110 protein-coding genes and 1 riboswitch (2 of these 111 only partly in view) are annotated in these 112822 nt (G+C 68.5%); of the genes, 51 read left to right on the top strand and 59 right to left on the bottom strand.

Annotated features, from left to right (window positions below; all coding sequences use genetic code 11):
* A protein-coding gene (locus DMB37_RS26465) for a TetR/AcrR family transcriptional regulator (RefSeq protein WP_135234976.1) crosses the window boundary here: on the top strand, positions 1-205 show its 3' portion. 422 nt of this gene lie to the left of the window's left edge; only the last 205 of its 627 coding nucleotides appear in the window; the start codon falls outside the window, past its left edge; its stop codon occupies positions 203-205.
* Here the strand turns inward: DMB37_RS26465 and DMB37_RS26460 are convergent.
* On the bottom strand, positions 195-740 hold the full coding sequence (locus DMB37_RS26460; protein ID WP_135234975.1) for a histidine phosphatase family protein: 546 nt from the start codon (positions 738-740) through the stop codon (positions 195-197). The genes DMB37_RS26465 and DMB37_RS26460 overlap by 11 nt on opposite strands.
* Before the next feature lie 50 nt (positions 741-790).
* Entirely contained in the window at positions 791-952 is a 162-nt protein-coding gene (locus tag DMB37_RS40680) for a hypothetical protein (protein WP_167768940.1), read from the bottom strand.
* A gap of 77 nt (positions 953-1029) precedes the next feature.
* Here DMB37_RS40680 and DMB37_RS26455 point away from each other — a divergent pair, with 77 nt between their 5' ends.
* The 8 genes from DMB37_RS26455 (at position 1030) to DMB37_RS26420 (ending at position 11279) form a co-directional block, all read left to right on the top strand.
* Positions 1030-5664 carry an ATP-dependent helicase gene (locus tag DMB37_RS26455; RefSeq protein ID WP_135234974.1) on the top strand — a complete coding sequence of 1545 codons (4635 nt, stop codon included), beginning with the start codon at positions 1030-1032 and terminating at the stop codon, positions 5662-5664.
* A gap of 18 nt (positions 5665-5682) precedes the next feature.
* Positions 5683-6465 carry a DNA-formamidopyrimidine glycosylase family protein gene (locus tag DMB37_RS26450; RefSeq protein WP_135234973.1) on the top strand — a complete coding sequence of 261 codons (783 nt, stop codon included), beginning with the start codon at positions 5683-5685 and terminating at the stop codon, positions 6463-6465.
* Positions 6466-6664: 199 nt separating this feature from the next.
* Positions 6665-6847 (top strand): hypothetical protein, encoded by a 183-nt coding sequence (locus tag DMB37_RS26445; protein ID WP_107654341.1) that lies wholly within the window; start codon positions 6665-6667, stop codon positions 6845-6847.
* A gap of 54 nt (positions 6848-6901) precedes the next feature.
* Complete coding sequence (hpnE, locus tag DMB37_RS26440; protein ID WP_135234972.1) at positions 6902-8263, top strand: hydroxysqualene dehydroxylase HpnE; 1362 nt, start codon at positions 6902-6904, stop codon at positions 8261-8263.
* 98 nt (positions 8264-8361) lie between these two features.
* Complete coding sequence (locus DMB37_RS26435) at positions 8362-8931, top strand: TetR/AcrR family transcriptional regulator (protein ID WP_135237836.1); 570 nt, start codon at positions 8362-8364, stop codon at positions 8929-8931.
* A gap of 92 nt (positions 8932-9023) precedes the next feature.
* On the top strand, positions 9024-9245 hold the full coding sequence (locus DMB37_RS26430; RefSeq protein WP_135234971.1) for a hypothetical protein: 222 nt from the start codon (positions 9024-9026) through the stop codon (positions 9243-9245).
* Positions 9246-9309: 64 nt separating this feature from the next.
* Entirely contained in the window at positions 9310-9984 is a 675-nt protein-coding gene (locus tag DMB37_RS26425) for a response regulator transcription factor (protein ID WP_135234970.1), read from the top strand.
* Positions 9981-11279: a sensor histidine kinase KdpD gene (locus DMB37_RS26420; RefSeq protein ID WP_135234969.1), complete on the top strand. Its 1299-nt coding sequence runs from the start codon at positions 9981-9983 to the stop codon at positions 11277-11279. Before DMB37_RS26425 ends, DMB37_RS26420 begins: the two co-directional genes overlap by 4 nt.
* 7 nt (positions 11280-11286) lie before the next feature.
* Here DMB37_RS26420 and glpD read toward each other — a convergent pair whose 3' ends face one another.
* A complete protein-coding gene (gene glpD, locus DMB37_RS26415) occupies positions 11287-13050 on the bottom strand; it encodes a glycerol-3-phosphate dehydrogenase (protein ID WP_135234968.1) in 1764 nt (587 codons plus the stop codon).
* A 335-nt stretch (positions 13051-13385) separates the two neighbouring features.
* Here glpD and glpK point away from each other — a divergent pair, with 335 nt between their 5' ends.
* Entirely contained in the window at positions 13386-14885 is a 1500-nt protein-coding gene (gene glpK, locus DMB37_RS26410) for a glycerol kinase GlpK (RefSeq protein ID WP_135234967.1), read from the top strand.
* 112 nt (positions 14886-14997) lie between these two features.
* Positions 14998-15243, top strand: coding sequence for a hypothetical protein (locus DMB37_RS26405; RefSeq protein WP_135234966.1), 246 nt, complete (start codon positions 14998-15000; stop codon positions 15241-15243).
* A 133-nt stretch (positions 15244-15376) separates the two neighbouring features.
* Here DMB37_RS26405 and DMB37_RS26400 read toward each other — a convergent pair whose 3' ends face one another.
* The 4 genes from DMB37_RS26400 to DMB37_RS26385 form a co-directional block, all read right to left on the bottom strand.
* Positions 15377-16552 (bottom strand): PLP-dependent aminotransferase family protein, encoded by a 1176-nt coding sequence (locus tag DMB37_RS26400; RefSeq protein ID WP_135234965.1) that lies wholly within the window; start codon positions 16550-16552, stop codon positions 15377-15379.
* A gap of 117 nt (positions 16553-16669) precedes the next feature.
* Positions 16670-17698, bottom strand: a complete 1029-nt coding sequence (locus DMB37_RS26395; protein ID WP_135234964.1) for a hypothetical protein — start codon at positions 17696-17698, stop codon at positions 16670-16672.
* Positions 17699-17776: 78 nt separating this feature from the next.
* Positions 17777-18817, bottom strand: a complete 1041-nt coding sequence (locus DMB37_RS26390; protein ID WP_240771661.1) for a hypothetical protein — start codon at positions 18815-18817, stop codon at positions 17777-17779.
* A 286-nt stretch (positions 18818-19103) separates the two neighbouring features.
* Entirely contained in the window at positions 19104-20507 is a 1404-nt protein-coding gene (locus tag DMB37_RS26385) for an NAD(P)H-quinone dehydrogenase (RefSeq protein WP_107654333.1), read from the bottom strand.
* A gap of 265 nt (positions 20508-20772) precedes the next feature.
* On the opposite strand from DMB37_RS26385, the gene DMB37_RS26380 reads away from it, so the two are divergent.
* The gene (locus DMB37_RS26380) at positions 20773-21246 is read left to right on the top strand and encodes a gamma-glutamylcyclotransferase (protein ID WP_014981915.1); all 474 of its coding nucleotides are present in this window, start codon (positions 20773-20775) and stop codon (positions 21244-21246) included.
* A gap of 55 nt (positions 21247-21301) precedes the next feature.
* On the opposite strand, the gene DMB37_RS26375 is transcribed toward DMB37_RS26380, so the two are convergent.
* The 3 genes from DMB37_RS26375 to DMB37_RS26365 all read right to left on the bottom strand — a co-directional run bounded on the left by DMB37_RS26375 (position 21302) and on the right by DMB37_RS26365 (position 24651).
* Entirely contained in the window at positions 21302-22453 is a 1152-nt protein-coding gene (locus DMB37_RS26375) for a M20 family metallopeptidase (protein ID WP_135237834.1), read from the bottom strand.
* Between the two features lie 107 nt (positions 22454-22560).
* Positions 22561-23733 (bottom strand): M20 family metallopeptidase, encoded by a 1173-nt coding sequence (locus DMB37_RS26370; protein ID WP_135234963.1) that lies wholly within the window; start codon positions 23731-23733, stop codon positions 22561-22563.
* Positions 23734-23946: 213 nt separating this feature from the next.
* Positions 23947-24651 (bottom strand): enoyl-CoA hydratase-related protein, encoded by a 705-nt coding sequence (locus DMB37_RS26365; protein ID WP_135234962.1) that lies wholly within the window; start codon positions 24649-24651, stop codon positions 23947-23949.
* Between the two features lie 130 nt (positions 24652-24781).
* Between DMB37_RS26365 and DMB37_RS26360 the strand changes: the two genes are divergently transcribed.
* From DMB37_RS26360 to DMB37_RS26350, 3 genes are read left to right on the top strand one after another with little or no spacing between them, the layout of a single operon-like run.
* Positions 24782-25561, top strand: a complete 780-nt coding sequence (locus DMB37_RS26360) for a purine-nucleoside phosphorylase (protein ID WP_135234961.1) — start codon at positions 24782-24784, stop codon at positions 25559-25561.
* Positions 25562-27058, top strand: coding sequence for a phospho-sugar mutase (locus DMB37_RS26355; protein ID WP_135234960.1), 1497 nt, complete (start codon positions 25562-25564; stop codon positions 27056-27058).
* A 30-nt stretch (positions 27059-27088) separates the two neighbouring features.
* Complete coding sequence (locus tag DMB37_RS26350; protein ID WP_240771660.1) at positions 27089-27304, top strand: hypothetical protein; 216 nt, start codon at positions 27089-27091, stop codon at positions 27302-27304.
* 63 nt (positions 27305-27367) lie between these two features.
* Here DMB37_RS26350 and upp read toward each other — a convergent pair whose 3' ends face one another.
* Entirely contained in the window at positions 27368-27991 is a 624-nt protein-coding gene (gene upp / locus DMB37_RS26345; RefSeq protein WP_135234958.1) for a uracil phosphoribosyltransferase, read from the bottom strand.
* A 147-nt stretch (positions 27992-28138) separates the two neighbouring features.
* On the opposite strand from upp, the gene DMB37_RS26340 reads away from it, so the two are divergent.
* The 5 genes from DMB37_RS26340 (at position 28139) to DMB37_RS26320 (ending at position 31624) form a co-directional block, all read left to right on the top strand.
* Entirely contained in the window at positions 28139-28462 is a 324-nt protein-coding gene (locus tag DMB37_RS26340) for a DUF2563 family protein (RefSeq protein ID WP_135234957.1), read from the top strand.
* 4 nt (positions 28463-28466) lie between these two features.
* Positions 28467-29588, top strand: a complete 1122-nt coding sequence (locus DMB37_RS26335) for an NlpC/P60 family protein (RefSeq protein WP_135234956.1) — start codon at positions 28467-28469, stop codon at positions 29586-29588.
* The gene (locus tag DMB37_RS26330; protein ID WP_135234955.1) at positions 29585-29926 is read left to right on the top strand and encodes a hypothetical protein; all 342 of its coding nucleotides are present in this window, start codon (positions 29585-29587) and stop codon (positions 29924-29926) included. The genes DMB37_RS26335 and DMB37_RS26330 overlap by 4 nt, the downstream gene beginning before the upstream one ends.
* Positions 29927-30002: 76 nt before the next feature.
* Positions 30003-30350 (top strand): YbaB/EbfC family nucleoid-associated protein, encoded by a 348-nt coding sequence (locus tag DMB37_RS26325; protein WP_135234954.1) that lies wholly within the window; start codon positions 30003-30005, stop codon positions 30348-30350.
* 26 nt (positions 30351-30376) lie between these two features.
* Entirely contained in the window at positions 30377-31624 is a 1248-nt protein-coding gene (locus tag DMB37_RS26320) for a primosomal protein (protein ID WP_135234953.1), read from the top strand.
* A 61-nt stretch (positions 31625-31685) separates the two neighbouring features.
* Here the strand turns inward: DMB37_RS26320 and DMB37_RS26315 are convergent, their stop codons facing one another.
* The 3 genes from DMB37_RS26315 to DMB37_RS26305 all read right to left on the bottom strand — a co-directional run bounded on the left by DMB37_RS26315 (position 31686) and on the right by DMB37_RS26305 (position 35371).
* Positions 31686-32342: a hypothetical protein gene (locus DMB37_RS26315; RefSeq protein ID WP_135234952.1), complete on the bottom strand. Its 657-nt coding sequence runs from the start codon at positions 32340-32342 to the stop codon at positions 31686-31688.
* A 166-nt stretch (positions 32343-32508) separates the two neighbouring features.
* Complete coding sequence (locus DMB37_RS26310; RefSeq protein WP_107654323.1) at positions 32509-33606, bottom strand: adenosine deaminase; 1098 nt, start codon at positions 33604-33606, stop codon at positions 32509-32511.
* A gap of 475 nt (positions 33607-34081) precedes the next feature.
* Positions 34082-35371 (bottom strand): thymidine phosphorylase, encoded by a 1290-nt coding sequence (locus tag DMB37_RS26305; protein ID WP_135234951.1) that lies wholly within the window; start codon positions 35369-35371, stop codon positions 34082-34084.
* Positions 35372-35470: 99 nt separating this feature from the next.
* Between DMB37_RS26305 and DMB37_RS26300 the strand changes: the two genes are divergently transcribed.
* Together DMB37_RS26300 and DMB37_RS26295 are read left to right on the top strand one after the other, a co-directional pair.
* Positions 35471-35698, top strand: coding sequence for a hypothetical protein (locus DMB37_RS26300; protein ID WP_135234950.1), 228 nt, complete (start codon positions 35471-35473; stop codon positions 35696-35698).
* A gap of 41 nt (positions 35699-35739) precedes the next feature.
* Positions 35740-35976: a hypothetical protein gene (locus tag DMB37_RS26295; RefSeq protein ID WP_135234949.1), complete on the top strand. Its 237-nt coding sequence runs from the start codon at positions 35740-35742 to the stop codon at positions 35974-35976.
* Between the two features lie 12 nt (positions 35977-35988).
* Here the strand turns inward: DMB37_RS26295 and DMB37_RS26290 are convergent, their stop codons facing one another.
* A complete protein-coding gene (locus DMB37_RS26290; RefSeq protein ID WP_135234948.1) occupies positions 35989-36390 on the bottom strand; it encodes a cytidine deaminase in 402 nt (133 codons plus the stop codon).
* A gap of 277 nt (positions 36391-36667) precedes the next feature.
* Between DMB37_RS26290 and sdhC the strand changes: the two genes are divergently transcribed.
* From sdhC to DMB37_RS26270, 4 genes are read left to right on the top strand one after another with little or no spacing between them, the layout of a single operon-like run.
* On the top strand, positions 36668-37066 hold the full coding sequence (gene sdhC, locus DMB37_RS26285) for a succinate dehydrogenase, cytochrome b556 subunit (protein ID WP_107654319.1): 399 nt from the start codon (positions 36668-36670) through the stop codon (positions 37064-37066).
* A 1-nt stretch (position 37067) separates the two neighbouring features.
* Positions 37068-37499, top strand: coding sequence for a succinate dehydrogenase hydrophobic membrane anchor subunit (locus tag DMB37_RS26280; RefSeq protein ID WP_107654318.1), 432 nt, complete (start codon positions 37068-37070; stop codon positions 37497-37499).
* 30 nt (positions 37500-37529) lie between these two features.
* The gene (gene sdhA, locus DMB37_RS26275) at positions 37530-39281 is read left to right on the top strand and encodes a succinate dehydrogenase flavoprotein subunit (RefSeq protein WP_167769167.1); all 1752 of its coding nucleotides are present in this window, start codon (positions 37530-37532) and stop codon (positions 39279-39281) included.
* Positions 39281-40054 (top strand): succinate dehydrogenase iron-sulfur subunit, encoded by a 774-nt coding sequence (locus DMB37_RS26270; RefSeq protein WP_135234946.1) that lies wholly within the window; start codon positions 39281-39283, stop codon positions 40052-40054. Before sdhA ends, DMB37_RS26270 begins: the two co-directional genes overlap by 1 nt.
* A gap of 88 nt (positions 40055-40142) precedes the next feature.
* On the opposite strand, the gene DMB37_RS26265 is transcribed toward DMB37_RS26270, so the two are convergent.
* The 3 genes from DMB37_RS26265 to DMB37_RS26255 all read right to left on the bottom strand — a co-directional run bounded on the left by DMB37_RS26265 (position 40143) and on the right by DMB37_RS26255 (position 43434).
* Positions 40143-41054, bottom strand: coding sequence for a hypothetical protein (locus DMB37_RS26265; protein WP_135234945.1), 912 nt, complete (start codon positions 41052-41054; stop codon positions 40143-40145).
* Positions 41055-41111: 57 nt separating this feature from the next.
* Complete coding sequence (locus DMB37_RS26260) at positions 41112-42938, bottom strand: hypothetical protein (protein ID WP_135234944.1); 1827 nt, start codon at positions 42936-42938, stop codon at positions 41112-41114.
* Between the two features lie 100 nt (positions 42939-43038).
* The gene (locus DMB37_RS26255; RefSeq protein ID WP_135234943.1) at positions 43039-43434 is read right to left on the bottom strand and encodes a PPOX class F420-dependent oxidoreductase; all 396 of its coding nucleotides are present in this window, start codon (positions 43432-43434) and stop codon (positions 43039-43041) included.
* A 174-nt stretch (positions 43435-43608) separates the two neighbouring features.
* Between DMB37_RS26255 and DMB37_RS26250 the strand changes: the two genes are divergently transcribed.
* Positions 43609-44613 carry a hypothetical protein gene (locus DMB37_RS26250; protein WP_135234942.1) on the top strand — a complete coding sequence of 335 codons (1005 nt, stop codon included), beginning with the start codon at positions 43609-43611 and terminating at the stop codon, positions 44611-44613.
* Positions 44614-44754: 141 nt separating this feature from the next.
* Here the strand turns inward: DMB37_RS26250 and DMB37_RS26245 are convergent, their stop codons facing one another.
* Positions 44755-45561, bottom strand: a complete 807-nt coding sequence (locus DMB37_RS26245; protein ID WP_135234941.1) for an LLM class flavin-dependent oxidoreductase — start codon at positions 45559-45561, stop codon at positions 44755-44757.
* 155 nt (positions 45562-45716) lie between these two features.
* On the opposite strand from DMB37_RS26245, the gene DMB37_RS26240 reads away from it, so the two are divergent.
* A complete protein-coding gene (locus DMB37_RS26240; protein WP_135234940.1) occupies positions 45717-47369 on the top strand; it encodes an alkaline phosphatase in 1653 nt (550 codons plus the stop codon).
* Positions 47370-47434: 65 nt separating this feature from the next.
* Here DMB37_RS26240 and DMB37_RS26235 read toward each other — a convergent pair whose 3' ends face one another.
* On the bottom strand, positions 47435-48139 hold the full coding sequence (locus tag DMB37_RS26235; RefSeq protein WP_135234939.1) for a DUF4386 domain-containing protein: 705 nt from the start codon (positions 48137-48139) through the stop codon (positions 47435-47437).
* Positions 48140-48237: 98 nt separating this feature from the next.
* Between DMB37_RS26235 and DMB37_RS26230 the strand changes: the two genes are divergently transcribed.
* Positions 48238-48927, top strand: a complete 690-nt coding sequence (locus DMB37_RS26230; RefSeq protein ID WP_135234938.1) for a TetR/AcrR family transcriptional regulator — start codon at positions 48238-48240, stop codon at positions 48925-48927.
* A gap of 19 nt (positions 48928-48946) precedes the next feature.
* Here DMB37_RS26230 and DMB37_RS26225 read toward each other — a convergent pair whose 3' ends face one another.
* Positions 48947-49645: a RadC family protein gene (locus tag DMB37_RS26225; RefSeq protein WP_135234937.1), complete on the bottom strand. Its 699-nt coding sequence runs from the start codon at positions 49643-49645 to the stop codon at positions 48947-48949.
* A 161-nt stretch (positions 49646-49806) separates the two neighbouring features.
* Here DMB37_RS26225 and DMB37_RS26220 point away from each other — a divergent pair, with 161 nt between their 5' ends.
* On the top strand, positions 49807-51342 hold the full coding sequence (locus DMB37_RS26220) for an alpha/beta hydrolase (RefSeq protein ID WP_135234936.1): 1536 nt from the start codon (positions 49807-49809) through the stop codon (positions 51340-51342).
* Here the strand turns inward: DMB37_RS26220 and DMB37_RS26215 are convergent, their stop codons facing one another.
* The gene (locus DMB37_RS26215; protein ID WP_107654306.1) at positions 51343-51546 is read right to left on the bottom strand and encodes a type II toxin-antitoxin system VapB family antitoxin; all 204 of its coding nucleotides are present in this window, start codon (positions 51544-51546) and stop codon (positions 51343-51345) included.
* A 346-nt stretch (positions 51547-51892) separates the two neighbouring features.
* On the opposite strand from DMB37_RS26215, the gene DMB37_RS26210 reads away from it, so the two are divergent.
* Positions 51893-52792, top strand: coding sequence for a phenylalanine 4-monooxygenase (locus tag DMB37_RS26210; RefSeq protein WP_135234935.1), 900 nt, complete (start codon positions 51893-51895; stop codon positions 52790-52792).
* A gap of 36 nt (positions 52793-52828) precedes the next feature.
* Here the strand turns inward: DMB37_RS26210 and DMB37_RS26205 are convergent, their stop codons facing one another.
* Together DMB37_RS26205 and DMB37_RS26200 are read right to left on the bottom strand one after the other, a co-directional pair.
* Positions 52829-53446 (bottom strand): TetR family transcriptional regulator, encoded by a 618-nt coding sequence (locus tag DMB37_RS26205; protein ID WP_135234934.1) that lies wholly within the window; start codon positions 53444-53446, stop codon positions 52829-52831.
* The gene (locus tag DMB37_RS26200) at positions 53436-54998 is read right to left on the bottom strand and encodes an MFS transporter (RefSeq protein WP_135234933.1); all 1563 of its coding nucleotides are present in this window, start codon (positions 54996-54998) and stop codon (positions 53436-53438) included. Before DMB37_RS26200 ends, DMB37_RS26205 begins: the two co-directional genes overlap by 11 nt.
* A gap of 122 nt (positions 54999-55120) precedes the next feature.
* Between DMB37_RS26200 and DMB37_RS26195 the strand changes: the two genes are divergently transcribed.
* The gene (locus DMB37_RS26195; RefSeq protein ID WP_135234932.1) at positions 55121-56407 is read left to right on the top strand and encodes a serine hydrolase; all 1287 of its coding nucleotides are present in this window, start codon (positions 55121-55123) and stop codon (positions 56405-56407) included.
* A gap of 21 nt (positions 56408-56428) precedes the next feature.
* On the opposite strand, the gene yhjD is transcribed toward DMB37_RS26195, so the two are convergent.
* Genes yhjD through DMB37_RS26180 form a run of 3 tightly spaced genes read right to left on the bottom strand, consistent with a single transcriptional unit; the run spans position 56429 to position 59534 of the window.
* Complete coding sequence (gene yhjD, locus DMB37_RS26190) at positions 56429-57457, bottom strand: inner membrane protein YhjD (RefSeq protein WP_135234931.1); 1029 nt, start codon at positions 57455-57457, stop codon at positions 56429-56431.
* A gap of 41 nt (positions 57458-57498) precedes the next feature.
* A complete protein-coding gene (trpS, locus tag DMB37_RS26185; protein WP_135234930.1) occupies positions 57499-58530 on the bottom strand; it encodes a tryptophan--tRNA ligase in 1032 nt (343 codons plus the stop codon).
* A gap of 47 nt (positions 58531-58577) precedes the next feature.
* On the bottom strand, positions 58578-59534 hold the full coding sequence (locus tag DMB37_RS26180) for an oxygenase MpaB family protein (protein ID WP_135234929.1): 957 nt from the start codon (positions 59532-59534) through the stop codon (positions 58578-58580).
* 276 nt (positions 59535-59810) lie between these two features.
* On the opposite strand from DMB37_RS26180, the gene DMB37_RS26175 reads away from it, so the two are divergent.
* Positions 59811-60488, top strand: coding sequence for a TetR/AcrR family transcriptional regulator (locus DMB37_RS26175; protein WP_135234928.1), 678 nt, complete (start codon positions 59811-59813; stop codon positions 60486-60488).
* A gap of 13 nt (positions 60489-60501) precedes the next feature.
* On the opposite strand, the gene DMB37_RS26170 is transcribed toward DMB37_RS26175, so the two are convergent.
* Genes DMB37_RS26170 through DMB37_RS26160 form a run of 3 tightly spaced genes read right to left on the bottom strand, consistent with a single transcriptional unit; the run spans position 60502 to position 62179 of the window.
* Complete coding sequence (locus DMB37_RS26170) at positions 60502-60987, bottom strand: barstar family protein (protein WP_135234927.1); 486 nt, start codon at positions 60985-60987, stop codon at positions 60502-60504.
* A complete protein-coding gene (locus DMB37_RS26165) occupies positions 60987-61463 on the bottom strand; it encodes a ribonuclease domain-containing protein (protein WP_135234926.1) in 477 nt (158 codons plus the stop codon). The genes DMB37_RS26170 and DMB37_RS26165 overlap by 1 nt, the downstream gene beginning before the upstream one ends.
* Positions 61460-62179 (bottom strand): exodeoxyribonuclease III, encoded by a 720-nt coding sequence (locus DMB37_RS26160; RefSeq protein WP_240772578.1) that lies wholly within the window; start codon positions 62177-62179, stop codon positions 61460-61462. Before DMB37_RS26160 ends, DMB37_RS26165 begins: the two co-directional genes overlap by 4 nt.
* 333 nt (positions 62180-62512) lie before the next feature.
* Here DMB37_RS26160 and DMB37_RS26155 point away from each other — a divergent pair, with 333 nt between their 5' ends.
* Together DMB37_RS26155 and DMB37_RS26150 are read left to right on the top strand one after the other, a co-directional pair.
* Positions 62513-63220, top strand: a complete 708-nt coding sequence (locus DMB37_RS26155) for an alpha/beta fold hydrolase (protein WP_240771659.1) — start codon at positions 62513-62515, stop codon at positions 63218-63220.
* Between the two features lie 87 nt (positions 63221-63307).
* Positions 63308-64207 carry a hypothetical protein gene (locus DMB37_RS26150; RefSeq protein ID WP_135234924.1) on the top strand — a complete coding sequence of 300 codons (900 nt, stop codon included), beginning with the start codon at positions 63308-63310 and terminating at the stop codon, positions 64205-64207.
* A gap of 173 nt (positions 64208-64380) precedes the next feature.
* Here DMB37_RS26150 and DMB37_RS26145 read toward each other — a convergent pair whose 3' ends face one another.
* From DMB37_RS26145 to DMB37_RS26120, 6 genes are all read right to left on the bottom strand, one after another.
* Complete coding sequence (locus DMB37_RS26145) at positions 64381-65238, bottom strand: alpha/beta fold hydrolase (protein WP_135234923.1); 858 nt, start codon at positions 65236-65238, stop codon at positions 64381-64383.
* A 119-nt stretch (positions 65239-65357) separates the two neighbouring features.
* A complete protein-coding gene (locus DMB37_RS26140) occupies positions 65358-66620 on the bottom strand; it encodes an acyl-CoA dehydrogenase family protein (protein WP_135234922.1) in 1263 nt (420 codons plus the stop codon).
* Positions 66621-66647: 27 nt separating this feature from the next.
* Entirely contained in the window at positions 66648-67526 is an 879-nt protein-coding gene (locus tag DMB37_RS26135; RefSeq protein ID WP_135234921.1) for an SDR family oxidoreductase, read from the bottom strand.
* Positions 67527-67586: 60 nt separating this feature from the next.
* Positions 67587-68465, bottom strand: coding sequence for a MaoC/PaaZ C-terminal domain-containing protein (locus DMB37_RS26130; protein ID WP_135234920.1), 879 nt, complete (start codon positions 68463-68465; stop codon positions 67587-67589).
* Entirely contained in the window at positions 68462-68899 is a 438-nt protein-coding gene (locus DMB37_RS26125) for an SRPBCC family protein (RefSeq protein ID WP_107654289.1), read from the bottom strand. The genes DMB37_RS26130 and DMB37_RS26125 overlap by 4 nt, the downstream gene beginning before the upstream one ends.
* 55 nt (positions 68900-68954) lie before the next feature.
* On the bottom strand, positions 68955-70160 hold the full coding sequence (locus DMB37_RS26120) for a lipid-transfer protein (protein WP_135234919.1): 1206 nt from the start codon (positions 70158-70160) through the stop codon (positions 68955-68957).
* Positions 70161-70550: 390 nt separating this feature from the next.
* On the opposite strand from DMB37_RS26120, the gene DMB37_RS26115 reads away from it, so the two are divergent.
* On the top strand, positions 70551-72203 hold the full coding sequence (locus tag DMB37_RS26115; protein WP_135234918.1) for a cytosine permease: 1653 nt from the start codon (positions 70551-70553) through the stop codon (positions 72201-72203).
* 139 nt (positions 72204-72342) lie between these two features.
* Positions 72343-73518 (top strand): serine hydrolase, encoded by a 1176-nt coding sequence (locus DMB37_RS26110; protein WP_135234917.1) that lies wholly within the window; start codon positions 72343-72345, stop codon positions 73516-73518.
* A 2-nt stretch (positions 73519-73520) separates the two neighbouring features.
* Here DMB37_RS26110 and DMB37_RS26105 read toward each other — a convergent pair whose 3' ends face one another.
* From DMB37_RS26105 to DMB37_RS26095, 3 genes are all read right to left on the bottom strand, one after another.
* Positions 73521-74165 carry a TetR/AcrR family transcriptional regulator gene (locus tag DMB37_RS26105; RefSeq protein ID WP_107654285.1) on the bottom strand — a complete coding sequence of 215 codons (645 nt, stop codon included), beginning with the start codon at positions 74163-74165 and terminating at the stop codon, positions 73521-73523.
* Between the two features lie 52 nt (positions 74166-74217).
* Positions 74218-75384 carry an MFS transporter gene (locus DMB37_RS26100; protein ID WP_107654284.1) on the bottom strand — a complete coding sequence of 389 codons (1167 nt, stop codon included), beginning with the start codon at positions 75382-75384 and terminating at the stop codon, positions 74218-74220.
* Positions 75385-75694: 310 nt separating this feature from the next.
* On the bottom strand, positions 75695-76693 hold the full coding sequence (locus DMB37_RS26095) for a helix-turn-helix domain-containing protein (protein WP_135234916.1): 999 nt from the start codon (positions 76691-76693) through the stop codon (positions 75695-75697).
* Positions 76694-76822: 129 nt separating this feature from the next.
* On the opposite strand from DMB37_RS26095, the gene DMB37_RS26090 reads away from it, so the two are divergent.
* Positions 76823-77710, top strand: a complete 888-nt coding sequence (locus DMB37_RS26090) for an NAD(P)-dependent oxidoreductase (RefSeq protein ID WP_135234915.1) — start codon at positions 76823-76825, stop codon at positions 77708-77710.
* Between the two features lie 138 nt (positions 77711-77848).
* Here DMB37_RS26090 and DMB37_RS26085 read toward each other — a convergent pair whose 3' ends face one another.
* A complete protein-coding gene (locus tag DMB37_RS26085) occupies positions 77849-79066 on the bottom strand; it encodes an NADP-dependent isocitrate dehydrogenase (protein ID WP_107654281.1) in 1218 nt (405 codons plus the stop codon).
* A gap of 304 nt (positions 79067-79370) precedes the next feature.
* Positions 79371-80867 carry an MFS transporter gene (locus DMB37_RS26080; protein ID WP_135234914.1) on the bottom strand — a complete coding sequence of 499 codons (1497 nt, stop codon included), beginning with the start codon at positions 80865-80867 and terminating at the stop codon, positions 79371-79373.
* A 134-nt stretch (positions 80868-81001) separates the two neighbouring features.
* Between DMB37_RS26080 and DMB37_RS26075 the strand changes: the two genes are divergently transcribed.
* From DMB37_RS26075 to DMB37_RS26065, 3 genes are all read left to right on the top strand, one after another.
* A complete protein-coding gene (locus DMB37_RS26075) occupies positions 81002-81730 on the top strand; it encodes a TetR family transcriptional regulator (protein ID WP_135234913.1) in 729 nt (242 codons plus the stop codon).
* 51 nt (positions 81731-81781) lie between these two features.
* Positions 81782-81892, top strand: a riboswitch (SAM riboswitch).
* Between the two features lie 92 nt (positions 81893-81984).
* Positions 81985-83322, top strand: a complete 1338-nt coding sequence (locus tag DMB37_RS26070) for a bifunctional o-acetylhomoserine/o-acetylserine sulfhydrylase (protein ID WP_135234912.1) — start codon at positions 81985-81987, stop codon at positions 83320-83322.
* Between the two features lie 38 nt (positions 83323-83360).
* Positions 83361-84479: a homoserine O-acetyltransferase gene (locus tag DMB37_RS26065; RefSeq protein ID WP_135237833.1), complete on the top strand. Its 1119-nt coding sequence runs from the start codon at positions 83361-83363 to the stop codon at positions 84477-84479.
* Positions 84480-84649: 170 nt separating this feature from the next.
* Here the strand turns inward: DMB37_RS26065 and DMB37_RS26060 are convergent, their stop codons facing one another.
* Positions 84650-85315: a TetR/AcrR family transcriptional regulator gene (locus DMB37_RS26060; protein ID WP_135234911.1), complete on the bottom strand. Its 666-nt coding sequence runs from the start codon at positions 85313-85315 to the stop codon at positions 84650-84652.
* Between the two features lie 164 nt (positions 85316-85479).
* On the opposite strand from DMB37_RS26060, the gene DMB37_RS26055 reads away from it, so the two are divergent.
* Positions 85480-86427 (top strand): oxygenase MpaB family protein, encoded by a 948-nt coding sequence (locus DMB37_RS26055; RefSeq protein WP_135234910.1) that lies wholly within the window; start codon positions 85480-85482, stop codon positions 86425-86427.
* A 42-nt stretch (positions 86428-86469) separates the two neighbouring features.
* Here the strand turns inward: DMB37_RS26055 and DMB37_RS26050 are convergent, their stop codons facing one another.
* Positions 86470-86847, bottom strand: a complete 378-nt coding sequence (locus tag DMB37_RS26050; RefSeq protein WP_135234909.1) for a helix-turn-helix domain-containing protein — start codon at positions 86845-86847, stop codon at positions 86470-86472.
* A gap of 69 nt (positions 86848-86916) precedes the next feature.
* On the opposite strand from DMB37_RS26050, the gene DMB37_RS26045 reads away from it, so the two are divergent.
* The gene (locus DMB37_RS26045; RefSeq protein WP_135234908.1) at positions 86917-87558 is read left to right on the top strand and encodes a nitroreductase family protein; all 642 of its coding nucleotides are present in this window, start codon (positions 86917-86919) and stop codon (positions 87556-87558) included.
* Between the two features lie 28 nt (positions 87559-87586).
* Here the strand turns inward: DMB37_RS26045 and DMB37_RS26040 are convergent, their stop codons facing one another.
* Positions 87587-87832: a DUF3017 domain-containing protein gene (locus DMB37_RS26040; RefSeq protein ID WP_228541161.1), complete on the bottom strand. Its 246-nt coding sequence runs from the start codon at positions 87830-87832 to the stop codon at positions 87587-87589.
* Positions 87833-87952: 120 nt separating this feature from the next.
* Positions 87953-88357, bottom strand: coding sequence for a RidA family protein (locus DMB37_RS26035; protein ID WP_135234907.1), 405 nt, complete (start codon positions 88355-88357; stop codon positions 87953-87955).
* Positions 88358-88508: 151 nt separating this feature from the next.
* Here DMB37_RS26035 and DMB37_RS26030 point away from each other — a divergent pair, with 151 nt between their 5' ends.
* Positions 88509-89417 carry an SMP-30/gluconolactonase/LRE family protein gene (locus DMB37_RS26030; protein ID WP_135234906.1) on the top strand — a complete coding sequence of 303 codons (909 nt, stop codon included), beginning with the start codon at positions 88509-88511 and terminating at the stop codon, positions 89415-89417.
* A gap of 137 nt (positions 89418-89554) precedes the next feature.
* A complete protein-coding gene (locus tag DMB37_RS26025) occupies positions 89555-90019 on the top strand; it encodes a tRNA (cytidine(34)-2'-O)-methyltransferase (RefSeq protein WP_135234905.1) in 465 nt (154 codons plus the stop codon).
* 97 nt (positions 90020-90116) lie between these two features.
* Here DMB37_RS26025 and DMB37_RS26020 read toward each other — a convergent pair whose 3' ends face one another.
* From DMB37_RS26020 to DMB37_RS26000, 5 genes are all read right to left on the bottom strand, one after another.
* Positions 90117-90347 (bottom strand): DUF167 domain-containing protein, encoded by a 231-nt coding sequence (locus tag DMB37_RS26020; RefSeq protein ID WP_107660040.1) that lies wholly within the window; start codon positions 90345-90347, stop codon positions 90117-90119.
* On the bottom strand, positions 90304-91341 hold the full coding sequence (locus DMB37_RS26015; protein ID WP_135234904.1) for a DUF4349 domain-containing protein: 1038 nt from the start codon (positions 91339-91341) through the stop codon (positions 90304-90306). The genes DMB37_RS26020 and DMB37_RS26015 overlap by 44 nt, the downstream gene beginning before the upstream one ends.
* Positions 91342-91436: 95 nt before the next feature.
* A complete protein-coding gene (locus DMB37_RS26010) occupies positions 91437-92366 on the bottom strand; it encodes a M48 family metalloprotease (RefSeq protein ID WP_135234903.1) in 930 nt (309 codons plus the stop codon).
* A 92-nt stretch (positions 92367-92458) separates the two neighbouring features.
* Positions 92459-95812: an error-prone DNA polymerase gene (locus DMB37_RS26005; RefSeq protein ID WP_135234902.1), complete on the bottom strand. Its 3354-nt coding sequence runs from the start codon at positions 95810-95812 to the stop codon at positions 92459-92461.
* A gap of 21 nt (positions 95813-95833) precedes the next feature.
* A complete protein-coding gene (locus tag DMB37_RS26000) occupies positions 95834-96289 on the bottom strand; it encodes a hypothetical protein (protein ID WP_135234901.1) in 456 nt (151 codons plus the stop codon).
* Between the two features lie 155 nt (positions 96290-96444).
* Here DMB37_RS26000 and DMB37_RS25995 point away from each other — a divergent pair, with 155 nt between their 5' ends.
* Positions 96445-97425: an SDR family NAD(P)-dependent oxidoreductase gene (locus DMB37_RS25995; RefSeq protein WP_135234900.1), complete on the top strand. Its 981-nt coding sequence runs from the start codon at positions 96445-96447 to the stop codon at positions 97423-97425.
* Between the two features lie 40 nt (positions 97426-97465).
* On the opposite strand, the gene DMB37_RS25990 is transcribed toward DMB37_RS25995, so the two are convergent.
* Entirely contained in the window at positions 97466-98347 is an 882-nt protein-coding gene (locus DMB37_RS25990) for a sucrase ferredoxin (protein WP_135237832.1), read from the bottom strand.
* A 17-nt stretch (positions 98348-98364) separates the two neighbouring features.
* On the bottom strand, positions 98365-99120 hold the full coding sequence (locus DMB37_RS25985) for an alpha/beta fold hydrolase (RefSeq protein WP_370465422.1): 756 nt from the start codon (positions 99118-99120) through the stop codon (positions 98365-98367).
* A 203-nt stretch (positions 99121-99323) separates the two neighbouring features.
* On the opposite strand from DMB37_RS25985, the gene DMB37_RS25980 reads away from it, so the two are divergent.
* Positions 99324-100031, top strand: a complete 708-nt coding sequence (locus DMB37_RS25980) for a class I SAM-dependent methyltransferase (protein ID WP_135234898.1) — start codon at positions 99324-99326, stop codon at positions 100029-100031.
* Here DMB37_RS25980 and DMB37_RS25975 read toward each other — a convergent pair.
* Both DMB37_RS25975 and DMB37_RS25970 read right to left on the bottom strand, forming a co-directional pair.
* Positions 100022-101629: a DNA polymerase Y family protein gene (locus DMB37_RS25975; RefSeq protein ID WP_370465208.1), complete on the bottom strand. Its 1608-nt coding sequence runs from the start codon at positions 101627-101629 to the stop codon at positions 100022-100024. The genes DMB37_RS25980 and DMB37_RS25975 overlap by 10 nt on opposite strands.
* Before the next feature lie 136 nt (positions 101630-101765).
* The gene (locus DMB37_RS25970; RefSeq protein WP_135234897.1) at positions 101766-102542 is read right to left on the bottom strand and encodes a hypothetical protein; all 777 of its coding nucleotides are present in this window, start codon (positions 102540-102542) and stop codon (positions 101766-101768) included.
* Between the two features lie 411 nt (positions 102543-102953).
* On the opposite strand from DMB37_RS25970, the gene DMB37_RS25965 reads away from it, so the two are divergent.
* Positions 102954-104078, top strand: a complete 1125-nt coding sequence (locus DMB37_RS25965) for a serine/threonine-protein kinase (protein ID WP_135234896.1) — start codon at positions 102954-102956, stop codon at positions 104076-104078.
* Positions 104079-104090: 12 nt separating this feature from the next.
* Here DMB37_RS25965 and DMB37_RS25960 read toward each other — a convergent pair whose 3' ends face one another.
* Both DMB37_RS25960 and DMB37_RS25955 read right to left on the bottom strand, forming a co-directional pair.
* On the bottom strand, positions 104091-104726 hold the full coding sequence (locus DMB37_RS25960) for a response regulator transcription factor (RefSeq protein WP_107660037.1): 636 nt from the start codon (positions 104724-104726) through the stop codon (positions 104091-104093).
* Between the two features lie 251 nt (positions 104727-104977).
* On the bottom strand, positions 104978-106372 hold the full coding sequence (locus tag DMB37_RS25955) for a PspC domain-containing protein (RefSeq protein WP_370465207.1): 1395 nt from the start codon (positions 106370-106372) through the stop codon (positions 104978-104980).
* 157 nt (positions 106373-106529) lie between these two features.
* Here DMB37_RS25955 and DMB37_RS25950 point away from each other — a divergent pair, with 157 nt between their 5' ends.
* A complete protein-coding gene (locus DMB37_RS25950) occupies positions 106530-108173 on the top strand; it encodes a PspC domain-containing protein (RefSeq protein ID WP_135234895.1) in 1644 nt (547 codons plus the stop codon).
* Positions 108166-108381 carry a hypothetical protein gene (locus DMB37_RS25945; protein ID WP_135234894.1) on the top strand — a complete coding sequence of 72 codons (216 nt, stop codon included), beginning with the start codon at positions 108166-108168 and terminating at the stop codon, positions 108379-108381. The genes DMB37_RS25950 and DMB37_RS25945 overlap by 8 nt, the downstream gene beginning before the upstream one ends.
* A 62-nt stretch (positions 108382-108443) precedes the next feature.
* Here DMB37_RS25945 and guaA read toward each other — a convergent pair whose 3' ends face one another.
* Complete coding sequence (gene guaA / locus DMB37_RS25940; protein ID WP_135234893.1) at positions 108444-110018, bottom strand: glutamine-hydrolyzing GMP synthase; 1575 nt, start codon at positions 110016-110018, stop codon at positions 108444-108446.
* Between the two features lie 129 nt (positions 110019-110147).
* On the opposite strand from guaA, the gene DMB37_RS25935 reads away from it, so the two are divergent.
* Positions 110148-110948 (top strand): alpha/beta fold hydrolase, encoded by an 801-nt coding sequence (locus tag DMB37_RS25935; protein WP_107660035.1) that lies wholly within the window; start codon positions 110148-110150, stop codon positions 110946-110948.
* Positions 110949-110951: 3 nt separating this feature from the next.
* On the opposite strand, the gene DMB37_RS25930 is transcribed toward DMB37_RS25935, so the two are convergent.
* Positions 110952-112106: a GuaB3 family IMP dehydrogenase-related protein gene (locus DMB37_RS25930; protein ID WP_135234892.1), complete on the bottom strand. Its 1155-nt coding sequence runs from the start codon at positions 112104-112106 to the stop codon at positions 110952-110954.
* A 344-nt stretch (positions 112107-112450) separates the two neighbouring features.
* A protein-coding gene (gene guaB, locus DMB37_RS25925; RefSeq protein ID WP_135234891.1) for an IMP dehydrogenase crosses the window boundary here: on the bottom strand, positions 112451-112822 show its 3' end. 1173 nt of this gene lie beyond the right edge of the window; only the last 372 of its 1545 coding nucleotides appear in the window; its start codon lies off the right edge, out of view; the stop codon is at positions 112451-112453.

Below are 112822 nucleotides of genomic sequence, written 5' to 3'. Positions count from 1 at the left end.
GCAGATGCTGGCCGACACAATGGGGATCGAACTGCCGGTGCCCGCCGAGGATGCCGCGACGGGGATTCTGAGCATGGGCATCGGCCTCGGCATGCAGCGCGCCATCGATCCGTCGATTCCAGCCAGGCTGATCACCGATGCCGTCCGGCTGCTCGTCACGCTCGGCGCGGGACCACTCGCCGCGAAGAGCGGGGTCACGCCGTGAAGTGCAGGGTCCATTCGCCGCGATAGTGCAGTCGGGTGACGCTGCCCGGCGGGATGTCGATCCGCCAGAAGGATTTCGGTGGTGCGTCCAGGGTCACCAGCAGGGCCGCGCGAATGACAGCGGGATGGGTGACGGCGATGGTCGACTCCCCCTCCGACGCGATCTCGGCCATCCAATACCTGGTCCGCTCGATCACATCCACCACGGATTCACCGCCGTGGCCGCGGAACATCGGGTCGGTGAGCCAGGCGTAGAGCTCGTCCTGGGGCACCGACATCAGCGCCCCGCCACGCCACGCCCCCGCATCGAGGTCACGTAGTCGGGTGTCCTCATCGCCGGGCAGCCCTAACAGCGCCGCCGTCTCGACCGTCCGGCGCTCGGGTCCGGTGAGCACCCGCGGCGCGGCGAGCGGAGTGCACCCGGTGATGGCCCGGCGACCCGCTTCGGTCAGCGATTCGTCGACTGGAAAACGTGCCTTCCGCATCGCCTCGGTCATGCCATGGCTGACCAGGTCGAGTCTGAGCACCTTTTGCACGCGAGAAGCGTACGGCTATGCGCATGTGGCCGTTCCGCCTCTCCAGGAATTCACGCCAGATTGGAGCGTTGTTCGGCGTTCGCAGGGCTTCCGGCCAGGTGCCTGTGCTCGCCGACCTGCGGGTATCCCGGCCGATTCAGGCGCAGCACTCGGGCCTTGGCGGCCTCCACGGTCAGCGCCGTCGTAGGCAGCTTGTGATCCCGACGAGTCACGCCAGTGCTCACAGCCCAGGTCGCCGCGCGATCGACGACCCTGGCTTGCTTGTCGTGCCTCGGTGCACACTGAAACCATGGCTCAGTTCTCCCCCGCTACCCAAGAGTGGTTCGACGGTGCGTTCCCCGCGCCGACGGCCGCTCAGCTGGGGGCGTGGGCGGCGATCGCGGCGGGCGAGCACACCCTGGTGATCGCGCCTACCGGGTCCGGCAAGACGTTGTCGGCGTTCCTGTGGGCGATCGATCAGCTGGCCACTCGGGAGCAGACGACCGAGCGGGCGGGCACCTCGGTGCTGTATGTGTCGCCGCTCAAGGCGCTTGCGGTGGATGTGGAGCGCAATCTGCGGGCGCCACTGGTGGGTGTGACGCAAACCGCGAAACGGCTCGGACTGGATCCGCCTGCGATCACGGTGGGCGTCCGATCCGGGGATACCAGCGCCTCCGATCGCCGCGCGATGCAGCGCACACCGCCGGACATTCTGATCACCACGCCCGAGTCGCTGTTCCTCATGCTCACCTCCGCGGCCAAAGAGACGCTGCGGAATGTCGGCACGGTGATCGTGGACGAGGTGCACGCGATCGCCGGGTCCAAGCGTGGCTCGCATCTGGCGCTGTCGCTGGCGCGGATGGATCTGCTCACTGAACGACCCGCGCAACGGATCGGCTTGTCGGCCACGGTGCGCCCACCGGACGAGGTCGGCCGGTTCCTGGTCGGCAACGCCCCGATCACCATCGTCTCGCCACCCGCGCCGAAGACCTTCGACCTCTCCGTCCGGGTGCCGGTGGCCGATATGACCGAACCCGGTGACTCCGATCAGCCCGGCTCGATCTGGCCGCACGTGGACGAGGCCATCGTGGATCTGGTGCTGGAACACCAGTCCTCGATCGTCTTCGCGAATTCGCGCAGGCTCGCCGAGCGGCTGACCGCGCGGCTCAACGAAACCTATGCGGCACGGCTCGGCGAGCCGGTGGAGACCGAACACAAGCCGCCTGCCCAGCTCGGGGCGTCGACCGAGGTGGTCCATGGTGCGAGTCCGCTGCTCGCCAGGGCACACCACGGCTCGGTGAGCAAGGAGCAGCGCGCGCTCATCGAGGACGATCTGAAGAGCGGGCGGCTGCGCTGCGTCGTCGCGACCAGCAGCCTAGAACTCGGAATCGATATGGGCGCGGTCGATCTGGTGGTGCAGGTGGAGGCGCCGCCCTCGGTCGCGAGCGGATTGCAGCGGATCGGGCGGGCCGGACATCAGGTCGGCGAGATCTCGCGCGGCGTGCTGTTCCCGAAGCACCGCACCGATGTCATCCACTGCGCGGTGGCCTCGCAGCGGATGACCGCCGGGCAGATCGAGTCGATCCAGATCCCGGCACACCCCCTGGACATCCTGGCGCAGCAGACCGTGGCCGCGTGCGCGCTGGAACCGATCGACGTCGACGCCTGGTTCGATATCGTCCGCGGCACCGGCAGTTACGCGTCGCTGCCTCGCTCGGCCTACGAGTCGGTGCTCGATCTGCTGGCCGGACGGTATCCGTCGGACGAGTTCGCCGAGCTGCGACCGCGACTGGTGTGGGATCGGGACGCGGGCACGCTCACCGGCCGCCCCGGCGCGCAGCGGCTCGCGGTGACCTCGGGCGGCGCGATCCCGGACCGCGGCCTGTTCGCGGTCTACATGGTCGGCGAAAAGGCCTCGCGGGTGGGCGAACTCGACGAGGAGATGGTCTACGAGTCGCGGGTCGGTGACGTGTTCGCGCTGGGCGCGACGAGCTGGCGGATCGAGGAGATCACCTTCGACCGGGTACTGGTGACACCCGCGTTCGGGCAGCCGGGGCGGCTGCCGTTCTGGCACGGCGACGGCTTGGGCCGCCCCGCCGAACTCGGCGGGGCACTCGGTGAGTTCGTGCGCAAGGTCGGCCAGCACCCGGAGAACCTGGACAAGCTCACCGCGGCCGCCGGACTGGACGCCTTCGCGACCGCGAACCTCGGCGCCCTGCTCGACGAGCAACGCACCGCGACCGGCCATCTCCCCACCGATAAAACGCTGGTGGTGGAGCGGTTCCGGGACGAGTTGGGCGATTGGCGGCTGGTGCTGCACTCGCCGTACGGGCTGCCGGTGCACGCGCCGTGGGCATTGGCGATCGGGGCGCGGCTGCGCGAACGGTTCGGCGTGGACGCCGCACCGAACGCCTCCGACGACGGCATCGTGGTGCGGTTGCCGGACACCACCGACGACCCACCCGGCGCCGAACTGTTCGTCTTCGAGCCCGACGAGATCGACGACATCGTCACCGAACAGGTCGGCGGCTCTTCGCTGTTCGCCTCCCGCTTCCGCGAGTGCGCCGCGCGGGCGCTGCTGCTGCCGCGCCGCGATCCGGGCAAGCGGGCCCCGCTGTGGCAGCAGCGGCAACGGTCGGCGCAGCTGCTCGACGTCGCGCGCAAGTTTCCCGACTTCCCGATCCTGCTGGAGACGGTGCGCGAATGTTTGCGCGACGTCTACGATTTGCCGTCGCTGCGTGACCTGCTCGGCCGGGTAGCGCGCCGCCAACTGCGGCTGGTCGAGGTGGAGACGGCGACACCCTCGCCGTTCGCGAACGCCTTGCTGTTCGACTACATCGGCCAGTTCATGTACGACGGCGACAGCCCGCTGGCCGAACGCCGCGCCGCCGCACTGTCGCTCGACTCGAGCCTGCTCGCCGAACTGCTCGGCCGGGTGGAACTGCGCGAACTGCTGGACGCCGCGGTGCTCGACCAGACCGAGCGGGAACTGCAGCGGCTCACCCCGGAACGGCACGCCCGCGATGCCGAGGGGCTGGCCGACCTACTGCGCCTGCTCGGCCCGCTCACCGCCGACGAGGCCGCCGAACGCTGCACCGACGATCCGGCGCCATGGTTCGCCGAACTGGTGAAAGCCCGCCGCGCCCTGGAGGTTTCGTTCGCGAGCCGCAGCTGGTGGGTGGCCGTCGAGGACGCCTCCCGGCTGCGCGACGCGCTGGGTGTGCCGCTGCCGATCGGCACGCCCGCCGCCTTCATCGAGCCGGTCGTCGATCCGCTCGGCGATCTGGTGGGCCGGTTCGCCCGCACGCACGGTCCGTTCAGCACCGAGGCGGTGGCCGCCCGCTTCGGCCTCGGCACCGCCGTCGTCGCCACCGCGCTGCACCGGCTGATCACCGAAAAGCGCATCGTGGAGGGCGAATTCACGCCCGGCGCGGCAGGCTCGGAATGGTGCGACGCGCAGGTGCTCCGCCGGTTGCGCCGCCGCTCCCTGGCCGCCGCAAGGCACGAGGTCGAACCGGTATCGACGGCCACCTTCGGCCGCTTCCTCCCGTCCTGGCAGCATATCGGCACCGGCGAACTGCGCGGCGTCGACGGCGTCGCCACCGTGGTGGAACAGCTTGCGGGCGTGCCGATCCCGGCCTCGGCCTGGGAGTCGCTCGTGCTGCCCGCCCGGGTCCGCGACTACTCCCCCGCCATGCTCGACGAACTGATGGCCACCGGCGAGGTGATCTGGTCCGGCCACGGGTCGATCACCGCCAAGGACGGCTGGGTCGCCCTTCACCTGACCGACCAGGCCCCGTTCACGCTGGCACCGCCCGACGACATCGAACTGTCCGAGGTGCAACTCCGGCTGCTCACGGCACTCGGTGCATCCCTCGTACCGTGGACCCCGCCGGCCGAGTCGCCGGAGCCGGTACCGCTGGACCCGCCGAATTCCGGTGCGGCGGCCATGGAAGACACGGCGAGCGGACCGAAGTCGGCTTCGAACCCGAAACTCGCCCCGGTGCCACAGGGCGGCGGCGCCTATTTCTTCCGGCAACTCTCCGATGCCACGGGTTTGCTCGACGACACTCAGGCGGCGTCCGCACTGTGGGAATTGGTCTGGGCCGGGATGGTTTCCGGCGATACGTTCGCGCCGGTGCGCGCCATGCTGTCGGGCACCACGCGGACCAGTACCGCCCATCGAACCCCACGCCGGGCACCACGCGGGCGAGCCTATCTGCCGCGCCCGAGCATGCCGACGCGGTCCGGGCCGCCCGCGGTGGCGGGGCGCTGGTCGCTGCTGCCGGAGCGGGTGTCCGACAACACGGTCCGGGCCCACGCGACGGCGGACATGCTGCTGGAGCGGTACGGCGTGCTGACCCGCGGCTCGGTGCAGAACGAGGGCGTGCCCGGTGGTTTCGCGCTGATGTATCGGGTGCTCACCGAGTTCGAGGACCGAGGCCGGTGCCGCCGTGGGTATTTCATCGACTCACTCGGCGGCGCCCAGTTCTCCACCACGGATGTGGTGGATCGGCTGCGATCGTTCGACAACGAGCGCAGTCGTCCCGGTGACACCCGACCGCAGACCGGAAAAGCACTCGCACTGGCGGCCTCCGACCCTGCCAATCCCTATGGCGCCGCGCTGACCTGGCCGAAGGGTGACGGTGACGGCGGACATCGACCCGGTCGCAAGGCCGGTGCGCTGGTCGTTCTCGTCGACGGCGAGCTGGTGCTCTACCTCGAGCGCGGCGGCAAGACCTTGCTCACCTTCACCGAGGACCCGAACGCCCGCCAGTCTGCCGCCCAAGCCCTGGCCGACCTCGTGCACACGCGCCGCGTCGACTCCCTGGTCATCGACCGGGTGGACGGGGAAACCGTGCACGGCAACACCTTCGCGGGCTTCCTCAGCGAATCGGGCTTCTCCGCCACCCCGCGCGGCCTCCGCCTGCGGAGCCGCCCATGACGCAACCCGGGATGCGGCATGCCCGAAGGTGACACCGTCTACCTGGCCGCGGCGCGCCTGCGGGCGGCACTGGAGGGGAAGACGCTGACCGGCAGCGACTTCCGCGTGCCGCGCTATGCGACCGTCGACCTGCGGGACCAGGTGGTGGAGAGCGTCGGCAGCTACGGCAAGCACCTGTTCATCCGGACGCCGACCGTGAGCATCCACACCCATCTCAAGATGGAGGGCACCTGGCGGATCTTCCACTGCGGGCAGCGCTGGACGAAGCCACGGGTGACGGCGCGGTTGGTGCTGCGCACGGCCGAGGTCGAGGCCGTCGGATTCTCCCTCGGCAAGGTAGAGGTGGTGCGGGTCGGCGACGAACACCGGATCATCGACCACCTCGGTCCCGACCTGCTCGGGCCGGATTGGGACGTGGCCGAGGCGGTGCGACGGCTGGAACGCTATCCGGACCAACCGATCGGCGTTGCGCTGCTGGACCAGCGGAACCTGGCCGGCATCGGCAATGTCTTCCGCAGCGAGATCTGCTTCCTGCGCCGCGTCCATCCGGTGACCCCGGTCTCCGACGTACCCGACCTGCTCGCGCTGGTGCACGAGGCACACCGCGTGCTGACCGAGGCGGTGCGGAAACCACCGCGGCGTGAACTGATCTACGGTCGCACCCACCGCCCGTGCCAACGGTGTGGCACACCCATCGCCAGGGCGCTGCTCGGCGATCCCGCGCCCGCGTCGGACCGGATCGCCTACCGCGAACGCGGCATCTACTTCTGCCCCAGCTGCCAGCCGGTCCCCGGCAGTTAGGTTCCGGCGCGGAAAGTCCGTCACCGGACCAAGCCGATTGGTTCGCCGCACCGAATCAACTGTGCAATCCGACGATGCGCTCGGCGTGCCCACCGGCTATCACCCGCCGACCACTGTAATTTGCCACTCAGTTGCTAATGATCGGCGCGCTCGGCACGACTATCTCCGTGGCAGTCACGACACAGCACAGGAGCAGGCCATGACGACGGTATCGAGATCGAGCAGACGGCCGCTGCTCGCGATCGCCTCGCGCCTCTTCTTCGCCGCGCTGGCGACCCTGGCCACCGCGCTGTTCAGTTACCTTCTGCTCCATCCGAGTTCACCCACCGATACGCCGCGGGCGCCGCACCCGCCGATCTCCTCGGTGTCGCCGCGCCCTTGACGAAGTGACCGCATCCACTTAACTTACAAGCTGTAAGTTAATGAGGAGTGCGGCATGAACGATCCACGGCAGTACGTGGTCATCGGCGGCGGACTGGCCGGACTCGCGGCCGCGGTCTGGCTGGCCCAGGCGGGCAAGAACGTCACCCTGCTGGAACGGCGGGGCCGGCTCGGCGGCCGCACCCACGCCATGAAGGTCGACGCGGTGGACGACCCGCCGGACAACGGCCAGCACGTGATCGCCAGCGGCTACGACCACCTGTTCCGCTATCTCACCAGCATCGGCACCCGGCAGTACGTCGCCTTCCCGGAGCGGGCCACGCTGCGCTGGCCCGACGGCCGCAGCGCCACCATGAGCACCAAGGGGTTCGGCGCACTGCGCACCCTCTCCGGCGCGCACCCCGATGCCGGCCTACTCGAACGGGCCCGCGCCACCGTCGCCACCCTCCGGCTCGGCTGGCAATGCCTGCACCAGCCCGCCGACCTGCCCGACCTGACCACCGAGCAGTGGTTCAACCGTATCGGCATGCCCGCGAAAGCCCGTGAGGCCCTGTGGGATTGGCTGGCGCTCGGGGTCGCCGCCGAACCGGTGCAGCAGGAATCGGCGAAGGTGCTCGCCGATGTGATGGCCACCGGCATCCGCCTCGGCATCAAGCACCGGCGCCCGGCCACCATCGGCTACCCCACCACCGACCTGGACACACTCTTCATCACCGGTGCGCTGAAAGTCTTTGCGCGACACGGGGTCGAGGTCAAGCATCGCGCGGTGGCCCGGCGCATCAACATCGCCGACGGCCGCGTCACCGGGGTGGCGCTTGCCGACGGCACCACCGTCCCGGCGGACGCGGTGGTCTGCGCCGTGCCCAACTCCAACATCAATGGCCTGCTCGATGACCTGCCGGAACACGCCGAACTCTATTCTGCCGCAGACAAATTGGGCTACACCCCGATCGTCAGCACCAACCTGTATCTGGACCGCCCGCTGGGCACCACGGCCGAGTTCGAGGCGCTGATCGGCGGCACCGGCGTGATCGACGAGGTCTTCGACCGCCAGCGGATGACCGGTCGCCCCACCGATCAGGCCTGGCTGTACTGCCTGACCACCAGCGGCGCCTACGAACAGATCCACAAGACCAACGAGGAGATCCTCGCCGAGCAGCTCGAGCTCTTGCGCCGCTACTATCCCGCTGCCGAAGAGGCGAAAGTTGTTCAGGGACACGTTGTTCGGATGCCGAAGGCGACCTTCTCCCAGGTGGTCGGCACGCACGCGCTGCGACCCGAGCAACGCACCTCGGTGCCGACCCTGGTACTCGCGGGCGACTGGACCGCCACCGACTGGTCGGCGACCATGGAAAGCGCAGTACAGAGCGCGGCAAAGGCGGTCGATCTACTGCTTGCGCTACCGTCGGTGCGGTGAGCACGGATCGCGCCACGTCCGACTACGTCGCCAAGCGCCGGGCGGGTAAGTCGACGACCGCCAAGCCCGCGGTCGATCGACCGACCCCCAAACGCCGGATGTCGGCGGCCGACCGGCGGGCTCAGCTGCTGGATGTCGCGCGCGACATCGTCGCCGCCGACGGTTTCGGCGCGGTCACCATCGATCGGGTGGCGCGCGAGTCCCAGGTCGCCCGCGCCCTGGTGTATCAGCAGTTCACCGACCTGTCCGGGCTGATGACCGCGCTGCTCGACCGCGAGTCCGAGATCGCGCTGGCCGGGGTCAGCAGCGTCGACTGGTCCGAGGCCGTCGACGTGGATCAGGTCGGCCGCGGCATCCTCGCCTATCTGCACGCGGCGCCGACCAGCTGGCGGATCATCCTCAGCCCGCCGGATGGCGGCCCGCCCGATCTGCGCGACCGGCTCGAACTCGGCCGGTCCTACGCCCGCGCGATCGGCGCGCGCCACCTGTCCCGCTATGCGGGCGTCACCGTCGACCCGGAGGGGCCGACCGAGCGAATCCTGTTGGCGGCCATGGAAGAACTGGCCCGGCTGCACCTCACCGATCCGGCGAACTATCCGGACGAGATGGTGCTGCGCTACCTCCGCTCGCTCGTCGGCTGGGCGGTACGACTGGAAGCACCCCGCTGACCTGCGACGTCGGTAACCTCACGAAAATCTCACGGACAGCTTGGTTTTCTTTCACCAAGGCGCGGATCTCGCGCCGGGGAGAGAGGAAACAGATGAAGATCAGCACCTTGCTTGCGGCCGTTGCGCTTTCGGCGGGCCTCGTCGCCGGAGGGTCGGCGGTGGCCTCGGCAGAGACGATCTACGTAGGCACCTACGGCACCGAAGCGGCGTGCCGGGCGGATGGCTCCGACGCACCCGCACATCCGGACTGGACGTGGTGGGAGTGCAGGCAGACCCCCACCGGTGAATGGGATCTGTACTACTCCACCAACTGATCCCGGCCGGGCCGGTCCGGTGTGCCGGATCGGCCCGATCTGAAATGGCATACTCTCTGATCTCGTGCGTGTGCTGGTGGTCGAGGACGACGAAGGTCTGGGAAACGAAGTCGCCGCCGGGCTGCGCTCGGCGGGGTTCGCCGTCGACCTCGCCCACCACCTGGCCGACGCCGACCTGAAGATCTCCGTCAACACCTACGACGTCCTCATCGTCGATCGCGGCCTGCCCGACGGCGACGGACTGCACCTGGTCTCCGTCCAGCGCGCCGCGGGCCAGCGGGTGCCGGTGCTGATGCTCACCGCCCGCGACGGCCTCGCCGATCGCATCGCCGGTTTCGAGCACGGCGCCGACGACTACCTGGTCAAACCGTTCGCGATGCCCGAACTGGCCGCCAGAGTGCGCGCGCTGTGCCGCCGCCGCGAACATCCGGCACCCGCGCGCCTCGTGCTCGGCGATATCGACATCGACCTGCCGCGCCGCCGGGTGCAGCGCGCGGGCATCCTGCGGTCGCTGACCCCGAAGGAGTTCGCGGTGCTCGAGCTGCTCGCCACCCGCGCGGGCCACGTGGTCTCGCGCAGCGAGCTCATCGAGTGCTGCTGGGACGAGATGGCCGAGCCGGCCTCGAATGTGGTGGACGCCGTGATCGCGCAGCTGCGCCGCAAGCTCGGGCCGCCGCAGGTGATCGAGACCGTGCGCGGCACCGGCTTCATGATCGGAAGTGACTCATTCGCACGTTGATTCCCTCGGCAACGGCGTTGTCCGGTCGCTCCGCGAACGTCCTACCCGCCGTGGCCAGGCTGCGCCGCACCCGCCGGCTGCTGACCGCCCTCATCACCGTGATCACCGCGACCTGTCTGATCATCCTCGGCGTGCTCGCGGCGATCATCGACGCCCGCTCGCGGCACAATGCCATCGACGACAGCCTGGACCGGGTGGTCACCGGCCTGTGGCGCAGCGTCGAATTCAACTCCGACGACCAGGTCATCGACCTCGAGTTGGTGGAGAAGGACGACCTGGCCAACGGCGAGACCGCGGTTCTGATCGTCACGAACGACGACACCGGGCACTGGCGGGAGATCTACGGGCACCTGCGGTCCTGGCTGCCACCGACCGCCGGCGCGGAGGCGCTGGCCGACGATGCCGTGCGGGCGGGCGAAACTGTCTTCCAGGACGGCTATGACAGCGCGGGCCGTCCGGTGCGGCTCGCGGCGACCCCGGTGTTCTGGGAGGACACGAAAACGGAGGCGGTCGTCGTCGCGGGCACCAATCCGGGACTGGTCGATCGGGACCGGGCGGTGCTGCTCTGGGCGCTCGTGGTCGGCGGACTGACGCTCGTCACACTGTCCGCCCTCGCCGCACACGCGCTTTCGGGCCGCAGCATGCGCCAGGCGCTGCTGCTCGTCGAGGAGCAGGAACGCTTCCTCGGTGACGCCGCCCACGAATTGCGCACGCCCCTCACCACTTTGGGGCTGGTCACCGCGCCGCGGCGACGCAGTCCGCACGAGGTGGAGCGCGCACTGGCCGACGCGGGCGCGCTGGGAACCCGGATGGAGCGGATCGTCACCGGCCTGCTCGCACGGGCCCGGATGCAAGCCGGGGTGACGACGATGGAGCGGGTGCAGCTGCTGCTCGATCAGCTCACCGAGGCGGTGGCCGAGGAGTTCCAGGCGAATGTCGTCGTGCAGAGCGAGCCGACGGTCGTCGTCGGCGACCCGAGCCTGCTGAGCCTCGCGGTGCGTAACCTGATCGAGAATGCGATCACGCACGGCGCGATCAACCCCGACGCTCCGGTGGAGGTGCACGTCGCGCAGGGGCGGGTCAGCGTGCGCGACCACGGCGCGGGGCTGCACCCTCAGCTGTCGAGCAACCCGTTCGCTCGCGGCGTCACCGGCGGGCGGGGCAGCGGCATCGGGCTGGCGCTGGTCGCGTGGATCGCCGAATTACACAGCGGCACCGCGACAATGGAGCCCGCACCGGGCGGCGGCACCATCGCGACCATCGCACTGCCGCCGCCCGCACTCGGCCTCTCCTGATCCGTCGCTACCGATTCGGTTGCCGCACAGCCTTGGGCACGCCGTCCACCGGCACCGGCTCCAGAATCTCGGGCCGCGGTTCGGGGGCCGCGATGCGCAGCGCATCGGCGGAGTCGTCGTCGGGCTGGGTCTGCGAACGGATCTCGGCCTCGACGCGCGCCCGATAAGTCGTTATCTCACGCTCGATTTCGGCGTCGTCCCAGCCGAGGACCGGCGCGACGAGGCGGGCCACCTGCTCGGCGCAGTCGGCGCCGCGGTCCGGGTACTCGATGGAGATGCGGGTGCGCCGGGCCAGGATGTCGTCCAGGTGCAGCGCACCCTCGGCGGCGGCCGCGTACACGGCCTCCACCTGCAGGTACGACGGCGCCTCGGTAATGGGCTGCAGCAGTTCGGGCTTGCCGTCGGCCAGCGCCAGCACCTCATCGATGAGCGAGCCGTACCGATCGAGCAGGTGCTTGATCCGGTACGGATGCACGCCGTACGCCTCGGCCAGCTGCACCGTCTGGTTGATCAGCGCGAAGTAGCCGTCGGCGCCGAGCAGCGGTACCTTCTCGGTGATCGACGGCGACACCCGGGCCGGAATGTCCTGTGCCGCTTCGTCGACCGCGTCGTAGGCCATCACCCGATAGGTGGTGTACTTGCCGCCCGCGATGCTGACCAGGCCGGGCGCCACCCTGGCGACGGCGTGCTCGCGGGACAGCTTGGAGGTCTCGTCGCTCTCCCCCGCCAGCAGCGGGCGCAGGCCCGCGTAGACGCCGTCGATGTCGTCGTGGGTGAGCGGGGTGACCAGCACGTCGTTGACCCGGTCCAGCAGATAGTCGATGTCGGCCTTGGTCGCCGCGGGATGGGCGAGGTCGAGGTTCCAGTCGGTATCGGTGGTGCCGATGATCCAGTGGGTGCCCCACGGGATGACGAACAGCACCGAGGTCGGGGTGCGCAGGATGATCGCCGCATCGCTGACGATCCGGTCGCGCGGCACCACGATGTGCACGCCCTTGGACGCCCGGACGTGGAAGCGGCCACGCTGGTGGGCCAGCGCCTGCACCTCGTCGGTCCACACACCGGTCGAGTTGATCACCACGTGCGCGCGGATGTCGGCGGTGCGGCCGTCCTCGCTGTCGCGCACCTGCACGCCGACCACCCGGTCTGCCTCGCGCAGGAAGCCGACGACCTGGGTGGAGGTGCGGATCACCGCGCCGTAGTGCGCGGCGGTGCGGGCCACGGTCATGGTGTGCCTGGCGTCGTCGACGACGGTGTCGTAGTAACTGACGCCGCCGATCAGCGCGCTGCGCTTGAGGCCGGGCGCCAGCCGCAGCGCGCCCATCCGGGTGAGATGACGCTGGCCCGGAACGGATTTGGCGCCGCCCATGGTGTCGTAGAGCATCAGCCCCGCCGCGACGTAGGGCCGCTCCCACGCGCGGTGGGTGAGCGGATAGAGGAAGCGCAGCGGTTTCACCAGGTGCGGGGCGAGCGCGGACAGTGCCAGCTCGCGTTCCTTCAGCGCCTCGCGGACCAGGCCGAACTCCAACTGCTCCAGATAGCGCAGACCGCCGTGGAACATCTTCGACGACCGGCTCGACGTGCCGGATGCGAGGTCACGCGCCTCGACCAGCGCGACCTTCAGCCCACGGGTGGCCGCGTCGAGCGCGATGCCCGCGCCGACCACGCCGCCGCCGATGACGACCACGTCGAAATGGTCCTTGCCGAACCTCTCCCAGGCCGTCCTGCGCTGCTCCGGACCGAGGAACTGGGACTCCGGTTTCTTGGTCATGCTCGACTCCTCCAGCCGCGTTGTCGACGACGTAGTGGTCTTGTTCGCGCATTCGATCGAGCTGCTCTTGGTACAGGCTATGCCAGGTGCCACGGATCTCTTCGACCACGGCGTCGCTCGTGTCGTTGAGCGCTACTCGTCGGTAACTGCTTTCGACCCTAATCGAGCGGGGCGCGGGCGGCCATGTGATCCGCAGCCCGGCCCGTCGGCGGGCAGCTCCGGTGACCACGGAGCGGCAATCCGCGCGAGCCCGGCGCCGGTTAGCCGCGTGACCATCGAGGACCCGCGTGGCCGCAATCGGACACAGCGCGCTCGGTGTTTAGTAACCTGCACGAATGCGTCGCTATGTGGCCGCCATCGACCAGGGCACGACTTCGAGTCGGTGCATCGTTTTCGATCGGCAGGGGCGCGTCGTCGGCGTGGCCCAGCGGGAACACGAACAGATCTTTCCACGACGGGGCTGGGTCGAGCACGACGCCGAAACCATCTGGGAGAATACCGAATTCGTGCTGGGCGAGGTGCTGAAGCAGCAAAAGCTCAGCAAAGACGACATCGCGGCGGTCGGCGTCACCAACCAGCGCGAGACCACCGTGGTCTGGGATCGGTCCACTGGCAAGCCGATTCACCACGCCATCGTCTGGCAGGACACCCGCACCGACCGGCTGACCACCGAGCTCGGCGGCGATATCGGGCCGACCCGCTATCAGGAGCGCACCGGCCTGCCGCTGTCCACCTACTTCGCCGGGCCGAAGCTGCGCTGGATTCTCGACAATGTCGACGGTGCACGCAAGCGGGCCGAGGCGGGCGAGCTGTGCTTCGGCACCATGGACAGCTGGGTGCTGTGGAATCTGACCGGTGAACACATCACCGACGTGACCAACGCGTCGCGCACGATGCTGATGGATCTGAATACCCGCCAATGGGATTCGGAGATCTGCGCGGAGTTCGGCGTGCCGGAGTCGATGCTGCCGGAGATCCGCAGTTCCTCGGAGGTGTACGCGGAGATCACCTCCGGTCCGCTGCAAGGGATTCCGGTCGCGGGCATCCTCGGCGACCAGCAGGCCGCCACCTTCGGCCAGGCCTGCCTGTCCCCCGGGGAAGCCAAGAACACCTACGGCACCGGCAATTTCATGCTGCTCAACACCGGGACCACGCCTGTGGTCAGCAAGCACGGTCTGCTCACCACCGTCTGCTATCAGCTCGGCGACGAGCCCGCCGTGTACGCGCTGGAGGGGTCGATCGCGGTCACCGGCTCACTGGTGCAATGGTTCCGGGACAACTTGGGCATCATCTCCTCGGCCGACGAGATCGAGCCGCTGGCCCGCAGCGTCGAGGACAACGGCGGCGCCTACATCGTGCCCGCCTTCTCCGGGCTGTTCGCGCCACGCTGGCGGCCGGACGCCCGCGGCGTGATCGCCGGGCTCACCCGCTACGTGAACAAGGCGCACCTGGCCCGAGCCGTGCTGGAGTCCACCGCTTTTCAAACCGGCGAGGTGGTCGACGCCATGCGCGCGGACGCCGAATCCGAGCAGCTCGATCTCGAACTGACCACCCTGAAGGTGGACGGCGGCATGGTCAGCAACGACCTGCTCATGCAGTTCCAGTCCGACATCCTCGACGTGCCCGTGGTGCGCCCGGTCGTCAACGAAACCACCGCCCTCGGCGCCGCCTACGCGGCCGGCCTCGCGGTCGACTACTGGTCCGGCACCGACGACATCCGGGAGAACTGGGCGGCCGACAAGACGTGGCAGCCGACCATGTCCACCGAAGACCGCGACGAACACTGGAAGTCCTGGAACAAGGCCGTCGAACGCACCTACAACTGGGCGGACTGACACCCGAACATCGCCTCCGATGGAGTGATCTACCTCACTCGACGGAACGGCCTTAGTACTGCCGCCGTCTATGTCGAGGTAAGGATCGTTCGTTCGAAAGGCACGAAAAGATATGAGACGCACCGCATCTGCACTCGCCGTCGGGGCATTGGCCACCGGCATCCTGGCCATGGTCGCGCCGGCCGCGCACGCGGGACAGCCCGGCGAGTCGTGCTCGATTCCCGGCGCGAGGGAAGAGGTCTACGTGGATGTGGGCGGCGGCGTCCAGCGCAAAGCGGTGCTCGGTTGCGTCCGCTCCGGCGGCGGCTACGTATGGCAGGTCACCAACTACCTGCAGCCGGGCGTCAACGACGGCTGATCCGTCGGGCACGGCCGCCGGGGGGTGCGCGGTCCGCCACACCCCGGTGGCGTTCCCGCTCAGGTCGCTCGTCTCCTACGCCCGGTGCGCGGCAGGAAGTAGTCGAGCGGGGGGAGTCTCCGAACTCGCCGCACTATTGCGCGGCGCCGGCCAGTCGGTCCACCGCCTCGGTCAGCGTGGCGCTGTCGGAGGTGGTGAAGCACATGCGCATCGAGTTGCGGTAGCCGCCGTCGACGGCGAAGGCGGAGCCGGGGACGTAGGCGACGCCCGCTTCGAGGGCACGCGGGAGCAGCGCCTGGGTGTCGGTGTCGTCGGTGAAGTCGGCCCAGACGAACATGCCGCCGGTGGCGTCGGTGCAGCGCACGCGGTCGCCGAAGCGGGTGCGCACCGCGTGCACCAGCGACTTGGCGCGCTCGCCGTAGACCGTGCGCACGTGGTCGACGTGCGCGGACAGCCAGGTCTCGTCGGCGAGCAGGTCGGCGGCGATCTGGTGGGTCAGCGCCGAACCGCACAGGTCCGCACCTTGTTTCAGCAGCTCCACGGCACGGCACACCGGGTCCGGCGCGACCATCCAGCCGACGCGCAGCGAGGGCGCCAGGATCTTGGAGGCGCTCGACAGCCGAATCACGTTGCGGGAGTAGGTTGCCACGGGTGCGGGCGGCGGATTGTCGAACCACAGCTCGCCGTACGGATCATCCTCGATCACCCAGAAGCCATGCGCGTCAGCGAGTTCGGCGAGTTCGGCGCGGCGCCGCGGGCTCATCGTCACCCCGCCGGGATTGTGGAAGTTGCTCACCGTGTGCACCAGGGCCGGGCGTTCGCCGCGGGCGAGCAGGTCGGCGAGCGCGTCGGTACGCATGCCCTCGGCATCCAGCGGCACCGCGACGATCCGCGCACCGGCAGCCCGAAACACTTGCAACGCACCGACATACGCCGGATCCTCGACCACGACCAGCGCACCAGGATCCAGCAGCACCTCGGCCAGCAACGAAAGTGCCTGCTGCGAGCCGTGTGTCACGAACACTTCGTCGATAGTCACCGACCGGCCCAGCCGTAAAGACTCCCGCTCGGTGAGCACCGCGCGCAGCGGCCGCCAGCCGGGCGACTCGGTGTATTGCAGGCAGCCCGCACTGGTCAGCGCCGCATCCGCAGCAGCCGCGATCCGCTCGCGCGGCATCAGTTCCGCATCCGGCAACCCGCCGGCCAGGCCGATGATCTCGGCGCGCGCGGTGAGCTTCAGCAGGTCACGGATCGCCGAGCTCTGCAGTCCGCCGAGCTTGGCCGCGAGCGGTGGAATGGTCGGCGACATGGGAACCTCCGAACGGAACGCCGAGTTACGCGAGATCCCACTGTCGCATACTGGTGATCAAGATATGAAACCGATTTCTCACATATTGAGACCCTCGCACCCCGTCGACCGCGAAGCTCAGGACAGCGCCCGCTCCTTGATCGCGTAGATCTGCACCTTGCCGTCTCGCAGCACCGTGGTGACTGTCTGTGGATACACCCTGGTCTTACCGTCGGGATGGTGCTCGGTGAGGTCGACATCGAAAGTGTCTGTCGCAACCTCGGTGATCCGCACACAGTGCGTGGTGCCTACCGGCACCTCCTCGTTGATCCCCTTCTGGATGACATCGGCCGGCGACACGTTCTCGGCGTCGGGCGCCACGAAGCTCCTCGCCCGCTCGCCGCTGCGCTCCACGTAGAAGGAGTATTGGAAGCCGAGAATCGCCCCTGGTCCGCTGGTGGCGTCGCCGCTGCCGTTGCCGACGGTCACCTTGCCGTCCTTGGTGGCTGGGCAGCTCAGTGCCGCAGTGGTGGTCGCGGCGGGCGGCGCGGCGGTGTCGCCGCCGGTGTTCCTGGACACCAGGATCACCGTCACCGTCAATCCGACCAGGATGACCAGTGCCAGGATGCCCGCGATCACGTTGCGAGCGGCGTGCGAGCCGGACTGCCGCGGGATCGGCGGCGCCACGACCGGCGTGGTCGGCGCCAACCGCTTCGCGATCGGGTCATCGGCCCAGGACAGTCCCGGCGCGCTCAGCGGAGGCGGTTTCGGCACGCTGCCCGTGTCGGTCGGGCGGTTCCACCACGAGTCCTTGTCCGGGTCCCCGGCAGGCCGCGCCGCCTGCGCACGATCGGCGGGCGGTACCCGAGGCGGCACGGGCGGCGGCCCCGGCGGCGGCTCGACGCCCGCTGACGAATCAGGTGCACGGTACTGCGGTGGCGGTGTCGGCCCCGCGTCGGCGGCGGGCCGCCACACCAACTCGGGATGGTCGGCCGTCTGTTCCGGCACCTGCCAGCGCGGACCGGTATCCCCCATCGGCGGGCCGAATTCCGAAACGGGCGGTCCGAATTCTGAGACAGGCGGGCCGAATTCACCCACCGGAGGTCCGAAATCCGACGCGGACTGGTCGTCGGATTCGTTCTCCCTCGGATCACCGTCGGAGGTCACACCCAATCCTTTCCCCAAGACACACGTGTGGGGCGGTCGCGAACGACCGCCCCACCCGTCGAATCAACCCCAGTCGTCTCAGTACTGGAGTGAACCACCCCACTGGGTGGTCACGCCACCCACTTCGACCGTTTGCGGAGCCAGATCGCCCGGCTGCAGCGGAAGCTTAACTTGCGCGGCCGCTTCGAGTGCCGCGGCGCCGCCCGGCTGTTCCTTGATCCAGTTCTCGACGGCCGCCTTGGCCAGGTTGGCCTGGGTGGTGTCGAAGACGGAGATCGTCTTGTTGTCGGTCAGGCCGACACCACCGGTGTAGGTGGTGACCTTGACGGTGTTGGTGTCGACGTATTCGACCGACACACCGGCCTCACCGGCACCGGCCGGGGTGCGGTACCCGATGGTGCCGACGTAACCCGACTCGTTGTTGAAGTGATGGGTGTTGGCCACGTGGCCCGGCAGCAGCGCGCCACCGTCGATGTTCGCACCGATCTCCTGGTGCGGACCGGTCATCTCGACGACCGGCGCCGGCGGGGCCTCCTCCAGTCGCGGGGCCTGCCAGCGGGGCTGCTGCGGCTGAACCAGCGTCTCCGGCTGCTGCGCCTGGGTGTTCTCGTCGCTGCCCGGGGTGTTCTGGGTGCGCGGCGGCGTGTTCGGCGTACCGGGCTGCTGCGGCGTGGTTCCGGGCTGGGTCGGCGTCTGCTCGCCGTCCGGGGTATCCGGCGTCACCGCGGGCTGGGCCTGACCCTGCTGGCCGGACTGACCCGGCACCGGCAGCGGCGCGATCCGCGGGGTGGTGACACCCGGCTGGGTCGGCTGCGCCAGCCGCGGATCCTTGTTCGGATTCGGCATGACCGGGTCCGGCGTATTGACCCCCGGCTGGCCCGGCGTGGTGACGCCCGGCTGGCTCGGCCCCTGCGGCTTGTTGGGATCCGGCTTGTTCGGATCCGGCTTGGTGGTATCGGGGCTCGGCGGGGCCTCGTTCACCCCTGGCTGCGCCGGAGCGGGGCTCGGCGGCGCGGTGGTGGGTGGAATGGTCGGATCATTGGGAGCTGCCCCCGCCGGCGCCGCCAAGAGAGAGGCCACAGCGGCCGCTGCGGCCAGTGGCAACGAGGTGCTCGCCATCGCTCGCTGCGCCCGACTCGGCTTACGATGTTTCACTTTTCGCATTCCCTTTCCCGGGTGTGACCTGGGTTCGGTCGCACTCAGTTGTCTCTGACGAGACGCCCGGTCGTCGAACGACGCGAAGGTCGTTCGACGTTTCGACTGGGAACGATCCATCCCCCCGAACACCGAACCACGCGACCGCCCGCCGATCGCATCTCTGCGGGAAGTGAACCATATGTAGGCCTGATGGGCAATGTGAATGAAAACTTCACACTGCACGAACGCTGCTGAACCGCAAGACCATTCAGTCCAGGTCGTCGTGGCGCATCAGCTGGCGTGCGGCTTCGGTCACCGAACCGGTCAGCGAGGGGTACACCGAGAAGGTCTGGGCCAGGTCGTTGACGGTCAGGTTGTTCTGCACCGCGAGCGCGATCGGCAGGATGAGCTCCGACGCGATCGGCGCCACCACCACGCCGCCGATGACCACGCCGGTGGCGGGGCGGCAGAAGATCTTCACGAAACCCCGGCGCAGGCCCGACATCTTGGCCCTCGGGTTGGTGTTCAGCGGCAGCATCACCGTGCGGGCCGGTGTCTCACCGTTGTCGATCGCGGTCTGGCTCACGCCGACGGTGGCGATCTCCGGGCGGGTGAACACCGCGGACGCCACGGTCTTCAACCGGATCGGGCTGACACCCTCGCCCAGCGCGTGGTACATCGCGATGCGCCCCTGCATCGCGGCCACCGAGGCCAGCGGCAGCAGCCCGGTGCAGTCACCCGCGGCGTAGATGCCGGGCACGGAGGTCCGCGAAACCCGGTCCACCCGCAGGTAGCCGCCGCGGTCGAGCTCGATGCCGACCCGTTCCAGTCCGAGGCCGTCGGTGTTGGGCGTCGAGCCGACCGTCATCAGCGCGTGCGTCCCTGCGACGGTCCGGCCGTCGGACAGTTTGACCACCACGCCCTCGGCGGTGCGCTCCACCGCGTCCGCGCGGGCGTGCTTCACCAGCTCGACACCGCGTTCGGCGAGCGCGTCCTCCAGCACCAGAGCGGCGTCGGCGTCCTCGCCGGGCAGCACCCGGTCGCGACTGGAGACCAGCCGCACCCGCACGCCCATTTCGGTGTAGGCCGAGACGAACTCGGCACCGGTGACACCGGAGCCGACCACCACCAGGGTCTCCGGCAGCTCTTCCAAGTCGTAGAGCTGACGCCAGTTCAGGATGCGCTCACCGTCCGGCTCGGCACCCGGCAACACGCGCGGGCTCGCGCCAGTGGCGATCAACACAACTTCGGCCTCGATGGTCGTCTCGGTGCCGTCGGCCAGCACGGCCCGCACGTGATGCGCGGCAAGGCCGGTAGACGTGTCGGTCAGCTCCGCGCGACCGGCCAGCACGGTGACGCCGACGGTCTGCAGCTTGGACCTGATGTCGGAGGACTGGGCCAGCGCCAGCGCCTTGACGCGGCCGTTCACCTCGGCCAGTTGCACCTTGGCCTGGTTCGGATCGAGGGTGATCCCGAGATCGCGGGCGCGGCGCAGGTCGGTGCGCACGCCGGTGGAGGCGATGAAGGTTTTCGAAGGGACACAATCCCAGAGCACACATGCCCCGCCGATGCCGTCGCTATCGATCAGCGTCACCGACGCACCGTGCTGGGCTGCCACCAGCGCCGCCTCGTAGCCGGCCGGTCCGCCACCGATGATCGCTATGCGGGTCATGGATACCTCCGCTCTTGGTTGCGCACCGGGATCTCCGGTACCTGTCAACGTTATCGGGCGAGGCAGGCCCACCCGCAGCCCGGCCACCACCCCTCCCACGGAATCGCTACACGACGCGGGCCCACCCGTCACCCGGCCACCACCCCCCATGGAACCGCTACACGATGCGCGTCCGCACGGTCGCCGCGCCCGGAATGCGCGACCGGAACACCGCATCTGGCCGGGATGGAGTCGATCCTCGGATGTTATTGGCTACCCTTCTGTGGTGCCGATCTACGCCGCCTATGGGTCCAACATGGACTCAACCCAGATGCTCGAGCGCTGTCCGCACTCGCCCATGTCCGGAACGGGCTGGTTGGAGGGCTGGCGACTCACCTTCGCTGGCGACGACATCGGCTGGGAAGGACCACTGGCGACGGTCGTCGAGGAGCCGGGCTCCCGCGTTTTCGTCGTGCTCTACGACGTGTCGCCCGAAGACGAGCAGCGACTCGATCGGTGGGAGGGCTCGGACTTCGGCATCCACAAGAAGATCCGGCTACGCGTCACCCGCAGTGAGAGCGGCGCCGACCCGACGCTGGCGTGGTTGTACGTGCTCGATGCCTACGAGGGCGGCCTGCCCTCGGCGCGCTACATCGGCGTGATCGCCGACGCGGCCGAAAAGGCCGGTGCGCCGGAGGATTACGTGCATTCCCTGCGCACCCGTAACAGTCGCAACGTCGGGCCGGGCAACTTCGGCTGACAAACGAGACGACGTGGCCGGCCCGCAGGCCGACCACGTCGCGGTATCGCTCAGCTCAGCGTGCGTTGAGCACGATATTGGTCAGCACCCGCACGCCGACCGCGAGCGCCCGTTCGTCGATGTCGAACGTCGGCTGGTGCAGATCCAGCTGCTCGCCGTGCCCGGACCAGACGCCGAGGCGCGCCATCGCGCCGGGCACCTCCTCCAGGTACCACGAGAAGTCTTCGCCGCCACCGGATTGCATGGTGTCGGCCAGCGCGTCCGGACCGAGCTTGCGAATTGCGTCCTCGAACATCCGGGTGGACTGCTCGTCGTTGACCACCGGCGGCACACCGCGACGGTAGTTCAGCTGGTACCGCACGCCGGTGGGGGCGAGCAGGCCGTCGACGATCTCGCGCACCATCGGCTCCAGCAGCGACCAGGTGGCGTGATCGCCGGTGCGCACGGTGCCGGTGAGCATGCCGGTCTGCGGAATCGCGTTGGGCGCCTTGCCCGCGCTGACCGCACCCCACACCATCACGGTGCTGGTGCGCGGGTCGATGCGCCGGCTGAGCAGGCCGGGCAGGCCGGTGATCACGGTGCCGATGGCGTAGACCAGATCGCTGGTGAGATGCGGGCGCGAGGTGTGCCCGCCCGGCGAGTCCAGCACCAGTTCGACGGTGTCGGCGGCCGAGGTGATCGCGCCGACCCGGATGCCGACCCGGCCCACCTCCAGGCGCGGATCGCAGTGCAGCGCGAAGATCCGCTCCACACCCTCCATCGCGCCGGTGGCGACCACGTCGATCGCGCCGCCGGGCATGACCTCCTCGGCGGGCTGGAAGACCAGGCGCACGCCGACCGGCAGCTCGGGCACCTCGGCCAGCGCGAGCGCGGTGCCGAGCAGGATCGTGGTGTGCGCGTCGTGCCCGCAGGCGTGCGAGACGCCGGGCACGGTGGAGGCGAAGCTCAGGCCGGTGAACTCCTGCAGCGGCAGCGCGTCCATGTCGGCGCGCAGGCCGATGCGCGGGCCCTCCGGCCCGATGTCACAGATGAGGCCGGTGCCGCCGGGCAGCGGCTGCGGGGTCAGGCCCGCCTTGATCAGCCAGGAGGAGATGAATTCGGTGGTGGCGAACTCGGTGCGGGAAAGTTCCGGGTTGGCGTGGATGTGCCGCCGCCACTGGACGAGGTCGACCGCGTGCTCGGCCAACCAGCCCTCGACCGATCCCAGTCCCGTCCCCACGGTGTTCGACAATGCGACGAGGTCCGGGCCCTCCACGAGTGCACACGCACCCGTGTCCGTCCCCGTAACCCGCTCGGCCGAACGGCCGGTAGTGCTCACCGAAGTTCCTCCTGTCGTTGAACGAGCCGTTGCAACAACCTGTCCCTGTGTTCTTCATCGCCGGCCGCGGTGATCGCGGTACGCGCGAGAGCCAGCGCACCATCGACCACCGCACGATCCGCCGAGGCGTTGACGCTCGCCGCGGCGAAGTCGGGCTGGTGCGTCACCGCACCACCGGCATCAATTCCGATAACCGGATGGATGCCAGGAATGACATTGGTGACGTTGCCCATGTCCGTGCTTCCGAGCGGCCGCTGTGCCTCGAGCTCGGGTGCGATCGGCACTCGCCCCAGTCGGGTTATCTGCTCGCGGTAGGCAAACAGTAACGCCGGATCGGGCGTCAGCTCGGTATATGTCGGCGCGACAGTCCGGATTTCCTGGGTGCAGCCGGTCGCAAGGGCTCCGGCTTCGAAACACGCTGACGCTCGTTGCATCAGATTGTCGAGAGATACGGAGTCGACTGCGCGTAGGTAATACAGCAGTTCCGCACGTCCGGGCACGATGTTCGGGGCTACGCCACCATCGCCGACTATACCGTGGAGTTGCTGGCCAGGCTGGAGATGCTGTCTCAGCAATCCAAGAGCTACCTGCGTGACGGTGACCGCGTCGCCCGCGTTGCGGCCGAGTTCCGGCGCGGCGCTGGCGTGCGCCTCCCGGCCGTGGAAGGTGATGGCCAGATCGGCCATCGCCAGCGAGCGCGCGCCGGCGATGTCGAGCGGGCCGGGATGCACCATCATCGCCATCGCCACGTCGTCGAAGACGCCGCGCTCCAGCATCAGCACCTTGCCGCCGCCGCTCTCCTCGGCGGGCGTGCCGAGCACCAGCACGGTCAGCCCGAGCGCGTCGGCCACCTCCGCCAGACCCAGCGCGGCACCGACCGACGAAGCGGCAATGATGTTGTGCCCGCAGGCATGTCCCATCCCGGGCAGGGCGTCGTACTCCGCGCAGATGCCCACGGTCAGCGGGCCGCTGCCGAAGCTCGCGCGAAACGCGGTCGGCAGTTCGGCCACGCCGGTCTCGACCTCGAAGCCGCGCTCGACGAGCGGCGCGATGGTCTTGGCGACGCTGCGCGTCTCCTCGAACGCGAGCTCCGGCTCGGCGTGGATCGAGTGCGAAAGATCGATCAGCTGGTCGACCGCGGTCTTGATCGCCGCGTCCGACAGCTGCATGGCATCGGCACGCGCGACGTCGTAGTCGCTGCGCGATTCCTGGTGCCCGCTGCGCGGTGGTGGCATGGAACACAGTGTTGCACTGCGCCGCAAACCGAGCGAAGTCATGCCGGTTCGGCCGCGCCCCACGCAGCGGGTCGCCGTGGCGTTACCGCAGTTCAGTACGCCGCGTTCCGCCGAGGGACACAGCCGTGTCCGCCGGCCGCCGCGGGATTAACCGGTGGCGAAGGCCAGGTTCTCCGGCGTGGTCGGCACGGCCAGACCCGCCAGGGCCTCGGCGTGCAGCGCGCGCTTGATCACCGGCAGGTTCGGCTTGCGATTGCTCGCCAATGCCGCGGCCTTGGCCACCGCGGTCGCCAGCAACGACTCCGCGTCGGCCTTGCCGTCCACGATGCCCGCGGCGATCGCCTCGTCGGCCGGGTAGCGGTAGCCGGTGGTCATCGCCTGCACGCAGACCTGGTTGGACAACCGATGGGTGAGCAGGGCGTTCATGCCCACGGTGAACGGCATGCCGAGGTGCACCTCGGGCAGGCAGTAGAAGCCGCGATCGGCGCGCATCACCCGGAAGTCGTGCGAGGTGGCCAGCATGGCGCCCGCGCCGAAGGCGTGGCCGTTGATCGCGGCGACCGTCGGCATCGGGAACGTCAGCAACCGGGTGTAGAGCGAGTGCACGCGGTCCAGGTAGCCGTGCGAGTCCCGCAGGTTGGCGAACAGCCAGTCGGTGTCCAGGCCATTGGTATAGAACTTGCCGGTCGCCACGGTGACCAGCGCGGCAGGCCCCTCGGAGCTCTCGACCTTGTCCAGCACAGCGTGGAACTCGTCGATCCAGTCCGGGTGAAAGCGGTTCTCGCTGTCGGTCTGCCCCTCGTTTCCGAGGTACAGGACGAACACTTCCCCTTCACGTTCCAGATACGGCATGGGTGCAGAATATCCGGCACCCGACACCACCCCTACTCGCGGGTAGCTATCCCGGAGCGTCGGCGGAATGCCGCTGTGGGTTGTCCGAGCGCACCCGCAAGCCCGGGTCGGGCGGACTATCGTGACGATCATGCTTGCCGAACAGGCCGCCGAGGCGATCGCCGAACGTACTGGAGTGCCGCGTCACCGGGTTGCGGTGGTGCTCGGCTCGGGCTGGCAGGAGGCGGCCGCGGAGATCGGCACCCCCGTCGCGTCCGTGCCGATGCCGGAGCTGCCCGGCTTCGGGACGCCGAGTGCGCAGGGGCACGTCGGGATGATCCATTCGGTCGCCGTGGGTGCCACGCCCACGCTGCTGCTGATGGGCCGGCAGCACCTGTACGAGGGCTACCAGCCCGCCGAGGTGGTGCACCCGGTCGCCGCGGCCGTCGCGGCGGGCGCCGAGATCGTGCTGCTCACCAATGCCGCGGGCGGTATCCGCGAGGGGCTGCGCGTCGGCGAGCCGGTGCTGATCAACGATCACCTGAACCTCACTGCCCGGACCCCGCTGACCGGTGCCACCTTCGTCGATCTCGTCGACGCGTGGGATCCCGAATTGCGGGCCCTGGCACAAGAAATCGACCCCACCCTGACCGAGGGCGTGTACGCGGGCCTGACCGGGCCGCAGTACGAGACCCCGGCCGAGATCCGGATGCTGCGCACCATGGGCGCCGACCTGGTCGGCATGTCGACCGTGCTGGAGGCGATCGCCTGTCGCGCGCTCGGCGCCCGGGTGCTCGGCATCTCCCTGGTCACCAACCTGGCCGCCGGCGTCACCGGCGGGCATCTGTCGCACGCCGAGGTGCTGGCCGAAGGTCACGCGGCCGCACCGAGATTGGGCAAGCTGCTGCGCGGCGTGCTGGAACAGGTATAGATGCTGCGCTTCGGCACCGCAGGCCTGCGCGGCCCGCTGCAGGACGGCCCGGACGGCATGAACGTGACGACGGTGACCAGGGCCACCGCCGGACTCGTCGAGTGGCTGCGCGGGCGGTGCCTCGGCGGTGGCGCGGTGGTCGTCGGGCGCGACGCGCGGCACGGGTCCGCCGAATTCGCCACCGCGACGGCGGAAATCTTTGCCGCGGCGGGTTTTCCGGTGACCCTGCTGCCCGGTCCGCTGCCGACCCCGGTGGTCGCGTACGCGGTGCGCGAGCTCGGTGCGGTCGCGGGCGTGCAGATCACCGCCTCACACAATCCGGCCACCGACAACGGCTACAAGGTCTACCTCGACGGCGGCTCGCAGCTGCTTGCCCCCGCGGACACCGAGATCGAGCAGTGCATCGACGCGGTCACCGAACCCATCGCCCGCACCCCGGTCACCCCGGCGGACGACGACATCGTGCAGCGCTACCTGAACCGGGTGTCCGCGCTGCCCTCGGTGATCGGCGGCGCGGGTGCGCGGGCCGCGATCCGGATCGCGCTGACGCCGCTGCACGGCGTCGGCGGGCAGATGGTGGTGCAGGCACTGGCCGCAGCGGGATTCACCGACGTGCACGTGGTCGAGGAGCAGTTCGAACCCGATCCGGACTTCCCGACGGTCGCGTTCCCGAACCCGGAGGAGCCCGGCTCCACCGACTTGCTGCTCGCCCTCGCCGCCAGGGTCGGCGCGGACGTCGCGATCGCGGTCGACCCCGACGCGGACCGCTGCGCCGTCGGAATTCCGCTGCCGGACAACACCTGGCGAATGCTGCGCGGTGACGAGACCGGCGTGCTGCTCGGCGACTGCGTGCTGCGCACCGCACCGCCGGACGCGCTGGTGGCCACCACCATCGTGTCGTCGCGGCTGCTGTCCGAGCTCGCCGCGGCCCGCGGCGCCCGCTACGCCGAAACCCTCACCGGCTTCAAATGGCTGGCCCGCGCGGGCGACGGCCTGGTCTACGCCTACGAGGAGGCGATCGGCCACTGCGTCGACCCGGCGACGGTGCGCGACAAGGACGGCATCTCGGCCGCCGTGCTGACCGCGGACCTGGTCGCCCGGCTGAAGGCGGCGGGCCGCACCCTGAGCGACCAACTCGACGACTACGCCGTGGAATTCGGCCTGCACAGCACCGATCAGGTGTCGCTGCGGCTGGATTCGGCGGCGGCCGCTGCGGATGTGGTCGCCCGGTTGCGCGCGAACCCGCCGGACCAGATCGCGGGCGAGCCGGTCAAGTACACCGACCAGCTCCAGGTGCGCGGCCGCATGCGCACGGACGCCCTGGTTTTCGAGGGCGGCGGCGCACGTATTGTGATCCGGCCGTCGGGCACCGAGCCGAAACTCAAGTGCTATCTCGAGGTGGTCACTCCGGTCTCTGCGCCTGCCGAACTGCCCGCTGCCAGGACAACTGCGGGACAACACCTTTCCGCATTGCGCGATTACTGCCGGGGGCTCTGACCCAGCCGTCATCATCAGATGATGACGGCGATGCACTGTACCCACTGCGGCAGCGAGGCCATGATGCCCGGCTTCATCGAGGACTCCGGCGACAGTTCACGCGGCCATGCCCGCTGGGTCGAAGGACCGTTGGAGATCGGCTTCTGGGGCGCGAAGCGGACCGGCCGCGCGCACTGGCTGGTCGATGCCTACCGATGCAAGGACTGCTTCCACCTCGAGCTGTTCACCCGAGCCCAGGACGGGTGAGATCCCGCGCGCGGCGCACCGGGCCGACGCCCGGCTCCGTCGCACGCGGATGACAGCGGCGGCCTAGCGCGGGCCGAACTGGCGATCGCCCGCGTCGCCGAGGCCGGGGACGATGTAGGCGTGCTCGTTCAGGCCCGCGTCCACGGCGGCGGTGACCAGGCGCACCGGATGGCCCGAATCGGTCAGTGCCGCAACCCCTTCCGGAGCCGCGACGACACAGACCGCGGTGATGTCGGTGGCGCCGCGGGCGACCAGGAGTTCGAGGGTGTGCCGCATCGACCCGCCGGTGGCCAGCATCGGGTCGAGCACATAGACCGGGAGGCCGGCCAGGTCGGCGGGCAGCGACTCCATGTAGGGGACGGGCTCGTGGGTGTCCTCGTCGCGGGCGATGCCGACGAATCCGATTCTGGCGTCCGGGATCAGCTCCGCGGCCACGTCGACCATGCCGAGGCCCGCGCGCAGCACCGGCACCAGCAGCGGCGGCTGCGCCAGTCGCGCACCCTCGGTCACCGCCACCGGCGTGCTGATCTCGAAGCGTCGCACCGGCGCGTCCCGCAGCGCCTCGTAGACGAGGATCCTGGTGAGATCGCGCAGCGCGGCGCGGAAGGCGGAATTGTCGGTGCGCTCGTCTCGCATCGTGGTCAACAAGGCAGCGGCGAGCGGATGGTCCACGGTGTGAGTGCGCATGAGGGAACGATAAAGTGACCGGTGGGTCCGCCGCCGACGCTCTACCCGAAAGTTTTTTCGGATCGGTGGGAACCGAACGGGAAGAGGGCGCGTCGAACCAAGTGAATGACGTACTCTGCCTGGGAACAACAGATGGGGGAAGCTCTGATGCGGAAGATGTCGGCGGACACCGAGGGCATCGCAGCCTACGGCGCGACCGCCCATGTGATGGCCGGGGAGATGGCTACGGCCGGTGCCAGCGCCGCTGCGGCCGAGCCCGCGCTGCTGGGCCCGATCATGGGGTTGATCGGTGGTGATTTCATGGCCGCCTACGCCGCCGCGCACGCCGGACATGTCGCCTCGATCGGCCAGCTGTCGGCGGTACTCGCCAGCATGGGTGGCGCGGCCACCGGCGCGGCGACGGTGCTCACCGAGACCGACCTGAACAACGCGGGAGCACTGCGGACCGTGGCCACCGAATTGGACGGCTGAGCCTGTGATCGATATCAACGCACTGGCCAAGCCGATATTCGACCTGCTTTCCAGCTTCGGCTCCGGAGTGCTGCCCACCGGCGGCCCCTCCGACGCGCTGCGCAGTACGTCGAGCGTGGTGGATCAGATCCACCAGATGGGCCGCGACAGCATCAACGGCATGAACACCGCGTGGGACGGCCAGGCCGCCGACGCCGCCACCTCGAAGGCGCTGCGGGTGCAGACCTCCGCCGCCACCATTTCCGACCGCGGCAACGAGATGGCAACCGTGGTGAATCAGGCTGCGGCCGAGGTCGAAACGGGTCAGAAGGACCTCGCGGGGATCGCCCAGTCGTTCGTGAACACCGCGGCGAGCGCGGGCCCGGCCCTGGCCACCCCCGCGGGCCTGACGATGATCGTCGGCTCCGCGATCGACCACCTCGGCCAGGCGCTCAACGTGGTCGGCCGGGTGCAGAACGAACTCGGCACGCACACCGCGTCGATGTCCGAACTCACCCCGCCGCCGCCCACTCCGTCGCTCGCGGGCACGGCCACCTCCGCAGCCGGCGCGCAGCAGCTGGCTTCGACCGCGACCAGCGCGCTGAGCGGTGTCGGTTCGATGGCGAGCAGCCTGATGAGCACCGCGATGCCCTCGACCACCAACTCGACGGCGGTCGGCACCAAGTCCACCACCCCGAGCCCGTCGGGCACCCCCAAACCCGAGACCGGCTCCTCGGGCATGCCCGACGGCACCGGCGTGAAGATCACCCTGCCCGACGGCAGCACCGTCGAGGCGCCGAACGAGAAGGCGGCGACCGCGGTCCGCTCGGCGATCAGCGCCGTCGGCACGCCGTACGTGTGGGGCGGCAACACCCCCGGCGCCGGCCTGGATTGCAGCGGGCTGACCAAATTCGCCTACGGCGAGGCGGGCGTGGAGCTGCCACGCCTGGCCGCCGAGCAGGCCACCGGCACCTCGGTCTCCCCCGGCGACCTGATGCCCGGCGATCTGGCCATCTGGGATGGCCACGTCGCGATGGTGATCGGCAACGGCCAATTCGTCGAGGCAGGCGACCCGGTCCAGATCAGCTCGATTCGAACGGAGAACTCAGGGATGGGCTTCTACGGCTTCTACAGGCCGACGTCATGACTCAACCGCAGGTTCCCAACGTCACGGTCGCGGGCAGCACCAATCGGTCGGGCACCATCTCGGTGCGCGCCACCGATCAGGGCATGCCGGTGGAGATCAAGTTCGAGCGCAGCGAATACCGTTACGGCGCACAATCTCTCGCGAACGAGATCCTGCGGCTCACCAAGCGCTCCACCGTCGCCGCGAAGGCGCGCCGCCGTGAGCTGCTCGCCGAGGCAGGCATGCCCGCCGACATCCTGGACCGGCTCGGCCTGCCCACCCGGCAGGCAGCGGTGGACGAGCTGGACCGGATCGATGACGCGGACACCGGACCTACAACGTGGATGAGGCCAGTATGAGCGAGCGGAGCGAGCGAACAATGAGCACAGCCGCCCCCGCGCTCATGACGGAGCCGAGCGCCAGCGAGGTGGAGTCATGAGCGCGGAAATGGACGCTCTGGTCGCCAATGCGACGCAGAAGCTGGAAGCACTCGAGGCCGCGCTGTACGGCCTCAAGCAGGTACGCGGGCGCCACACCACCGAGGACGGCGCGGTCACCGTCGAGGTCGACAGCGACGGCGCGCTCGTCGCTTTGAGCCTCGCCGAGACGGTCACCTCGCTGCCGCCCGCCGAGGTCGGACAGCTGATCGTCTGGGCTTGCCGGCAGGCCGCCGAGGACGCGGGCAACCAGCGCTCGAAGGTCGTTGCGACACTGAACGAGTCATTCGTTCCCGCGGCGAACGACGCCCAAGGAACCGTTGGGGGCGGCCCGGATAGTGCCTGACGCGGAAGGTCGATAGGCTTCCGCTCATGGCTTCTGGAGACATCGTCCCGATCGAGCTCGGCCTGACCGACGGCGATCTCGTCACCCTGTGGGCACCGCGCTGGCGAGACGGTGACGACGAGTGGGAGGCGTTCCTCGGACACGAGGACGCCCTCTACGGTTTCGAGACCGTTGCGGAGCTGGCCGCGTTCATCCGGACCAACTCCGACAACGACCTCGTCGAGCATCCGGCATGGAAGGTCGTCGTCGCGTTGTCGGCGGTCGAACTGGAGCCGGAGGAGAACTTCTCCTTCGATCTGGTCGCGGTGCCCGAACTGGCCGCGGGCGAGCCCGACGTGGACACCATCGCCGAGCTCGAAGACACCCTCAGCATGGTCCGCAACATCGGCGAGGTGTGCGAGCTGGAGACGGTCACCAAGTTCTTCGGGTCGCACCCGGTCCTCGGCGCGCTGCCCGGCGGCGTGAACGCCTTCGTCGGGCGCGACGGCGAGGAACTCTGGGACCAGATCGGCGCCGCCATCGCCAAGGGCTGGGACAGCGTCCTCGACGCCATCGACTCCGTCGTGAAAACCCCCGAGGTCGACGCGGAAGCCGTCGCCGTCGCCGAAGCCGAACTGCTCGCCGCCGAGGAGAACGTGGTCGACGCCGACGACGCCGCGGACAACGAGGAGGACGAGTTCGAACCCGTCGACCTCGACGCGGACGACGAGGACGAAGACGAGGACGAGACGTTCTGGCACGAGGTCGGCATCGACCCGGTCAAGATCATCACCTCCGACGGCACCTACTTCACGCTGCGCTGTTACCTCGACGACGAGCCGATCTTCCTCGGCTCCGACAACGCCATCACGGTGTTCAACTCCGAGCGCGCACTGGCCAGGTACCTGGCCGACGACCACGAACACGACCTCGCCAGGGTCAGCACCTTCGCCGACGTGCAGACCGCCGCGGTGGACGGTTCGCTCGAGGTCGAGGTCAGCGACGAAAACGTCTACGTGCTGCCCGGCCTCGCCGACGACCTCGCCGAAGGACCCGAGGCGGTCGACATCGAGCAGCTCGACCTCGCGGTCGAACTGTTCACCGACGCCTCCGACTACGCGGGCGACGATGTCGTGGAACAGGCGCTGGCCCAGTCCAATCCGCTCGGCTGGTACGTCTCGTACCTGCTCAACCCGGACCCCAACCGGATGGCACCCAACCCGCCGTTCGCCGCGGAAGCGCAGTCCTGGCGGGAACTGGAGCGCAACTTCGAGTCCCGGCTCAACCCGCAGTAGCAGGCACGCGCCCTCCGCGAGGTGGGCGCGCCCACCTCGAACCGCCCGGTTGCGCAGGGCCTTACTTCAGGCGGATCCAGATCTGTTCGGCGCGGCCGAGTAGGCGGTTGTCGGAGCCGTAGACGGCGGTGGAGGAGAAGGCTTTGCGGCCTTGTTCGCCGTGGCTCTCGCCGACGACGACGCACTGTTCGCCGACCTCGGGGAAGTCGTGCACGGCGGCGGTCATGGAGCCGAGGAGGGCGGGGCGGTCGAACATGTCCGGCAGCGACCAGCCGCCGGGGCAGTCCATCGCGGCCCACAGGACGGCGTGGCCGAGCGGGAGCGAGTCGTCGGGGATCCACGGTGCGGCCACCAGACCGTCGCCGACCGCGCCCGCCTCGATGCGCAGTCCGTCCGGGCGACCGCTGCCGCAGACGAAGCAGGACGCGAACATCTCGTTGCTCCGGTAGGAGCTCGCCGCCTCGGCCGCGGTCGCGAAGGGCACGGATTGCGGTGCGTCCCGGTCGAATTCGCCTACTCGGGATTCCGCGAGCAAAGTGTCGCCGTCGTACAACTCCCCCGCACGTACTTCGAGCGGCTTGTCCAGCGGCGGCGGACTGCGCAGGATCACCGTGACCGCGGCATCCTCATGCTGCTCGGCCAGCAGTCCACCGACGTAGCCGCCGTTGCCCGAATCGGGCGGGCCGTTGAACCGACTGGGGATCCGCAATGTCGCCATGGTCAGCCACGCTAGCGAACCAGCGAACCGGCACCCACCCACCCCCATCGTGATCAGAGCCGGAACCGGCCGAACCGCCGACGACGGGGAACCGATGGCGACATCACCCCGAGTGAATACGCCACCGGTTCCCCGCGCACGGGCTGGGATTTGTTGCGTCCCTCAGCTACCCGAGGAGCACCGCGTAGCCGGGCTTGATGATGTCGTCGATGATGCGCAGCCGCTCCGGGAACGGGATGAACGCCGACTTCATCGCGTTGATGGTGAAGCGCTCCAGATCGGTCCAGCCGTAGCCGAAGGTGTCGGAGAGCTTGAGCATTTCCTGGCTCATGGTGGTGTCGCTCATCAAACGGTTGTCGGTGTTCACCGTGACGCGGAAGCGCAACCGGGCCAGCAGGTCGAACGGGTGCTTGTCCAGCGAGGGCACCGCACCGGTCTGCACGTTCGACGACGGACACAACTCGAGCGGAATACGCATGTCGCGCACGTAATTCGCGACGAGGCCCAGGCGCGCGTCCTCGATCGCACCGGGCACGCTGATGTCGTCGGTGATCCGCACCCCGTGGCCGAGCCGGTCACAGCCGCAGAAGGCCAGCGCCTCGTGGATCGACGGCAAGCCGAACGCCTCACCCGCGTGAATGGTGAAGTGCGCGCTGTTGGCTCGCATGTATTCGAAGGCGTCCAGGTGCCTGCTCGGCGGATACCCGGCCTCCGCGCCCGCGATGTCGAAGCCGCCGACGCCCCGGTCGCGGAAGCGCACGGTGAGTTCGGCGATCTCGCGCGAGCGTGCCGCGTGCCGCATGGCGGTGAGCAAGCAGGTGACCACGATCGGCCGTCCGGCCGCCGCGGCCGCCGCCTCGCCCTCGCGGAAACCCGCCAGGGTGTGTTCGACCACCTCGTCGAGCGTCAGCCCGCGCTCCAGGTGTTGTTCGGGGGCGAAGCGCACCTCGGCGTACACCACGCCGTCGGCGGACAGGTCCTCCGCGCATTCCCGGGCGACCCGGCGCAGGCCCTCCGGCGTCTGCATGACGGCGACGGTGTGCGCGAAGGTCTCCAGATACAGCTCCAGCGAGCCGCTGTCGGCCGCGTCCCGGAACCAATTGGCAAGTGCTACCTCATCGTTGGCGGGTAGGTCCTCGTAACCGCACTCGGCGGCCAGCTCCAGCACCGTGGCAGGCCGTAGACCACCATCGAGGTGGTCGTGCAGCAGCGCTTTTGGCGCCTGGCGGATCGAGGCAAGGGTCAATGCGGTCGGTCCAGTCATGTAACGACGGTAGCCGCACCGCGCCGGAACGGCACCAGACTGCCGAAGTGGCAACCATCTCGTTGCCCGACCACCCCGCGCCGTCCCACACCCGGACACCAACCGCGCGCCCCACGCACCCCGCTGACCTCCGATAACAACCGATACGTGCGGCCCAGAACACACGTCGTTACCGGCGCGTGAGATCGCCGACGATCTGCGGCGCAGACCAATTGCGTGCCACCGCGCTGTGTCCCGACTCCAGGGCTCCATGCGGGCTGCCCTCGGTTACTGCCGAGCGTGCCGCAGGTTCGAAGATCAAGGCACATGGAGGCGTTCGCTTTCCCGTACCCGCGCTGACCATCTGCGAGTTACTCGGCGTTCCGTCCGTCCAGCGTGACTGCGGCACCTCCCGCGTAGTCACCACCCCGCGCTTCGACCAGCTATCTACCAGAAATGGTGCGCGGCAAGCTGATTCGTACGCCAAGGGACCTGGTCAGGCGCCGATGCGTCCGAGTACCAATGGTGTGGCAGGCTTTTCGGAGAATTCACCGATGGCGAAGGAATTCTCGAGCGCGGCCTGAGCACCCGAAAAGGCATCCGGGGTGTCGGTGTGCAACGTCAGCAGGGGTTGCCCTGCGGTCACCGAATCGCCTGGCTTGGCGTGCATTTCGATGCCAGCCCCGGCCTGAACCGGATCACCCTGCCTGGCCCGGCCCGCACCGAGACGCCACGCGGCGATGCCGACACCCATGGCATCGAGGCGGGTCAGCACGCCGTCGCGCTCGGCGCGCACGACCTCGGTGTGCCGCGCCGTCGGCAGCGGTGCATCGGGGTCGCCGCCCTGGGCGCGGACCATCGCGCGCCACTGGTCCATTGCCCGGCCGTCGGCGAGCACGTCGGCGGGGTCGGTGTCCAGGCCCGCGAGGGCAACCATCTCGCGGGCCAGTGTGATGGTGAGTTCGACGATGTCGGCGGGTCCGCCGCCGGCCAGCACCTCGACCGACTCGGCGACCTCCAGGGCGTTGCCCGCGGTGCGGCCGAGCGGGGTGTCCATCGCGGTCAGCAACGCCACCGTTCGCACCCCCGCGTCAGTGCCCAATTCGACCATGGCCGTTGCCAATTCGCGGGCACCGTCGAGCGTCTTCAGGAAGGCGCCCGCGCCGACCTTCACATCCAGCACCAGTGCCGCGGTACCCTCGGCGATCTTCTTGCTCATGATCGAGCTGGCGATCAGCGGAATGGATTCGACCGTGCCGGTGACGTCGCGCAGGGCGTAGAGCCGCTTGTCGGCCGGTGCGAGATCGGCACCCGCCGCGCACACCACCGCACCGATCGCGGGGTCGGCGAGGATCTCGCGCATGCGCTGCACCGAGACGTCGGCCTGCCAACCGCGAATGGCCTCCAGCTTGTCGAGCGTGCCACCGGTGTGCCCGAGCCCACGCCCGGACAGCTGCGGAACCGCGGCGCCGCAGGCCGCGACCAATGGCGCCAACGGCAGCGTGATCTTGTCCCCGACCCCGCCGGTCGAATGCTTGTCGACGGTCGGACGCGGCAGATCGGCGAAGTCCAGCCGACTGCCCGACGCGATCATCGCGCCGGTCCAGCGCGCCGTCTCCCGCCGCGTCATCCCGCGCCACACGATCGCCATCGCCAGCGCCGACATCTGCTCGTCGGCCACCGCCCCCCGGGTGAAGCCATCGACCACCCAGTCGATCTGCGCATCCGACAGCTCGCCGCCGTCCCGCTTGGTCGTGATGATCGAAACCGCGTCCAGTGCCGTCACATTCGCCAGTCTGGCATGAGAACGCAGCCAAGTCTGGTTCTTGTAGGTGCGGTTCGATAGCCTCACCGCATCAATCTTTCGAGGGGCTAGGGGGCATCAATGACATCCGTACACATCGACCGGCGCGTGGGGAAGCTCGAAGCGCGGGTGGCCGACATCGAGGAAACACACGGCGACGCGCTGTACGACCTGAAGCGGGAGGTCTGCGAAGTCAGGATCGTGCAGAAACGCAGCTTCGCGCTTCTCTTGGAGCACATCGGCATCCCGCCGAGCCGGGTAGCGGACATCACCACCGCCACCGCAGCCGAAGTCGACGCGGACTGCTGAGGCCGACGATGACATCCATACACATCGAACGTCGTGTAGCGATGCTCGAGACACGGGTCACCGACATCGAAGACACCCACAGCGAGTCGCTCTACCAGCTCACCAGAAGTAGTGCGGGCTGCCGGATCGAGACCGGTCAGCTGATCGACGGCGTGAATCAAATGAGCCGGGGTATGGAACTGATCATGGAACGGTTGGGGATTCCCCCGCTCCAGTTCACACCGCTGGCTCGCGCCACCGAGGCCGAGATCGACGCGGCACTCGACGCGGACTGCTGAAGCCTGCGCCGGTCACACCTGACCGGCGTCCAGGTCGTCGGGGCCGAAGGCATGGGGTAGTAAGTCGCGGAGCGGAACGGGTCCGTCCTTGTGGTCGACCAGGAGGTCGGGCCCACCGTGTTCGTAGAGGAGTTGGCGGCAGCGCCCGCAGGGCATCAGAATTTCGCCGCGGGAATCGGTGACCGAGATGGCGAGCAAGCGACCGCCCCCGCCCGAATGCAAGTTACCGATGAGTACACATTCGGCGCACAGGGCCAAACCATATGAGACATTTTCCACATTGCAACCGCTCACAATTCGGCCGTCGGTGCTGAGAGCCGCCGCACCGACCGGAAACCGCGAGTACGGCGCATAGGCGTTGCGCATAACTTGAATCGCGTTGTCGTGCAGGGATTTCCAGTCGATTTGCGACATCGGGAACCTCTTCTGGAGCAAGCCGAACCAGGCCGTGCGGGGCCCTCGCAGGAACCCTTCACGCATCAAGAAAGGTAAACCTAACCCGCCAGACTGTAGCGCAACGCACGGCACGCCGAATTAGTTCCGGCAAACCTAGAGGATTAGAGTCCAGAACAGATCGGTTCAGGTTCCCGGCAGCGGGCCGCAGCGCAGCCACCTGGGCATTTGCGCCCAACGCAGCCGGCCTCGGATCAATGAACCGGGTCCATCAACGACGTTGGAGGCACCGCACTCTATGACCACGATAGAAGCTCCGGCACAGCCGAAGCGGAAGACGCTGTACCGAGGCGACCCTGGCATGTGGTCCTGGGCGCTGCACCGGATCACCGGTGTCACCATCTTCTTCTTCCTCTTCGTGCACGTCTTGGATACCGCGCTGGTCCGGGTCAGCCCGGACACCTACAACCGGGCGATCGAGACCTACAAGAGCCCCATCGTCGCGCTGATGGAAATGGGACTGGTCGTCTGCGTCCTGTTCCACGGATTCAACGGCGTCCGCGTGATCCTGATCGACTTCTGGGCCAAGGGCCCGAAGTACCAGCGTGTGATGCTCTGGGTCGTTCTCGCGGTGGTGTTCGTGGTGGCCGCGCCCGCGATCGGGCGCATGTTCTTCTACTTGTTCACGGAGCACTGACATGAGCGCACCTGTTCTCGGTAAGTCCTACGACAGGCCGGCCAGCTTGGACTCGCCGCGCTCGCCGCGTGCCCGCGCGAACAACAATTTCGAGAAGTACGCGTGGCTGTTCATGCGCTTCTCCGGCCTGCTGCTGATCATTCTGGTGCTCGGCCACATGTCGATCATGCTGCTGCTCGACGGCGGCGTGAAGCGGCTCAACTTCGGCTTCGTCGCCGGCCGCTGGGCCAGCCCGTTCTGGCAGCTGTGGGACCTGTCCATGCTCTGGCTGGCCCAACTGCACGGCGGCAACGGCCTGCGCACGGTGATCGCGGACTACTCCCGCAAGGACTCGACACGATTCTGGCTGAACACGCTGCTGGCCATCTCGATGATCCTGATCCTGGCCGTCGGCACCTACGTCATCTTCACCTTCGACCCCAACATCAGTTAGGAACAGGCCACTCCGATGAGTGAATCGCGGATTCAGGAGCATCGCTACGACGTCGTGATCGTCGGTGCCGGTGGCGCCGGCATGCGCGCGGCGATCGAGGCAGGGCCCCGGGCGCGCACCGCCGTCCTGACCAAGCTCTACCCGACCCGCAGCCACACCGGCGCGGCCCAGGGTGGCATGTGCGCCGCACTGGCGAATGTCGAAGAAGACAACTGGGAATGGCACACCTTCGACACCGTCAAGGGTGGCGACTACCTGGTGGACCAGGATGCCGCGGAGATCATGGCCAAGGAGGCCATCGACGCGGTGATGGACCTGGAGAAGATGGGCCTGCCGTTCAACCGGACGCCCGAGGGCAAGATCGACCAGCGCCGCTTCGGTGGGCACACCCGCGACCACGGCAAGGCGCCGGTACGCCGCGCGTGTTACGCCGCCGACCGCACCGGCCACATGATCCTGCAGACGCTGTACCAGAACTGCGTCAAGCACGACGTGGAGTTCTACAACGAGTTCTACGTGCTCGACCTGGTGATGAGCGAGACCGACCGCGGTCAGGTCGCCACCGGTGTGGTGGCCTACGAGCTGGCCACCGGCGACATCCACGTCTTCCATGCGAAGTCGATCGTGTTCGCCACCGGCGGCTCGGGCCGGATGTACAAGACCACCTCGAACGCGCACACGCTGACCGGCGACGGCATGGCGATCGTGTTCCGCAAGGGTCTGCCGCTGGAGGACATGGAGTTCCACCAGTTCCATCCGACAGGCCTGGCCGGACTCGGCATCCTCATCTCCGAGGCCGTCCGCGGCGAGGGCGGCATCCTGCGCAACGCCAGCGGCGAGCGGTTCATGGAGCGCTACGCCCCCACCATCAAGGACCTCGCGCCGCGTGACATCGTCGCCCGCTCGATGGTGCTCGAGGTGCTCGAGGGTCGCGGCGCCGGACCGAACAAGGACTACGTCTACATCGACGTGACCCACCTCGGCGCGGACGTGCTCGAGGAGAAGCTGCCCGACATCACCGAGTTCGCCCGCACCTACCTCGGTGTCGACCCGGTGACCGAGCTGGTTCCGGTCATGCCGACCTGCCACTACGTGATGGGCGGCATCCCCACCAAGATCCGCGGTGAGGTGCTGCGCAACAACACCGACGTGGTGCCCGGCCTCTACGCGGCCGGTGAGTGCGCGTGCGTCTCGGTGCACGGCTCCAACCGCCTCGGCACCAACTCGCTGCTCGACATCAACGTGTTCGGCCGCCGCGCGGGTATCGCCGCCGCGGAGTACGCGCACCGCACCGAGTTCGTGGAGATGCCGGAGCAGCCGGCGAAGATGGTGCAGGACTGGCTCGCGCTGATCCTGTCCGACCACGGCAACGAGCGGGTGGCCGACATCCGCACCGAGCTGCAGTACACGATGGACATGAACGCCGCCGTGTTCCGCACCGAGGACACCCTCAAGCAAGCCCTCACCGATATCCATGTGCTCAAGGAGCGCTACAGCCGGATCACGGTGCAGGACAAGGGCAAGCGCTACAACAGCGACCTGCTCGAGGCCGTCGAGCTCGGCTTCCTGCTCGAGCTGGCCGAGGTCACCGTCGTCGGTGCGCTCAACCGTAAGGAATCGCGCGGCGGCCACGCCCGCGAGGACTACCCGGACCGCGACGACGTGAACTTCATGCGGCACACGATGGCCTACAAGGAGAGCCCGGATCTCATCTCGGATATCCGCCTCGACTTCAAGCCGGTGGTGCAGACCCGTTACGAGCCGATGGAGCGTAAGTACTGATGACTGCCGTACTCGAGAAGACACCCCCGGCCAAGCCCGCGCCGGTCCCCGAGGGCTCGGTGATGATCACCGTCAAGGTCGCCCGGTTCAACCCGGAGGACGACAAGGGCGCGCACTGGGAGTCGTTCCAGGTGCCGGTCCTGCCGACCGACCGTTTCCTCAACGTGCTCATCTACATCAAGTCCTACCTGGACGGCACGCTCACCTTCCGGCGCTCCTGCGCGCACGGTGTGTGTGGCTCCGACGCGATGCGGATCAACGGCGTCAACCGGCTGGCCTGCAAGGTACTGATGAAGGACATGCTGCCCAAGGGCGGCAAGTCCATCACCATCTCCGTCGAGCCGATTCGCGGCCTGCCCGTGGAGAAGGACCTCGTGGTGAACATGGAGCCGTTCTTCGACGCGTTCCGTGCCGTGAAGCCGTACCTGATGACCTCGGGTAACGAGCCGACCCGCGAGCGCATCCAGAGCCAGGCCGACCGCGCGCGCTTCGACGACACCACCAAGTGCATCCTGTGCGCCTGCTGCACCACCTCCTGCCCCGTGTACTGGAGCGACGGCAGCTACTTCGGCCCGGCCGCGATCGTGAACGCCCACCGCTTCATCTTCGACAGCCGCGACGAAGGCGCCCGCGAACGCCTCGACATCCTCAACGACGTCGAAGGTGTCTGGCGCTGCCGCACCACCTTCAACTGCACCGACGCCTGCCCCCGCGGCATCGAGGTCACCAAGGCCATCCAAGAGGTCAAGCGCGCACTCCTGTTCGCCCGCTGACCTTCCCGGCACCCGAAGGCCGCTCGCATCGAAAGATGCGGGCGGCCTTCGCCGTTCGCGCAGCACGTCCCGCGCGTACCGGGACCGCTCAGCGCTGACTGAACGGGAACTTCTCCAGGTGGTCGAGCAGCTGGCCGAACAGCACCGAGATGGCGAGGAAGGAAACGAACCAGCGCACCGCTTGACCCGTCGCCTCCCACGGCCAGCTGCCCCGCCACCCTGGCCGCTGAGGTCCGGCTGTGGCCTCGAGCCAAATCCCCCGGCGGGCCACCGCCCAAGCGGCGATGAAAAGAAACGAGGGGAGATAACCGAACGGCCCCTTGGGCGGGTAGTTGCGCCACTCACCGAAGGCCACCAGTATCAACCCGAGCAATGCCAGCAACAGGGTGAGCCGGGTCGCCCAGATCACCTCCGTCAGCCGCATGGCCACCCCGACCTGCGCTGACGGACTCGCCGGGCCGGCGAACAGCGCTCGAAGGTTGAGTCTGCCCTGTTCGCGAAGCTGAGCGATGAGCTTTCCGATGTCCTCCCGGCGTTCACCGAGCCAGCTCCGCCAGATGGTGGCGACATTCCGCGGTGGTCGCGCGAAACCCCGGTAGTACAGCAGGCCGCGTACCTGGGTTCGGTGTCGCAAGAAACCCCGACCGAAGATGTCGTCTCGCTCCACGAGGTCGCCGCGCCGTATTGTCTGCCAGCGCAGCAACTTACGTATTTCTCTGCGGTTGCGCCCCCGGTTGCCCGGCCGGTGATGATGACAGCGCTGCCATTCCCCGAACACACGATTGCGGCACGGGCGACCCGTGGTGGTGCGGGGGTACTCGCACAGCACAGGCCACATCTTCCCGCGCGACCACCACACCATCACGGCCAATACCGTGAGGATGATCGGGAAGACGAGTGCGAAGGTCAGCGGCCACGGGATCCCCCAGGGGCTCAGATACTCGAGCACGCCGGCAAAGAGCCCCAGCACCCGCCTGAGATGATCGAAGATCTCCCCCATATCGCGATGGTACGGGCCGGTCCACCGCGTCGCGGGCTGATTGACGAGGCGGCTTCGTCAGTTGTCGTAGGAGGCGACGCCGACGGGGCCGGAGCCCAGGCAGGCGACGAGGTGCTCTGTGCGGGAGGAGATTTGGAGGGCAGAGCCGCTGCCTACCAGTCGGACGAAGACGGTGTTGAGTCCTCGGCGGACCGGGACGGAGACGGTTTTGCCGTGTTCGAAAGCTACGGCCAGTTGACCGTCTCGGCTGGCGAGGTAGTTGAGCTGGGCGGTCCATTCGTGCTCGAGCATGGGGCCGTTGAGTGGAATCGGGACTTTCGCGCCACCCTCGATTCGGTAGCCGCAGTGGGGGTCCGGGCCGGGGACGATGTGGCGGTTCCACCAGACTTGCGCCTCGACGAGGGTGCCGCTGTCGGTGATCATGCGCAGGTGCGGGGTCGAGTCGGCGAAGGTGCCCGGTGTGGCGAGGGGTGCGAGGACCTGGCTGGTCAGATTCTGCGGGTAGGCCAGCGGGTTCAGGACGTCCCAGGGGACTTCCTGCTCCAGCAGTGGCACGCCGTCCCAGTGTTCGAGGGCCGACTTCACGTTCGTGACATAAGTTCTGGCCGGGCTGGGACGCCAGGATCGGACGAAGGTGTAGGTGGAGCACAGGCTGCTCACGACGAACAGCACCACCAGCGGTAGCGCGATGCGCGGGCCGAGGCGTGTGCTGCCGCGCGGACTCGCCCGCAGTATCAATGCACCCAGGACTGCCAATGTCACGCCGAGGTCGGCGAAGTAACGCAGCGACTGCATGAGTTCGGCCGCGGTGTTCGGACCGCCGCGAACAAGCGCCACGGGCAACTGCATCAGCAGCACATACGCCGCGGCGAGCAGCCAGACCGGCCACACCCGGCGGCGTGCCCGAATGGACAGTGCCACCACCGAAATCAGCACCACCCACGCCGCGATCACCGCTCCACTCGGCGGATCGGCCCACGGCGCGGCGGGCAGCCAACGCTCCCAGCGCCACGGTCCGCCGACCAGCGCGGGCACCACGCCGAGCGAGGTCGTGTTGGGCAGCCAGTCGCGCAGGCCTTGCGGGTTGTTGTGCACCACGGACACACCGACCACCGCCAGATACCCCGCCAGCCAGCAGAGCAGCACCAGGCCCGAACCCACCCACAATCGCAGGCCGCGCCGCAGCACCACGCGAACGGCGGATTCCCGCCCGTCGACATAGTGGGCAAGCACCGCGACGGCGAACGCGACGAACGGGACGATCACCGACTTCTCGAAGAACAACAGCGCCACCGCGAGCACGATGATTCCGGACCAGGCGTATCGGTGCCGCCCGCTGCGCATCAGGAGCAGCGCGTCCCCGATGACCCAGGCGAGCGCGAATTGCAGTGGTAGCGCGTTCAACGCCGCCGCCCACCAGGCGAACGCAGGCAACGTCACGGGTGCGAACAGAAAGAACGTGAACGGTACGAGCAGCACCCATCGGGCGCCGAGCAGGATCCACAACACGCGGAGCACCGCCGACGACACCGCGAGCTGCCAGACCAGCAGCGAAATCACCGGCGCGGCCCAGACGAAGGGTGCCGCCTCGGTCACCACCCACGCGGTGGCGAAGGCGAGCGGCATGAAATGCCCGTCGTGGTCGTGCAACAGCAGGTCTGCGGAAAGCAGCGGATAGCGGCCCGCCCGGCCGACCAGGATGAGGTCGTCCCAGTAGAAGTAGCCGCTACCCGCCACCCAACCGCGTAGCGCGAGTTGCAGCAGGATCAGACACCCCGCCGCGACAACAACGGGTGACCCGCGCCCGAACCGACGCCGAACCGGCGGCACCGCCGAACGCTCGATGGGCACAACCCTCGTCGGCGCGATCGCGGCGGTGTCCATGCCGACTCACCCTAGGCGCCACATCGAAGTCCGGCCGCGAGGCGCCGGACAGGACTTCGACACAGGGCCTGATGGCGTGTCGACCATGCCTGAGCCGTTGTCAGGCCGCGTATCCGGTCGCCTTGTCGATCTCGACGCGGACCGCGACCCGGACCTGACCCGGCGCGGGCTCGTCGTGGTCTTTCCCGTCGTACTTCCACGACAGCCGGTGACCGACCCGGAGATCGTCGTCGTGGGTGATGGTGGCCCGGCCGCGCAGCTCGACGTAGTTCTCGCCGTCGGCGAAGTCGAGCACGGTCACGCTGACGCGCGGGTCGCGCAGCATGTTGCGGTGCTTGAGCCTGCCTTCCAGGGTGGAGAACAGCAGGTCGTCACCGTCGCGCAGCACCCACATCGCGGAGGTCTGCGGACTGCCGTCGGCGTTGAGCGTGGCCAGTACCGCGTAGTTCTTGCCGTCGAGCAGGGCGATGGTGGCGTCGCTGAGCGTGATTCCCATGCCGTGGACAGTAATGGCGCGCCGAACAACCGGCTCACCGCTTCTTGCGATAGCAATATGCCATCAATCCAGGAAGGTTGCCGGTAGGTTGATCTTGAACGTGCTCGCCGGACACATCGTCGGCCACGCCACGACATTTGTCGTGCGCAGGCCCGGGAGGAAGGCGCTCAACCCATGTACGTGCTCCGAACGGCGATCGCCACCACCATGCTGACCTGCCCCGCGCTCGTCGCGGCGGCGGCAACGGCGTCGGCCCCGACCAGCGCCGTGCCGCACCAGCATTCGATCGCGGCATACGCGACCTCGGCCGTCGTCACGACACACGCTCCGGGCTCCCGCCGCACAGTTTTCAACTCCGTGCTGTTCCCCGGCCTCGCCGACACCGCGGGCCCCCGCCGCACGGTGCTCAACTCCGTGCTGTTTCCGGGGCTCGTCGACACCGCGGGCCCGCTCGGCACCAGTGGCGCGGCATTCGGACTCGGCCTCGCCGCCCTGATCGGCACCGGCAGCGCGGCGTTGGGGACCGGCAGCGTCGCCGCCGCACCGTGGGCCGCCTTCCTCGGCACCGGCAGCGCGGCCGCAGGCACCGGCAGCGCCGCACTCGCACCCCTCGGGGTGGTCCTCGGCGCGGGTGCCGCACTGCTCGGCACCGGCAGCGCCGCGGCAGGCGCCTCCGGCAGCGTCGCCACCGGCGGGCTCGGCACCCCGCTGGCCGTCCTCGGCGCGGGCAGCGCGGCCGCGGGCACCGGTAGTGCGAGCCTCGCCGGCGCGGGTGCGGCCGCCGCACCCTTCGCCGCGATGGCGGGCACCGGCAGTGCGATGGCGGGCACCGGTAGCGTCGCGGCCGTGCCGTTCGGCGTCGCGCTCGGCGCGGGTGTCGCCGCCGGGATCGCCACCGGCAGTGCCGGAATGGCATCGCTCAGTGCTGCTTCTCCGGTCGCGGGCGCTGACGCCACCCAGGACGGCAAGGCGAGTGCCGCCGCTGATAAAGCGAGCGCCGCGAACCCAGTTGACAAGGCCAGGGTCAGTCCCGCCGACAAGGCGAGCACCGCGAATCCAGCTGATAAGGCGAGCGTCAGTCCCGCTGACAAAGCGAGCACCTCCCGCCTCGGCGACACGGACGGCACCGAATCAGCGGAGCCCGGATACCGCCCGCTGAAGCTGGGGCCATCGACCTGATCCGTCGGGGAAGCGATTTCCGACGGCACAGCCACCGGACCGTCCAGAACGCCGAGGGCCCTGCTCACCTCGTTCCTTCTCGCGCGAGTCGTCGGATCGAAAGATAGCGGCGGCCTTCGTCTTTCAGAAGTAGCCCCAGATCTACAGCGCCGCACGAACCTTCGCGGCGAACTCATAGTCCCGCTGCCATTCGGGTCCGGTCGGCACCAGGATCGCTCGCCCTACGCCCCGCGCCGCGAATGCGGACAGCTGGGCGGCCGCCTCGTCGACGTCCGAGGGCAACCCCGGAACCACGGCGGCGACCGACAGCGGCGCACGGTCGCGCTGTGCGGCGAACTCCTGCAGCTCGGCAACGTCGTTGGTCAACTGCTCCAGGTCCGATTGGATGGTGATCCACCCGTCGGCGTAAGTAGCAGCCCTACGCCGCGCACGAACGCTGTTGCCCGCCACCAGAACCGGCGGCAGCACCGAACCCGGCGCGAGGGTCACCTCCAGCCCCTCGTCCAACACGGTCGGCTGTCCGGTGACGAGCCCGGGCAGCACCCGCAACGCCTCGTCGGTGCGCCGACCGCGGTCGGCGTAGGAGGCGCCCGCCGCGCGCCAACCGATATCACCGTGCGCCGGATTCCCGGTGCCGACACCGACCACGAGCCGGTTGCCGGACAGCTGTTGCAGGGTGCTGATCTGCTTGGCGGCCCAGGCAACCGGACGCAGTGCCAGCAGCATGACGTTGAAGCCGATACCGATGCGCTCGGTGACCGCCGCGGCGGTGGCCAGCGTGACGGTGCTGTCCAGCATCGGCGCGCTCGCCACCAGGTGGTCGGTGGACCAGATCGAATCGAGGCCGAGCTCTTCGGCGAAACGGGCACTCGCCCGCACATCACCCAGGATCGGCTGCGCGGGATCAGGGGTCGAGGTGGGCAGGATTACCCCGATTTCGATGGTCATCTTTCGTCCAATCACTCGCTATCGGCTGGTATATCGCAACGCTACGGGCCGACAGTGAGCGTCCCAATGGCCTGTTGGCTCACGGTCATGTCGCAAACGCTCATCGAATTGAACGATGGCGATCGGCCACCCCGCCCGCCGATATACCCTGACGTATGGGTCTGTCGCGACGGCAACTGTTGAGATTCGGGGGTGCCGGGTCGGCTGCGGTGCTGGTGGGCGCCGCGGCGGCCAGCAGCGGGCAGTTCCGGGTGCCGCGCTGGTCCGATGATCCGTTCGCTCTCGGTGTCGCGTCGGGGGAACCGACGGCCGACGGGGTGGTGTTGTGGACGCGGCTCGCGCCGGACCCGTTCGCGCCGGATGGGCTGGGCGGCATGCCGTTACGGCCGGTGACCGTGGAATACGAAGTCGCGCACGACGAGAATTTCCGGCAGGTGGTGACGCGCGGGACCGCGGTCGCGACGCGCGAATTGGCGCACAGTGTGCACCCGGAGGTCACCGGGCTGGCGCCGGATCGCTGGTACTTCTATCGGTTCCGGGCCGGGTCGGTACTCTCGCCGGTCGGGCGAACACGCACGGCGCCGCCGCCGGGGCGGCCCACCGCACGGATGCGGTTCGCGTTCGCCTCGTGCCAATCCTGGAGTTCCGGCTATTACACCGCGTACCAGCACATGAGCACCGAAGACCTCGATCTGGTGGTGCACCTCGGTGATTACATCTATGAACGTGGCTGGAACCGCGGCCGCGCGGGAATGTCGATGGAACCGCATCTTCAGGCCGAAGCCGTTGATCTGGCCGGCTATCGGCTGCGGTACGCCCAGGCCAAAGCCGACGAACCGCTGCGGTCCGCACACGCCGCCTTTCCCTGGCTGGTCACCATGGACGATCACGAGATCGACAACAACTGGGCGGGCGAGGCGCCGGGGCTCGGCTTCGACATCTATCGGATCCCGGCGGTGTTCCGTAAGCGCAAAGCCGCTGCCTTCCAGGCCATGTACGAACATCAACCACTGCGCATCGCCCAGTTGCCCGCCGGGCCGAGCATGCACCTGCACCGCCGCTACGGCTTCGGTGACCTGGCCCACATCACCATGCTCGACACCCGGCAATACCGCGACAAGCAGGCCTGCGGCGACGGCAACACGGTCATCGACTGCACGGACCGGTTCGCCGCCGACCGCACGATATTGGGTGCACGGCAACGTGATTGGCTGATCGACGGCTTCACCGACTCGCCGGCCCGCTGGCAGATCATCGGCAATCAGGTATCGATGGGCCAGTCCGACCAGGACGCCGGCCCGGTCACCGCCGTCGGCACCGACTCCTGGGACGGATACGTCGCCGACCGCAACGCCGTACTCGGCGCCGCCGCCGACCGCAACGTGGCCAACCTCGTCGTGATCACCGGCGACCGCCACCAGAACCACGCGGCCGATCTGCGCCGTGACTTCGCCGACCCCCAATCCCCCGTAGTGGCATCGGAATTCATCGGAACGTCGATCTCAAGCGGCGGCGACGGCGCCGACATGACCGAATCCGGCCGCAACCTCCTCGCCGCCAACCCCGACCTCAAATTCTTCAACTCCCAGCGCGGCTACGTCCGCGTCGAACTGGACCACAGCCTGTGGCGCAACGACTTCCGGGTCGTCCCCTACATTCGCCGCCCCGGCGCCCCCATCCACACGCGCGCCAGTTTTGTGGTGCAGGACGGAGTTCCGGGCGTCACGCAGGCCTCGGAATCGGACAGCCCGTCTCGGCTACCCGACCCCGGCGTCACGGCGAGCCCGCCGGACAACGGCCCGCGATAACGGCGGTATTCAGCCGCGGCAGCGAAGGACAGCTCGTACCGAATCTCCTACTGAGCCAAGGAGTTTCACGCGGTAGCCAGCTGAGGCGGCGCCGGCGGCGCGTCGCTCGCAGACTGTCCGAGCCCCTTACCGATCAGGTACACCGCCAAGCTCACCTCCCACGCGAAGACCGGGAGCGCGGCGACGGATCCCCATATGGAGAGCTGATCGTAGAGCCCGAACAGCACGGCGGTCGCCGACGCGCAGATGAGCGGGCCACCGATCAAGCCGAGGATGGCGATGGGCCGCGGCACCAGCTGGGAGCGGTACATCAGGGTGGCCAGCAACAGACTGTTCGCACCGAGGATGAAGTTCGGACCGAGCAAGAAGATCCAATCATGGACGGCGACAAGGGCTTTGCTCACCGTGATGAGCGCTGGATCGTCGATTCCCGCACTATCTCTGCGCAATGTCACGACCGACAGCACACTCACGGTGCCCACTGCGATGACAGCACCCTCGAGCAGCCGAGCGCAGAGATAGCCGAGCGCCAGGCTCTTGCCGTGCCGCTCCAGCACTGGATACAGCGTGGTCGCGGTGCCGATGACGGCCGCGACGAGCACGAGTTCGAGCAGCCCGCCCATCAGCACTCGACCGTCGGAGCCCGCGCCGGCAACGTAATTCGGCGCTGTCAGCACCGGCTGATACAGCAGCAGGCCGGCCACCGCGGCGACCTCGGTGATCAGGAACAGCACACCCGCGACCACCGCCGTCGTTCTCATCGAGTTCATGGGGACTCCTCCACTACACACCGAGGTGTACGTCGTACACCTCCTCTGCCGAGAACCCTAAGGTGTACGCTGTACACCTCTCAAGAGGAGAGCGCTGAATGGCCAACCGGGACACCGCCACACCCCGCACCCCGCTGAACCGAGAGCGCGTGCTGCGCGCCGCCGTCGAACTCGCCGACGCGGCAGGCATCGACACCCTGAGCATGCGCAACCTCGCGCAGGAACTCGGCGTCGTGCCGATGGCGCTGTACAAGCACGTCGCGAACAAGGACGAGCTGCTCGACGGCATGGTCGATCTGCTCGTCGCGGAGATCGGTCCGCCCGAGGCCGGGCTCGACTGGAAGCCCGCGGTACGGCAGCGAATCCTGGTGGCGCGGCGCACCCTTCAGCGGCACCCGTGGGCGTCCCGGGTGATCGAATCCCGCCCGGCACCGACCCCGGCCGTATTGGCGTACCTGGACTCGATGATCGGGATGTTCCGGGCGGGCGGCCTCTCCGTCGACCTGACCCATCACGTGATGCACGCACTGGGCAGCCGCGCGTTCGGCTTCACCCAGGAGCTGTTCGACACCGCACCGAGCCCGGACCCGCAGACGCAAGCCGCCGCCCAGCCCGACATGTCGTCCAGGTATCCACACATCGCCGAGATCGCGGCGCGGGCCGCCCACGACGACCAGTCCGTGGTCGGTCCGGGCTGTGACGATCAGTTCGAGTTCGAATTCGCCCTCGACCTGCTCTTGGACGGTTTCGAGCGGCTGTGGCGGCAGGGCTGGAGTTCTACCGCGTGAGACGCCGCGCCCGCGGCGATCAGCCCGTATCTCCAGGGCGGTGCCCGAGGGTGAGGGTCGGCGCGCTGGCCCAGGCCTCGCCCGCGATCACCACGTGATCGAGAAAGCGCAGGCCGACGGTGCGGGCGGCCTCGGCGAGCAGGGTGCTGGCGCGGCGGTCGTCGAGGCTGGGGGTCGGATCGCCGGAGGGATGGTTGTGCACGACGGCGAAGGCGCGGCCGTCGTGGCGCAGCACGGTATTCAGGATTTCGCGGACCGGGACCGCCACCTGATCGACGGCGCCCTCGGCGACGAATACCTTCTGCCGCAACTGGTTCTGGGCGTCACAGACCAGCACGAGGAGTCGCTCGACGCGGGCGCCGGTGAACAGGGGGCGGGCCGCCGCGGCGACATCCGCCGTGTCGCCGAGCCGAGGCAGGGTGTCGGTGCCGCCGCGGGCGCGGGCGCCGAGGTGGAACGCGGCGATGACGGCCGCGGCCTTCGCCACCCCGACGCCGGCCCGGCGGGACAACTCCTCGGGCCGGGCCGCCGCCAATCCGGCCAGGCCGCCGTGTTCGACGAGTAGTTCCACCGCGAGGTCCAGCGCGCTGGCGCCGCGCCTGCCGTGCCGTAACAGCAAGGCCAGCAATTCGACATCGCTGAGCGCCTGCGGGCCGAGGGCGAGCAGGCGCTCGCGTGGCCGTTGCTCGACGGGTACATCGAGGAGAGAGACCGGCATCGTTCCACCCCTTGGTCACGGCGACAGTGTCACGGAGTGTGCCAGGCCCTACCGACATGTCGGTCACGGACGAGGGGTCGCCCGAGTTGTCCGATCCTGCCGATTGCACATCGGCGTCCGTCGGGCAGACTGAGTGCGTCGAACGAGTACAGGGGCAATGAATGTTCAAACCGCGCAAAGGAACCGCGACATCGACGCGCGTCACGCCGCTGCCCGTGCTGATCGCCGCGCTCGCGCTGCTGGCGACGGCCTGCACCGCCGACCAGGACCCCGTCGCACCGCCCGCCCCCACCCTCGATCGGTACTACCAGCAAACCCTGGCGTGGGGCTCGTGCGAGGGCTATCAGGGCGGCGCCGAGCTCGGCGCGGCAGGCATCGAATGCGCGCGGGTGACGGTGCCGATCGACTACGGCAGACCGGACGGCGAGACCGCGCGGATCGCGATCTCCCGGCTGCGCGCCACCGGCACCAAGGTCGCGTCGCTGCTGACCAACCCCGGCGGGCCCGGCGCGCCGGGACTGGGTCTGCCGCTGGCACTGTCGAAGTCGCCGGTGGCCGAGCGTTTCGACGTGATCGGGATGGACGTGCGCGGCCTCGGCGCCTCGACCCCGCACGTCACCTGCCGTTCGGACGCCGAATTCCGGACGGCGCAGCGGGTGCTGGGCCGGACCGACCCGCTCGCGGAGATCGACCAAATCGAAGAGGAGAACGAGGAATACGCCAACTCGTGCGCGCGGCGAACCGGACTGGCGCTGCTCGGGCATGTCGGCACCGGTGACGTCGCCCGCGATCTGGATGTGGTGCGCGCCGCGCTCGGCGAGCAGAAGCTGACCTACTTCGGCGGGTCCTACGGCACCCGCCTCGGTTCGACCTACGCCGAGCTGTTTCCGGATCGGGTGCGCGCGATGGTCCTCGACGCACCGGTCGACCCCACCACGAACATCGGCGACCCGGTGATCATTGCCGCCGGTTTCCAGCAGGCGTTCGACGCCTACGCCGCCGACTGCGCCAAGGCGCCGGACTGCCCACTCGGCACCGACCCGAAGAAGGCGAACGAGGTCTACCGCAGTCTGGTCAATCCGCTGGTCCAGCGACCGATCCTCACCGCAGATCGCCGTGGGCTCGACTACGGCGCCGTCGTCACCGCGACGATCGCCTCGCTCTACCACCCCACGTCCTGGCCGAGCCTCACCCAGGGTTTGGCCGAGCTCGCCAGGGGCCGGGGCGACGCACTGCTCGGCGACGCGGGTGCCTACGAGCAAGCCTCCTCCGACGACGTGCACCGGGCGGTGCTGTGCCTGGAGGAGGTCCGGGTGACCGACCGGGCCGTCGCGGCCGACATCGATCGCCGATCCCGTGCCGCCGCTCCGGCTTTCGACGATGGCCTGCCCACCGACACGGCTCCCCTGGATGCCTGCGCGTTCTGGCCGGTCCCGCCGACCACTCAACCGCACGTGCCCAACGCGGCGGGCCTGCCGAAGCTCGTGGTCGTCGCGGCGACCGGCGATCCGGCGACCCCGTACGCCGGTGGTGTCACGCTCGCCAAAACCCTTGGCGCGGCGCTGATCACCTACGAGGGCACCCAGCACGGCGCCGCGTTCGAGGGCATCGCCTGCGTCGACGAGCCGGTACTGAAGTATCTGATCGACCTGACACCGCCCGCCGACAACCTGCGCTGCTCGGCAGTGAGTCGCTGACTACCCGTCCACGACCACGACCTCCGGGCGCGGCAGGGCGAACAATGCGGTGGCGGCCAGCTTTTCGAGATGGCGCAGCTGACGCTCGTGCACGACGATCCGGCGCAGTGCCTCGTTGATCGTGGCGTTGCTCGTCGAGGTGCCCATCACGGCGGCCGCGGCGGCGAGCAACTTCTGGTCGAGATCGATCCGCACGGATTTCATGCGTCCTCCTTCGTACATTCGCCATTTTGCGCTATTCCGCTCGCTCATGTCTGGCAAATCGTGCAGAGTTCGCCGGATCGACGGCCCCCACCACGAGAATTTCACGGCCGCAGCATGTTCGGCGGCTATTACCGAGCCGCCACACCACGCTCCGCACACACTTGGCATCGTCGCCTGCGCGGGCAGAACGCGGCGTGCGCGGCCGCCGACGGGCACTGGTCAGCTCGCAGCCCGAATCCGCCGCCCGATGCCGGTAAGTGCGCACCACAGCGGGGCCAGCTAGGCACTTTGCCAAGCTGCGCGGGCTTTTGTTGTCGCGAGGCCCGAGCGGTGCTTGCATCGAGGTATGTTCACCGAAGCTCAGCTGTACTCACCGGTGACCCGGTCCGGCGACGGCGATGTGACCGTCCACCTGAGCGACGAGCACCCCGGCGTGCACGACTCGGATTACCGGGCCCGTCGCAACGCCATCGCCGCGCTTGCGCTCGATTACGCACCGGGTAAACCCGTTCCGCAGATCGCCTATACCGACGAGGAGCAGCAGGTCTGGCGGATCGCCTCCGCCGAACTGGCCCGCAAGCACCAGACCTACGCCTGCACCGAGGTGCTGGCGGCGTCGGCGCGCCTCGCGCTGCCCAAGGACCACATCCCCCAGCTGGACGAGGTCTCGGCGGCACTGGTGCCGCTGAGTGGATTCCGCTACGCCCCCGCGGCCGGGTTGGTGCCGCTGCGCCAGTTCTTCGGCTCGTTCGCGGATCGGACTTTCCACTCCACCCAGTACATCCGGCATCATTCGGCGCCGCTGTACACCCCGGAGCCCGATGCCATCCACGAGATCATCGGGCACGCCAATCAGATCGCCAGTCCCCGCTTCGCCGCCATCTACGAGGCGGTCGGCGCGGCGGTCGGACGGCTGGAGACCGAGCCCGCGCTGAAGTTCCTCGCGAATGTCTTCTGGTTCTCCATGGAGTTCGGTGTGGTCAGGGAAGAAGGCGAGGTCCGCTGCTACGGCGCCGGATTGCTGTCGTCCTACGGCGAGATCGAGGAGTTCCGCCAGGCCGACCTGCGCCCGCTCGACGTCGCCGCGATGGGCACCGCGGTCTACGACATCACCCACTACCAGCCGATTCTGTACTGCGCCGAGTCGATCGCCGAGATCGAGGACGTGATCGGCGGCTTCTTCGCGTCGATGGACGACGAGACGCCGGACCGGCTGCGGCATTCGAGTGCGGCTGGGGCGCAGTAGGTTCGGCCTGCCCGAGCCGCGGCGGGCGGCTCGGGTCTAGGTGGCTGCCCGGTCCTGGCCGAGCGGCAACCCTGCTTCCAGCAGATCCAGCATCCGGCCCACATTGTCGACATTCAACGGCGTGATGCGCGCGACGGCGAGCCCCGCGCCGGTCAGCGCGCCTGCCAGGACCCGGATATCGAAATCGTCGGGTGTGCCGCCGACCCGTTCGGCCATGACGGCGGACACCATGTCGATGTTGCGTTCCATCTCCAGTCCGATGGCCGACCGCAGCTCGGGCACGTGGTAGATCAGCGCCTGCCGTTCCTGTTCGAAAGCCTGCTGCTCGGCGGGCAACTCCGCGAAAACCGCCGCCATCGCATGGCGGAAGGCGGTCAGCGGCGGCAGGTCGGACGGCTGCGCCCGGACGGCCTCGATCAGTATCGGATCGAGGTCGTCGGCGAGCACCAGCTGTTCCTTGGTCGGGAAGTAGCGAAAGAAGGTGCTCGGCGAGACCTCCGCCGCCGCCGCGATCTGCTCGACGGTGGTCTCGCCGTACCCTTGCTCACGGAACAGCCGGAACGCTTCCAGTCGAATCGTCCGTCGGGTCCGCTCCTTCTTCCGCTCACGCAGACCGCGCACGGCTGGCTCTTCTCCGGACAGTTCAACCGACATGCGTCGATTCTGACGTATCGGTGCCCGCGACGCCGCCTCCCAGTCGCTCAGCGACCGGCACCGGGCCGACCGCGGCCACCTCGACAGGTTGCTTCACGCGCAGGAAAACGACCGCGACCGCGGCAGACACCGCGCACAGCGCGGCACAGACCCAGAGCATCGCGGCCATGCCACCGACGAACGCGCTCTGCACCTGATGCAGGATCGCCGAGTCACCGAGCTGGTGCGCCGCCGCGACACCGGCGTTCACCCCGTCGGAGATCGGATCGCGGTTCAGCGCGCCGAGCTCGGAGCGGTACCGAGTGGACAGCACCGTGCCGAGGATCGCGACGCCGATGGTGCCGCCCGCCTGGCGCAGCGCTTGGATCAACGCGGAACCGGAGCCGGAACGTTCCTCGGTGAGCTCACCCATCGCCAGCCCCATGGCCGTTGGCATCGCCAGGCCCATGCCAACGCCGAGCAGGGTGGTCCAGAGCGCGGTGAAGCCGTAGCCGCTGTCCACCGAGGTCAGCGCGCCCAAGGCGAGCGCACCCGCCAGCAGAGCGAAGCCGAGTCCGAGCATCACCCTGGTCCCCAGTTTCGGCAGCGCCCGGTCGACCACCCTGCTGCCGACGATCAACCCGCCGATCAGCGGCAGCAGGCGCAGGCCGCTGCCGAGTGCGTCCGTGCCGAGCACCGCTTGGAAATACTGCGGCGCGGTGAAGAACAGGCCGAACATCGCGAAGTTGACGATGATGGAAAGCGCGGTGCCCCAGCGGAATCCGGCGGACTCGAACAGGCCGAGATCGACCAGCGGATGCGCCGTCCTGCGCTGCCAAAGTACGAATGCGCCGAGCAGCAGCAGGCCTGCCGCGACGATGCCCCAGCCGAGCCCGTTGCCCCAACCGTACTCACCGATCCGGATGAATCCGTAGGTGAGCCCGAGCATGCCTGCCGCCGACAGCAGTACGCCGGGCACGTCGATGCGGAATCGGTTCTCGCTGCGCGACTCCGGGACCAGCGCGAGAACGGCCAGCGCACCGACGATCACCATCGGCACATTGATCAGGAACACCGAACCCCACCAGAAGTTTCGCAGCAGCCAGCCACCGACGATCGGACCCAGCGGCAGGCCGATCGCGGTCGAGGTGATCCAGATGGTGAGTGCGCGTTGCCGGGCCGCCTGCTCCGGAAACAGCGACGGCAGGACGGACATCGACAGCGGAAGCATCGCCGCGGCCGCGAGGCCGAGCACCACCCGTGCGGCGATCAGCTGACCGGCCGAGGCGGCGAACGCGCAGGCCAGCGACGCGACACCGAAGACCAGTAGCGCGACGAGCAGGAACTTCTTGCGCCCGTACCGATCGCCGAGCGCGCCGGCGGGCAGCATCACACCGGCCAGCGCCAACGTGTACGCGCTGCTGAACCATTGCAGCGCAGCGGTATTCGCATTCAGGTCAACGGCGAGCGTCGGCAGCGCGACGGTGAGCACCGTGACGTCGAGCCCGATGGTCAGCATCGCCACCGACAGCGCGCCGAGCGCGAGCCAGCGGCGGGTCGAGTCGGTCTTCATGACCCCTCCAAAATTGATATTAACTAATTTTTGATAGTAACTCTCATTTAGTAGTCTCTGTCAATACCCTGCTCCGGCGCGTGCCCGGCCGACTCGCCGCGAAATCGCTAGGCTCGCGAACGATGAAGATCCGGGACTCGCGCCGCCGCGCCACACTTCGCCTCGGTTCCGCACTGGCCGCAGTGGCCGTGATCGCGGGCTCGGCCGCCACTCCGTCGTTCGCCGCGCCGTCGTCGAGCCCGACGACGACGCCGTTCAGCACCCCGAACACCGACGGCTGCCCGCAGAAGACGCGCCCGCCCGCGCCGATCGACGAGTCCGAGGTCCCGGCGCCCGGGGAGCCGACGCCCACCGCGCTGCCCATCCCGACGCCGCCGGTCGGCGGTGGTCGGCTTGGCGAATGCGGCCTGGTGCTCCCCAAGGGCGCACCCGCTGTGCCGCAGGACATTTCGGCGACCGCCTGGCAGGTGGCGGACCTGGACTCCGGCGAGGTGCTCGTGGCCAAGGACCCGCACGGCCGCTACCGGCCCGCCAGCACCATCAAGGTGCTGCTCGCCACGATCGCCCTGCGCACACTGGATTTGAACAAGGTGGTCATCGGCACCCAGGACGATGCGAACGCCGACGGCACCCGGGTCGGCATCGGGCCCGGCGGCCGCTACACCAACCGCCAGCTCATGCAGGGCCTGATCATGGCCTCCGGCAATGACGCGGCCCATGCCATCGCTACTCAGCTGGGCGGCGAGGCGGCCACGGTGGCGAAGATGAACGAGCTCGCCAAGTCGTTGGGCGCCTTGGACACCCGCACGGCCACCCCGTCCGGCCTCGACGGTCCCGGCATGAGCACCTCGGCCTACGACCTGTCGGTGCTGTTCCGCGAGGCCATGACCATTCCGCTGTTCGCCGAGCTCATCCACACCGAGCAGGTGGACTTCCCCGGCTACCCCGCCAACCCGAAGATCGAGGGCGACAAGGACCACCCCGGCTTCCCCATCGGCAACGACAACCACCTGCTCTACGACTACGACGGCGCCATCGGCGGCAAGACCGGGTTCACCGACGACGCCAGGCAGACCTTCGTCGCCGCCGCCGAACGCGACGGCCGCCGCCTCGTGGTCACCCTCCTCAAAGCCGATGTCCGGCCGCTGCGCCCCTCGGATCAGGCGGCCCGCCTGCTCGACTACGGCTTCGCATTACCCCGGGGAACGTCGGTCGGCAAACTCCCCGACCCGAACCGCAAGCAACCGAAAGCCGGTGCGGCCCTTGCCTCTCCGCCCCCCAAGGAGCAGGAGTCGCAGCCGCTGGCCGACGAGGACCACGGCGACGACCGCACCGTGTGGGTCGTCGGCGGCGTCATCCTGGTGCTCGCCCTGCTGCTCGGTGCGCGCCGGATGAACCAGCGGCGCTGAGCCATGGAGCCGACGCCGGGTTCAGCGACCGCGTGGTCGGCGCAGTAGCGAGAGGGCAAGGGCGGCAAGGGCTCCCGCACCGAAGAAGGTCGCGCCCGCGCCCACGGAGAGTTCGCGGACCGACGTGCGCGGGCTGATGACGGCGGCGGGTGGCGCGGGGATCTCCGCTTCCGGTTCGTTGTCGGAGGCGGTGGCGGCCCAGGCCGTCGCGAACAGAATGATCCGGTAGGTGACGTAGCTGAAGACCATCAGACCGATGATCGAGCCGAAGGCGGCACCCGCCGGGCTGCTCAGCACCGTCTGCAGATAGATCGACGCGACGAACTTGAAGATCTCGAAGACGACGGCGGCGAGTGCGGCGGCCTTGGCGGCGCTGGCCAGGGTGACCGGTTCGCGCGGCAGGCGGGCGATGATCCAGGCGAACACCGCCCAGGAGGCGAGGAAGCCGAGAAAGATCGACGCGATGGCCAGTAGGAAACGCGCGCCGGGCAGGTGCGAGAGGCCGAGGCTGACCAGCAACCTGGCGCCGAGCGTGCTGGAGCCGAGCGCGGAAAGGCCAAGGGAGACAACGAAGGCCAAGCCGAGGCCGAGCAGCGCGCCGAGGTCGGACAGCTTGGCCAGAAACCAGTTCTGCTCCTCGCTCTTCTGCTCCCACTGCTCGGTCAGCGCCGCGCGCAGGTTCGCCATCCAGCCGAGGCCGGTATAGAACCCCGCGAGCAGGCCGAGGATGCCGACGGTGCCGCGCGAGTCGACGGCCTGGTCGACGAGATCGTTCAGCTGGGTGCCGAGCGAACCCGGAATGTTGTCGACGATCTTGGTCTGTAGCTCACCGAGCAACTCCGGGCGGCTCGACAGCACGAAGCCCGCGACCGCGAAGGCGACCATCAGCAGCGGAAACAGCGACAGCACGGTGAAATACGTGATGCCCGCCGCGTAGTAGTCGCCGCGCTGCCGCTGATACCGCCCGCCCGCGCGCACCAGATGGTCCAGCCATGGCCGGGCCTGGATCCGTCGTTCGAGCCACGCCTTGATGTTGTCGATCACCTGCACCTGTTCGCCCCTTCAGGAGAGATCTCGCAGGCGCCCGACCACTACCGGGCCAGCAGGCCCATGCGGTCGTATACCTGTGCGAGGGTGTTGCCGGCGATCTCTCGCGCGCGCTCGGCACCGGCGGCGAGGATACGGTCGAGTTCGCCCTGATCCGACAAATACTCTTGCACCTTCGCCTGCAATGGCGTGACAAATTCGACCAGCGCGTCGGCGACGTCGGCTTTCAGATCACCGTAACCCTTGCCCGCGTAATCCTGTTCGAGCGTCACGATCGGGTTGCCGGTCAGCGAACTCAGGATCACCAGCAGGTTGCTCACGCCCGGCTTCTGCTCCGGGTCGTAGCGGATCTCGCGCTCGGTGTCGGTGACGGCCGAGCGGATCCGCTTGGCGCTGATCTTCGGATCATCGAGCAGGTTGATCAGGCCCGCGTCGGAGGCGGCGGACTTGCTCATCTTCGAGGTCGGGTCCTGCAGGTCGTAGATCTTGGCGGTGCCCTTGACGATGTACGCCTCCGGTACCACGAACGTCTTCTTGAACCGGGTGTTGAAGCGTTGCGCCAGGTTTCGGGTCAGCTCCAGATGCTGGCGCTGGTCCTCGCCGACCGGGACTTGATGCGGGCGATAGAGCAGGATGTCCGACGCCATCAGCATCGGATAGGTGAACAACCCGACCGACGCGTTCTCCGAGCCCTGCTTGACCGACTTGTCCTTGAACTGGGTCATCCGGCTCGCCTCACCGAAACCGGTGATACAGCTGAGCACCCAGGCCAGCTCGGCGTGCTCGGGCACCTGGCTCTGCACGAACAGCGTCGACTTCTTCGGGTCGATGCCGATGGCGAGCAACTGCGCCACGGCGGCCCTGGTCTGGGCCCGCAGCGCCTTCGGGTCCTGCGGCACGGTGATCGCGTGCAGGTTCGGGATGAAGTACAGCGCGTCGTAGTCGTCCTGCATGGTCACCCAGTGCTGCAGCGCCCCAAGGTAGTTGCCGAGGTGGAACGAGGTGCCGGTGGGCTGGATCCCGGACAGGACCCGCTGCTTGCGTTCAGCGGCCGGGGCTTCTGCAGGAACGGACATACCCCGATCTTTTCATGCCCGCCCACCCGTCACCCGGCCCCCACCCCTCACTGAGTCGCTACGCGACGCTCGTCATTGGAATTTCGCTCCACCCAGTTACGGGGGTCCACACCCGGCATGCTCGGCCGCCCGGCATCGACGAGTTGGTGTTCGCGCCGCGAGACGAGCTTGTAGACCGGGGCACTCGGCCCGGCCAGGGTGTCGCGTAGTACCGGGGGTACCAGCGGCGGCGCCAGATGGGCGGTACGTACGGCCTGCGCGAGCGCCCGATACGCGAGCTGGTCAGCTCGCCCCCAGCGCATCCCGTACATCTGCCGGATCCGCGGCGGCAGGCTGCCCTGCACCAGCAGGAAGAACGCGGACGTGACCTGGTGCAGCGGCATCCGCTGCGGATACGGCACGCGCTGCCCGGCCAGGTAGGAGCCGACCAGCCGCGCCTCGTCGGTGAGGAACAGTTCGTCGGAGGCGAGGTAGGCGTCGAAGGACGCGCGGAACTCGGGGTAGCTGGCCGGCGCCGCTTCGACAGGCATGCCGAACAGCTCGGCCCAGCGCACATAGTCCTGGTACAGGCCCTCGCGCTCGCCGCCGGTCATGGGGCGCACCAGCAGGTCGTACATCACCTCGGCGGAGTCGAAGGTGAACGCCATCGTCATGTACATCAGGTGTGGATCCAACGCGGAATAGCCGGTGCCCGCGGGATGGTGCGCCCCCGCGTCCTCGGGCAGCGTGCCGCGCACCCTGGCGTGCTTCTTCGTGGTGAACGCCAGCGCCCGATCCGCCTCGGCCTTGCTGCCGAGGAACACGGCCTCGAACAGGTGGCCGGTGAGCGAGAGCCGGGTGTACGGGGTCATCCGGTGCTCGGTGTTCTCCGCGGTGCCGACGTAGAGCAGCGGATGAACCGCGCCGATGACCAGGGCGCGCTGGCCGTAGGTCAGGCCGACCGCGCGCTTGCTCATCACCCGCCGGGCCATCGAGTGGTCGCTGAAGTAGCCGGGCTCGGACATCACTGCCTCCTCGTCGAGAGCATCTGGCAATAGCATCCGCCAGATTCGCGATTCTGGCAATACTCTCTGCCAGAATCGTGCCGTGCCAGAATCGGACTTGTGACTACATCGCGAAGCGGTTCCGTGGGGGGTGGCGGCCGGGCGACGGGTGGGCCTGCATCGCGAAGCGATTCCGTGAGGGGCGGCGGCCGGGTGGCGGGTGGGCCTGCATCGCGAAGCGATTCCGTGGGGGGTGGCGGCCGGGTGGCGGGTGGGCCTGCATCGCGTAGCGATTCCGTGGGGGGTGGCGGCCGGGCGACGGGTGGGCCTACCGATTCCGCGCCAGCGCAGCGGACCTATGGCGGTGTATCCGCGGAAGAACGCCGGTCGCAGCGGCGGGCGGCACTGCTCGAGGCCGCGCTGGAGATCATCGGCACCCAGGGGCTCGCCAAACTGACCGTGTCGGGGCTGTGCGCCCAGGCCGGGCTCAACGAGCGGTACTACTACGAGAGCTTCGACAGTCGCGATGCGGTGCTGACCGCGCTCATCGACACGATCGCCGAGGAACTCGCGCTGGCGATCGTCGCGGCGGTCGGCACCGCGCCGAAGGACTCCAGGAGTACCGCGCGTGCCGCGATCGCCGCGGGCATCCATCTACTCACCGACGACCCGCGCAAGGCCAAGGTCGCCCTGGTCGCCGGCATGGCGACACCGGAGTTGCGCGCCCGCACCACCGAGACCGTCCGGGTGTTCGCGCGGATGGTCGCGGCCGAGGGCATCGATTTCTACGGGATCGACGACCCGGACTCGGATCCGGCGATCGACTTCCGAGCCAACTACCTCGTCGGCGGCCTGGTGCAGACCCTCACCGCCTGGCTACAGGGCGAGTTGTCACTGACCCGCGACGAGCTGATCGAGCACACCACCGACGTGTTCGTCTTGCTCGGTGAGGATTTGGCGCGCCGATTGGCGTGACGCCGCACCCGGGTCAGAGTTCCAGCGAAACGTCCTGCAACCCTGTCGCTTCGCCTTGCAGGACAACGCGAAACGCGATGCCCTTGCGCGCCCAGTGGTCGGCACAGTCGCGCATCGCCTCGGCGAACCAGGCCCGCTCGGCCGGTTCCTCGGCCAACAGATCGTCCGAATCGCGGAGCACGACAACGTATCCCGCACCCTCACCGACGAAATCGTCCAGGTCACGCAGGCATTCGTCGAAGGCGTCCTTGTTCTCGCCGAAGTAGTACGGGAACTGGAGGGCGGCGGCGATCTCGTCGAACACCCGCGCGACCGTCCGCATCTTCGCGCCGCGCAGTTCGCGGACCAGGTAACCGGACGGCGCGCGGTAGCGCAGGCCGCTCAGTTCGGCGGCATCGACGGTGACCGCGCCGAGGGCGGGCGCGGCGACCTGCGGCGCCCGCGCGGCGACCTCGATCGGTCGAGACAAGAACTGCGACAACGGCATTACCTTGGACATCAGCGCATCCTCGTGAAGGTCTCGTAATGGTCTCCGGTGTACCAGGCCGAGCCGTCGCTGCCGGTGACGATGCGTTCGGCATCCCTGGACCGGCCGCGCTGCTTGGGATTGACGTCCCACTCCTGGTAGGTGATCGGTTTGCCCGCAGCGTCTTTGGCGGCCAGTGTGCCCGCGCGGTTCATCCAGCGGTCGCCGCCCTTGGTACCCGGCGCGTTCGCCGAATCAGGCCAGCGGCCCGCGTCGATTTCGCGCAGGGTGGTGTAGGCGCGGTCGGGTACGCCCGGTGCACGACTGGCCTGCGCCTCCGCAGGCCGCGGCGGGCCCGCGGCGGGCGCACTGCTGGTGGGACCGGCCGTTGTCGTGGCGGCGGTGTCGTTGCCACCATCGCGCAGACCGAGCACCGCGACGACGATCAGCGCGAGCACCACCACGCCGAGGCCGGCAAGCGCTCGAATGGCCTTCGGCGACAAGTTCATCGGTACTGCACCGTGACCGGCGCATGGTCGGACCAGCGCTGGTCGTAGGCGGCGGCGCGGTCCACCACGGCCTGTTTGGCGCGCGCGGCGAGGTCGCCGCGGGCGAGTTGGTAGTCGATGCGCCAGCCGGTGTCGTTGTCGAAGGCGCGGCCGCGATAGGACCACCAGCTGTATGGGCCGTCGACGTCTGGATGCAGCTTGCGCACCACGTCGACGTAGCCCGCCGCGAGCAACTCATCGATCCAGGCCCGCTCCTCCGGCAGGAAACCGGCGGACTTCAAGTTGCCTTTCCAATTCTTCAGGTCCCGCTCGGTGTGCGCGATGTTCCAGTCGCCGCTCACCACGAAGTCACCGGTGCGTTCGGTGAGGTAGGCGCCGAGTTCGGCCAGGTACCGGTACTTTTCGTCCTGGCGCGGCGTACCCGCGTCACCGGAGTGCACGTACACACTCGCGACGGTGACGTCACCGAAGTCCGCCTCCAGGTAGCGCCCGGATGCGCCGAACTCGCTGCTGCCGAAGCCGATTCGGACCGCGTCCGGTGCCCGTCGGGACAGGATCGCGACGCCTGCTCTGCCCTTGGACTCCGGCTCCGCATGCGCCAGGCACCAGCCCTCGGCCAGCGCGGGCGCCAGCGCCGCGCTGGTCTGCTCGTCGGTGGCCCTTGTCTCCTGGACACAGACGATGTCGGCCTCCGTGGCGGCGAGCCAGGCCAGCATGCCTTTGCCCGCGGCCGCGCGGACGCCATTTACGTTCACAGTCGAAATGATGTAGGCCACCGGACGACCGTACAATGCTGGTCAGATGAACTCCCTCGGACATCGCCGTCCAGGAAAGAGTGATGACATGTCGTCTGACACCCCCAAGTCCCCCGCCGCCGCGCGACGCGCCACCAGCGCCGCCCGCAGGCCGGTCACCACCAAGCCCGGAACGGAACTGCCCAAGGCCGTCAAGGCCCTGCATCTGGGCTCCGGTGACCCGCTGCTCCTGTTGCACGGCTTCATGATGTCGCCACACTGCTGGGAACAGACCGCGGCGCGGCTCGCGAGCCAGTGCGAGGTGTACGCGCCCGCCTTCGCGGGCACTGGGGCGGCGAGCGGGTGGACGGCTGGTCGGTCGACGTGCACCTGCTGGCCGACCGCATCGAGGATCAGCTCGACGACCTCGGCTGGCGCACCTGCCACATCGCGGGCAACTCGCTCGGTGGCTGGGTCGGTGTCGAACTCGCCAGGCGCGGCCGGGCCCGCACGCTCACCCTCGTCGCACCGGCGGGTGGCTGGCACACGCCGTCGCTCACCTCGCTGCGCACCAACCTGAAATTTTTGTCGCTGGTCCCGATCGTCGAAATCGGCAAGCGCCTGGGCGGTTTCGCGGTCAACAACCCGATCGCCCAGCGGTTCGCACTGCTGTGGTTGAGCAAGAACGCCGCCGCGGTCTCCCGGCGCGACACCGCGGCCGCCATCATGGCCGCGCTGCACTGCCCATCCATGCTGCCGTTCGTCGTGAGCAGCATGCGCGGTCCCGGGCAGGCCGACCTGTCCACCCTGGAGACGCCGGTCCGCTTACTGCTCTCCGAGTACGACCGCGTCATTCCCAACCGCGTCTATGCTCGCCGCTACCTGAAGGAACTTCCCGAGTCGGCCGACCGCATCGTCGTCCACGGCGTCGGGCACGTGCCCATGCTCGAGGCGCCGGACCGCATCGCGACCCTCATCGCCGAGCACGTCTACGCCAGCCGCAACCGCCTTCGCGCGGTCTGAGGCACGGAATATCCACAGGTCAAGAAGTTATCCACAGATCGACAATAGGCCTCGATCCGGTCTGGTCGGCGGCCTACTGTTCGAGGCATGGGGAGCACACCAGTAGATCGCGTGGTGCATCAACTTCGCGGCGACGTCGACGGGCTGTACGAGCTGGCCAACAACACCAACCGAGAGGTCAAGAGTACGAACGGCCTAGCCCGCGGCGTCGACCAACGGCTGCGCCGGTTGGAGAAGACCAGCGGGCGCCATTTCGGCCTACTACTGGTCACGCAACGACAGCACGGACATCGTCTGGAAGGCGTGGAGTCCCGCTTCGGAGACGTTGCGGCTCAGCTGAACCAGGTCGGAACAGAGATGAGCAGGCACTCGGAGATCCTCGACGAGACGGTGAGTCGGCTGGCGACGCTCGAGGTCGTGGTGGGCGGTGTTGCAGGGCGGACAAATGTCCTGACCGACCGAGTGGATGGCCTAACCGGGCAAATGGATGTCCTTACGGCACGTGTAAACGGCCTGACGGAACAGACGGACGTCCTCACAGAACGAGTAGGCGGCTTGTCCGAACGGACGGACGTCCTCACAGAACGAGTAGGCGGCTTGTCCGAACGGACGGACGTCCTCACAGAACGAGTAGGCGGCTTGTCCGAACGGACGGACATCCTCACAGAACGAGTAGACGGCCTGTCCGAACGGACAGACATCCTCACAGAACGAGTAGACAGCCTGTCCGAACGGACAGACATCCTCACAGAACGAGTAGACGGCCTGTCCGAACGGACAGACATCCTCACAGAACGAGTAGACAGCCTGTCCGAACGAGTAGACGTCCTCACAGGAAAAGTGGACGGCTTGGCGGTGCGAGTGAGCCGACTCGAAGAGCAAATGGCGCAACTGACAGATGCGGTGCACCAGAACTCGGCGACTCTCGACCTGGTGGTCGAGCTACTGCGGAAGCAGCAGTTGGTGCCGCACGAGATCGAGGGATAGCCGGTGGACAGGGCGCGGCGGCGGTCTGCCGATGGGCGCTCGGCCGGCTGCCGGCACAGCGGGAAGGCCGCCGCAGTGACCCACCTGGCATGGGAGGGCTGCATCGGTCATCGGGTGCGGCCGATCCGCCACGGCGACAACTCGACTCGGTTGCCGCCGCCGGGGGCGTGAGTTCAGGATGCGACGCCGGTCTGCTTGCTGTCGCTGCGGGGAAATCCCAGCAGTAGTCGGCAGACCTCGTCCGGCACATCCAGTTGTGGGCAGTGGCCGACACCGGGGAGTGCGACGAACTCGCTGCCGGGCAGCAATGCGTGCAGGGCGCGACCGGCGGACACCGGGATGATGCGGTCCTCGGTGCCGTGGACGATGAGGACCGGGCAGGTGAGGACGAGATCGGTATGGCCGGACGGGTGTTCGCGGGCATAGCGGACGGCATCACGACCACGGGTGGCGACGGACGCCATGTCGGGAACCGAACGTGTTGCGGAGGTGAGGAATTCGGGGTCGGCGACAATGCCTGGGCCGTAGACGAACAGCGCTACCGCGCGCCGTACCGCCCAGCGCACCAGAGCGGCCGGGATCGGCAGCGATTCGACCAGACGAAAGAACCGCCGGTATTCGCGCAGCCGCCCCATCCGGGCCAGCCAGTGGCGGGCCAGCAGTGGCTCATCAAAGGTGACCACCGCAGTGACCGCACCACCCGGATGACGTGCGGCAGCGTGCAAAGCGGTTGCCGCACCGAGAGAATTGCCCACCAGGATCAATGGACTGTGCTCCGCGATGATCGCGTCCACGAAGGCATCGAACTGCGGGGTCAACGGACCCGGTGCACGCTGGTCCGCCAGGCCGAAGCCGGGCAGGTCGACGGCGAAAGCCGCACGGCCCGCCGCTGCCAGGCCGGCGAGAACGCCGCGCCAGGTGTCCGCGCTGTCGGCGTAACCGTGCAACAGCAGGATCGGCGTGCCGGTCCCCGATACGGAAAGCACTCGGGTGCCGACATCGTTGTAGCGGGCGGTGGTTTCAGTGATCATCGGCCGGATTGCCCCTTACCAGCACGCACGGTGCGCAGGACTAACGGCGTTTCGAAGGCAGGACAAGAAATCCCGGGTGCGCACGCCGTGGTGGCGCACCCGGGATTCGATGAAAATCGTTACGCCAGCAGACCCTTGGCGATGTGCGTCACCTGGATCTCGTTGCTGCCCGCGTAGATCATCAGCGACTTGGCGTCGCGGGCAAGCTGTTCCACGCGGTACTCGGTCATGTACCCGTTACCGCCGAACAGCTGCACCGCTTCCATGGCGACCTCGGTGGCCGCCTCGGAGGCGTAGAGCTTCATGGCCGACGCCTCGGCGAGCGTCGGCGGTTTACCGGCACGACCCCGCTCCAGCGTGTTGAACACCATGTTCTGCACGTTGATTCGGGCAATCTCCATCTTGGCCAGCTTGAGCTGGACGAGTTGGAAGCGACCGATCTCCTGACCCCAGAGCTTGCGACTCTTGGCGTAATCCAGGCAGAGCCGGTGACATTCGTTGATGATGCCCAGCGCCATGAAGGCCACCCCGACGCGTTCGGCGGTGAAGCTGGACCGCGCGCTCTCCCGGCCGTCGCCGCCCTTGTGCTCCTCGGTCTCGCCGAGCAGCCGGTCCTTGCCGAGCCGGACATTGTCGAAGAACAGCTCGCCGGTGGGCGAGGCGTGCAGGCCCATCTTCTTGAACGGCTTGCCCTGGGTGAGCCCCTCCATGCCCTTGTCCAGGACGAAGGTGAGCACCTTGCGCTCGCGCTTGTCGCCGCCGTCGCCCTCGTCGAGCTTGGCGTAGACGATCATCACGTCGGCGAACGGACCGTTGGTGATGAAGGTCTTCTGCCCGTTCAACAGGTAGTCGTCCCCGTCGCGCCGGACGTAGGTCTTCATGCCACCGAAGGCGTCGGATCCCGAGTCCGGCTCGGTGATCGCCCACGCCGCAACCTTTTTCATGGTCACGATGTCGGCGAGCCAGCGCTCCTTCTGGGCCAGCGTGCCGCGCGACATGATGGTGGTGGCACCGAGACCGAGGCTGACACCCATCGCGGTGACCAACCCCATGCAGACACCGGACAGTTCACCGACCAGCACCGCCATCAGCGATTCCTGCCCCGCGAACGGGCTGCCACCGGAAGACTTTTCCCGCTTCTTCTCCGGTAACGGCTCGCCTGCGGCGATCGCCTCCTCTTTGGCGCGCTGCTTGGCGAGCAACTTCTGCACGGCTTCGCCGCCCATGGCGTCGATCCCGAACTCGCTGAACAGCTTCCGGATGATCGGATACGGCGACAGTTCACCGCTGTCCAGCGCGTCCAGGTTGGGCCGGATTTCCTTGTCGATGAACGTCCGCACGGCATCGCGGATCATGACATCGGTCTCGGACCATTCGAACATCGTTGTTCTCCTACTCTCGCCCGTACGTCACGGTAGCCGTGCGGAGATGTCGTCGATCAGCCACGGTCCGTCGGTCTCGATCGTCTTCACATCGTGCCAACCGGCCAGCTCGGAGATGGCCCCGCCCTGCACCGCGAACACCTTGCCGGTGATCGGGCACTTGTCCGAGGCCAGGTAGGCCACCAGCGGCGAGATATTGGCCGGACTGAACGCGTCGAACTCGCCCTCTTCGATCTCGTCCGCCTCGGCCGCCATCATGGCGCCCATGCCAGGAGTGGCCAGGGTGAGACGGGTACGCGCGATCGGCGCGATGGCGTTGACCCGCACCCCGTAGCGGGCCAGTTCGTCGGCCGCGACCAGGGTGAGCGCGGCAATCCCCGCCTTGGCCGCGCCGTAGTTGGCCTGGCCGGCGTTCGGCACCGTCGTTCCGGAGGCGGACGCGGTGTTGATCACCGCGGCGTTCGGCTGATTGCCGGCCTTGCTCTGGTCTTTCCAGTAGGCGGCGGCGTGGTGCAGCACGGCGGCGTGCCCCTTGAGGTGCACCGCGATCACCGCGTCCCACTGCGCCTCGTCCATGCCCGCGATGAACGCGTCGCGCAGGATGCCCGCGTTGTTGACCACGATGTCGAGGCCGCCGAGCTCGGCGACTGCCTGGTCGATGACGTTCTTCGCGCCGTCCCAGGTGGCGATGTTCGCGGTGTTGGCGATCGCCTTGCCGCCCGCGGCGATGATCTCGTCGGCGACTTCTTGTGCGGGGGTGATGTCGGTGCCCTCACCCTCGTTGCTGCCGCCGAGGTCGTTCACGACCACGGCCGCGCCCTCCCGGGCGAACAGCAAGGCGTGCTCGCGGCCGATGCCACGACCCGCGCCGGTGATGACGGCTACTCGACCTTCGAGTGCACCCATCGATGTCTCCTCTTCCTGAAGTCTGTGCTGAATGTTGCGGCGGGATACCGGCTCTCGCCGTCAGTCGGCTATCTCAGCGAGTCCGTCGCTGAGCACCACGTCTTCGCCGCGCACGGTCTCGAAGGCGTAGGTCGTGACGCCGTCCGCCGAGCCCACCTTCCAGATGCGGGTCTCCAGATCGTCACCGGGGAAAACCATCTTGGCGAAGCGCACGGCGAATCGCTTGAGCCGGTTGACATCCGACCCACCCACCTCGGTGAGCACCGCCCAGGACGCGAACGCCATGGTGCACAGCCCGTGCGCGATGATCCCGGGCAGCCCGGCATCCTTGGCGACCTGGTCGTCCAGGTGCAGCGGCACCGGGTCGCCGGAAGCCGGTGAGTAACGGAAGGTTTGGTCGTCGTCGACGTGCTGCGGGACGACGGCCACCGGCGGCTGCGCGCGCAGGTTCTCATCGAACTTGTGCGCCGGGGCCGCCTCGCCCACCGTCTTGCCCGCGTCGATATTGCGGAAGAAGGCGGTCAGATACTGCTCGTTGACCAGTTCCCCGTCCTCGGTGCGGCATTCGATGAGGATGGTGATGGCGGTGCCGTTGGACCGACTGGTGTAACCGGTCGCCTTGGCGCGCGAGACCAGCTTGTCGCCCGGCTGGATGGCCCGGTGGAAGTGGAAATCCTGCTCCCCGTGCACGACCCGGCCGAAGATGTCCATCGGCGCGACCTCGATCACCGGCATCATCATCGCCTCGAAGACGGGGACGATCGCGAAGACCGGTGACGCGACCTTACCCGCGAGGTGGGCCTCGATCGGATCGTTGGTGGCTGCGGCATATTCGCCGATCCGCGCAGCGGTGACCTCGAACGTCTCGTCGTCACACCAGATTTCGAGACCGGCGTCGTCGAACTCGACCAACCGCGCCGCAGTGGTCTCCGAAGTCATGCCGAGGCCAGCGCGTCGAGCTGCTCGAGCGACTTGTCCAGCTGCTTGAGGCCGTCCTTCTCCACCGCCTTGCCGAGCGCACCCTTGATCAGCGCGCCCTCGAAGTCGCCGGAGACCAGGATGGTGCTGCCGCCGTCGCCCTTGGGCTGGATGTCGAAGGTGAATTCGGTTTTGACCCCGGCCATTCCGGTGCCGCCGAGGGTCAGCTTGGTCGGCTGCTGCACGGACACGACGGTCCACTCCAGCTTGTTCGCCATGCCGAGCATGACGATCTTGGCGACCAGCTTCGAGCCCTCGGTCAGCACGGCGGGCGGCTCCTCCATGAAGCGCTCGTGGATGGTGAACCACTTGTCCCAGGTGTTCGGGTCGGAGACGACCGTCCAGAGCGCCTCGGGGGTGGCGTTGACGTCCTTGGTGGCTTCGATGTGTCCCATGAGATGACTCCTCGTCGAGTGTCGTTGTGCGAGTTCGGTGCGGTTGACGCGGTGCTCAGCGGTCGGCGCGCTGGTAGGCGGTCACGACCGCCGCGCCGCCGAGGCCGATGTTGTGCTGCAGGCAGGCGGTGACGTTGTCGACCTGACGCTTGTCCGCGGTGCCGCGCAGCTGCCAGGTGAGCTCGGAGCATTGCGCCAGACCCGTCGCGCCCAGCGGATGCCCCTTGGAGATGAGGCCGCCGGAGGGGTTCACCACCCACTTGCCGCCGTAGGTGGTCAGGTTGTCGTCGACCAGCTTTCCGGCTTCGCCTTCGCCGCACAGGCCGAGCGCCTCATAGGTCAGCAACTCGTTCGCCGAGAAACAGTCGTGCAACTCGATGGCCTGAAAGTCCTCCGGGCCGAGGCCGGACTGCTGGTAGACCCGCTGCGCGGCGTGGACGGTCATGTCGTAGCCGACCAGGTTCTTGGCGGTCTCGTCGAAGGTCGACGTGAAGTCGGTGGTCATCGCCTGCCCGACGATCTCGACCGCCTGGGCGGCCAGGTTGTGCTTGTCCACGAAGGCCTCACTGGCGAGGATCACCGCGCCGGAGCCGTCGGAGGTCGGCGAGCACTGCAGCTTGGTGAGCGGGTCGTAGATCATTCGCGAGCCGAGGATGTCGTCCATCGAGTACTCGTCCTGGAACTGCGAATACGGGTTGTTCACCGAGTGCTTGTGGTTCTTGTAGCCGATCTTGGCGAAGTGCTCGGCGGTGGTGCCGTACCGCTTCATGTGCTCACGACCGGCCGCGCCGAACATCCACGGCGCCACCGGGAAGAGCACCTCGGAGATCTCGGCGAGCGCCATGATGTGCCTGGCCATCGGCTGCTCGCGGTCGTCCCAGGTGGAACCGAGCGAGCCGGGCTGCATCTTCTCGAAGCCGAGCGCCAGCGTGCAGTCGGCCAGACCGCCCCGAATCGACTGTGCCGCAAGGTAGAGCGCGGTCGAGCCGGTGGAACAGTTGTTGTTGACGTTGACCACCGGGATGCCGGTCATGCCCAGTTCGTAGACCGCGCGCTGGCCGGAGGTGGATTCGCCGTAGACGTAACCGACGTAGGCCTGCTCGACCAGGTCGTAGGCGATGCCCGCGTCGGCGAGCGCCTTGGTCCCCGACTCCCGCGCCATGTCCGGGTAGTCCCAATCGGTGCCGTCTTCGTTCTTGCGGCGGCCCGGCTTCTCGAACTTCGTCATGCCGACGCCGACGACGTAAACCCTGTTCGCCATCGAACTCCTCACGTTGGTGCCTGCCCGGCGTGCTCCGCCGGGAACCGCCTGCGGGCAGCGGTGACCGATCCGTCCGGATCCAGCTCAAACAAACATACAGAGATGTATGTAAGTACGCAAGACTGTCAGCGTTACCGGAAGTCTCGGATATCGAATAGCCAGGTGGTAGCACCTGGTCGCCGACATACAGCCGAACGTGTATGTCTTGCCAGTTCAGGCTGGTACGCATGCCTTTCCGGCGGCCCGCGCGCGACATTCTCCGCATTGCTGTGACGTGACTCACTGCCGCCGATGACGTAACAGCCGCGTAATCGTTCGGAAATTCCCCGTCCACAACCGTGTACGACCGTCGAACGGTTGCTGTTGTTGATGCGGGGATGAGGAGTAAACGTGGTCGAGCTCGATACCCGATCGTCGAATGCGGACGGGATCGCCGCGGCGAAGGAAACACTCGAGGACTACACCCTGCGGTTCGCGCCACGGAGTTACCGGAAATGGAGCCCGGCGGTCGTCGGGATCTCCGCCCTCGGCGGCATCGCCTACCTGGCCGACTTCGCCATCGGCGCGAATATCGGTATCGCGCACGGCACCGGAAACGCTTTGCTCGGAATCGGTTTCTTCGCGATCGTGGTGATGCTGACCGGATTTCCGCTCGCCTATTACGCGGCGCGCTACAACCTCGATCTCGACTTGATCACGCGCGGTAGCGGATTCGGCTATTACGGCTCGGTGCTCACCAATGTCGTGTTCGCCTCGTTCACCTTCATCTTCTTCGCGCTGGAGGGGTCGATCATGGCCCAGGGGCTGGAACTCGGCCTCGGCGTGCCACTCTGGCTCGGCTATCTCGTGTCGACGGTGCTGATCTTTCCGCTGGTCATCTACGGCATGAATACCCTGGCCACCCTGCAGGTCTGGACGACCCCGCTGTGGCTGCTGCTGATGGTGCTGCCGTTCGGGTTCCTGCTGGTGCGCCACCCCGATTCGGTGTCGTCGTTCTTCGCCTACGGCGGCGAGAACGGTTCCGGGGTAAGCATTTCCGGCACGCTGCTGGCGGCGGGCGTGTGCCTGTCGCTGATCGCGCAGATCGCCGAGCAGATCGACTACCTGCGTTTCATGCCGCCGCGCACGCCGGACAACGCCCGCAAGTGGTGGGGCTGGATGCTGCTCGCCGGACCGGGCTGGGTGGTGTTCGGTGCGCTCAAGCAGGTGGTCGGGCTGTTCCTCGCGGTGTATCTGATCGCGAATCTGCCTGCCGCGCAGGGCATCGCGAACCAGCCGGTGCACCAGTTCCTGGAGATCTACCGGGACATGGTGCCGGGATGGCTGGCCATGACGCTGGCCGTGGTGCTCGTCGTGATCAGTCAGATCAAGATCAATGTCACCAATGCGTACTCGGGGTCGCTGGCCTGGACCAACTCCTACACGCGGGTCACCAAGTCCTACCCCGGCCGGCTGATCTTCCTCGCGGTGAACCTGGTGATCGCGCTCATCCTGATGGAAGCCAACATGTTCGACTTCCTCAACAACATCCTGGGCTTCTACGCCAACTGCGGTATCGCCTGGATCGTCACCGTCGCCACGGATATCGCGGTCAACAAGTACCTGCTGAAGATCTCGCCGAAGCAGCCGGAGTTCCGCCGCGGCATGCTCTACGACTTCAACCCGGTCGGCCTGGTCGGCTTCGGACTCTCGGCGGTGCTGTCGATCATGACGTTCTTCGGCCTCTTCGGCGACCTGCTCAAGCCGTACTCACCGATCGTCGCGCTGGTGGTCGCGTTCGTCGCCACCCCGCTCACCGCGATCGCCACCAAGGGCAAGTACTACCTGCGCCGCAGCGACGACGGCATCGACCTGCCGATGTTCGACGAGCACGGCAACCCCTCCGGCGAAACCCTGACCTGCCACGTCACCGGCCTGGAATTCGAACGCCCGGACATGATCGCCTCGGCGGTGCCCGGTCCCGAGGGTGAAATTCAGTACATCAGCTCGCTGGCGCTGTCGACCGACAAGCACGGTCACCACCTGCTCCCCCACCAGCACTGATCGCCGAGCGGGGACATGGCCGCGCCTGTCGCAGCCATGTCCCTTCGCCGGAGCGACGCCGTCCCGATGGCGTCGCAAGCCGCGCTACCGCTGCGATTTCGGCTAAAGTCGATGACACATTGCCCACCCAGGGGGTCGGATGTTGTTGCGACGGTTCGGTATTGCACTGGTTTCCGCGATCGTGCTGGTCGGCTCGGCAGCGACCGGCGCGCAGGCCACTCCGGCGGTCACCGATCGTGCGCCGCTGCAACAGGCGATGGACGAGTTGATCGCCGCCGGCGCGGCGGGTATCCAAGTGCGGGTGCACGATCGGCACGGCGAGTGGACCGGGGCCGCCGGTGTAGCGCGGGTGGACCGCCCGGAGCCGGTACCGGTGGACGGCCGGTATCGAATCGGCAGCATCACCAAGATGTTCGTGGCCACGGTGCTGCTGCAGCTGGCGGGCGAGGGCAAGCTCGGGCTGGACGATCCGATGCAGCGACACCTGCCGCAGTTCGGCCTCGACCCGCGCATCACCGTCCGAATGTTGTTGCAACACACCAGCGGCCTGTTCAACTACACCGGCGAACTGCAGCCCGACGGCACCTTCGAAGAGGGTATTCTGCCGACGTCGGGCAAGGCGGCCGTGGATGCCGTCCGCCGGGATTATCGGCCCGACGAACTGATCCGGATGGCACTGACCAAACCGGCACGGTTCGAGCCCGGTGCCGACTGGTCCTACTCCAACACGAACTATCAGCTGGTCGGACTGCTGATCGAGAAGCTCACCGGCCTGCCGTACAGCGTGCAGATCTACGGCCGGATCATTGCACCACTCGGCCTCTGGGAGACCTTGGTGCCGGGCAGCTGGCCGGAGATCATCGGACCGCACGCCCACGGTTATCTCTCTTACGGCGAAGGTGACGCAGAGATCACCGCCGATATGACCAGCCAGAATCCGACCTGGGTCGGGGCCGCCGGTGAAATCATCTCCTCCACCCGAGATCTCGACACCTTCCTCACCGCGCTGCTCGGCGGCCGCCTGCTCGCGCCACCACTGCTCGCGGAGATGCGGGCGACCCATGCGATCGCGCCGGGCGTGGCATACGGCCTCGGGTTGATGGAACAGGAGTTGGGCCCGGACTGCGTCGGCCTCGGCCACAACGGCGGTGTTCCCGGCTACTACTCCGACGCCTACAGCACGGCTGATGGCGGTTCGCGCATCGAGGTATCGATCACTACCGGTCCCGGCCTGCGGATGGACGACCTCGAGCAGGCGGCCGAGCTTTCCACGAAAGCGCAGGCGGTGCTCGCCAAGGGGTTGTGCGGCCGATAGCGTCAGTCGGCCGCGCGGACGTCGGCGAGGGCGGCTTCGGCGATATTGCGCAGGTGCGCGGTGGCGCGGCGCCAACGGCGTTGCGCGCGTTCGTTGTCCGGGTCGACGAAGTTGGAGATCAGGATGCCGCGCAGGGCGTCCATCGCGGTGTAGATGAAGTCGCGGGCCTCTTTGCGGCGGATCTCGTCCGGCACGAACCGGGCGACGGCCATCAGCACGGCGTTGTTGACGAACGGTTCGACCTTCTCCATCGCGGCGGCCAGCACCGGATCGGTGCGGCCTGCCACCCACAGTTCGACGGTCGCGATGAACAGCGGGCCCTGGTGCAGCTCCCACAGGAACTCCAGCGCCGCGGCGACCGGATCGTCGCCGCGCTCGACCTTGGCCATCTCCCGCATCGCGGTCTCGGCGCGCAACTGCGCCAGGTGGCTGATCGCGGCGACCACCAGATCGGTCTTGGAGCCGAAGTGGTGCACCTGCGCGCCGCGGGTGACCCCGGCGCGCTCGGCGACCCGCGGCGTGGTCGTGCCCGCGTAGCCGTACTCGACCAAGCAGTCGATGGTCGCGTCGAGCAGCCGGGTGCGCATCTCGGTGCTGCGCTGTTCCTGGGTGCGGCGCTGCGGTTTCGCGACTTCGATCCTGGCCATCCGGCGATTCTACACTTACATACAGTTCTGTATGTTCAGATGCGACCGAGCGTCAGGCGACCAGCGCGGCGGCCGCGACCAGCCGAGCGTCCCGACGGGCCACCGCGACGGTGATCGCGAACAGCAGTACACCGACCACGGCGAGGCCGGCCCCGACCATGGCGGGCGCGGTGTAGCCGAGTCCGGCGGCGATCACGGCCCCGCCGAGCCACGCTCCCGCGGCATTGGCGATGTTCAACGCGGCGTGGTTCAGCGCGGCGGCCAGGGTCTGTGCCTCGTGCGCCACGTCCATCAGCCGGGTCTGCAGCCCGGGTGCCAGGGACGCGCCGGTCGCGCCGACCAGGAACGCGCCGATCGCGGCGGTGTACGGGTTGTGCGCCGCCGCAACGAATACGGCGAGGATGACGGCCATGCCGATCATCGAGGCGTAGATGGCCCGGTCGACGCCGCGGTCGGCGAGCACGCCGCCGACGATATTGCCGACCACCATGCCCACGCCGAACAGCATCAGCACCACCGGCACCAGCGCGGCGGACATCCCGGCGACGCCGGTGAGCGTGGTGGTGATGTAGGTGTAGACGGCGAACATGCCGCCGAAGCCGATCGCGCCGACCAGCAGGGTCAGCAGCACCTGGGGACGACGCAGCGCGCCGAGTTCGGTGACCGGGTTGGTCATGGTGATGCCGGTGAGCTCCGGGACATATCTGATCAGGGCGGCTACCGTCGCCAGCCCGATGACCGCGACCACCACATAGGCGTCGCGCCAGCCGAGGTGCTGGCCGAGCCAGGTCGCGGCGGGAACGCCGACGACATTGGCGGCGCTCAACCCGAGCATAACCGCGGCAACCGCTTTGGCGCGCTGCCCCACCGGGGCGAGCGTGGCGGCGGCCAGCGAGGCCACCCCGAAATAGGCGCCGTGCGGCAGCCCGGAAACGAACCGGGCGAGCACCAGGGTGTGGAAGGTCGGCGCGAGCACGGTCGCCACGTTGCCCAGCGTGAACGCCACCATCAGGGCGATGAGCAGCTTCTTGCGGGACACCCGCGCGCACAGGGCGGCGAGCACCGGCGCGCCGATCACCACGCCGAGCGCGTAGGCCGACACCGCGTGCCCCGCGGTCGGCTCGGAGACATTCATGGCGCGCGCGATGTCCGGCAGCAAACCCATGGTGACGAATTCTGTTGTGCCGATACCGAACCCGCCGAGCGCCAGCGCGAGCATGGCAGGCAGATGCCAAGTCGTCCGCGCGGCTTCGGGGCGTGCGGGGGCCTGGGCGGCGAGGGGAGTGGTCACGTATCCATGAAACGCCTCCGCAGGCGGTTTCGCTTCCCGAGTAAACGTGAGGTGAGACACGCCGCCGTAAAGAAAACGTGCAGGTCAGAATGTAAAACCGCGCAATAGGGACAGCTATCGCGGCACGACCTGGCAAATTCCATTCGGAAACAATGACGTGCCCAGCACGGCTCCGGCGGCCGACGGACCGGATGTGGGCAGCGTCATCGGATTCGCTTCCGCCGTCGAGCCATTCGGCTCAGGCGGCAGGCGACTCGCGCTGCTCGAAAGTGCGCCGATACTCGGCGGGCGTGACACCGACGACGGTCGCGAAGTGGCGGCGCAGATTCGCGGCGGTGCCGAAACCGCACAGCCTGCCGATCCGCTCGATGCCGAAGTCGGTGGACTCCAGCAACGCCTGCGCACGGGCCAGCCGCTGGGTCAGCAACCACTGTTTCGGCGTGACCCCGATGGACTGGCGCATGCGCCGGTGAAAGGTGCGTGGACTCATGGTGGCGCGGGCCGCGAGCGCTTCGACGGTGAGCGGCTGATCGAGACGGGCGATGGCCCATTCGAGCGCCGGTCCGAGGTCGGCCTCGGCGCGGGCCTGCACGGACAGATCCACGAACTGCGCCTGGTCGCCCGACCGTCGCGGCGGGGTCACCAGACGGCGGGCCAGCCGGTTGGCGACGGCGGCGCCGAAGTCGCGGCGCACCAGGTGCAGCGAAAGGTCCACGGCCGCGGTCATTCCGCCGCTGGTGAGGATGTCGCCGTCATCGACGTAGAGCGCCGTGCCGTCGACCTGCACGGCCGGGTGACGGCGGGCCAGGATCGGCGCGTGCTCCCAGTGCGCGGTGACCCGGCGCCCGTCCAGCAGGCCCGCCGCGGCCAGCGCGAACATGCCGTTGCACAGGGCGACCATCCGCGCTCCCCCGCGATGCGCCGCGCGGAGCCCGTCGAGCAGTTCCGGCGGCACCGGGCGGTCACCGGTGACGCAGTCGTAGGCGATCGAGGGCACGAACACGGTGTCGGCGCGCAGCAGTTCGTCCGGGCCGTACTCGGCCCGCAGATAGGCGCCGCCGCCGATCGCCGACTCGGCCGCGGCGGGCAGCACCGAGCAGACCCGCAGTTCGTACCAGGGATCGGCGAGGTCGGGGTGCGGGGTGCCGAAGATCGCGGCGATCACGCCGAGTTCATAGAGGTCCCAGGGATGCAGCGCCCCCGGCGTGACGGCGATCGCGACGACATGACCGGTCATGGCCGCCAGCTTATGGCAGGAAACGTTCGATTGTGGTCGGTCCTGCCACTCACACCCCGGCGGCACCAGCTTGAAAACTGGTCTGCGGGCGCCCACTTCATCAGCACGCACGACATCGACGGAGGAATCATGACCAGCGACCACACACCGGTGACCGTGCTCGGTCTCGGCCGCATGGGCGCGGCGACCGCCCAGGTCTTTCTACGCAACGGCCACCCCGTCACGGTGTGGAATCGCAGCCCCGATCGGGCACCGCACCTGGATGGGCTCGGTGCGGTCCGGGTGGGTTCGCTCGCCGAGGCGCTGAAGGCCGGGGAACTGATCGTCATCTCGGTGCCCGAGACCGCGATCGCGGCCACGCTTTTGCACACCACATCGGAAGCAATAGCGAGCCGCACCATAGTGAATCTGTCGACGGGACGCCCGTCGGAGGCGCGCGACCTCGAAGCCTGGATCGCTGAACAAGGCGGGCGCTTCCTGGACGGCTCGATCCTCGGCATGGAGGAGACGATGGGCACGCCGGATTCGACGATCATCTACAGCGGCTCCCCCGAAGCCTCGGCCGACCATCACGCGGTGATCGCCGAGCTGGGCACGGCCAAACACCTCGGGGCGGAGGTCGGGCTGGCCGCCGTGCACGACCTCGCGATACTGGCAGGCATGTACGGCCTGTTCGGTGGCTTCTTCCAAGCCGCGGCCATGCTGCGCCGCGCGAACCGGAACGCGGCGGACCCCACCGGTGCACTACTGGTGCCGTGGCTGCACTCGGTCATCGACACGCTGCCCGCGCTCGCCGCCCAGATCGACGACGGCGTGTTCCCGCCGACCATGGCCAGTGTCGAGAATCATCAATTCATTCTGCGCATGCTGCTGGCGACGAACCGCGAGCAGGACCTACCGACCGACCTGCTGGATCCGCTGCTGCGCTGGTTCGATGCGGGCGTCGAGCACGGCCTCGGTCCGGACAGCCTGACGCGGGTCGTTCCGCTGCTGCTCGACAGTCCGGCCCGCACCTAGAAACAATCCGGGCACCCGTACCACCAAGTGGTGCGGGTGCCCGTCATTCAGCACAGCTTGCCCAACCGACTCGGCTTGGGCGGAGGAGCTCATCCCCCGGCGCCGGCATCAGTTCCAGCGCCGGGTTTGTTCACCGACTCAACGCAGTGCGCGAGCCAGGTTCGCGTCGAGCGCGCCGAGGAACTCCTCGGTGCTCAGGTAGCCCTGGTCGCCGCCGACGAGCGAGGCCAGGTCCTTGGTCATCTGGCCGCCTTCGACGGTCTTGATGACGACATCCTCGAGGGTCTGCGCGAAGCCGATCACCTCGGGGGTGTTGTCCAGCTTGCCGCGGTGCTCGAGCCCGCGCGTCCAGGCGAAGATCGACGCGATCGGGTTGGTCGAGGTCGGCTTGCCCTGCTGGTGCTGACGGTAGTGCCGGGTGACGGTGCCGTGCGCGGCCTCCGCCTCACAGGTCTTGCCGTCCGGGGTCAGCAGCACCGAGGTCATCAGGCCGAGCGAGCCGAAGCCCTGCGCCACGGTGTCGGACTGCACGTCACCGTCGTAGTTCTTACAGGCCCAGACGTAACCGCCCTCCCACTTCATGGAGGAGGCGACCATGTCGTCGATGAGGCGGTGCTCGTAGGTCAGGCCCGCCGCGTCGAACTGGGTCTTGAACTCGGCATCGAACACGTCCTGGAACGTGTCCTTGAACATGCCGTCGTAGGCCTTGAGGATGGTGTTCTTCGTCGAGAGGTACACCGGATAGTTCTGCTGCAGGCCGTAGTTGAACGAGGCCCGCGCGAAATCGATGATCGAGTTCTTGAAGTTGTACATGCCCATGACGACGCCGCCGTCCTCGGGCATCTTCACGACCTCGTGCTGGATCGGCTCGCTGCCGTCCTCCGGCGTGAAGGTCAGGGTGACCGTGCCCGCTTGGTACACCTTGAAATCGGTGGCGCGGTACTGGTCGCCGAACGCGTGCCTGCCGATGATGATCGGCTTGGTCCATCCGGGGACCAGGCGCGGCACGTTGGAGATGATGATCGGCGCGCGGAAGATGGTGCCGCCGAGGATGTTGCGGATGGTGCCGTTGGGCGACCGCCACATCTTCTTCAGGCCGAATTCCTTGACGCGGGCCTCGTCCGGGGTGATGGTCGCGCACTTGACGCCGACCCCGTGGCGCTTGATCGCCTCGGCCGCGTCGACAGTGACCTGGTCGTCTGTCTTGTCCCGGTACTCGATGCCCAAGTCGTAGTACTCGAGATTCACATCGAGATACGGATGGATCAGCTTGTCCTTGATGAACTGCCAGATGATCCGGGTCATCTCGTCGCCGTCGAGTTCGACGACGGTACCTTCAACCTTGATTTTGGACATGGATCTTCGTGTCCTCCTAGGATGGTGCCCTCATTGCACGGCCAGGTGAACACGCTTGTGAGCGGACCCCAGCTGTTCCAACAGACAACGTATATGCCCCGCGTTGTCCGCGAGACGTGTGGTGCAAACAAGACAAGCGTACTGCTGCCGATGATCGCGGTGTGCGGGCAGCCCCCCGAGTGAGAAACCCCACGAACTTACTGACAGGTAGGTCATTGCGCAATTCGCAGGTCGCCGCGCCGGATGCACACGGTCCGCGCACCGCCGGGCAGGCGACACGCGGACCGCGGGGTGGTCGCGTCGATCAGACGCCGACGTGCACCGGGCGTGCACCCTCCTCAGAACCTTCGATCAGGTTCTCCGGCCGGTCCCGGATCATCAGCGCGATAACCGGCACGGCGGCGAGGAAGAAGCCCGCACCGACATAGAACGCCACGTCGTAGCTGTGGATCGAGGCGCGGGCGACCAGGTTGTCGATCGTCGGGTGATTCTCGGCGTAGGTCTTGGCCGTCTGCACCGAGATGGTGGTCAGCAGCGCCGTGCCGACCGCGCCACCGACCTGCTGCGCCGCGTTCAGCAGCGCACTGGCCACGCCCGAGTCCTCTTCCTCCACCTGATGCAGCGCGACCGTCTGCATGCCGACGAACAGCGGGCCCATGCCGAGTGCGATCAGCACCTGGGCGGGCAGCACGCTCGTCGCGAAGCCGTCGCCGAAGTCCAGCTGAGCCAGCCACACCAGACCGAGCACGCCGAGCACCGCACCGGCCACCATCAGCGGCCGCGGGCCGATCTTGGGCAGCAGCGCGCTGGTGATACCCGCGGAGATCGCGATGCCTGCCGGGAAGGGCAGGAAGGCGAAGCCCGCCTTCAGCGACGAGTAACCCAGCGTGATCTGGAAGTAGTAGCTGAGGAACAGGAACATCGCGAACATGGCGATCGGTACGAGCAGCGCGGCGAGGAACGCGCCACCCCGGTTGATCTCACCCGGAATATGCAGCGGTAGCAGCGGATTGGCCGAGCGCCGTTCGATCACCACGAAGGCGATCAGCAGCGCGGTCCCGGCGACGAGCAGGCCGAGGGTGCTGCCCGCCAGCCAGCCGTCGTCGGCGGCGCGGCTGAAGCCGTACACGATCGCGATCAGACCGAGCGTCACGGTGACCGCGCCGGGCACGTCGTAGCCGCCGGTGCGCGGCGTCGGCACATCCTTGACCACCCACGCCAGCGCGCCGAGCAGGGCGAGCAGCGCGATCGGGGTGTTCACCAGCAGGCACCAGCGCCAGGAGGCGTACTCGGTGAGCGCGCCGCCCGCGATCAGGCCGAGCGCGGCGCCACCCGCGGAGATACCCGCGAACACGCCGAATGCCGTTGCGCGCTCACCGGGTTCGGTGAAGGTCACCGACAGCAACGACAACGCGGCGGGCGCGAGCAAGGCCGCGAACGCACCCTGTAGTGCGCGCCCGGCGAACATCTCGGCGCCGTTCTGCGCCAGACCGGCAAGTGCCGACGCGGCGGCGAAACCGACCAGACCGATGATGAAGATCCGGCGTCGCCCCAGGTAGTCGGCGAGCCGGCCGCCGAGCAGCAGCAGGCCGCCGAAGATCAGCGTGTAAGCGGTCAGCATCCACTGCTTGTTGCCGTCGCTGATGCCGAGATCGTGCTGCGCGAACGGCAGCGAGATGGTCACGATGGTGGCGTCGAGAACCACCATGAGCTGGGCCAACGCGATTGCCGCGAGAGCGAACCAGCGGGCGGAACCCCCTTGTTTGTCCGGTACTTCTACCGCTTTCGCAGTCTCGGTCACCGTGGTCTCCTCATCCTTAGAAACTGTGTGGCTATCCTGGCATCCGACGACATTTGGCGTCAAGCGAAAAATGTCGCAGTCCGACATTTGACGGTTAAAGACACGAAAACACTAGGTTGCGATAGGGTGTGAACATGCTCGAGTCACCGACGCCGACGAGCGCGAGTACCGCAGCGGAGCCCCCGGCTGCCCCCTCGACCGCAGGGCCGAACGCCCATCCCGGTCTCCGGGAGCGCAAGAAGCAGAAGACCAGGTTGCGCATCATTGAGGTCGCACTGAACCTGTGCGACGCACAGGGATTCGACGCGACGACGGTCGAGCAGATCGCCAACGCCGCCGACGTCTCGCCGCGCACGATCAACCGATACTTCGACAGCAAAGAGGACATCGTCCTCGGTCCGTTCCAGGACTTCGGTGAGACGGTCGCGGAGACCCTGCGCACACTTCCCGTCACCGGCAACGAACTGGAGTCGATCCGGGAGGCATTCCTACGGGTGATCGACCACGCCGCGAACGAGTCCGCCGAGGGACCGGTCTCGTTCCGGCAGTTCCAGCAGATGCAGCGGATCATGCGCGGCAGCCCGTCGGTCAGCGCGCGCAGCCTCGAGTACGCCGACAGCAAGAACGTCGCGATCGCCGCGGTGGTCGCCGAACGACTCGACAGCACCCCCGACGCGCTGCCGGTGCGGCTGATCCTCGGCGCCTGGCAGCTCATCGGCCATCTCGCGATGGAGTGCGGCGAGAGCATGTTCGACTACGACAATCCGCAGGCCGCCGCCGCGGCCGGCCGCGACTCCTTCACCACCGCCTTCGACGAGTTCACGCGCGTGTGCGGCGGCGCGCGGCCCGGCGCGACCCGCTGAGTTCGGCGCCGGATTTCGGTCGCCGATCGAGCGCCGGTTATGATGCCGTCAGGTCATGAGTGCCAGCGCGAAGCCCCGGCTCGCTGGACGGCAACCCTCCAGCAGCGGTGGGGTGCTCCGGGTGATGACCGGGCTCTCGAAGGTCGAGAGCAAGCGCGCTTTCCAGGAGGTTCCCGAAATGTGTTGTTGTACTTCGCCGTTGCCCCGATAACCCGTTAGTTCTGGCGAACAACCTTTTCTTTGGAGCAAAGCTCATGAGTGATTCCACCGTGCCCGCGGCCGACCTCGACCCGACCGCGCAGTGGTCTTTCGAGACCAAACAGGTGCACGCGGGACAGGCCCCCGACAGCACCACCGGTGCCAGGGCCCTGCCCATCTACCAGACCACCTCCTACGCCTTCCGCGATACCGAGCACGCCGCCGCGCTGTTCGGCCTCGCCGAGCCGGGCAACATCTACACCCGGATCATGAACCCCACCCAGGACGTGGTGGAGCAGCGCGTCGCCGCGCTCGAGGGCGGTGTCGCCGCACTGCTGCTGGCCTCCGGACAGGCCGCGGAGACGTTCGCCATCCTGAACCTGGCCTCGGCCGGCGACCACATCGTGTCCAGCCCGCACCTCTACGGCGGCACCTACAACCTCTTCCACTACTCGCTGCCCAAGCTCGGCATCGAGGTGTCCTTCGTCGAGGACCCCGACGACCTGGACCAGTGGCGCGCGGCGATCCGGCCGAACACCAAGGCGTTCTACGGCGAGACCATCGCCAACCCGAGCAGCGCCGTCTTCGACATTCCCGGTATCGCCGCCGTCGCGCACCAGGCCGGGCTGCCACTGATCGTCGACAACACGGTGGCCACCCCCTACCTGATCCAGCCGCTGACACACGGGGCCGACATCGTCGTGCACTCGGCGACCAAATACCTCGGCGGGCACGGCGCCGCGGTGGCGGGTGTGATCGTCGACGGCGGCACCTTCGACTGGACGGTGACCGACGCGCAGGGTCAGCCGCGCTTCCCCGGCTTCACCACCCCGGACCCCAGCTACCACGGTGCGGTGTTCGCCGATCTCGGCGCGCCCGCGTTCGCGCTCAAGGCGCGCGTGCAACTGCTGCGCGACCTCGGCTCGGCGGTCTCGCCGTTCAACGCGTTCCTGATCAGCCAGGGCATCGAGACGCTGAGCCTGCGCATCGAGCGGCACGTCGCCAATGCCAAGGCGGTGGCCGAATTCCTGAGCACCCATCCGGACGTCGAGAAGGTCATCTACGCCGGTCTGCCCTCCTCGCCCTGGTACGAACGCGGTAAGCAGCTGGCGCCGAAGGGCCCCGGTGCGATCGTCGCCTTCGAACTGCGCGGCGGTGTCGATGCGGGCAAGAAGTTCGTGGACGGATTAGTCCTGCACAGCCATGTGGCTAACATCGGAGATGTGCGCTCCCTCGTGATTCACCCCGCGTCGACCACACATTCGCAGCTGACGCCCGAAGAGCAACTGCTCGCCGGGGTCACTCCGGGCCTGGTCCGCTTGGCGGTGGGGATCGAAGGGATCGACGACATCCTGACCGATCTGCGCGCCGGTTTCGCGGCGGCGGCGACGTGAAGGTGAGTACCGAACCGAGTGTGGCCCGTTCGTCCGGGGTGGCCCTGCCGCCCCCGGACGGGCGGCTCGGCATCATCCCCATCGGCGACGTACGGCTGGAGAGCGGTGCGGTCATTCCGCAGGTGCATCTGGCCGTGCAGCGCTGGGGTGAGCTGTCCCCCACACTGGACAACGTGGTGCTGGTCGAGCACGCGCTGACCGGCGACTCGCACGTGGTCGGGCACCCGGACGACATCCATCCGCTGCCCGGCTGGTGGGACGGGATGGTCGGCCCCGGCTGTCCGCTCGACACCGACGAGTGGTGTGTCGTCGCGACGAACGTGCTCGGCGGCTGCAAGGGCAGCACCGGGCCCTCGACGCTGGCGCCCGACGGAAAGCCTTGGGGCTCCAGGTTTCCGGAGATCTCCATCCGGGACCAGGTGGCCGCCGAGGCGGCGCTGCTGGATCGGCTCGGCATCGCGCGGCTGGCCGCCGTCGTCGGCGGGTCGATGGGCGGCATGCGTGTACTGGAGTGGATGGTCGGCGCACCGGATCGGGTCGGCGCCGCACTGGTGCTGGCCGTCGGCGCCCGCGCCACCGCGGACCAGATCGGCACGCAGACCACCCAGATCGCCGCGATCAAGGCCGATCCGGACTGGCAGGGCGGCGATTACCACGACACCGACCGCGCGCCGATGACCGGCATGGGCATCGCCCGGCGGATCGCGCATCTGACCTATCGCACCGAGGACGAGCTGGACCACCGGTTCGAGAACAGCGCGCAGGGCGCCGAGGATCCGTGGCGCGGCGGCCGGTACGCGGTGCAGAGCTACCTGGACCACCAGGCCGACAAGCTCTGTAGCCGCTTCGATCCCGCCACCTACGTGCTGCTGACCGAGGCGATGAACCGGCACGACATCGGGCGCGGCCGCGGCGGGGTAGCGGCGGCGCTGGCCGCGACGCCGGTGCCGTGCGTCGTCGGCGGGGTCGACTCCGACCGGCTGTATCCGCTGCGCACGCAGCAGGAGCTCGCCGAGGGGCTGCCCGGCTGCGATGGACTCGAGGTCGTGCACTCGCGCGACGGGCACGACGGGTTCCTCACCGAGGCCGCGGCGGTATCGAAGTTGCTGACCGAGACGATGCGGTTGGCGCAGCAGAGTCGTCAACCTGCCAGCTGAATTCGTCTCGCGCACAGCCGTTTCGCCGCGCCGCCCGAGTCGGTCACTCGGCTTCACGCGCCGCACTCAGATCCAGGTTCGGGTGCACGCGCCGGGCTCGGGTTCGCTTGAACCGCTGGGACTTTCAGGCGCGCCAACGACAACACGCGCGCAGACTCGCGCTGGAAGCTCTATGCGTCAGCATCTTTCGATGAGGGCGCGCCCATCAGTAGGCCGACGATGGCGTGCACGAATCCCTGCAGGCGTTCGCGGGGATACTCGTCGGGTTCGCTGACCGCCAGCCTGCCGAGCATCTCGGCGACCTGCAGCAGCGAGTTGGTGAGCAGCGCGGAATCCACTCCGGCCCAGCGTGGTTCGAGTGCGGTGCCGACGCGCACCAGCGCCTCGGCCTGATCGAAGATGCCCGCGCGGGAATGCCGCAGTGCCTCACGGTATTCGTCGGGGGCATTGCCCGGCCCGGCGAGGATCAGTCGCCAGCGGGTCGGATTCTCCAGTGCCACACCGACGAACGCCTCGACGGTGGCCGAGGCCGCGACCACCGGGTCGGCGCCCATCAGGTCGTTCGGCAGGGTCGCGGCGACCTGTTCGAGGCCGCGCTCGCGCTCCCGTTCCAGCAGCGCCGCAACGAGTTCGGCGCGGGTCTTGAACACGGTGTAGAGCACCGGCTTGCCGACGCCTGCCTCCTGGGCGACCGCCTCCATGCTCAGCTCGTGCAGCTCCACCCGGCTCAACACCGCGAAGGCGGCGTCGAGCAGCTGAGCCCTGCGCTGTTCCGGCGGCAGGCGTGGCGCATAACGCCGGCGCGGCCGGTCCGCCGCGGTGCGCGATGTGGTCACTGCCGCTTCACCTCCATGCGCTCCATCCTGACAGCATCGCGGCCGCGATTCCGCATCCCGTCGGGCACAAATGCTACGCAACCGTTGTATTCATTGCGGACAATTGCTACGGTTGCGTTGTATTCACCCCCGGTGCCGGGGCGATCACCGCAAAGGAGCACGTGATGCAGTTCGATCCGACCACCCTGCGCCGGGACGACTACGGGTTCTTCGGCCCCGGTTCACCCAGCTGGAAGGTCTGGACCGCACCCACCGCGGTCATCGGCTTCCAGCGGGCCGTCGTGCTCGAACACTTCGACCCATTCCTCACCGCGGCCGTCGCCGACTCCCGCGGCATCTACAGCGACCCGCGCAAACGCCTCGACCACACCTTCTCCTACTTCCTCATCGCCGCGATCGCCGACGGACGCACCGCCATCCAGGCGGCCGAGCACCTCATGCGGATCCACGCGCCGATGACCGGGATCGAACCGATCAGCGGAAACCGCTACAGCGCGAACAGCCCCGAGACGCAGCTGTGGATCCACATCACCGGCTGGCACTCCGTGCTCAAGGCGTACGAGGTGTTCGGCCCCGGTTTGACGCCGGAGGAGGAGACGCGATTCTGGCAGGAGTGTGCGATCGCGGCCGAGTTGCAGACCTGCAAGCCCGAGGATGTGCCGCGCTCGCGCGCCGAGGTGCGCGCGTACTTCGAGCGGGTCCGCCCCCGGCTGTGCACCTCCGAGCGAGCCGAAGAAGGCATGCACCACCTGCTGTGGACCTCACCGCGCAACGGGGCCGGACTCTCGTATGCCATTGGCAGCAGGCTGCTTTCGCTGGCCTCGGTGGCGACCCTGCCCAAGTGGATGCGCAAGCTGGGGCGCTTCGATCGGCTCGGCATCGTCGATCTCGCGATCCGGCTGCCCGCCAAGGTGCTGGTGTGGGGCTTCAGCCGATTCAATTCGTTCGGCCTGCTGGTCGCGGCGCCGTTCATCGCGCCGATGGCGGGGCAGATCCTGAAGGAACACATCAACGCGGCGCCGCCGGCCAGGCTCGAGACCGTGACCCCGGCCGAGGCTCGGGCCTTGTACGGGCGGGCCGGGCGGGCCGAGCTGGTGGCCGAACCGGCCTGAGTTTCGGGACAACCCGCCGCGTCGAGGGGTGCGGCGGGTTGTTCAGCGGGCCGCCGAACGGCGCGCCTGCTCGATCAGGTTGATGTTGGTTTCTATCCAATCACGCAGTGCCGCAATGGGTATGCGCAGACTGTGCCCCAGTTCGGTGAGCGTGTACTCGACGCGTGGCGGCACGGTGGGATGCACTGTGCGGGTGAGGAATCCGTCCGTCTCCAGCTGACGGAGGGTCTGCGTCAACATCTTCTGCGAGATGCCGTCGATGCGCTTGCGCAGATCGGTGTAGCGCATGGTGCCGTCGGCCAGGGTATCGACGATCAGCACCGTCCACTTGCCCGCGAGATGGTCGAGTAGCTGCCGGGTGGGACATTTGGCCGAGTAGACGTCGGCGGGCAGTCCGGAACCTTCGATGAGCGTGCGCACACTTCCGAGCGTAACGCACTAAAAAGTGCCTTCTTCCCATTGGAGACCGACTCTCCAATAGTAAGAATTATGGAAACACAGCCACTTTCGGTACCCGCCGCGATCCACGCCCGTCGCACCACCCGCCACTTCCAGCCCACTCCGGTAGCGCCGGAGCTGCTCGATGAACTGCTGGACCTGGCGGTGCAGGCACCGAGCGCGTGGAACATGCAGGACCGCTCGATCGTCGTCGTCACCAGCGAGGACGGGCGGCATGCGCTGTCGAAGGCGGCGTTCGGCCAACCGCAGCCGCTGGAGGCGCCGGTCGTCCTGGTCTTCGTCGCCGACCCCACGGCCTGGCAGCACGGCAATGCCGACATTGCCGAACTGGCCGTCCGCAACGCCGCGTGGAACGCCGAGTTCACCGCGATGTTCAACTCCCGCAGCGAATTCCATTCGCTGCGTGAACGCGGCCTGCTCCGGGAGAACGCCGTCAAGAACGCGATGATCGCGGCCACCTACGTCATGCTCGCCGCCACCAGCCTGGGTTTGGCCTCGGCCCCGATGAACGGCTGGGATGCCGATCTGGTCAAGCAAGCCATCGGTATCAGCGACCGCGCCGAGCTGGCCATCGCGGTGCTGGTCGCGGTCGGGTACAGCGACGCCGCCCCGCCGCACCCCGGTCGCAGGCCGCGCGATCAGACGGTCTTCGCAGAGCAGTACGCCCGCTGAACCCGTTGGCCGCCAACGCTTCCCGGTACTAGCCGACGCCCAGTGTATTGATGGTCGCAGCGATGAAGACGATGGCGGAGCCGAGCACGGTCAGCGCGCCGACATCGAAGGGCTTGCTGCGCACGGCGAGCAAGCCGACCTGCGCGGTCGGCAGGCAGAGCCGGAACGCCGCGGCCAGCAGCGTCGCCCCGCCGAAGAACAGCGCGCCGCGGCGCCACCGGTCCTGCGCCACGAATACGATCGCCACCGCGATGACCAGCGCCACGACCACCATCGGCAGGTGGCAGCGCAGGAACGGAGAGCTGCTGGCTGCCCGGTGGTCCGCGGTGGACGTATCGGCATCGGTCACTCCCCGATTCTGACAGACTCTCCCGACCCTCCGCCGCCGACGGGCTCAGTCGGCGACCGCGACACCCTCGATCTCGATGAGGTGCTCCGGCGTGAACAGGGCGGCCACGCCGACCAGGGTGACCGCGGTTTCGGGGAACTCGTAGTGCACGCGGGCCGCGGCGCCGGCCGCACCGAGCGCCTCGAACTTCGACGGATCCCAATCGACCACATAGAACCGGACACTGACGAGATCGGCGGCCTTACCGCCCGCCGCCTCGAGCGCGCGGCCGAGGTTGAGCAAGGCCTGCGTGGTCTGGGCGGCCAGGCCACCCGCTACGACGCGGCCCGACGCATCGGTGCCGACCTGCCCGGAAATGTGAATGATCCTGCTACCGGTGGCCGACGTCGCGTGCGCGAAGCCAGGTGCGGGTGGTTGGGTGTCTGCCGGATTGTGCGAGGTGCTCACCATCCGGGCATCTTAAACTGCCGGATCAGCCGCTGCCGCACAACGGTTTTCGCTTACGGGCTGGGAGCGTCGGCCGAGCCGTGGTGACCGTTGCGCCGGCGCCCACGGTTCTGCGGTGTCGACCTGGTCGGTGCCGCAGCATAGGCTGCGCGGAATGGGGATGGTGGGCAGACGCATTCGCGCCTTGTGTGTCACGGTGGCGATCGCGGCTGGGGCTGGGGCCGCGGCGGGGCCCGCGCAGGGTGTGAGCACCGCGGGTTGCGGTGGCTGGCAGGTCGACACCCTTGTGCAGGGTTTGGAGCAGCTGGAGAACCTCGAGCCGGACGGTCGTGGCGGGTTCTATATGTCCGCGGATTCGAAGATCTATCACCTCGATGCCGCGGGTCAGGTGCGGACGGTGCTGGAGAACCTGCGGGTTCCTCGCGGCCTGCAACTGGTCGGCTCGAATCTGTATTTCCTTGCCGGGGGCCAGTTGTGGCAGTTGGACACCGGAACCGAGCGGTTGACCTCGGTGGCGCCGCTCGACGGCAACGGTCTGCTGCGGCTGCCGGGCGGCGATCTGCTGACCACCTGGGTCGGCACCGAGGGCGGGCCGTCGAAGGGCCTGACCCGCTATCGCCCCGATACCGGCGCCACCGTCCTCAACTGGTCGCCGGTGCCACGCTCCGAAGGCCTGGCCCTCGACCCGGAACACCGCACCGTCTACACCGACGACCTGTTCACCGGCCGCGTCATCCGCGTCCCGCTGGACGCCCCCGACCGATGGACCGTCATCGCCACCATCCCCGGCCTGTTCCCGGGCCTCGACGACCTGACCACATCCCGCTCCGGCACCCTCTACGTCGCCGCCCACACCGCAGGCGAGATCCACCGCGTCGACCCGAACACCGGCGCGACCTGCGTCATCGCCGGCGGCCTCTCGATCGGCCAGGCCGGCCCCAGCTCGGTCCGCATCGCCCCCGACGGCGACACCTGGGCCCTCTACACCACCCTCTTCGACGGCACCCTCCGCCGCCTCCGACCCCCACCCGACACCGACCTCACCCCGATCCAGCTCCCCTGACCTCGGCAACCAAGCGCGACCCCGAACCCGACCGTCGCGTGCCGCGGCGGCAGGTCGGCAGCGCCATATCGGCTTCGAGTATCGGCGGGCGGTAGGTCGGCGAAGCACAGCGGCGAACGCCTGATTGACTGTCTGCCGTGTTCCGACTGATGTTTCATGAGCCCGCGATACCCGGAAATACCGGGAATGCGATTCGACTGGTGGCGGGGACCGGGTGTGAGCTGCATCTGGTCGAGCCGTTAGGGTTCGATCTTTCGGAGGCCAAACTGCGGCGGGCCGGGTTGGATTACCACGATCTGGCGTCGGTGACGGTGCACCAGGATCTGGCGGCGGCGTGGTCGGCGGTGCGGCCGGAGCGGGTGTTCGCGTTCACCACGCAGGCCACCACCCGGTACACCGAGGTGGCGTATCGGGAAGGAGATGTGCTGCTGTTCGGGACCGAGCCGACGGGGTTGCCCGCGGCGGTGCTCGAGGATCCGCATGTCACCGATCAGCTGCGGATTCCGATGCTGCCGGGGCGCCGCTCGATGAATCTGTCCAACGCCGCCGCGGTCGCGGTGTACGAGGCGTGGCGGCAGGTCGGGTTCGACAGCGGAGTGTGACCGCGGCGCACGAATCCGCTTTCGGCGCACGGAGATTGCCGACGACTCAGGCCCGGCGCGATGACAGATGCGCGACAATGCCTGGCGCGCAAGCGGTTCAGCGATCGATCTCGAAGCGCTTGAAGCGGGAAGTGGCGCCGGCCGCCAGGCGGACGGCGCTCTTGGGCACTCCGTAATGCTCGGCGAGCAGTTCGATGGCAGCCTTGTTCGCTTTGCCTTCGACGGCCGGGGCGCGCACGTACAGCTGGAGGGTGCCGTCGTCGAGGGTTTCGACGAGCGGGCCCTTACGGCTGTTCGGTTTTATGGTCGCCCGGACCGTTGTCGGCACTCTTGTCTCCCGTCGCCCTGCTACCCGCGGCCCCGGCCCTTTCCGTGCCGCCGGAACCGGACTGCGTAGCGCCGGCACCCACCGGTGTCGATTCTGCCGGAGTGCCGCGCTTGCCCCGCCGCAGCACCAGCCGCACGATGCCCCAGACCACGGCGGCGAGCACCACCAGGAAGCCGAGCCACGGCAGCGCCTTACCGGTGAACACGACCGCGTCCTTCAGCCAGTCCACCAGCGCGTTCCAGCCGCTGACGATCCCTTCCCAGAAGTTGTCGGCGCGGTCCTCCTCGGCCTTGGTGGTCGCGGTGGTGACGTCGATGGTGAGCGTGGACAGCGCGACGTCGTCGTCGAGGTGGCGCTTCTGCGCGGTCAGGCTGTCGAGTTCACCCTGCCGGCTCGACAGCGCCTGCTCGGCGTTGAGCAGGTCGGCGGTGTTGGTCGCGCCCGCGATGAGCCCGCGCAGCCGGTCGACGGAGGCTTGCAGTGCCCGGATCCTGGCGTCCAGGTCTTCCCACTGCATCGTCACGTCGTCGCGGTTGGTGTGCACCCGGGTGACGCGGCCGAGGCCGCCGAGCCCGTCGATGAACGCGTCGGTCTTGTCCGCGGGCACCCGGACGGTGAGGGTGGCGCTGGGGTCGGCGTCCTCGGTGCCGGGCTGTTCGGTCCGGCTGTCGATCCGACCGCCCGCCTCGCGCACCCGGTCGGCGATCTTGGCTGCCGCCTCGATCGGTCTGCCCGCGGTCATCTCGACGCTGCCGGTGACGACTTCCTTACGCGCCGTGACGGTTTCATTGCCGGTGTCGTCTTTGCGCGGCGCGGCCCCCTGGTCGCGCAGCCCCGGTGGCACGGAGGCGGGCGCCGGCGCGGACTCCACCGTGGCGTAGGTGGACGGCCGGTCCGGCGGCGCTGCTCTTTTGGCGTCGTTGTCGCCGGAGCCGCAGCCGACGAGCAACGTCAGACCGAGCAGACCGATGCACAGCACAGCAAGCTTCCGCATGATTCGCACAGTAGCCCCTGCCGCGGCGCGAACAGCCCGACATAACTGTTCTCTAGAGCCCTTCTAACACTTCTCTAAAAGTATGGTCGGCCAGGTCATTCGCCGAGCCGGGCGGTGATCTTCCGTATCCGCGGCACCAGCGGCGGGTGGGTGCTGTAGAACCGATCGCGCAGCGCGTCGAGGGGCGGAGTCGTCTCGGCCGCCCAGCCGCGCAGACCGGCCGCCAGTTCGCGGCCGTAGCCGAGGTCCACGGCCGCACGGTCGGCGGCGTATTCGTCGCGGTGGCACTGCGCGCTCCTGGTCAGCGGTTCCACGACCAGCAAGACAACGAACAGCAGCGCGGCACCGACTCCCACGACCGGCGTCAGCACGATCACCACGACCGGCAGCAGACCCACCGCCGCGATCAATCGGGCGAACGGTGCGAGCGGGCCGAGGATCCCCGCGATCCGCCCGAGACGCCTGCACACCGCCCACAGCACGCGACCCGGCATGGCAAGCCACGTGTCGACCAGTCGCAACCGGGGATCGACGTTCAGGTGGTGCCCGAGTTCGTGCGCGAGCATCGCTTCGAGCTGCCGCGAATCGAGCTCGGCGAGCACCGAACTCGTCACCGCGACAATGCGACTGGGCACGGCAAAGGCATTCGGATCATCGGATTGCTCCACCCACAGTGAGTACGGCCACCCGTCCACGCCGGGCGCGCTGGTGACCTGCTTCCATGCCGCGGCAAGGAGTTCGTCCTCCGGTGGGATCGGCCGCCGAAACCCGGATGCCTTCGCGAATTTCGCGCGATTGGGCGTGAACCACGCCGCATCGAAGAGCATGACACCGAATAGCACCCACACCACGACAGCCGTCACCACGAACCAGATCCCCACCCACGCGCCGAGCACCAGAATGATTGCGACACTGAGCAATACGGTCGGCAACGCCAGCAACCCCGTGACGATCATCGCCAGGTAGCGAGGACGCACGGCCGGTGCGGTGGCGCGCGGCGAGCCGGCATCCGAATGCGCTGGCATGGTGTCTCCCGATTCTCGACGGGGCCGCGCTGGGCAGAACGCCTCATCCTATGGCGGTGATATCCGGGGAGAAAGACGAGTTTTTCATGGGCTCAGCGGAAGTCGCGCGACTTGGAGTCGACGCGCAGGTCCAACCGCCGCAGGTGTTCGGCGACGATGCTGACCGCCCCCTCGGCGTTCTGCACGCGACCGCGGATGAGCAGGGCGGGCGCGCTCTGCGCCAGGCGGCGATAGCGGGCCCACAGCCCGACCGAGCAGACGACGTTCACCATGCCGGTCTCGTCCTCCAGGTTGAGGAAGGTGACACCGGCGGCGGTGGCGGGACGTTGCCGGTGCGTCACCGCGCCGCCCACCAGCACGCGCGACCCGTCCCGCACGGCGAGCAGCCCGGCGGCGGGAATCACGCCGAGCGCGTCGAGTTGCGGGCGCAGGAATTCGGTGGGATAGCTGCCCGGGGAGACGCCGGTGGCCCAGACGTCGGCGGCGGCCAGTTCGAGGTCGCTCATGCCGGGCAGCACGGGGGCGGTGGTGGCGGCGCCGGTACCGGGCAGTCGATCCGCGCGTTCCCCCGCGGCGGCGCCCGCCGCCCAGAGGGCTTCGCGCCGGGTGCTGCCGAGACCGCCGAGGGCGCCCGCGGTGGCGAGCGATTCCGCTTGCACGACAGTGAGTTCCACGCGGCCGGTCAGGTCGAGGAAGGAGGTGTACGGTCCCTGATCCCGTGCGGCGACGATCTTTTCGGCGAGGTCGTCACCGATGTGCCGGACCGCAGCCAGGCCGAGGCGCACCTGGGTGCCCTCCTGCTCCAGCGTCGGTTCGGCGCGGCTGGCATTGATGTCGGGGCCGTGCACCACGACGCCGTGCCTGCGCGCGTCGGCGACCAGGGATTGCGGGGAGTAGAAGCCCATCGGCTGCGCCCGCAGCAGACCGGCGCAGAAGGCCGCGGGGTGGTGCAGCTTGAACCACGACGAATAGAACACGATCGAGGCGAAGCTCTGCGAATGACTCTCCGGGAAACCGAAATTCGCGAAGGCGTACAGCTTCTCGTAGATACGGTCGGCGACTTCGCCGGTGATCCCGTGCAGCTCGCGCATGCCACGGTAGAGGCGTTCCTTGAGACCTTCCATGCGCTCCGGTGAGCGTTTGGAGCCCATCGCGCGGCGCAGCTGGTCGGCCTCGGCGGCGGTGAAGCCCGCGACGTCGACGGCCATCTGCATGAGCTGTTCCTGGAACAGCGGCACACCGAGCGTGCGGGCCAGCGAATTCTCCAGTGCCGGATGGTCGTAGGTCACCGGCTCGGCGCCGTTGCGGCGCCGGATATAAGGGTGCACCGAACCACCCTGGATGGGGCCGGGCCGGATCAGCGCCACCTCCACCACCAGGTCGTAGAACTCGCGCGGCTTCAGCCGAGGCAGCGTCGCCATCTGGGCCCGCGACTCCACCTGGAACACACCCACCGAGTCGGCGCGCGAGAGCATCTCGTAGACGGCGGCTTCCTTCAGATCGAGCTTGTGCAGCTCGACGATCTCGCCGGTGTGCTCGCGCACCAGGTCGATCATGTAGTGCAGCGCGGAGAGCATGCCGAGACCGAGCAGGTCGAACTTCACCAGATCGATGGCGGCGCAATCATCCTTGTCCCACTGCAACACGCTGCGGCCGGGCATCCGCGCCCACTCCACCGGACAGACGTCGGCGATGGGACGGTCACAGATCACCATGCCACCGGAATGGATACCGAGATGCCTTGGTAGTCCTTCTATTTCGGCGGCCAGCCCGAGCACCTCGGCCGGAATATCGGTACCGGTCTCGCTGCCGACGCCGGTCCACCGGCTCACCTGCTTGCTCCACGCGTCCTGCTGTCCCGGCGAAAAGCCCAGTGCGCGTGCGGCATCGCGGACCGCGGACTTGCCGCGATAGGTGATCACATTGGCCACCTGCGCGGCGTACTCGCGGCCGTACTTGGTGTAGACGTGCTGGATGGCCTCCTCGCGGCGGTCGGATTCGATGTCGACATCGATATCGGGCGGTCCGTCGCGCTCCGGCGAGAGGAAGCGTTCGAACAGCAGGTTGTTGCTGACCGGGTCGACATTGGTGATGCCGATCGCGTAGCAGACGGCCGAGTTGGCCGCCGAGCCACGACCCTGGCACAGGATGTCGTTGTTCTTGCAGAAGGTGACGATGTCGTGCACCACCAGGAAGTAGCCCGGGAACTCCAACTCGTCGATCACCGCGAGCTCGTGCTCGATCTGCCGGTACGCCTGCGGGTTTCGCTCCGGCGGGCCGTAGCGCGCCGCGGCGCCCGCCAGGGTGAGCGCCCGTAGCCAGGACTTCTCGTCGTGGCCCGCGGGCACGTCGAACGGCGGCAGCTTCGGCGCGATCAGCTTCAGGTCGAAGGCGCATTCGCGGGCCAGCGCGACCGCGTTGCGCACCGCCTGCGGGCAGTCGGCGAACAGCCGCGCCATCTCCGCGCCGGAGCGCAGGTGCGCGCCGCCAGTGGGAGCCAGCCAGCCGGCGATCTCGTCCAAGCTCTGCCTGGCCCGGATCGCCGCGAGCGCCATGGCCCGGCGGCGCTGACCCGGTGCGGCGAAATGCGCTCCGGTAGTGGCTAATACGGGCAGCCCGAGGCGGTCGGCCAGGGCGATGAGGTGGGCGTTGCGCTCGTCGTCCTCCGGGATGCCGTGGTGGGTGAGTTCCACGCTCACCCGGTCGGCACCGAACCGCTCCGTCAGGTCGCGCAGCGCCGCCTCGGCGCGCACGAGACGCGTACTGCCCGAACGTAAGTCGTGTTCGAGCGCTTGACGCAGATGGCCTTTCCGGCAACCGGTCAGGATCTGCCAGTGTCCCTCGGCGGCCGCGGAGAGCGCGTCGAAGTCGTAGCGGAGGATGCCCTTCTCTCCTGCCGCCATGTGGGCGGCCGCGATCTCCCGCGACAGCCGGCGATAACCCTCTTGGCCGCGAGCCAGCACCAGGAGGTGCGGTCCGGCAGGATCGGGAGATCCGGTGCGCGGCATGGAATCCGGGATGGTGGCAGGCCTGCGGCGCGCGGTCGAATCCGCCTGCGTGCCCAGCGACAGCTCGGCCCCGAAGACCGTCGGCATCCCGCATTCCCTGGCCGCCTCCGCGAACCGCACGGTGCCGTAGAAGCCGTCGTGATCGGTGAGTGCGATCGCCTCCAGGCCGAGCCGCACGGCCTCCTCCACCAGCTCCTCCGGCTGGCTCGCGCCGTCGAGGAAGCTGTAGGCCGAGTGCGTGTGCAGCTCCGCGTACGGCACCGTCGGCCCGGCGGTGGGCAGCGCAGGATCGGCCAGGTACTCCCCGCGCTTGCGGGACCAGGCCGGGCTGTCGCCGCCGTCGCCGGGGTACATCGCGTCCGGGTTCGTCCGGCCGGGCCGCCCCGACAGCACCCGCTCCAGCTCGGACCAGGTAGGGGGACCGTTACTCCACCCCACCGCGGCTCACCTCCTCATACGTCAGCTGGTCGGCAGGGGCGCCGTCGAACCCTCGGCGAGCGCCGCTTCGACATCGTCGAGGCCGGCGCGGATCAGGGCGCCGTAGGCGTCGTGGGCGAGGACATCGAGGTGCCCGCGGGCGATGGCCAGCTGCATGCGGGCGGCTTCGAAGTCGCCGACTCGCCGGTGGCTGTCGGCCAGGTTGAGGTACAGCGACGGCAGGAAACTGCGGAGCCCTTCGTCCAGCGGAATGCCGGGGCCGAACACCGCGGCGAGCGCCCGCCGGTCCCAGCGGAGCGCGTCGGCGGCGGTGTCCTGCAGATCGGCTAGGTGATGCGCGATCACGCAGCGGTGCAAGGGATCACCGCCCTCACCGATCTCGTCCCACAACTTCTCCAGCGCCTGTCGCGCCGCAGCTTGGTCCCCACCACCGAGCCGCACCGCGGCAAAGATGTCCGCCATCCGATCGTCCGCCATGCGCCGAGTATCGCACATATGTTCGATCGATTTCGAGAGGTTGTTCGACCCGTGTTCACCACCTCGACCCCAGCCCCGAAAAGTGAGCAGTGCCACTTGGCGGGTAAACTTACTTCGGAGTAAGTTCATGCCAACCGAACTGCAAAGGAGCAGCGATGAGTCAAGCATCCGCTGACGCCGGCCTGCCCGAGACCCGGCGCGGCCGTCGCAGCCGCGACATCACGGGTCGGCATGTCCTCATCACCGGCGCCTCCTCCGGGATCGGCAAGGCAGCGGCGATCGCCGTCGCGGGCAAGGGCGCCACCGTGTTCCTGCTCGCCCGCCGCGCCGACGAACTCGCCTCGGTGGTCGACGAGATCAAGGCCGCGGGCGGCAGCGCCTACGGATACCAGTGCGACGTCACCGATTCCGACTCGGTGGACCACGTCGTGAAGACCATTCTCGACGAGCACGGCCACGTCGACATGCTGGTGAACAACGCGGGCCGGTCCATCCGCCGCGCCATCCACCGCTCCACCGACCGGCTGCACGACTTCGAGCGCACCATGGCGGTCAACTACTTCGGCGCGCTGCGGATGACGCTGGCCCTGCTGCCGCAGATGCGCGAGCGCAAGTTCGGCCACATCGTCAACATCAGCAGCGCGGGCGTGCAGGTGGCGACGCCGCGCTTCGCGGCCTACCTGGCCAGCAAGGCGGCGCTGGACAAGTTCGCCGAGGTGGCCTCGGTCGAGACCATGGCCGACGGCGTCACCTTCACCACCATCCACATGCCGCTGGTGCGCACCCCGATGATCACCCCGAGCGGCGACCAGGGTCCGTCCGAATCTCCCGAGTGGGCGGCCGCGACCATCGTGCGCGCGCTGACCGAGCGCCCCAAGCGCATCGACGTGCCGCTGGGCACCTTCGCCGAATACGGCGCCCTGCTCACCCCCAAGTTCCGCGACCGCATCCTGCACCGCTACTACCGCGCCCTGCCGGACTCCCCCGCCGCCAAGGGCGAGCAGGTGGAAGACACCGAAGAAGCTGCGGAACCCGCTGTCCCCCAACCTGCCCCGCGCCCGCGCTCGGCGGCCCGCCGGGTCACCGGCACCGCCCTGCGCCGCGCCGCCCGCTGGGTCCCCGGCACCCACTGGTAGTCCCGCGGCATCGGCCGGGCAACGCTGCGTGGCGTCGCGGTCAGCCGACGGGCAAGGTCTGGATCGTGTCCACCGCGAGGGCGGTAACTGCCTTGGGGGCCGCGTTGCAGCTGGGTTGGCGGGCCGGAAAAGCAATGGTGCGCACGGTAACCCGCCAGCGGCGGCCGTCGCGGTGGGTGACCAGCGCGGCGCCCGCCGGGGCGGTGTCGTTGTCGAGGGCGACCGTGAGATCGTCGACGGCGGCGGAAATCTGTTCGCGCACCGCGACTTCCGCGACCTGTTCGACCGGCGAGTAGCAGCTGCGGCCGCGCAGGCCGGTGTTCGAGACCGCGCCGCGCCGAGCGGCTTCGACCATCTCCTCGGCGGAGGCGGCGTCGAGCCGCCCGTAGGTGAGTCCGGACGGCAGCAGCACCAAGGCGGGCGCGAAGCGGTGACCGCCGGTGTGCGAGCACTCCCACACCTGCCCAGGATATTTCGTCGCGAGTTCCGCGGCGATCGGGCGGCCGAGCAGCGCGCAGCACTGGTCACGTTTGCCGTGCGCGCACACCAGCACCAGCGGATCGGCAACGGGCACACCGATTCCCGGCGGCGGGCCGGCCAGCAGAGTCAGGTCGACATCGAGCAGTTGCTTCAGATCGGTGATCTCGAAACGCTCGCACCAGGACCCCGTCGGACGCGAACTGGCGATCAAAACCGTTCGGGTGCCGGTGAATTCATTGCGACCGGGTCGGCGGATCAAGGTCGGGCGCACGTGCGCGGCGGCGGTCCGCGCCGCCAACTCGGGCGTGATCTCCGGGCCGAGCACCTCGTCACCGATCACATCGCGACCCCAGGCACCGGGGTGTTCGATGCACAACCAGCCGGTCACCTCGGTGGCGCTGCCGGACAGCGGAGTCCGCGCCGCGGCGGCGGAGCAGAGCATCCCCTCGAAGCCGGTGTTCACGCTGCGAGAAAAGGATGAACGGCGGCCGCGAAGTCGCGGTAGCGGTCGCGATGGATGCTGTGACCGCAGGCGAAGGCGGTGACCGTGCAGTCGGCGATGGCGGCGCCCATGAGCGCCAGCTTCGCCGGATCGACCATGCCGCCGGGGCCGCCGCGCAGCACCAGCGTCCGCGCGGTGATGTCGGAGAGTCGATCCCACCACTCCGGGTTCGGCTTGCGGAACTGTTCCAGCGCGGTCCTGGTCATGGACCGGTCGAAGGCCAGCACCGCGCGCGGATGCCTGGCCAGGCTGCTCGTGGCGTGCCACAGCTCGGGCACGGTCGGGAAACGGCGGGCCAGCCGTAGTTCTTCGGCGCCGGACTGCAACGGCAGCGGGCACTCCTCGATGACCAGGCGGCGCACCAACTCCGGGCGCTCCTGCGCGACGCAGGAGACGGCGTAGCCGCCCAGCGAGTGGCCGACCAGATCGACCGTGGACAGTTCCAGCCGGTCGCACAGTTTCAGCACGTCGGCGCCGAATTCGTCGAACCGGTACGAGTCGGTGTGTGAGCTGCGGCCGTGGCCACGCAGGTCGGGAATGATGACCCGGCGGCCCGCCTGCACCAGCGCGCGGGCGAACCGGTCCCAGGTGTGCCCGTCCCCGCCCATGCCGTGCACCAGGACCACGGGCACGTCGGCACCTGCGGTCGCCCCGGAATCCCGGTAGGCGATCCGCACGTCACCGAAGGCAAGTCTGGTTACCGCGAGATCCACGATCTTCGAGAGTACTGGGGTTGTCATCTTCCGACCTGCGACTTGTCGCACGGATCACGTGAGCCGGGCACCACATCGTAGGTCGCACGCCCTTCGCCGCCCGCGTGTCGAACGCACGACTCCGGCGCGATCGCGATGGTCTCGTCGAGCAGGACAGCCGAAATTGTCTGGCGAATCCCGGTGGGCCGCGAAATACTCCGCGCATGCCGTCATTCGCGGATTACGACCGCCGAAACTACCGCACCGTCGATGTGGCCACCGGATACGACGGATGGGCGCCGACCTACGAGCAGACCGTCATGGACGAGATGGATCTCGCGCTGCTGTCCCGGCTGCGGCGTCCGGAGTGGTCGCGGGTGCGCCGCGCCGCCGACCTGGGGTGCGGGACGGGGCGGACCGGCGCCTGGCTGCGCACGCAAGGGGTTACCCATATCGACGGTGTCGATGTGAGCGCGGGGATGCTGGAGCGGGCCGCGGCGCGCGGGGCGCACACCACGCTCACCCAGGCGGACGTGCGCGCCACCGGGCTGACCGACGGCAGCTACGACCTGGTGATCGCCTCACTGATCGATGAGCACCTGCCCGAGTTGGCACCGTTCTACGCCGAGGCGTGGCGGCTGGCCGCGCCCGGCGCGCTGTGCGTCCTGGTCAGCTTCCATCCGCAATTCATGATGACGACCGGGATGCCGACGCACTACACGCCCCAGGGTGGCGAGCCGGTGGCGATCAGCACGAACCTGCACCTGCTCAGCGAGCATGTGACGGCGGCGCTGGACGCGGGCTGGGTGCTCGCCGAGCTCACCGAGACGCTGATCGACGACACCTGGCTCGCGGCCAAGCCGAAGTGGCGGGACCTGCGCGGGCAGCCCTTCACCATGGCGACGGTGTGGTCACGGCCTGCTCAGTCGTAAAGACCTTCGGCGCGCCAGATCTCGTCGTGGTAAACGAGCAGTAGCACCCGAACGTCGGGCGCCGCACCGTCCAGCTGGACCTGCGCGCGTGCGGTGAAAGTGGTTGGGGCGTCCGTGTTCTCGACCGGATCCGGCACCCACCAGCGCTCGTCCACCGGCCACGGCCCCGCCCAGCCGGTCAGCCGCCACTGCCTGCTGCCCCAGTGCAGGCGGGCCGGGTCGGCGCTGAACAGGGCGCGGTCGGTGACCTGGATCGGCGTGCCGTCCACCGCTTCCAGACGGACCTGCGGCCGATTGAGCAGAAGCAGCGCGGGGGCGGGCTCGGGTAACCGGCCCGGCCACGGCTGAGCCGGGTCGGCGGCGGGCACGGGTTCGTCACCGAGCGCGACCAGTGTGATGCGCTCGACGGGCCCGCGGCCGCCGCTGAGCACGCCGACCCGCACCGCTTCGCCACCGAGCAGACCCTGCACCCGGACCAGCGCGCGGCGGGCCCGCTCTTCTTCCTCGCCGACACCACCCCACAGCCCGAGCTGCAACGCACCCGCCGCCACCACCTCGACCGGTTCCAGGCGCAGCAGGGTGATCGGCGCGGTGGGCCGGTCGCGCCGGGTGAGCCAGCCGTCCAGCTGCCAGCGCACCCGATCGGCGGTACCGTCCGGTGTCAGCGGTTCGGCACACCGCCAGATCCGCGAGAGCTCCTCCCCCGCATCGGTTTCCGCGAATATCGATAATCGGGTGCAGGCCAGGCCCGCGTTCGACAGTTCGGCGTGCAGTTGGGCGGCGAGCATGCGGCCCGCGAAGGCGGCGGCATCGACCCGTTCGATCGGCGGGTCGCAGGGGTACTGCACCGTCAGATCCTTGGGTGGCTGCCGCGCGGAGGGTGGGCGCTCCGGCTGGGCCTGCGCACACCGGTGCGCCAGCACGGCGTCGGCGCCGAACCGCGAGGCGACCTCGGCGGTCGACAGCGCGGCGAAATCACCGATGCGGCGTAAACCCAAGCGGTGCAACAGATCCACCAGATCTTCGCGCTCCGGCGCGGCCAGGCTCGGCTCGACCGCGAGCTCGCGCACCGGCATCGGCGCGAGAAACCGCGCACCCGCCCCGGCGGGCACGATGGCGCCGCGCCGGGCGGCGATCACCGCCGTGGACAACTCGTCGGCGATGCCGATCTGCGCCTCCACCCCGGTGGCGGCCGCCGCGTCGACGAGCCGCTCGGCCGCCGCCTCCTCGGAACCGAAGAACCGGGCGGCCCCCCGCGCGCCGAGCACCAGCAGCCCCGGCCGCAGCACCTCCACCCCGGGCACCGTCGCATCCACGGCCGCCACCACCGGCTCGAACAACCGCGCGTCCCGGTCCGGATCCGCCTGCGCGAGAAACAGATCGGGGCACTTCCCCTGCGCCTCTCGCCGCTTCAGCCCGCGCCGCACCCCGTCGGCGCGCGCGATCGCCGAGCACGCGATCACCCGATTGGCGAAGAGCACGGCCACCGGCTGGGTCGCGGGCAACCCGGCCACCGCGGCGGCGGCGACCGCGGGCCAATCCGGACACCACAGCGCCAGTACCCGCGCCGCACCCTTCGCTCGGCTGGGCAGGATCACGGTGCCGCACCGCACATATCGGCTCCGCCGCCTGCGGCCGCATCGCTCGACAGGGCCGTCGATCTCGGCGCCGCGCCGCTCGAGACAAGCGCGGGCAGCGGCGGAACCGAGCCCCACCACACGGACACCTCAACCCTCACGACGCCGCTTCCCTGACGTCGACCGGTGCGGCGGTGCGCGTAGGTGTTTCGTGCGCCGCCCATTCGACCCGGCCGGAGTTCGAGCGGAGGTCGAGGCGGCCGCGCCGGGGCGGGCCCGCCTTGCCGCGCACCTCGACCTCGAGACCGAGGGAGTGCAGGCGGCCGCGGCCGTGCCCGAGGCCCGAGTAACCGGCGATGCGCGCGTCGAGGTGCAGGGCGGCACCGGGCCAGCGGCCGTCGGTGACCACCAGGGTGGCGCCCTTGCTGCGGGCGCGGGCGGCGATCACCCGGGTGCGTGCCGGGGCGACGGCCGTGCCGCCGAGGCCGAGCACCACCAGGTCGAGGCCGTCGAGCAGGACGGCCGCCACCTCCACCGGGTCCGGGCCTGGATCGGGGATCACGGCCAGGCGCTCCAACTGGGCGCCCATCTCCACCGCCGCGAGCAGGCCGAGCCGGGGCACCCCGACCACCGCGGCGTGCCCACCGTCCTCGGTCACCGCGGCGAGCAGGCCGGCCAGCAGCGACCGGGCGCCCGTGTAGGACACGACCGACCCCTTGGCCAGGCCACCGCCGGGCAACAGCGCGGCGAGCGCGGGCGGCACCGCGAGCGACTCCCGGCGCAGTTCGGCGTCCAGCGGAATACGCTCGGACGCCGCTTCGCCGCGGCCGGGTATCGCCGCCATTCTTCTGCGCAGCTCAGCCACCGTGGGCGGGCTCTCCCGAGCTACCGCCTGCGGTTGTGCCCCCTCCTGCGGTTTCGCATCCGAACCCATCTCTACCACCTACTTCCCACGATGGACCCGAGGCGACGCCACGGAACGAACCCCAAGGCACGAAGGTCAGCACCGATTCAGCTATCGATCTGTATCGAATATACGTTCGATACCTGCTCAGTAGAAACCGACCCCCGGGTTCCGTCAAGAGCCCACCCCTGCGCCCACGATTTCGAAATGATGCCGTTGTAAACCGCAGCTCGGTCTGTACACAGTCGTTATCGCGGCAGCGCGTCAGGACCCTGCCCGCGAGCGGGTGTCACAGTGACGACGGCCGCCGACCACGACCCGCGGGGAGACCGACAGATCGACTACCAAGTGCGGCACCGGTGTTCGGGGTCGGCAAAAACCAGGGCGCGGTTCGTGTCAGCAAACTCCGTAGGGCACCTTGTTTTCCGCTACCCTCGCACCGTGACCGAACGCGCTCGTCCCATTGTCGGCCCCGACTATCTGGTTGCCGGCCGCTACCGGCTGCAGTCGAAGCTGGGCGGCGGTGGCATGGGCGCGGTGTGGCTCGCGCACGACCGGCTGCTCGACCGGGACGTCGCCATCAAACAGGTCCTCTCGACGGCCGGGCTGCCGGAAGCCGAGGCCAACGAGATCCGCAGCCAGATCATGCACGAGGGCCGGGTCGCGGCCAAGCTCTCGCACGAGCACGCGATCGCCGTGTACGACGTGGTACTCGAGGCGGGCGAGCCCTGGCTGGTGATGGAGCACTTACCCTCGCGCAACGTGGCCAAGGCGCTCGCGCTGGTGGACACGCTGCCCCCGATCGAGGTGGCGCAGATCGGCGCGCAGGTCGCCGACGCACTGGCCGCCGCACACGCGGCGGGCATCACGCACCGCGACATCAAGCCAGGCAATATCCTCGTCGCCGACCGTGGCCCGATCGTCGGCATGGCCAAGCTCAGCGACTTCGGCATCTCGCGCGGCGCGGGCGAGCACTCCGACGATCCCGACGGTGTCATCGTCGGCACCCCCGCCTACCTGCCGCCGGAGGTGGCCCGCGGCGCGCAGCCGACCACGGCCAGCGACGTGTTCTCCCTCGGCGCCACGCTGTACACCGCGATCGAGGGGCAGCCGCCGTTCGGGCTCGACGAGGACAGCGATGTGCTGGTGCACCGCGCGGCCATGGCGCAGATCATTCCGCCGACGCGCAGCGGAATGCTCACCGACGCACTGCTGCACATGCTCGAGCCCGCGCCGCAGCGGCGGCCGACCATGGCCGAGGCCAGGGATGAAATCCTCACTGCGGCTTTCGGTCCCGGTACCGGGCCCTACATCATCGGCGCACCGGTGCGCACCGAGGACGGCACCATTCCGGCGTGGGCGGCGCGGAATTCGGCGTCCGGCCTGCGCAGTCCGCACTCGACCCCGCTGCCGCGCCCGCACCGCGCCCCGGTGGGTGCGGCGGCCGCGGCCCCCGCACCGCAGCGGACCAAAGCGCCGCAGGCCAGCAACGCGCCGCTGGCCATCGCCATCGGACTGCTGATCGGTCTGGTCATCATCATCGCCGTCATCATCGCGGTGATGTAACCCCGGCGCGGGTCAGTCGATGCGCCGGTGATGGGCCCAGCGGGTCAACGCATTCCGGTTCGACTGCTGGGTTTTGCGCAGCACATTGGACGCGTGGGTTTCCACGGTTTTCACCGAGATGAACAGGTTTTCGGCGATCTCACGGTAGGTGTAGCCGCGGGCGAGCAGCCGCAGCACCTCCAGTTCCCGCGGGGTCAGCGAATCGAGTTCCGGGTCCAGCGGTGGCTCGGGCACCTGTGACTTGCCGGTGAACGAGTCGAGCACGAACCCGGCCAGCCGCGGGCTGAACACCGCGTCGCCGCCGGACACCCGGCGGATGCCGTCGGCCAGTTCGGCGCCCGAAATCGTCTTGGTCACATACCCTCTCGCGCCCGCGCGGATCACCGCGATCACATCCTCGGCGGCATCGGAGACGCTGAGTGCCAGACACACCGGTCCCTCTTCGATGCCCGCGAGCACCGCGACGCCACCACCGTCGGGCATGTGCACATCGAGCAACACGACATCCGGCTTGGTCGCCTTGATCCCGGCGATCGCCTCGGCGACCCCACCTGCCTCACCGACGACCTCCATGTCGGTCTCTCGGCTCAACTCCGCCCGCACACCCGACCGGAACACTGCGTGATCATCAACCAGAAAGACCCGCACGGCCAACTTTTCCGCCTCTCCGCGTATTCAGGCCAGACCTAGGTGCCGCGCTAGTAACGTCGGCGACTGGCAGTGACGCAGTGGCCAGATTAGCCCGTACCCGATGAGTTACCCATGTCCTCACGAAAGCTCCCCCGCCTCCCCGCGTATTCAGGCCAGACCTAGGTGCCACGAGAGTAACGCCGGCGGCCGACGGTGATGTGGCGAGCGAGTCAGCCCGTACCCGATGAGTTACCCATGTCCTCACGAAATCAGTTACTCGGATGCAGTCCGGTCGCCGCGACATACGGCGGAACGGCCGAATCGTCTGGTTTCTCAGCCGAGTTCGCTTCGGCTACCGTTTCCGGATCACCGGAATCCGTGCGTGGCATGATGATTCGCACCTCGGTGCCGCGGCCGGGAGTGGACAGGATCTCCACCTGGCCGCCGCGGCGTTCGATCCGGCCGCGGATGGATTTGGCCAGACCCTGCCGATCCTGCGGCACGGCGGTGGTGTCGAAACCGGCGCCGCGGTCGCGCACGAAAATGCTCACCTGGTGCGGTTCGGTCTCGGCGAACAGGTCGATCTCCGGGACGCCCGCGTGTTTGGCGGCATTGACCAGTGCCTCCCTGGTGGCACCGAGCAGCGCGGTGAAATGTTCCTTGGGCAGGCCGGAGCCGGTCTCGCCGATGTCCATCGACACATCGCCGACGGTCACCGGGGTCACCTTCACCCCGTGCTGATCCTCCACCTCGCCCGCGATGGTGCGCAGCGCGGCGGCCAGGCTCGACTGCGCCGGGCCGGCATCCTCGAACAACCACTTGCGCAGTTCGCGCTCCTGGCTGCGGGCCAGCCGCACCACCTCCTGCGGGTCACCGGCTTGGCGCTGGATCAGGGCCAGCGTCTGCAGCACCGAATCGTGCAGGTGCGAGGCGATCTCCTCGCGCTCTTCGTTGCGGATGCGGGCCGAGCGCTCGGCGTTCAGCGCCCGCATCATCCGCAACCACAGCGGAACCGTCAGCAGCCCGGCGCCGACCAGCGTGACGGCCACCGCGATCAACGCGGACCCGAGCGAGCTCAGATCGATCCTGGCCAGCACCACCACACCGAGCCCGGCCACGATCAACGTGCCGCCCGCCACGATGCGCGCCCACGTCACCACCGAGGGCCGCGCGGGCAGGCCGAGCAGCGACCTCGGGCCGTCGGCGTCGTACTCCCGCCACACCAGCGCCGCACCGATGGCGACCACGATGATGGGCGCGATCACGCTCGCCGCGGTGCCGCTGAACATCCACGACACCCCGATGGCGAGGCTCACGCCGAGGATGGCGAGGCCGATCGCCTGCCGCCGCTCGGAACCGGGCGCCTTCGCTACGTCCGAGCCGCCCGGCGTGAAGATCCACAGCAACCCGTACGCGACGATGCCTGCCCCGGCCGCGGCGAGCAGCACGAACGCCATCCGGACCTTGAACACGTCGACGCCGAGGTGATCGGCGATGCCGCCCGCCACGCCGCCGATGATCCGGCCACCCGACCGCCGCACCATCCGGGCGTGCGGCGGCGGCCCGGGATCGAACACCGGCGCAGGCCCGAAACCGCGCGCGGCCTCGAACCCCCGCGCGGTATCGAACCCTCGGGTGTCGAACGAGGGCGCAGACGGGTACATGCATTCGATAGTGGCACGATCCGCCGACAGCTAGCCATCAGGAATCCCCCTGATCTTCTGCCGGACCACGGATGACGACCTGACCGGGCGAGTCCAAAAGGATCAGTAAATTCTTCAGGGTTATCCCCGATGTGCGGATGTGCTGGTCAGGCACACTATGGGAACCATGACGAAAACGAGCTTCGGGGATCAGCTCCAGCAGATCTGGCGTACGCGCCCGGTGCGGTTGCCTCGGCAGGGACCGATCGCCGGCGTGGCGGCCGGGTTCGCGCAGCGGTACAACGTCGATCCGGTACTGGTGCGGGTGGCCTTCGTGGTGTCCGCGATCTTCGGCGGCTCCGGAGTCGTGCTCTATCTGCTGGCCTGGCTGCTGTTCAGCGCCGCCGGTGACGAGTCGTCGGCGGCGGAGTCGCTGGTCGGCAAGGGGCGCAGCTCGCAGTCGCAGACCAAGACGATCGTGTTGATCGTCGCGCTCGCCATCGCGGTGAGCACGATGGGCCCGGTCGGGGCCGGCCTCGGCGGGTCGGGGCTGATCAGCATGGCGCTGATGCTGGCCGGCTGGTGGATGCTGCACCTGCGTAATCCGGAACCACCGCCGGGGACCACCAGTGAGTTCAGCGGGTACCTCGCGGACAGCGGGATCATGGCGACCGGCTACCCCGGTGCGGTCTTCCCGCAGGGTGCGCCGCGCCCCACCGGCGACGTCTACGTACCGCCGACCAGTGTGTACACGCCGTACACCAAGCTGCCGGACACCTATGTCCCGGAAACGTCGGGCACCGAAACCGTGCTGCCGCAACGGGATTCCGGAGCGAGCGACACCGGCCAGGTACACGAGGCCGGTACGGACCTGCTGCGCAAGCGAGACGCGAGCGATCAAGGCTCTGCGGCAACCGATTCCGCGGTCCAGTCCGAAAAGGGTGACGCGCCGGTTGGATACAACGCGACATCGGACACTGTCCAGCTCGACAAGGGCGGCAACACCACCGAGGTCATCGACCCGCGAACTGCCACTGGCCCAACGGCTTCCGCCCAAGGTGATCCTGCGTCCCTCAGCAAAGCGGCACCGAGCTCACCCTCCGGCACATCCGCCGCGCTGAAGCCGCCGACCCCGGCCACCCTCGGCCGCACGACCCCGCCTTCCTGGGACCCGCTCGGCGTCGCCCCGCTCGCCTGGGATCTGCCCGAGCCGACCCCGGTGCGCACCATCGTCGCGCCGCCGCCGCGGCGTCCACGCTCCCGGCTGACCCCGGTGGTGCTCGGCCTGGCCATCCTCGCCGCCGCCGGCGCGGGCGCACTGGCCGCCTCGGGCGTCGAGTGGATGACGCCCGGCCGGATCGCGGCGGCCGCCTTGGCGGTGATCGGACTCGGCCTGGTCCTCGGCGCGTTCCTGCGGCGCGGATACGGCCTGCTGGTGCTGACCGCTCCGCTGGCCGGATTCGTCCTGCTCGCCTCGGCGATCGGCCCGATCGACTTCGACCGCGGCGCGATGGGCCAACACGTCTGGACACCGACGGCGGTGAGTCAGCTGGAGTCGCACTACACCGTCAACATGGGATCGGGCACGCTGGATCTGCGCCAGCTGAACCTGACCGAGAGCCGCACCGTCGATGTCGAGGTCCGGATGGGCGACTTCCAGGTGTGGCTGCCGAACAACATGAAGGTCGACACCCAGTGCACCCAGACCATGGGTGAGGTCAAATGTGACAACGGCCTGACCGGCCCGGCCACCGAGGGCGCGCCCGTGCTCGACCTGAATATCAATGTCCGAGCCGGAAACGCGGAGGTGCACCGTGGCTGACAAGTCCAACGAATCCACCGAATCCCGCCGCGGCCCCTCCGCCTCGCTGCTGATCGTCGGCCTGCTCGCCCTCGGCGTGAGCGCCTGGGCCTTCGTCGGTCCCGCGTCGTGGCCGACGACCAGTGTGGTCCCGGTCGGCTGGATCGTGGTGCTCGCCGCCATCATCGTCGGCATCGTGCTGGTGGTCTCCCCGCGCAAACGCGGCTGATCGAGGCGCAACAAGAATGGCCCGTCCATCGGACGGGCCATTCTTGTTGCGCTAGTAGGGATTCACTCCCATTCGATGGTGCCCGGCGGCTTGCTGGTCACATCGAGGACGACCCGGTTGACCTCCGGCACCTCGTTGGTGATCCGGGTGGAGATCCGCTCGAGCACCTCGTAGGGAAGCCGGGTCCAGTCGGCTGTCATCGCGTCCTCGCTGGAGACCGGGCGCAGCACGATCGGGTGACCATAGGTGCGGCCGTCGCCCTGCACGCCGACGCTGCGCACGTCCGCGAGCAGCACCACGGGGCACTGCCAGATCTGCCGGTCCAGCCCCGCCGCGGTGAGCTCCTCGCGCGCGATGGCGTCGGCCTGGCGCAGCGTGCCGAGCCGGTCCTCGGTGACCTCGCCGACGATGCGGATGGCGAGACCGGGTCCGGGGAACGGCTGGCGGCCGACGATCTCCTCGGGCAGCCCGAGCTCGCGGCCGACCGCGCGCACCTCGTCCTTGAACAGCAGGCGCAGCGGCTCGACCAATTCGAACTCCAGGTCGTCCGGCAGGCCGCCGACATTGTGGTGGCTCTTGATGTTCGCGGTGCCGCTGCCGCCACCGGATTCGACGACATCCGGGTACAGCGTGCCCTGCACCAGGAATTCGACCTTCGGCGCGGCACCGCCGCCCTGTTCGATGACGACCTCGGAGACCGCGTCCTCGAAGGACCGGATGAACTCGCGCCCGATGACCTTGCGCTTCTCCTCCGGGTCGGTGACGCCCTTCAGCTCACCCAGAAACTTCTCGACCGCGTCGACGGTCACCAGCTTGGCGCCGGTCGCGGCGACGAAGTCCTGCTGGACCTGCTCGCGCTCGCCCGCCCGCAGCAGGCCGTGGTCGACGAACACACAGGTCAGCCGGTCACCGATGGCCCGCTGCACCAGCGCGGCGGCCACCGCGGAGTCGACACCGCCGGACAGCCCGCAGATCGCGTGCCCGTCGCCGATCTGCTCGCGGACCGCGGTGATCAGCGAATCCGCGATATTCGCCGGGGTCCAGGTGGCGCGGATGCCCGCGATCTCGTGCAGGAAGCGGCTGAGCACCTGCTGCCCGTGCGGCGAGTGCAGGACCTCGGGGTGGTACTGCACGCCGGCCAGGCGGCGCGCGCGGTGCTCGAACGCGGCGACCGGTGCGCCCGCGGTGGTGCCGGTGACCTCGAAGCCCTCGGGCGCGTCGGTGACCGCGTCGCCGTGGCTCATCCAGACCGGCTGCAGGGTGGGCAGTCCGCCGTGCAGCACGCCGCCGTCGATATTGATCTCGGTGCGGCCGTACTCGCGGGTGCCGGTGTGCGCGACCGTGCCGCCCAACGCCTGTGCCATCGCCTGGAAGCCGTAGCAGATGCCGAAGACCGGCACGTCGAGATCGAACAGCCGCGCGTCCAATTGCGGTGCGCCCTCGGCATACACGCTGGACGGGCCGCCGGACAGGATCACCGCGAGCGGCTGCTTCTCGGCGATCTCCTCGACGGTGGTGGTGTGCGGAATCACCTCGGAGAACACACTCGATTCGCGGACCCGCCGAGCGATCAGCTGTGCGTATTGCGCGCCGAAGTCGACGACGAGGACCGGTCTCTGTGTATCTGCCACGGCCATAGTTTAGTGAGCACACTTTGTGCCCGAGCCATCGGCACAGCACCGACGCCGAGCCCAGCTCCAGCAAGCAAAAAGGCGAGCCAGCAAATCGCCCCACCCGCCCCCGCACCGCTGGCTATCCTCGTGCTCGTGCCATTCGCCCGCGCGATCGACGCCGACATCCACTACGAGGACAGCGGCGGGAGCGGCCCGGTGGTGCTGCTAGCACATGAATTCTTCATGGACCGGACGATGTTCGCGGCTCAGATGGCCGCGCTGGCACCGGAATTCCGGATCGTCTCGTGGGACGCGCGCGGCCACGGCCGCACCAGGGACGAGGGCCTGCCGTTCACCTACTGGACCGCGGCCCGCGACGCGCTCACCGTGCTCGACCACCTCGGCGCCGAACGTGCCGTGGTCGGCGGCACCGCACAGGGCGGCTTCACCGCGCTGCGCACCGCGCTCATCGCGCCGGAGCGGGTGTCGGCGCTGATCCTGATCAGCACCGAGGCCAACGGCCCGACACCCGAACAGTCCGACGCCACCCAGCAGTTCCTCGAGCAGTGGTACGACGACGGCTCACGCCAGCAGGCGGCAAATCAGCTGGCGTCCTGGCTGATCGGCGACGACAAGTGGTACCGGACCATCTGGACCACCCGCTGGATGCTGCGCGACTGCCGCGGCATCGAGGTCGCGGCGGGCTGCCTGCTCAGCCGGGACTCGGTGCTGGAGCGGTTGTCCGAAATCACCTGCCCCGCCTTGGTGATCCACGCCACCGACAGCGGCATCCCGCCCGACCGGGCCAAGCAGCTGACGGAGGGGCTCACCGGCGCCAGCTACGTCGAGATCGCGGGCGCCCGGCTCGCGGTCACCATGACGCACCCGGAGCCGGTGAACGTCGCCATGCGGCAGTTCCTGCGCGAGCGGATCACGCCCTCGCACGCCCGGTAAGGCTCACGCGCGGACGCTGAGCCCGACCTTCTGGAACTCCTTGAGGTCGGAGTAGCCCGCCTTCGCCATCGAACGACGGAGCCCGCCAACCAGATTCAGCGAGCCGAACGGGTCGTCCGAGGGGCCGAACAGCACCTGCTCCAGGCTGGGGCGCACCGCGTCTCCGGTGCCCTCCTCTAGCTCCCACTCCACGCCGAGCAGCGAACCGCGCGGCACCGAGGGGTGCGCGGCGGCGGACGGCCAGTACCAGCCGCGTCCGGGCGCCTCGGCGGCCAGCGCCAGCGGCACCCCCAGCATCGCGGCATCCGCACCACAGGCGATCGCCTTGGCGAGCTGCCCCGAGGTTTCCACGTCACCGTCGGCGATGACGTGCACGTAGCGCCCGCCGGTCTCGTCGAGGTAATCGCGGCGCGCGGCGGCGGCATCGGCGATCGCGGTCGCCATCGGCACGCCGATACCGAGCACCTCGCGGGTGGTCGTCGCGCCGGGGAACGAGCCGTAACCGACGATGACACCCGCCGCGCCGGTGCGCATCAGGTGCAGCGCGGTCCGATGATCGCTGACCCCGCCCGCGACCACGGGCACATCCAGCTCGGCGATGAAGGTCTTGAGGTTCAACGGTTCTCCGTCGCCGACATGCTCGGCGGAGATGATGGTGCCGTGCACCACGAGCAGGTCGACCCCGGCCTGCACCAGCGCGGGTGTGAGCGCACGGGCGTTCTGCGGGCTCACCCGGACCGCAACCGTCACACCGGCCGCCTTCACCTGCGCGACCGCGGCGGCGAGCAACTCCGGCTGCATCGGCGCGGCATGCAGCTCCTGCAACAGCGAGACGGCACGCTCATAGCCGCCCTTACCGACGAGCTCGAGCAGCTGATCGATCTTCGCGGTGACATCCGCGTGCCTGGCCCACAGCCCCTCACCGTTGATGACACCGAGCCCGCCCAGCCGGCCGAGCTCGATCGCGAACTCCGGCGACACCAGCGCGTCGGTGGGGTGCGTCAGGAACGGGATCTCGAAACGGTAGGCGTCGAGCTGCCACGACAGCGACACCTGCTTCGACGAGCGGGTCCGGCGCGAAGGAACGATGTCGACATCGTCCAGCTCGTAGGTACGCCGGGCGGTCCGGCCCATGCCGATCTCGACCATGTCGCGCACGTCTGTCTCCTATCTATCGGCCGCGCGGGCGCGGCGTGTTCGTGGCCCCCGGGTGTCTGCGTCCGAGACTCGCGGCCTGCGGCGCATGCGCTTCGGCCGCTCGGACGCAAGACGGGCCACGAACGGCGCTCGCAGAACTCGCGCTGTGGTGGCCGTGCTCGTGGACGGAGGCTGCGGCTCAGGCTAGCCGTCGGCGCGCAGCAGCTCGTCGCGTGCGCGGTCGGCGCCGGGTGTCGGCGGGCTGGTCTGGGCATGGGCCTACAGCTTCGTGTGCCATCGGCCCAGTCCCGAGCAGGTCTGGTCCTGCACGGACCTCACGGTCTCGTGCAGGACCATCATGCGGGCTAGCCGCGACCAGTGTAGTTAGGGGCCTCGACGGTCATCGTGATGTCGTGCGGGTGGCTCTCTTTGAGGCCCGCCGCGGTGATCTGCACGAATTGGGCTTCCTGCAGGTGGGCGATGGACTGGGAGCCGGTGTAGCCCATGGCCGCGCGCAGGCCGCCGACGAGCTGGTGGATGACCTGGTTGACCGGGCCGCGGAACGGCACCCGGCCCTCGATGCCCTCGGGCACCAGCTTGTCCTCGGCCAGCACGTCGTCCTGGAAGTAGCGGTCCTTGGAGAAGGACTTGGCCTGGCCGCGGCCCTGCATCGCGCCGAGCGAACCCATGCCGCGGTAGCTCTTGAACTGCTTGCCGCCGACCAGGATCAGCTCACC

It is taken from the genome of Nocardia sp. CS682, from assembly GCF_004634405.1.
In the GTDB taxonomy this organism is placed as follows: Bacteria; Actinomycetota; Actinomycetes; order Mycobacteriales; family Mycobacteriaceae; genus Nocardia; species Nocardia ninae.
The sequence above is the reverse complement of the archived record's forward strand: the minus strand, read 5'-3'. Positions and strand labels throughout refer to the sequence as shown.

Coding starts and splice junctions, on each gene's coding strand:
- DMB37_RS26165 (WP_135234926.1), bottom strand. CDS start 61,463: ATGAACTTGTCGCCGAAGGCCATTCGAGCGCTTGCCGGCCTCGGCGTG.
- DMB37_RS26045 (WP_135234908.1), top strand. CDS start 86,917: ATGGAAACACAGCCACTTTCGGTACCCGCCGCGATCCACGCCCGTCGC.
- DMB37_RS26200 (WP_135234933.1), bottom strand. CDS start 54,998: ATGAAGACCGACTCGACCCGCCGCTGGCTCGCGCTCGGCGCGCTGTCG.
- DMB37_RS26195 (WP_135234932.1), top strand. CDS start 55,121: ATGAAGATCCGGGACTCGCGCCGCCGCGCCACACTTCGCCTCGGTTCC.
- DMB37_RS26435 (WP_135237836.1), top strand. CDS start 8,362: ATGTCGGCGGCCGACCGGCGGGCTCAGCTGCTGGATGTCGCGCGCGAC.
- DMB37_RS26090 (WP_135234915.1), top strand. CDS start 76,823: ATGACCAGCGACCACACACCGGTGACCGTGCTCGGTCTCGGCCGCATG.
- DMB37_RS26015 (WP_135234904.1), bottom strand. CDS start 91,341: ATGCGGAAGCTTGCTGTGCTGTGCATCGGTCTGCTCGGTCTGACGTTG.
- DMB37_RS26205 (WP_135234934.1), bottom strand. CDS start 53,446: ATGTCGGTTGAACTGTCCGGAGAAGAGCCAGCCGTGCGCGGTCTGCGT.
- DMB37_RS26430 (WP_135234971.1), top strand. CDS start 9,024: ATGAAGATCAGCACCTTGCTTGCGGCCGTTGCGCTTTCGGCGGGCCTC.
- DMB37_RS26250 (WP_135234942.1), top strand. CDS start 43,609: ATGTACGTGCTCCGAACGGCGATCGCCACCACCATGCTGACCTGCCCC.
- DMB37_RS26125 (WP_107654289.1), bottom strand. CDS start 68,899: ATGGGACACATCGAAGCCACCAAGGACGTCAACGCCACCCCCGAGGCG.
- DMB37_RS26225 (WP_135234937.1), bottom strand. CDS start 49,645: ATGCCGGTCTCTCTCCTCGATGTACCCGTCGAGCAACGGCCACGCGAG.
- glpD (WP_135234968.1), bottom strand. CDS start 13,050: ATGACCAAGAAACCGGAGTCCCAGTTCCTCGGTCCGGAGCAGCGCAGG.
- DMB37_RS26300 (WP_135234950.1), top strand. CDS start 35,471: ATGACATCCGTACACATCGACCGGCGCGTGGGGAAGCTCGAAGCGCGG.
- DMB37_RS26105 (WP_107654285.1), bottom strand. CDS start 74,165: ATGGCCAGGATCGAAGTCGCGAAACCGCAGCGCCGCACCCAGGAACAG.
- DMB37_RS26235 (WP_135234939.1), bottom strand. CDS start 48,139: ATGAACTCGATGAGAACGACGGCGGTGGTCGCGGGTGTGCTGTTCCTG.
- DMB37_RS26385 (WP_107654333.1), bottom strand. CDS start 20,507: ATGACCCGCATAGCGATCATCGGTGGCGGACCGGCCGGCTACGAGGCG.
- DMB37_RS26320 (WP_135234953.1), top strand. CDS start 30,377: ATGGCTTCTGGAGACATCGTCCCGATCGAGCTCGGCCTGACCGACGGC.
- DMB37_RS26030 (WP_135234906.1), top strand. CDS start 88,509: ATGGGGATGGTGGGCAGACGCATTCGCGCCTTGTGTGTCACGGTGGCG.
- DMB37_RS26075 (WP_135234913.1), top strand. CDS start 81,002: ATGCTCGAGTCACCGACGCCGACGAGCGCGAGTACCGCAGCGGAGCCC.
- DMB37_RS26290 (WP_135234948.1), bottom strand. CDS start 36,390: ATGTCGCAAATCGACTGGAAATCCCTGCACGACAACGCGATTCAAGTT.
- DMB37_RS25970 (WP_135234897.1), bottom strand. CDS start 102,542: ATGGGTTCGGATGCGAAACCGCAGGAGGGGGCACAACCGCAGGCGGTA.
- DMB37_RS26085 (WP_107654281.1), bottom strand. CDS start 79,066: ATGTCCAAAATCAAGGTTGAAGGTACCGTCGTCGAACTCGACGGCGAC.
- DMB37_RS26245 (WP_135234941.1), bottom strand. CDS start 45,561: ATGACCATCGAAATCGGGGTAATCCTGCCCACCTCGACCCCTGATCCC.
- DMB37_RS26055 (WP_135234910.1), top strand. CDS start 85,480: ATGCAGTTCGATCCGACCACCCTGCGCCGGGACGACTACGGGTTCTTC.
- DMB37_RS26325 (WP_135234954.1), top strand. CDS start 30,003: ATGAGCGCGGAAATGGACGCTCTGGTCGCCAATGCGACGCAGAAGCTG.
- DMB37_RS26170 (WP_135234927.1), bottom strand. CDS start 60,987: ATGTCCAAGGTAATGCCGTTGTCGCAGTTCTTGTCTCGACCGATCGAG.
- DMB37_RS26445 (WP_107654341.1), top strand. CDS start 6,665: ATGACGACGGTATCGAGATCGAGCAGACGGCCGCTGCTCGCGATCGCC.
- glpK (WP_135234967.1), top strand. CDS start 13,386: ATGCGTCGCTATGTGGCCGCCATCGACCAGGGCACGACTTCGAGTCGG.
- upp (WP_135234958.1), bottom strand. CDS start 27,991: ATGCGCACTCACACCGTGGACCATCCGCTCGCCGCTGCCTTGTTGACC.
- DMB37_RS26455 (WP_135234974.1), top strand. CDS start 1,030: ATGGCTCAGTTCTCCCCCGCTACCCAAGAGTGGTTCGACGGTGCGTTC.
- DMB37_RS26265 (WP_135234945.1), bottom strand. CDS start 41,054: ATGGGGGAGATCTTCGATCATCTCAGGCGGGTGCTGGGGCTCTTTGCC.
- DMB37_RS26360 (WP_135234961.1), top strand. CDS start 24,782: ATGCTTGCCGAACAGGCCGCCGAGGCGATCGCCGAACGTACTGGAGTG.
- DMB37_RS25950 (WP_135234895.1), top strand. CDS start 106,530: ATGGGAACCATGACGAAAACGAGCTTCGGGGATCAGCTCCAGCAGATC.
- DMB37_RS26110 (WP_135234917.1), top strand. CDS start 72,343: ATGTTGTTGCGACGGTTCGGTATTGCACTGGTTTCCGCGATCGTGCTG.
- DMB37_RS26350 (WP_240771660.1), top strand. CDS start 27,089: ATGCACTGTACCCACTGCGGCAGCGAGGCCATGATGCCCGGCTTCATC.
- DMB37_RS26210 (WP_135234935.1), top strand. CDS start 51,893: ATGTTCACCGAAGCTCAGCTGTACTCACCGGTGACCCGGTCCGGCGAC.
- DMB37_RS25990 (WP_135237832.1), bottom strand. CDS start 98,347: ATGCTCTGCTCCGCCGCCGCGGCGCGGACTCCGCTGTCCGGCAGCGCC.
- DMB37_RS26315 (WP_135234952.1), bottom strand. CDS start 32,342: ATGGCGACATTGCGGATCCCCAGTCGGTTCAACGGCCCGCCCGATTCG.
- DMB37_RS26365 (WP_135234962.1), bottom strand. CDS start 24,651: ATGCCGTATCTGGAACGTGAAGGGGAAGTGTTCGTCCTGTACCTCGGA.
- DMB37_RS26310 (WP_107654323.1), bottom strand. CDS start 33,606: ATGACTGGACCGACCGCATTGACCCTTGCCTCGATCCGCCAGGCGCCA.
- DMB37_RS25995 (WP_135234900.1), top strand. CDS start 96,445: ATGAGTCAAGCATCCGCTGACGCCGGCCTGCCCGAGACCCGGCGCGGC.
- DMB37_RS25955 (WP_370465207.1), bottom strand. CDS start 106,372: ATGTACCCGTCTGCGCCCTCGTTCGACACCCGAGGGTTCGATACCGCG.
- DMB37_RS26180 (WP_135234929.1), bottom strand. CDS start 59,534: ATGTCCGAGCCCGGCTACTTCAGCGACCACTCGATGGCCCGGCGGGTG.
- DMB37_RS26135 (WP_135234921.1), bottom strand. CDS start 67,526: ATGGGTGCACTCGAAGGTCGAGTAGCCGTCATCACCGGCGCGGGTCGT.
- DMB37_RS26390 (WP_240771661.1), bottom strand. CDS start 18,817: ATGGCGAGCACCTCGTTGCCACTGGCCGCAGCGGCCGCTGTGGCCTCT.
- DMB37_RS26070 (WP_135234912.1), top strand. CDS start 81,985: ATGAGTGATTCCACCGTGCCCGCGGCCGACCTCGACCCGACCGCGCAG.
- DMB37_RS26140 (WP_135234922.1), bottom strand. CDS start 66,620: ATGTTCGAATGGTCCGAGACCGATGTCATGATCCGCGATGCCGTGCGG.
- DMB37_RS26000 (WP_135234901.1), bottom strand. CDS start 96,289: ATGGCGGACGATCGGATGGCGGACATCTTTGCCGCGGTGCGGCTCGGT.
- DMB37_RS26405 (WP_135234966.1), top strand. CDS start 14,998: ATGAGACGCACCGCATCTGCACTCGCCGTCGGGGCATTGGCCACCGGC.
- DMB37_RS26120 (WP_135234919.1), bottom strand. CDS start 70,160: ATGGCGAACAGGGTTTACGTCGTCGGCGTCGGCATGACGAAGTTCGAG.
- guaA (WP_135234893.1), bottom strand. CDS start 110,018: ATGGCCGTGGCAGATACACAGAGACCGGTCCTCGTCGTCGACTTCGGC.
- hpnE (WP_135234972.1), top strand. CDS start 6,902: ATGAACGATCCACGGCAGTACGTGGTCATCGGCGGCGGACTGGCCGGA.
- DMB37_RS25980 (WP_135234898.1), top strand. CDS start 99,324: ATGCCGTCATTCGCGGATTACGACCGCCGAAACTACCGCACCGTCGAT.
- DMB37_RS26240 (WP_135234940.1), top strand. CDS start 45,717: ATGGGTCTGTCGCGACGGCAACTGTTGAGATTCGGGGGTGCCGGGTCG.
- DMB37_RS26355 (WP_135234960.1), top strand. CDS start 25,562: ATGCTGCGCTTCGGCACCGCAGGCCTGCGCGGCCCGCTGCAGGACGGC.
- DMB37_RS26330 (WP_135234955.1), top strand. CDS start 29,585: ATGACTCAACCGCAGGTTCCCAACGTCACGGTCGCGGGCAGCACCAAT.
- DMB37_RS26370 (WP_135234963.1), bottom strand. CDS start 23,733: ATGCAGCTGTCGGACGCGGCGATCAAGACCGCGGTCGACCAGCTGATC.
- DMB37_RS26220 (WP_135234936.1), top strand. CDS start 49,807: ATGTTCAAACCGCGCAAAGGAACCGCGACATCGACGCGCGTCACGCCG.
- sdhC (WP_107654319.1), top strand. CDS start 36,668: ATGACCACGATAGAAGCTCCGGCACAGCCGAAGCGGAAGACGCTGTAC.
- DMB37_RS26215 (WP_107654306.1), bottom strand. CDS start 51,546: ATGAAATCCGTGCGGATCGATCTCGACCAGAAGTTGCTCGCCGCCGCG.
- DMB37_RS26295 (WP_135234949.1), top strand. CDS start 35,740: ATGCTCGAGACACGGGTCACCGACATCGAAGACACCCACAGCGAGTCG.
- trpS (WP_135234930.1), bottom strand. CDS start 58,530: ATGTCCGTTCCTGCAGAAGCCCCGGCCGCTGAACGCAAGCAGCGGGTC.
- DMB37_RS26280 (WP_107654318.1), top strand. CDS start 37,068: ATGAGCGCACCTGTTCTCGGTAAGTCCTACGACAGGCCGGCCAGCTTG.
- DMB37_RS26150 (WP_135234924.1), top strand. CDS start 63,308: ATGGGGAGCACACCAGTAGATCGCGTGGTGCATCAACTTCGCGGCGAC.
- DMB37_RS26270 (WP_135234946.1), top strand. CDS start 39,281: ATGACTGCCGTACTCGAGAAGACACCCCCGGCCAAGCCCGCGCCGGTC.
- DMB37_RS26040 (WP_228541161.1), bottom strand. CDS start 87,832: ATGGTGGTCGTGGCGCTGGTCATCGCGGTGGCGATCGTATTCGTGGCG.
- DMB37_RS26340 (WP_135234957.1), top strand. CDS start 28,139: ATGCGGAAGATGTCGGCGGACACCGAGGGCATCGCAGCCTACGGCGCG.
- DMB37_RS26450 (WP_135234973.1), top strand. CDS start 5,683: ATGCCCGAAGGTGACACCGTCTACCTGGCCGCGGCGCGCCTGCGGGCG.
- DMB37_RS26100 (WP_107654284.1), bottom strand. CDS start 75,384: ATGCTCGCGCTGGCGCTCGGCGGGTTCGGTATCGGCACAACAGAATTC.
- DMB37_RS26145 (WP_135234923.1), bottom strand. CDS start 65,238: ATGATCACTGAAACCACCGCCCGCTACAACGATGTCGGCACCCGAGTG.
- DMB37_RS26010 (WP_135234903.1), bottom strand. CDS start 92,366: ATGCCAGCGCATTCGGATGCCGGCTCGCCGCGCGCCACCGCACCGGCC.
- DMB37_RS26130 (WP_135234920.1), bottom strand. CDS start 68,465: ATGACTTCGGAGACCACTGCGGCGCGGTTGGTCGAGTTCGACGACGCC.
- DMB37_RS26400 (WP_135234965.1), bottom strand. CDS start 16,552: ATGTCGCCGACCATTCCACCGCTCGCGGCCAAGCTCGGCGGACTGCAG.
- DMB37_RS26230 (WP_135234938.1), top strand. CDS start 48,238: ATGGCCAACCGGGACACCGCCACACCCCGCACCCCGCTGAACCGAGAG.
- DMB37_RS26260 (WP_135234944.1), bottom strand. CDS start 42,938: ATGGACACCGCCGCGATCGCGCCGACGAGGGTTGTGCCCATCGAGCGT.
- DMB37_RS26095 (WP_135234916.1), bottom strand. CDS start 76,693: ATGACCGGTCATGTCGTCGCGATCGCCGTCACGCCGGGGGCGCTGCAT.
- DMB37_RS26255 (WP_135234943.1), bottom strand. CDS start 43,434: ATGGGAATCACGCTCAGCGACGCCACCATCGCCCTGCTCGACGGCAAG.
- DMB37_RS26035 (WP_135234907.1), bottom strand. CDS start 88,357: ATGGTGAGCACCTCGCACAATCCGGCAGACACCCAACCACCCGCACCT.
- DMB37_RS26160 (WP_240772578.1), bottom strand. CDS start 62,179: ATGCTGGCCTGGCTCGCCGCCACGGAGGCCGACATCGTCTGTGTCCAG.